This is a genomic window from Pseudooceanicola sp. DL12 (assembly GCF_056270665.1).
In genome coordinates this window covers 1,042,409-1,156,379 of record NZ_CM149884.1, presented here as the reverse complement: position 1 = coordinate 1,156,379, position 113,971 = coordinate 1,042,409, and the positions used below count along the sequence as shown (strand labels likewise).

Here is a 113,971-nt window from a genome sequence, read left to right as displayed (position 1 = left end):
CGTTTGCCGATGTCACCCTGCTTGGCCGGCCGGAAGAGAGCCTGCGCCTCGTGGTGAAGGCAGGCCGCGTGGCCCGCGACAATCGGAAGGCAGCATAATGGCAATCGATTCCACCAAGCTGAACGCCCTGGTCGCCGGGCCGGATGCCGCCCGCACCGTCTTTGCCTATCTGATCGAGGGGCTGAATGCCGACCTGGGCCGCGGGCTGACCACGGCCTCGGTCTACGACCTCGAAAACATGCGCTCGCGCCGGGTCTTCTCGGAGGACCTGGAAGCCTACCCGGTGGGCAATTTCAAGCTGCTGGAGAAGAACCGCTACTACGAGACGGTGATCGCGGGCGCAAAGCACTTCAGCTCGACCCGCATCGAGGAGATCGCCGAGGTCTTCTTTGACTGGGAGAAGATCCGCGACCTGGGCTTTGAATCCAACATGAACCTGCCCGCGGTGGCCGATGGCCGGGTGATCGGCACGGTCAACCTGCTGGGCCCGCGCGGCCATTTCACCCCCGAGATGGTCGAGCGCGCCCTGGCCTGGCAGCCGGTGGCGACCCTGGCCTTCCTGCTGCTGTTCCTCGAGGACATCGAGACCGCGAGCTTCCTGCCCGACGGCCTTGCGGCCACCCCCGGATACGAGGGGCTTACCGAGCAGTGAGAGACAACGGCGCGGGTCGCAAAGGCCCGTCGCCGCTCCCCCGGGCCATGACGGCCCGAATGAATAACAAAACCGCCTTCAACATGGAGAAACTGATGAAATCCCATCTGAAACTGGCCCTGATGTGCACCGCACTGGCCACGCCGCTGGCCGCTCAGGCCAAGGACTACAACATCGCCTTCCTGGCCGCCTCGAGCCAGAACGGCTTCAACCAGGCGATCTATTCCGGGATCCAGGACGCCGCGTCGAAATACGACAACGTCAACACCGAGATCTTTGACGGCGAATTCTCGGCCACGACCCAGTTCAGCCAGGTCGAGGACATCGTGGCCGGCGGCCGCTTTGACGCGATCATCGTGGCCCCGAACGACACCGTGGGCATCGCCACCGCCCTGGAAGACGCCATCGACCAGGGCGTGAAGGTTGCCGCCGCCCTGTTCCCGATCGGCCCCGACCTGACCCAGATGGAACCGCAGATCGACGGCCTGACGACCACCGTCGCCTTCGACCCGAGCATCGGCGCCCGCTACCAGGCCGAAGCCATCGCCGACTACTGCGAGGACAAGGATCCCTGCAAGGTGGCCGTGATCATCGGCCAGCTGATCTTCCCCTTCGACAACATGCGCAACGACACCTACAAGGAAGTCTTTGCCCAGCATCCGAACATCGAAGTGGTCGCCACCGGTGAAGGCAACTACAGCCCCGAGACCTCGATGGTCGCGATGCAGGACATCCTGCAGGCAAACCCCGACATCGACGCCGTCCTGGCCAGCGCCGACCAGCACCTGATGGGCGCCGAGATCGCACTTGAAGATGCCGGCATCGACACCTCCGAGATCTACACCATCGGCGGCGGCCTGAACCAGATCACCGTGGACGGTATCCGTGCCGGTACCTACGACGCCACCCTGGCCCAGTTCCCGCATTCCGAGGGTGTCGCCGCGCTGGACGCGCTGGTGAAATCGCTGAACGGCGAGGACGTGCCGAGCTGGATCGACGAGTTCAAGCTGCGCGACGTGCCGCCGGTCGTGACCAAGGAATGGCTGGACGCGCACCCCGACTTCGAAGCCGAATGGCAGGGCTGATCGCCTGACGGTCCGGCGCATGCCCCCCGCATGCGCCGGAAGCCGGCCCCCCGGGGCCGCGGGCGACAGGTGCGACGCCTGTCGCTTCCCCACAATTGGAAAGGAACGCCATGACCGGTAAGGACATCGCCGTCCGGGTCCGGGGTGTCGCCAAGAGTTTTGGCGGAACACGCATCCTCGACGACATCAACATCGACTTCCAGAAGGGCTCCGTCCACGCCCTGGTGGGGGAGAACGGCGCCGGCAAATCGAGCGTCGGAAAGATCGTGGGCGGCTATTATTCCGCGGACGAGGGCACGGTGGAGGTCTTTGGCCAGACCGTGACCCGGTTTTCGCCCCGTGACGCGCTGAGCCGCGGCATCGCAATGATCCACCAGGAACTGCAGCTGGTGCCGGAACTGACGGTGCTGCAGAACGTGTTCCTGGGCCTGGAGAGCAACACGGCCGGCTTCCTGCGCAAGGGCGACCTGGCGCGGTTCGAGGCCCTGGAGAAGACCTGTGATTTCGGGCTGAACCCGCACACCAAGGTCGCCGACATGCGCATCGCCGAGCGTCAGAAGGTGGAGATCATGCGGGCCATCGCCCGCGAGGCCCGTGTCATCATCATGGACGAGCCGACCTCCTCGCTGACCGAGGACGAGGCCGACAGGCTGCACCAGCTGATCGCGCGGCTGAAGGCGCGCGACGTGACGGTGATCTACGTCAGCCACTTCCTGGATCACATCATCGCCAACTGCGACCGCGTCACCGTGATGCGGGACGGCAAGGTGATCCGCACCGACGACATGGAAGGCGAGACCAAGCAGAGCCTGGTCGATTCCATGCTGGGCGAGGCCTCGGACATCAGCTGGCCCGAGCTGCCCGCCCCCCCTGCCCGCCAGGTGGCCACGATCATCGAGATGGAGAACGTGAGCACCGAGACCGGCCTGCAGGACATCAGCCTGATGGTGCGGCCCGGCGAGATCGTGGGGCTGATCGGCCTGGTCGGATCGGGACGCTCCGAGCTGGGCCGGGCGCTCTTCGGGGCGGACCGGATCACCGGAGGCACCTATTCGATCCAGGGCGTGCTGCAGAACGAGCGGCTGAACGTCACCCGTGCCGTGGCGCAGGGTGTGGCCTTCGTCCCGGAGGACCGGCGCAAGCAGGGCCTGGTGCTGACCCAGACCACCCGTCCGAACATCTCTCTGGCCTCGCTGGGCAGCATCTCGAAATACGGCATGATCAACGGCAGGCTGGAACGTGAACGCGCCCGCGCCATGATCGACCACTTCGGCATCGTGCCGAACACCATCGACGGCGAGGTAGCCTTCTACTCGGGCGGCAACCAGCAGAAGGTGCTGCTGTCGAAATGGGCCGTCGAGAAGCCGAAGCTGCTGATCCTGGACGAACCCAGCCGCGGCGTCGACATCGGCGCCCGCCAGCGGATCCACGAATTCATCATCGAGATGGCCTCGGCCGGGGTGGGCATCCTGCTCATCTCCTCGGAACTCGAGGAAGTCATCAACCTGTCCCATCGCGGCTACCTCATGAGCGAAGGCCGGATCTTCGCCGAGGCCGACTGCCGCCAACTCACGGTCGAGGATGCCTTGAACCGCATCTTCAGAGAACAGAGCGCCGTGCCCCGCATCAAGGAGGTCTCCCACTCATGAGCGATGCCCAAACAAATCCCGCCCGCCGCCGCATGACGCCCGGCGAATTCGCCCGTGACTACGGCGTCGTCTCGATCATCGTCATCCTGCTGGTGGGCCTGACGCTGATCTCGGACAGCTTCCTGACCGCCCGCAACCTGCTGAACATCCTGAACCAGTCCGCCCCCCTGGCAATCATCGCCTGTGCGCTGACGCTGGTGATCATCGGCGGCGGCTTCGACCTGTCGACCGGGGCGATCTTTGGCGTGGCCTCGGTGTCGGCCGGCTGGATCGCGGTGAACTTCGACCCCCATATCGCCATCGTGGCCGGGCCGCTGATCGGCCTGCTGCTGGGGGCGATCAACGGCAGCATCATCACCGGGTTCGGGGTGCACTCCTTCCTGGTGACCCTGGCGACCAGCCTTGTCTATCGCGGCATCGCCATCCTGATCACCGGCGGTTCGCTGATCCCGGTGCGGATCGCGGAATTCTCCTGGATCGGGCGCGGCCGCATCGGCATGGTCAACATCGCCGTCATCGTGTTCATCGTCTTCATGGTGATCTTCATGGTGCTGCTGAACCGCACCACCTTCGGCCGCCGCGTCTTTGCCGTGGGCGGCAACGAGGAAGCCGCCATCCTGTCGGGCATCCGCACCAACATGATCAAGATCATGACCTTCTCGCTCTCGGGCATGGCCGCGGGCCTGGCCGGCGTGATCGCCGTGTCGCGGATCTCGATGGCCGAGCCGCAGGCCGGCAGCGGCATGGAGTTCGAGGCCATCGCGGCCGTCATCCTGGGCGGCACGTCGATCATGGGCGGGGCCGGCGCGATCTGGCGCTCGGTTGCCGGTGTGCTGCTGATGGCGCTGATCAACAACGGCTTCAACATCCTCAACGTGAACCCCTTCTTCAAGGACCTCACCACGGGCGTGATCATCGTGATCGCGGTGGCGCTCGCGGCATCGGGCAGCCGTCGTCGCTGATGGCCACCCCAACCGGAACAGAGAACTGCAATGACTGACAAAATCACACGCGTGTCGACCGATGTGGGCGGAACCTTTACCGACCTCGTCTATTTCGAGACCGACCTGAAGACCGGCGTGCAGACCGTGCGCACCGCGAAATCCGACACCACGCCGCCCAACTTCGAAGAGGGTGTGCTGAACGTGCTGGAAAAGGGCGGCGTCGACATCTCGACCGTCGACTTCTTTGCCCATGGCACCACGGTGGTGATCAACGCCCTGACCGAGCGCAAGGGCGCCAAGGTGGGGCTGATCACCACGAAGGGCTTCCGTGACGCGATCGAGATCGGCCGCGGCAACCGGCCCGACTTCTTCAACCTGATGTACCGCAAGCCCGCCCCCTTCGTGGAGCGATACCTGCGCCGCGAGATCACCGGGCGGATGGACTACCAGGGCCACGAAGTGACGCCCCTGGACCTGTCGGACCTGGACGAGACGCTGGAGCTGTTCCGCGCCGAGGGCATCGAGGCCATCGCCGTGAGCTTTCTGCATGCCTATGCCAACCCGGCGCACGAAGAGCAGATCAAGGCCGAGATCGAGGCGCGCTGGCCCGAGGTGACGGTGGTGACCTCTCACCAGATCACCCGGGAATGGCGCGAGTACGAGCGTACCAACACCGCGATCCTGTCGGCCTACGTCCAACCCAAGGCGCAGCGCTACCTGGAGAAGCTGGAAACCGGCCTGACCGACAAGGGCTACAAGGGCCAGCTGTTCATCATGCAGTCGAACTGCGGCGTGGATTCGGTTGATGCCATCAAGGCGGTGCCGATCACCATGGTCGAGAGCGGCCCGGCCTCGGGCTTCTGGGGTGCGGCCGAACTGGGCCGGATCATCGGCGAGCCGAACATCCTGGCGCTCGACATCGGCGGCACCACGGCGAAATGCTCGCTGATCGAGAACAACCAGGTGACCATCAAGACCGACTACTGGATCGAACGCGACCGCAAGTCGGCCGGCTATCCGATCATGGTGCCGGTGGTGGACCTGGTGGAGATCGGCAACGGCGGCGGCTCGATCGCCTGGGTCGACGATTTCGACAAGCTGCACGTGGGCCCGCAATCGGCCGGATCCACCCCCGGACCGGCGGCCTATGGCCGCGGCGGCGAGGAAGCGACCACGACCGACGCCAACCTGGCGCTCGGCCGGATCAACAAGGACTACTTCTGCGGCGGCTCCGTCGAGGCGGACATGCCGGCGCTGGAAAGCGCGCTCGAGAAGCTGGCCGGCAAGCTGGGCAACAGCACGCAGGAAGTGGCCCGCGGCATCGTGCGGATCGCCAACTCCAACATGGTCAACGCGCTGAAGCTGGTCTCGGTCAACCGCGGCTATGACCCGCGTGATTTCACCCTCGTCGTCTTTGGCGGCGGCGGCCCGATGCATGGCGTGGCGCTCGGCCAGGAGCTGGGCGTGAAGAAGGTGGTGGTGCCGCGCGGCGCGCCGGTCTTCTCGGCCTGGGGCATGATGATGTCGGACCTGCGGCGCGACTACTTCGTGACCCGCCTGATGGACGGCAACGACCGCGCGGGCCTCGACGAGCTGCTGTCGCACACGATGGATCTGGCGCGCGAGGAATATGCCCGCGAAGGCGTGACCGCCGACAAGGTGAGCTTCAAGCCGATGGTGCGCTGCCGCTACCAGAACCAGGAATTCGCCGTCGAGGTGCCGGTGCCCGCGGGGCCGGTGACCGACGAGGTGATTGCCGCGATGCTGGCCGAGTTCCACGAGATCTACGAGCGCGAGTACACCTATCGCCTTTCCGCGGGTGTCGAGATCATCGGCATCCACCTGATCGCGGCCTCCGAGGTCGGCAAGCTGGAGCTGGTGCCGCTGCCGAAGACGGGCGCGAAGCTGGAAGATGCCGTGAAGGGCCACCGCATGGTCGACTATGCGACCGAGGGCGAGCACGAGGCGACGATCTACGACAGCACCAAGTTCGAGCCGGGGATGTCCTTCTCTGGTCCGGCGGTGATCGAGGATCCGGGCACCACGATCGTCGTGCACCCCACCAACCGCGTCTACATCGACGATTTCGGCAACACGCACATCGAGACGCGTACAGAGGAAAAGGGCTGAGCCATGACGGACAAGACTTTCGATCCCGTCACCTTCGACATCATCCAGAACGCGCTGGAAGCCATCGCGGACGAGATGTTCTATGCCCAGGTGAAGACCTCGATGAGCGCGATCATCTACGAGGTGCTCGACCTGTCGACCTCGATCCTGAACCCCGAGGGCGAGATCGCGGCCTCGGGCGCGGGGATCCCGGCCTTCATCGGCGTGCTCGACAAGGCGATCATGGGCATCCTGAAGAAGTTCCCGCTGGAGGACATCCGCGAGGGTGACGTCTTTGCCTCGAACGATCCCTACTTCGGCGGCGTGACCCACCTGAACGACATGGTGCTGGCGCAGCCGGTGTTCCACGAGGGCAAGATGGTGGCCTGGGTCGCCAATATCGCCCACTGGAACGACGTTGGCGGCAACGTGCCGGGCTCCATGTCCTCCGAAGCCACGGAAATCTTCCAGGAAGGCGTGCGGATCCCTGCGGTGAAGCTCTTCATGGAGGGCCGGCAGAACGAGGCGGTCTTCGACATCCTGAAGATCAACTCGCGCCTGCCCGACTTCCTGCATGGCGACCTCTGGGCCGGCATCGCGGGGCTGCGCATCGGCGAACGCCGGGTGCTGGAGCTGGTGAACAAGTACGGCGCCGATACCTTCGAGGCCGCGGTCAGCGACTACATGGACCTGGGCGAACGCCGGGCCCGCGCGGCACTGAAGAAGATCCCGCACGGCACCTATGCCTTCTCGGAAGAGCAGGATTCCGGCGTGGTGCACAACGTCGAGCTGACGATCACCGAGGATGAGTTCATCGTCGACCTGACGAACAACCCGGCGCAATCGGGATCGCTCAACTGCTCGCGCGAGGGCACCGAGATCGCCGTTCAGCTGGCCTTCAAGGACTTCACCGATCCCGACGCCCCCGGCAACGGCGGCTTCTTCAAGCCGCTGAAGGTGGTGACCAAGCCCGGTACGATCTACCACGTCGAGGCGCCCGGGGCGCTTGGCTACTACTCCGAGGTGGAGATCCGGCTGTTCGACATGATCCTGCGGGCGCTGGCGGAGTATTTCCCCGGCGTGGTGCCGGCGGGAAACTTTGCCTCGATCTGCGGCACCAACGTGGGCGGCCCCCACCCCGAAACCGGGCGCCACTACACGATCGTGGAACCGCAGGTCGGCGGCTGGGGCGCCTGGGAAGGCTCCGACGGCGTGTCGGGGCAGTTCTCGGGCTTCCACGGCGAGACCTTCAACTGCCCGGCGGAAGTGGCCGAGGCACGCTATGGCCTGGGCGTCGACCAGGTGGCGCTGAACACCGAGCCCGGCGGCGAAGGCCAGTGGCGCGGCGGCAAGGGCATCGAGACCCATTACCGCGTGCGCGCCGACAACAACTTCCTGTCGGTGGGCTATACCCGCAACCGGATCGCGCCCTGGGGCGCCTCGGGCGGGCTCGACGGCTCGGTCAACTATGTCGAGGTGCTGCGCCGCGACGGTGGCAAGGAACGCCACGCCTTCTGCACCAATCTGAAGGTGAACGAGGGCGACGTGATCCGCGTGGTCACCGGCAACGGCGGCGGCTATGGCGACCCCAAGCTGCGCAGCCGCGAGGCCATCGAGCGCGACCTGCGCAACGACTACCTGACGCCGGAACGCGCCAAGGAAATCTACGGCTACGAGGCCTGACCGCCTGAATGCCGAACAATGACAGCCGCCCCCATGGGGGCGGCTTCTTCATGAAATACAAGACTTTGCCCTCAAGGAGGCCGACATGACTTTTACCCCTCACGGCAAACACCTGATCGCCGGCGAATGGATCGCCAGCGACGCGACCTTTACCTCCACGCCTGCTCACGGGCCCGCGCATGACTTCTCGGTCGGCACGCCCGAGCTGGTGGCCCAGGCATGCGAGGCCGCAGAGGAGGCCTTCTGGAGCTACGGCTATTCCACCCGCGCCGAACGCGCGGCCTTCCTGAATGCCATCGCCGACGAGATCGAGGCCCGTGCCGAGGCGATCACCGAGATCGGCAGCCAGGAAAGCGGCCTGCCCGAAGGACGCCTGCAGGGTGAACGCGGCCGTACCACCGGTCAGCTGCGCATGTTCGCCAATCACATCCTGAAGGGCGATTACCTGGACCGTCGCCACGACGAGGCCCTGCCCGACCGCGCCCCCGCGCCGCGCCCGGAGCTCTTCATGATGCAGCGCCCGATCGGCCCGGTCGCCGTCTTCGGCGCCTCGAACTTCCCCCTCGCCTTCTCGACCGCCGGGGGCGATACCGCCGCCGCGCTGGCCGCAGGCTGCCCGGTGGTGGTGAAGGGCCATGGCGCGCACCCCGGCACCGGCGAGATCATCGCCGAAGCGATCCACGCCGCCGTGGCAAAGACCGGCATGCCCAAGGGCGTCTTCTCGCTCGTGCAGGGCGGTGACCGCTCGGTGGGCCAGGCCCTCGTGCAGCACCCGCTGATCAAGGCCGTGGGCTTCACCGGCTCTCTCGGCGGTGGTCGAGCGCTCTTCGACCTTTGCGCCCAACGCCCCGAACCGATCCCCTTCTTCGGCGAGCTCGGCTCGGTCAACCCGATGTTCCTGCTGCCGGAAGCCGTTTCGGCGCGCGGCGAGGCCCTGGGACAGGGCTGGGCCGGATCGCTTGCCATGGGCGCAGGCCAGTTCTGCACCAACCCCGGCATCGCCGTGGTACTTGAAGGGGCCGAGGGCGAGGCCCTGGTGGAAGCCGCCCGCGCGGCGCTGTCGCAAACCGGCGCCCAGGTCATGCTGACCGACGGCATCGCCAAGGCCTATGCCTCGGGCGCCGAGAAGATGGCGCGCGAGCCGGGCGTGCAGGAGCTGCTGACCTCGGTCTGCGACATGCGCGAGGCCAAGCCCTTCCTGTTCCGGATCTCGGCCGACGACTGGCTGGGCAACCACGCGCTGACCGAGGAGGTCTTTGGCCCGCTCGGCCTGGTCGTCGTGGCCAAGGACGTGGACCAGATGGTCGAGGTGGCCCGCAGCTTTGCCGGGCAGCTGACCGCGACCATCCACTTGGATGACGGCGACGCGACGCTGGGCCGCCGCCTGATGCCGGTGCTGGAACGCAAGGCCGGACGGGTTCTGGTGAACGGCTTCCCCACCGGCGTGGAGGTTTGCGACACGATGGTGCATGGCGGCCCCTACCCCGCCTCGACCAACTTCGGCGCCACTTCGGTGGGCACGCTGTCGATCCGCCGCTTCCTGCGCCCGGTCTGCTATCAGAACCTGCCCGAAGCCCTTCTGCCCGAGGACCTGCGCGAGATCTCGCAATGAGCGCGCAGGATCTCTCCGACCTGTCGGCCCGCCTCGATCAGGTGATCGAGGCGGGCGCCGCCGAACAGACCGCCTGGCTGGCGCGGCTGGCCTCCTTCGACAGCACCCGCGGCAATGAAGGCCCCTGCCAGGCCTGGCTGGCCGGTGAATTCGAGCAGCGCGGCTGGAGCGTGGACAGTTTCGCCATTTCCGAGGTGGATATCGCCGGCAAGCCCGGTGCCTCGGCGGTGGTGGATGTGGATTACGACAAGGCGATCCAGGTGGTGGCCAGGGCCGGCACCGAGGGCGGCAAGGGCCGCAGCCTGATCCTGCAGGGCCATATCGACGTGGTGCCCACCGGTGCGCCCGAACTCTGGGACCGCGATCCCTTCACCCCCGTGGTGAAGGAAGGCCGCATGTACGGGCGCGGCGTGAACGACATGAAAGTGGGCGTGACGGCGATGGTGCATGCCCTCGATGCGCTGGCGGCCCTGGGGCTTGCCCCCGATGCGCCGGTCTTTGTCGAGACGGTGAGCGAGGAGGAATGCACCGGCAACGGAGCGCTGGCGACGCTGGAGCGCGGCTATCGCGCCGATGCGGCCTTCATCCCGGAAAGCGTCGGGCACAAGCTGCTGCGCGCCGAGCTCGGCTCGGTCTGGGTGCGGGCCCGGATCCTGGGCAAACCGGGCCATGTCATGGCCTTCGATCCGGCAGCCAATGCCAACCTGGCGGCCTATGAGTACGTGCAGGACCTGATCGCGCTGACCGCCGAGATCAACGTCGAGGCCAGGGATCATCCCTGGTTCGGCCATATCGAGGATCCGGTGAAATTCAGCCTCGGCAAGATCCACGGCGGCGACTGGCTGGGCTGCGTGCCCTCCTGGTGCGAGATCGAGTGCCGGCTGTCGGTGCTGCCTGGCCACGCGCTGCCCGACGTGCGGGCGCGGGTCACCGAGCGGCTGAACGCCACGGCAGATCGCCTGGGCACGGCACATCCCGAGGTGACCTGGATCGGCTTCCAGGCGGATGGGCACGTCTTCGAGCCGGGCACGGAGGCCGAGGCGGTTCTTGCCCGCTGTCACGGCGAGGTCATGGGAAGTGCCCTCGAAAGCTTCAGCCAGACGGCCACGTCGGACACCCGGCAATATGACCTCTATTACGGCATCCCCACTCTCTGCTATGGCGGCACCGGTGGCGGCAGTCATTCGCCGCAGGAATACACCGACCTTCAGAGCATGAGGGACACGACGCGCATCATTGCCCTGTTCATCGCGGACTGGTGCGGATTGCGCCCGATCAAAGGACAAGAAGAGAAATGACCATCAAACGTTTCGGCGCAGGCCCCCGGATGAGCGACGCCGTGGTGCATGGCAACACCGTCTACCTGGCTGGCCAGGTGGGCAATGTGGGCGAGGACCTGCAAACCCAGACCCGCACCGCGCTGGCCAATGTCGACCGGCTGCTGGCCGAGGCGGGCTCGGACCGCTCGAAGCTGCTGCAGGTGACGATCTGGCTGGCCGACATGGCCGATTTCGCCGCCATGAACGAGATCTACGACGCCTGGGTCGACCGCGACAACCTGCCGACCCGCGCCTGCGGCGAGGCCAAGCTGGCCGCCCCCGAGTACCTGGTGGAAGTGATCGCCGTCGCGGCGCTCTGATCCCCGACAACCGCTGAGGAGCCCTTCATGACCGAGACCCGATACATTCCCGTCGAGGCCCTGCGCCGGCAAGTGACCGAGATCTTCCTGAAGGCCGGGATGACCGATGCCAATGCCGCCGCGGTGGCCGGGGTGATCACGGATGCCGAGCGCGACGCCTGCAAGTCGCACGGGATCTACCGGATCGAGGGCTGCCTGCGGGTGATCGCGGCCGGGCGTGCCACGCCCGACTCGGTGCCGCAGGTGATGGAGAGCGAGACGGCGATCATCGAAGTCGAAGCGAAGGGCGGTTTTTCGAACCCGGCCTTCGACGCGGCGCGCGAGGCCCTTGTGGCCCGCGCCCGCAAACTGGGGCTGGCGGCGCTGGTGATCCGCGATTGTCTGCATTTCTCGGCGCTCTGGCATGATGTCGAGGCGCTGGCCGGCGAAGGCCTGGCGGCGCTGTCGATGTGCCCGAGCTATGCTTTCGTGGCGCCCGCGGGCGGCAAGGAGCCCCTGCTGGGCACCAACCCGATGGCCTTCGGCTGGCCGCGGCCTGGCGCCCATCCCTATGTCTACGATTTTGCCACCAGCGTGGCCGCGCGGGGCGAGATCGAGCTCTATCGTCAGGCCGGCAAGCCGATCCCGGAAGGCTGGGCCATCGACGCGGAGGGCGAGCCCACCACCGATCCCGAGGCGGCCCTTGCCGGCTCAATGCTGACCTTCGGCGGGCACAAGGGCTCGGCCATCTCGACGATGATCGAGCTGCTGTCCGGCGCCATGCTGGGCGAGATCATGAGCAAGGAGGCCCTTGAAGCCACGGGCGGCGCGGCCCTGCTGCCGCGCCACGGCGCGCTGATCCTGGCCTTTGCGCCCGAGGTCTTTGCCGCGCGCAGCGGACGTGACCCGCTGGCCGAGGGCGAACGGCTGCTGGAGGCCTTCGGCCTGCAGGGCGCCCGCCTGCCCTCGCAGCGCCGCTTTGCCGCCCGCGCCGAGGCGCAGGAGAAGGGCATACCGCTGACCGAGGCCGAAGTGGCGCGGCTGGCGCTGTTTCATGAAAACGGCCTTGCCGCGCTGGGCGTCTGAACCGTGAGCAAGGGCACGACCATCGGCTTCATCGGCACCGGGGTAATCACCGAGGCGATCATCACCGGGATGGCCGAAGCCGGGTGCCTGCCGGAGAGGCTGCTGATCTCGCGGCGCAACGCCGAGACCTCGGCTCGCCTTGCGGCCCTCTATCCGCAAATCACCGTATTGGACGACAACCGGCAGATCGCCGCAGAGAGTGACCTGCTGTTTCTGGCCATCCGTCCGCAGGTGGCAGCGGAGGTGCTCTCGGGGATACGTCTGCGTCCGGACCAGGACGTTGCCAGCCTGATCGCGGGCTTTGCCGTCGAACGTGTCACCGAACTTACCGGCGCGCCGCGCCGGATCACCCGGGCCGTGCCCCTGCCCGCGGTGGCGCGCCGTGCGGGGATCACGGTGCTCTCGGGGCCCGATCCGCGGCTCGAGGAGCTCTTCGAGGCCCTCGGGGGCGTGATCGTCGCCGAAAGTGCCGAGAGCTTTGATGCCCTGACCCTGCCCAGCACGGTGATGGGCCTCTATTTCGGCCTGCAACAGATCATCGGTGACCGCATCACTGCGCGAGGGGCCGACCCGACCGAGGTGCGGCGCTTCCTTGCCGTGGTCTTTCGAAGCCTGGCCGAGACCGCCGAGAGCGATCCGGGCACCTTTGACGAGTTGCGCGTGGCCCATTCCACACCAGGCGGGCTGAACGAGGGTCTCTTTGCGGCCTTCCGCGCCGCCGGCGGCGAAAGCGCCCTTGCAACGGCGCTTGACCAGACCCTCGATCGGATCGAAGCCGCCCGCCGTCCTGCGGGCTGAAGGGAAAAACATACGCCCACGTATGCCTAAACCCGCCCCTGGGCGCAAACGTCCGTGTGTCGGGAAAGACAGGCCGGTGACCCCGGCCCCAGGCCGCGATGGATAGCCATTGCTTTTCAGCGACTTCGCAAATCCCTCCTTGCGCTCCCGAACCATACGCAACCGTCATCCGGAAGCCTCACTTCGGAGAAATCAGCCACGGCGCGCAGCGCATGTGCTTGTTCACCAATACGTGTCCATGCCTAATCGGGCGCAGGCCGGGCCGCCGCACATGTTGTTTCCGTGCGGGGTCTTGCTGCCTCTGAAACCGGAGCATTGCCCATCCCGACAGGGCATGCCTCCCGCTTCGCGCCGGGTCCCCCTCCGGCGCGCGCCTGTGACATATGGGACTTTTCCCGGGTGGTGTTGGGACACGCCCGACGAAGAGTGAACCGCGCATTGCCAGGCTGCCGTGCAGCCCCGGAGTGCGAACCGGTCTTCGACCGCATCCCCGAATGCGGCCGGTCCGGAACGGTGATTTGTGCGATTTCATCCTGTTCTGATCAAGCAACCAGAAGAAACCGAGGATACCCTCTTGTCCGAAAAATCTCTGATTGGTGTCGCAAGTAAGGCGTCCTTTCTTGCGCTCCTGATGTCGTCGACATCGCTCACGCCGGCCCCGGCCTATGCAGATTGTTCTGCCGACAGCAGTGGTCAGAACTATAGCTGTTCCGGCAGCGTGGCCCCGATCAACCTGATCAATTCGAACCCCGATGTGCTCTCGGTCACGATCGACGACCTGTCCTCGGACATGTCCGACACGACCGGCTATCCCTATTACATCACGCTGAACCAGACGAGCACCACGGCGGACCGCACGATCTCGATCGACCTGGACGGCGGATATAGCCTGAACAGCACCGGCGGTGGCATCACCTCTGTCGTGACCGGCGATCCGGGGACCGATCAGGGCGAGACCTATGGCTGGGGCACCCAGCATGGCGCCAAGGGAGGCGACGGCGGCTCGGCCAGTTCGCTGACGCTGACGGTGACGGGCACCCAGGTGGACAGCAAGGGGGCCTATGTCTCCTCTCAGGGCAACGGTGTGATCTATATCGACTATACCGGCGGCAAGGGCGGGGATGGCGGCGAGGGCCACAGCTGGTCCGGCGTGCACGACGGCTATGGCGGCGACGGCGGGACCGGCGGGGATGGCGGCGACATCACCGTGACGATGAGCGAAGACGCCGCGCTGGCCTATTACTACACCGACGGCGGCGATCAGGGGGGTGTCTACATCTCCTCGACCGGCGGCGACGGCGGCACCGGCGGCGAGGGGCGCGGGAACGGCGGCGCGGATGGCCACGGCGGTGACGGCGGCACCGGCGGCAATGGTGGCGACATCACCCTGACGGCGAACTCCGAGGACAATTTCATCGATACCACCAATGGCAACGGCATCACGCTCTTGTCGAAGGCCGGGCGCGGCGGCACCGGCGGCGAGGCCGTCGGCTCGGGTGTCTATCCCGGCAACGGCGGATCGGGTGGCAACGGTGGCACCATCAAGCTGAGCTTCTCGGGCAAGATCTTTGTGCAGGGTGACGACCACTACGGCATCTACGCGGTGTCCTCCGGCGGCGGCGACGGCACCGAGGGCTCTACCGGCGGCTGGGTGGCCAAGACGCATACGGCGGCGGCCGGCGATCCCGGCCAGGGGGGCGATGTCACCCTCGAGCTGTCGAACACGACCATCGCGACGACCGGCGCTTCCTCCTTCGGGATCCTGGCGCAGAGCATCGGCGGCCTGGGCGGTGATGCGGCCTCGTCCTCGGGGCTCTTCTCCTATGGCGCAGACGGCGGGTCAGGCGGCGCGGGCGGCACGGTGTCCGTCAGCCTGACGGACAGCGAGATCGGCACCGAGGGCGATGGCTCGATCGGTGTTGTCGCGGTGTCCGTCGGCGGCGGCGGCGGCACGGGCGGCTCGGACTCCGGCATTACCGCCTTGGGCGGTGAGGGCGGTGCCGGCGGGAATGCCGGGAATGCCTCGGTCACCATCGACGGGACGACCATCGTCACCGAGGGCTCCTATGCCGAGGGCGTGACGGTGATCAGCCTCGGCGGCGGCGGCGGCAACTCCGGCAGTGCCGGCGGCCTCACCTCGAGCGGTGGCAGCGGCGGGACCGGGGGCGACGGCGCCTCGGCCAGCTTCACCTCGCATGGCGGCAAGATCACGACCACGGCGAAATCGACCGACGACAATACGCTCATCGGCTCGGCCGGGGTGGTGGTGCTTTCGGTCGGTGGCGGCGGTGGCAACTCGCACTCGACCACGGGTATCGAGACGGTCGGCGCCTCTGGCGGCAGCGGCGGCGACGGCGGCACGGTGACCTATGTCTCCGATGGCGACGGCCTCGACATCACGACCTCGGGAGAGCTCTCGATGGGCGTGCTGCTGCTCTCTGCCGGCCGTGGCGGCGGCGCGGCCAGCTCGACCTTCACCTTCGGGGCGATCGCGTCCAGCAAACTCGGCGCGACGGGCGCGGACGGCGGCTCGGCCGGCGATGTCACGTTCACGATGGACGACGACGACACGATCACCACCTCGGGCAAGTATTCCCCCGGCTTCGTGGCGCTCTCGGTCGGCGGCGGCGGCGGCAGCAGTGGCAGCGTCACCACGATCGACGTGGTGAACACCGACAGCGACGCAAACCAGGTGCAACAGCTGGGATCCTCTGGTGGCGGCACGGCAGGCAATGGCGGCGACATCGTCAACAGCACCCTGGCCGGCACGATCAGCACCAGCGGCGTACTCTCGGCCGGGGCCATCATCGGCTCGGTCGGCGGTGGCGGCGGCGTGGCCGGCACCCATGTGACCACCACCGTCGGGCTGAGCTTTGGCCATGACGTCGGGGTCGACGGCGGCGACGGTGGCGACGGCGGCACTGTCTCCTTCACCTCGACGGCCGACATCACCACCACCGGCAATGCCTCGGAAGGCATCCTGGCGTTCTCGGTCGGTGGCGGCGGCGGTCAGTCGAGCACCGTGGTAGATACCACCATCGGCCAGAACGACAGCCTGCTGTCCTTCACTGCGGGCCTCGGCTCTTCGGGGGGCCAGGGCGGCGATGCGGGCGACGTGACCGTGACCAGCAGCGGCGACATCACCACCTCGGGCCATAATTCGGCAGGCATCATGGCGCTGAGCGTGGCCGGCGTGGGCGGCAAGGCAGGCACGGTCGTGTCCGGCACCGTCGGCCTGCTCTCCCTCGACACCACGACCGGATCCTCGGGCGGCGATGGCGGCACATCCGGGACGGTCAGTGTCACCAACGAGGGCAAGATCACCACGAGCGGAGCACTCAGCTCGGCCATCGTGGCGGAATCCGTCGCGGGCGGTGGTGGTGATGCCGGCACCGTCGTCGACGGCACGGCCAGCGCCATTTCCATCAGTGCCGCCTATGGCGGCAGCGGCGGCAATTCCGGCACGTCGGGTGACGTCACCGTCACCAACAGCGGCGACCTGATAGTCAGCGGCGACCAGTCGCGCGGCATCCTGGCGCTGTCGGTCGGGGCCAGCGGCGGCACCGGCGGCACGGCGATCAACGGCACCGCCGGCATCGGCTCGGTGTCCGTCTCTCTCGCCGGCAACGGTGGATCGGGCGGCACCGCCGGCAAGGTCACCGTGAACAACACCGCCGACATCACGACCACCGGCAACAGCTATTCTGCGGCCATCGAAGCCCTTTCGATCGGCGGCAGCGGTGGCACGGGCGGCCTCTCCATCGCCGGGTCCGGTGACGGCGGCATCATCTCGGGCTCCTTCGACATCGCCCTGGGTGGCGACGGCGGAACGGGCGGCAACGCCGCCGACGTCGAAGTGACCAGCGACGGCGCGCTCTCCACCACCGGCTATCGCTCTCCCGGCGTGATGGCGCAATCGGTCGGCGGCAGCGGCGGCGATGGCGGCGCGGCGATCGCGGGCTCGGTCAACGTGTCGGAAGACGGCGATGCCTCGATCAACATCGGTGTCGGTGGCGACGGCGGCTCCGGCGGGACAGCCGGCGACGTAACGGTCAGCACCAAGGGCTCGATCGTGACGACCGGCGCCTACAGCTATGGCATCCAGGCCCTGTCGATCGGCGGCAACGGCGGCGTCGGCGGATCGAGCTATGCCGGTTCGTTCACCATCACCACCGGCACCGACATCAATGCCAAGATCACCGTCGGCGGAACGGGCGGCGATGGGGCCGTGGCCGGTGACGTGACCGTCACGAACGAGGCGGACATCACCACCTCGGGGGGCAACGCTCACGGCATCTATGCCCAGTCCATTGGCGGCAACGGCGGCGATGGCGGATCGGGCATCGTCTACATGTTCGACTTCGGCAGCACGACCAACACCAAGGCTTCTTTCAACGGCAGCGTTGAAGTGGGCGGCGACGGCGGCTCGGGCAATGATGCGGGCAACGTCACGGTGTCGAACTCCGGCGCGATCACCACGGGCGAAGATACGTCCTATGGCATCTATGCGCAGTCGGTCGGTGGCGGCGGCGGTGACGGCGGCAACGCCGGCTCCTTCACCGTGGGCTACAAGAGCGAGACCGAGGGCACCGATCCGCTCGATCTCAACTATTCCTTCTCGATGGGCGCCACGGGCGGCTCGGGCGGGCATGGCGGCGAGGTCTCCGTGACCAACACCAGCACCGGCTCCATCAAGACAACTGGCCTTGCCTCCTATGGCATCTATGCCCAGTCCGTCGGCGGCACCGGCGGCAATGGCGGCAACGGCTCCGTCGAAGCCACCGGCTGGGTGGCCGACATCTACGACACCTACGAAGACGTCAATTCGATCAAGGAGCAATACGAGCAGATCAAGGAGGCCGGCGAGAGCCTTGCGAGCCTGCTCACGAGCTTCTCCGTCAGCATCGGCGGCGCCGGGGGCGATGCCAGCAACGGTGGTGATGTCGTGGTCGAGAACGACGGCTCGATCGATACGGAGGGCGAAAGCGGTACCGCGATCTATGCCCAGTCGGTCGGCGGCAGCGGCGGCAGCGGCGGTGACGGCTCACAGGGCCTGCTGACCTCGCTGACCGTTGCGGGCTCCTCGGAAGGGGGCGGCGACGGCGGTTCCGTGACGGTGACCAACTCCGGCAGCATCACGACCTCGGGCGCCGGCGCCATGGGCATCTATGCCCAGTCGGTCGGTGGCGGTGGCGGCACCGGCGGCGACATCGAAGGCTCGGTCGTGCACGAGATCACCGACCTGGTCCAGACCTTCGGCGCCCAGATCTTTGGCGATTCCGACGGCGGCGACGGCGGCGACGGCGGCACCGTGACCGTGACCCTCAGCAAGGGCAGCACGATCACGACCACGGGCGAGAATGCGCACGGCATCTGGGCACAATCGGTCGGCGGCGGCGGCGGTGCGCAGGGCGAACTGGGCACCGATCCCGACAGCGACGAAGACGGCAACGTGACGGCGAAGATCGGCAGTTACGGCGCCCAGGGCGACTCGGGCTTTGTCGACATCAGCGTTGCCGGCTCGATAGACGTGCAGGGCGACGGCTCTGTCGGCATCTTTGCCCAGAGTGCGGCCGGCGGCACCGAAACCAGCGGCTCGAACGGCGTGCGGGTAAAGGTGAGCAACGGCGGCACCGTGACGGCCGAGGGCGCCAACAGCCGGGCCATCCTGGTTCAGGCCGACGGCACCGAGGACGTGATCAAGGGCCTGTCGGGCACCTGCGACAGCGACACCAGTGCCTGCGTCGGCACCTCGCATGTCTACGTCGAGTCCGGCGCGACAGTGCAGACGACCAGCGAGAGCGCCTATGAGACCATCGGCTTCATGGGCGGGCTGCAGAGCTACAACAGCGACGGCTCGATCTTCGTGTCGAACCTGCTGCAGAACTCGGGCACGATCCAGAGCGCCAGCTCCTCCTCCGTCGTGGTGGCAAACGACGACACCGCGTCGCTGCGCATCCACAACAAGAAGGGCGGCCTGCTCTATGGCTCGATCCAGCTGGGCGACAGCTATCGCAACGAGTTCGAGAACTACGACGGCGCCGTCTTTGCTGCCGGCGATACGGTCTATCTCGGCGAGAAGGGGTATTACACCGGCGCCTCGGGCAGCATCATGTCTGCATCGGGCAAGAACGAGATCGGCACCACCACGCTGAGCCTGGGCGGAACCTACTCCGAGGCGGGCACCCTCTGGGTAGATGCGACCCTGGGCACCGATGGCACGATCAGCAATGACCTCGTGACCTATGCGGGCCTGACCGACAGCGCCACCTTCACCCTCTCGGGCTCGGTCAAGCTCAACTGGGTCGGCACGACGAACCTGGCGAACGGGGCGACGGGCAAGGTGCTCGTGGCCTCTGCCGAGAGCGGCACCACGGCCGATTACTCCTCTGCCACCATCGCGGGGCAGTCGGCGGCCGGCTACACGCTCTCGACCGAGGACGACGGCCTCTATCTCAGCTACACGGTCGATTATTCCGGCAGTGCAGCCGGGGCGACGCTCAGCAGCAACGCGCTGTCCTATGCTTCGTATTTCAATGGCCTGATCGAGGCCATGAACAACGGGGATCTTGCCGACAGCGACACCGTCGAGGCGACAAGCCTTCTGGCGACCGACTATCTCAACACCACCTCGGCCAGCGAACTGCAGCAACTCTACCTGCAGCACGTCCCGGAGGAGAGCCTGGTTGGCGCTACCTCGGCGCCCACCGCGGCCCTCGGCCTGCACCGGCTGCTGCAGAGCTGCCCCAACCTCGACCCGGCGATGGGCACGGACTTCCTGCATCAGAACGACTGCACCTGGGTCCAGTTCTCGGGCAGTTCGACCCACCAGGCCAGCACCAACACCTCGCCCGCCTACGACGAGGACACCTGGGGCATGTCAGGCGCCCTGCAGCGCGAACTCGACAACAAGGTCTTCGTCGAGTTCGGCGGGCACCTGGAGAAGGTCGCGATCAAGGGCAGCAACTTCTCTCACGACGGGCACCGCTACAGCCTCGGGATCGCCGTGAAGAAGGAGATCGGCAACGTGACCCTGTCCACCACGCTGGGCGGCGGGATCTACAACTTCGACTACAACCGCGGCTACTCGGTGAACGGTACGTCCTATATCAACAGTTCCGATATCGACGGTCGCTACCTGACCCTCGAGGGGCGCGCCTCGGCGGTCTACCAGATGTCTGGCGGAGCCTACTGGAAACCTAGCGCGGCGGTGGCCGTGACACGGACCTGGCAGGACGGCTTTACCGAGAGCGGAGAAGGCGCGCTGAACTGGCAGGTCGATGGCGTGAACCAGACCTCTGTCAGCTTCACGCCCATGGTCGAAGTGGGACGGGCCTTCAACGTGCAGGCCAAGCCGGCAGTCGCCTTCTTCCGCGGTGGTCTCGACGTGGCCCTGACGGATCCGTCGACCACGCTGACCTCGACCCTGGTCGACAATGGCAACAGCTACGGCTCGCTGCAGTCGACGATGTCGAGCGACCGGGTCAAGGCGCAGTTCGGCACCGGTCTCGAGATGGATCTTGGCAAGGGCATGACCTTGTCGGTCCGGGCCGAGGCAGGCTTCAGCGAGAGCACCGATTCCTACGGCGGCTTCGCAAGGTTCCAGTACCGGTTCTGACCCTCGACAGACCCTGGAATGGCAGCGGGCGGGACATTGTCCCGCCCGTTTGCTTTTGCGACCTGCGCCGCCGCCCCTGCCCCGCCCTTGCGCATGCCGGGAACCGGCCCGCCTCGCGCCGTCACGGCCGCTCAGGCAAGAAAAAGCCCCCTGCCGCAACGCGGAGGGGGCTTTTCCGGTGTCGCCTTCCCCGTATGCCGGGGAAAGATCCGGTCCTGTTACCAGGAGGTCAGGACGGTGTCGTGGTATTGCTCCTGGATGAACTGCTTCACCTTGTCGGAGTGATAGGCCTCGACCAGGGTCTTGACCCAGGGCTGATCCTGGTCGCCGTTGCGCACCACGATGATGTTCACGTAGGGGCTATCGGCGGCTTCCATCGCGATGGAGTCGGTCTTGGGGTTCAGGCCAGAAGCGATCGCGTAGTTGGTGTTGATCACGGCGATGTCGGCGTCGGCCAGCGTCCGGGGCAGCTGGGCGGCGTCAAGCTCGAGGAACTTCAGGTTCTTGGGGTTCTCGGTGACATCGAGCGGGCTGGGCACGAGGCCCGTGCCGTCGGCCAGCTTGATCAGGCCGAGGTCCTGAAGCAGCAGCAGGGCGCGGCCGCCGTTGGTGGGGTCGTTCGGGATGGCGACGCGACTGCCATCTTCCAGATCGGCCATGTCGGTGATCTTGTCGGAGTAGATGCCCATCGGCGTGGTGATCGTGGTGGCCACGGGCACCAGGTCAAAGCCGCGATCCTTGATCTGGTTGTCCAGATAGGGCTTGTGCTGGAAGGAGTTGGCGTTGATGTCGCCATCGGCCAGCGCCTGGTTCGGCACGACGTAGTCGGAGAACTCGACGATGTCGATGTCGAGGCCCATGGGCTCGGCCACTTCCTTGACCACTTCCATGATCTCGGCGTGTTCGCCGGGCGAAACGCCCACGCGAATTTCTTCGGCAGTTGCGGCACCGGCCATCAGGGCCAGTGCGGAGGCGAGGATAGTCGTTCGCAGCATTGCGATCTCCCTTGAGAAAAAGGTGTGACGGGGCCTATTGGCCCCGGTTGCGGGGGGCCCGCTTGTCGACACGTGCGGCAATCCATTCCCCAATCGATTGCACCAGCTGGACCATCACCACAAGGATCACGACGACGGCCAGCATCACTTCGGGCATGAAGCGCTGATAGCCGTAGCGGATCCCGAGGTCGCCCAGCCCCTCGCCGCCCACGGCACCCACCATGGCCGAGTAGCCGATGAGGCTGACCACGGCGAGGGTGAGGCCCAGGGCGATCCCGGGCATGGCTTCGGGCACGAGCACCTTGCGGATGATCTGGAATGGCGTGGCACCCATGGCCCGCGCTGCCTCGATCAGGCCGCTGTCGACTTCGCGGATGGCGTTTTCCACCACCCGCGCAATGAAGGGAATGGCGGCAACCGTCAGCGGCACGATGGCTGCCGTGGTGCCGATGGAAGTGCCGGCGATCATTCGGGTGAACGGAATGATCGCCACCACCAGGATGATGAAGGGCACGGAGCGGGTCGCATTGACCACCAGGCCCAGCACCTTGTTCACCACCGGCGCGGAGAGCAGCTCTCCGCGCTGGGAGGTGGCAAGGTAGACCCCGATGGGCAGCCCGAAGATGGTGCCCAGGGCGGCGGAGACCGCCACCATGTAGATCGTCTGAACCGTGGCTTCGTAGAGAAGGTTGATCAGGTTAGCGGACATAGCCGAGCACCTCCGTCAACAGGCCGTGGCGTTCGAGGTAGGCGCGGGTTTCGGCCCCCTTGTCCACGGGCACGGAAACCAGCAGGTTGCCGAAGGGCTGTTCGCTGATCTCCTCGATGGCGCCGGCGAGGATGTTCACCGGGATGCCGATATCGCGGGTGATGTTCGTCAGGATCGGATCGGTCGCGTGCCGGCCGGTAAAGGTGATCCGGATCACCTCCAGCGTATCCTCCGCCTGGCGGGTATCATGCACCTGGCCGGCAATGAAGGCCGGCAGGGTCACGCCCGTCACGCCGCCGAGGAAGCTGCGCGTGGTCGGGTGCCGCGGATTGGCAAAGACATCGTAGGTGGCGCCTTCCTCGACGATATTCCCGCCGTCGATCACCGCCACCTGGGTGGCGATGTCGCGCACGACCGCCATCTCGTGGGTGATCAGCAGCACGGTCAGCCCAAGGTCGCGGTTGATGTCCCTGAGCAGGGTCAGCACCGTCTGGGTCGTCTCCGGATCGAGGGCCGAGGTGGCCTCGTCCGAGAGCAGCACCTTGGGGCCGGTGGCCAGCGCCCGGGCGATGCCCACGCGTTGCTTCTGGCCGCCGGAGAGCTGCGAGGGGTACTGATCGCGCTGATCGACCAGCCCGACCCGTTCGACCAGGTCGGCCACGCGCTTGCGGATCTCGTTGCGCGGCACGCCGGCGATTTCCAGCGGCAGGGCGATGTTTTCCGTGACGGTACGCGAGGACAGCAGGTTGAAATGCTGGAAGATCATCCCGACTTCGCGCCGGATCGCGCGCAGCGACGAACCACGCGCCTGCCCCACGTCCCGCGCCCCCACGAGCACCTTGCCCGAGGTCGGCTTTTCGAGGCCGTTGACCATGCGCAGCAGGGTGGATTTGCCGGCACCGGACCGCCCGATGATCCCGGCAATGGCGCCGGGTTCGACCGTGAGAGATACTTCCTTGAGCGCCGTGACAAGACCTCCCCCCTTCTTAGGGAAGGACTTTTCCACCTTGTCGAATGTAATCGCGGCACCCTGCCAGTCCGACGACGCGCCGTCAGTCATGTCATGAGCGAAAGTGATGATAGGCTCCTGTGAATTGGTCGCGTCGGATAAACTCCATCACTTTCAGATATGCAAGCGGGGGTGGCGCAAGCAGACCGAAATACGTCGTATCGGTGCCCTGCGCTGGACAGTAACAGGCAGATTTCCCGCTGTGACTGAAGCCTTACCTACGTTCGCACGCCATGCGTGAGGCCGTCGCGTGGCGATGGATTAGAGCAGGAAATCGCTGGCGTCCAGATCGTTCAGGTCAATATTCCGCAGGATGACGCGATTGCCTCCCCCCGTGTCGATCACCACGTCGCGGCCCACCTGGGTCATGCAGGCGTCGCGGAGCGCGTCAAAGTCATGCACGGGAGCAACATCGCTCAGGTCGATCTTCTCGAAGGGATTGTCCGCCTCGAAATCGAGGATCACATCCTCGCCGTAGGCACCGGTAAAGACGAAGAGATCCGCGTTGAAGCCCCCGACGAGGCGGTCATTGCCTTCGCCCCCGTCCAGGGTGTCGAAACCCGCGTTGCCGGCGAGGTGATCGTTGCCATCCCCGCCCGTCAGCACGTCGTTGCCGGAACCCGCAAACAGGCGATCATTGCCGGCACCGCCATGCATCTCGTCGTCGCCGGATCCACCGAACAGGGCATCTGTCTCAGTGCCGCCGGAAAGCGTGTCGCGGCCAACCCCGCCAAAGAGCCGGTCGAAGCCGGAGCCGCCGAAGAGAATGTCGTCGCCGGTGCCGCCAAGCAGGTTGTCGGCGTGATCGCCACCGAGCAGCCGGTCGTTGCCCGCGCCGCCCAGCAGGCGGTCGAACCCCGTGCCCCCGCGCAGGACATCGTTGCCTGCCCCCCCGCTCAGCCAGTCCTCGTTGGCGCCGCCATCGACCACGTCGTCGCCACTCCCGCCCATCAGATAGTCATCCCCGGCACCGCCGTAGATGACATCGCGGCCCGCCTCGCCACTGGCAAAATCGGCGCCGTCCGCCATGTTCAGCTGATCGTCGCCCTCGCCCCCCAGCGCCCTGTCGTCATCCGATGTACCGGCGATCACGTCGTTGCCCCCCGCACCGTCAAAGATGAACCCCGGAAAGACCTGGAAGGTCGAATCCCCGTCATCGCCGCGCATGACGTTGCCGGTGTCGCCCTGCCGCATCGGCAGGCCCGCAGGGATGCGATCGACGTATTCGGCCGCCGCCACGAAATCGAATGTCGCGGGCCAGCTTTCCACGCCGTCGACGGCACTCAGCCCCTCATCGAAAAAGATGACGACCGTCTCCCAGGGCTGAAGATCGACGGATATCACCGTGTCGCCGTTGGCGAGGGTGCGGGTTGCATCCATCTCGAAGATCGGACGCCCGTCGGGATCGAGGCCATCGGCCGCGGTGCTGCCAAGGCGCGCCACGTGCACGCTGGTGCGGTCGGCATCGAGGCCGTAGGCGGCATAGTCGATTTCGACCTTGGTCGCGTATTTCGAACTGACAAAGGTGCAAATGCTGCCCTTGTCCATGAAATTGTAGAGGAAGACGTCTTCCTTGCCGTCGCCGTCGCTATCACCGGAGGTGGTGCCTTCATCCACGGTATAGCCGGTGACCAGCTCGCGCAGCAGGGTAAAGGCCGCACCGGAGAAGGCCATGTCAACCTCGCCCTCCTGGCCGGTGACGAGGGTCGAGGCGGTGTTCTGCAAGGCGGGCCAGACCTGCATCTCGTCCACGCCCTCGGCCACCAGCCGGTGAAAGAGCGACACCGTGGCGATCCCGGCCTTGGCACCACTCACCTCGCCCTCCTTGAAGGCAGCATTGCGGATGTTCCACTCGGTTGCATAGGAGCCGAGATCGCGCGGGGCCAGGCCATGTTCGGCGGCATAGCTGTCGAAACGCGCCTGCCAGTCGTTGATCAGGCCCGCATCGTCGGTAACGGCCTGGATGCCGTCCTCGCGGTCCAGCCAGGGCCGGTGGGGATAATAGTGGGCGGTCACCGCGTCGATGGCGTTGAAGAAGTCAGCCACGCTCTCGACCCCGGGATAATCCTGGTCGAGATCCTCGTTGAAGAGGTTGTTGAGCAGCGGGTTGTTGCCCTTGTAGCCGTATTTCACAAAGGCGGCCTGGGCAATGATATCGGGCGTTTCCAACAGGTTGAGGCTGTCGAGTTCCTCGTCGATCCAGACGGCCATGTTGCGCAGGAGCGCTGCGAAATCCGCGGAGGAGCCCATGACGCTGCCATTGTGTCCATCGATCCAGGAGGCAAATTCATTGCCGATCTCGAAGCCGGTGATGACGTCGCCGTTGCGATAGTCCATGGCGGTGCGGATGAAGCCCTTCACCTGCTGCTCCAGCCCGGCAATGGCCTGCAGATCGCCAGAGGCGATGATCTCGAAGAAGCGCACGGTGGGCACGACCACGGTAACCCCGGCCCCCTCGGCCGCGGCATAATCGAGAAAGGTGCCAAGACGAGTCAGCTCGGTCTGATCCGTGGAATCGGCGAAATTCGCGGCCTGGATTGCATCCGTCGCACCGGTCTCGAAGTGCCGCTCGTCGGTGATGTCGAAGTATTTTTCGGCAATGGTTCCGCCAGGATAGCGCAGGTTGCCGACCCCGATCCAGTCACTGGCCGCATCGAAGAGCCCGTCGCCCTCGATGGTATGGTCATGGTTCTGGCGGTTGGCCAGGTAGTTGCTGCCGAAATGCCTCTCGGTCACCACGTCGCCGGTGGTCACCGGCTGCAGGTCGATCTTGTACACCATTGCTCACCTCCGCCGGAATTCTCTGCGGATCGGAGGGCGAGTTTCCGGCGCAAATGTGGCGGAAATCTGAAGTGAATGTCAGTTTTGAAAGGGTTTTTCCACAACTCCGCCGGAGTGCCTCGGCGTCGCGAAATTCGGCCAACGAATTCCGAAAACGCAATATCTGCAACCCTCTGAAAAGGCCGGATTCCAACGTCGGTATCGCGTCGGTATTGCGACGGTGCGGAAATGGCCGCAAAAATCGCTTCGCGATACCTCCGCAGGGATGTTTCTGCCAAGAAAATGAAAGGCGGTGGCCCCCTCATTTTCTTGTTTGTAATATCCCGGGGGAGCGCCGCAGGCGCGGGGGCAGAGCCCCCTCCTCCCCCGCAATGGCCCGATGCCGGGTCAGGCCTCGGGCGACTTGGCGTGCAGTGCGGCCACGATGTCCTTGCGGGTGATCGAGCCGATATCCACGCCGCCCCTGCGCACGCCCACCACGTCGGCGCCGGTGGAGAGGCTCTGGATCACCACGCCCACCGGCGTGTCGGGGCCCATGTGCACATCGACCTTCTCCTGGACCGTTTCCGACATGACGTCGGAGGCCAGCAGCACGTTGAGCGGGTTCATGTGGGTCACGAAATCCTCGACGTAATCGTTGGCCGGGTTCGCGATGATCTCCTGCGGGGTGCCGATCTGCACGATGCGTCCGCCCTCCATGATGGCGATGCGGTTGCCGATCTTGAAGGCCTCGTCGAGATCGTGGCTGACGAAGATGATCGTGCGCTTCAGCTTGTCCTGCAGCTCGAGCAGTTCGTCCTGCAACCGGGTGCGGATCAGCGGATCGAGCGCCGAGAAGGGCTCGTCCATCAGCAGGATCGGCGCATCGGTGGCAAAGGCGCGGGCAAGGCCCACGCGCTGCTGCATGCCACCCGAGAGCTCGCCCACCTTGGCGCCGGCCCAGTCGGTCAGGCCGACGAGGTCGAGCTGTTCGCGGGCCTTGGCCTCGCGCTGATCCCGGGGCATGCCCGAGAGCTCGAGGCCCAGCGCCACGTTGTCGAGCACGTTGCGCCAGGGCAGCAGGCCGAACTGCTGGAAGACCATGGCGACCATCTCTCGCCGCAGCTTGCGCAGGTCCTCGCCCTTTGCGGTGGCCGCATCGAGGGTCTTGCCGCCGGTGTTCACCCGCACGGCGCCGCGCGCCACCGGGTTCAGCCCGTTGACCGCGCGCAGCAGCGTGGACTTGCCCGAGCCGGAGAGCCCCATGAGCACGAGGATCTCGCCCTCGGCCACCTGGATCGAGCAATCGTGCACGCCCAGGACCTGGCCGGTGCTCTTCTGGATCTCGGCGCGGTTCTGGCCCGCATCCATCAGCGGCAGCGCCTTGCCCGGGTTGTTGCCGAAGACGATCGAGACATTGTCGAACTCGACCGCGGGAACAGTCTTGGCTTCACTCATTTCCGGCCTCCGATCCGCAGCATTCGATCCAGGATGATGGCGACCACCACGATTACGAAGCCGCTCTCGAAGCCGAGAGAGGTGTTCACCTGGTTCAGGGCGCGCACCACCGGCACGCCGAGGCCATCGGCGCCCACCAGGGCCGCGACCACGACCATCGACAGCGACAGCATGATGGTCTGGTTCAGCCCGGCCATGATCTGCGGCAGGGCATAGGGCAGCTCGACCTTGACCAGCTTCTGGGTGGGGGTGCCACCGAAGGCCTCGGCCGCCTCGAGCAGCGGCGTCGGCGTCGAGGAGACCCCGAGGTAGGTCAGCCGGATCGGGGCCGGCAGCACGAAGATCACCGTGGCCACGAGGCCCGGCACCATGCCGATGCCGAAGAAGACGATGGCGGGGATCAGGTAGACGAAGGTGGGCAGCGTCTGCATCAGGTCGAGGATCGGCTGCATCACCTGGTAGAGGCGCGGCCGGTGCGCGGCGGCGATGCCGATGGGCACGCCGGCTGCCATGCAGACGATGCAGGAGGAGACGACCAGCGTCATGCTCTCCATCGTTTCTTCCCAGTAGTCCTGGTTGATGATGTAGAGAAAGCCCACGAACACGAAGAGGCAGGTCTTCCAGTTGCGCTGCAGGTACCAGGTGAGGGCCACGAAAATGGCGATGATCACGAAGGGGTTGGGCGCCAGCAGCAGCCAGAGCAACCCGTCGATCAGGTTCTCGGCGCCGGCGGCCACGGCATCGACGATGCCGGAGAAATTGTCGCGCAGCCAGTCGAAGAAATCGCTGGCCCAGTCCCCCACAGGAATCTTGTGGTCTTCAAGCCATTGGATCACGGCAGACCTCCTGTCTAATTACGGTTGAAGGTGCCCGGGCCGTGGTGGCCGGCGGGCGGAATGGAACGGGAATTTCGGATCGTTCGGGCAGGAGCGGCGGGCCCCGCAAAAGGGAGCGGCGGGGCCGGACCGGAGGGCCGAAGGTGGGGCAGGCGGCGGGATGGACGCCCCCTGCCCCCGCACGGCCGGGGAGGATGACCTCAGAGGCCGAGCTTCTCTTTCACCGCGGCGGCACCGTCGCCGCCGTCAACGGTGGTGATGCCGTCGACCCAGCTCATGACCAGATCGGGGTTGGCCTGCATCCAGGCCAGCGAGGCGTCATCTGCGTCTTCGCCGTCGTTGAGGATAGCACCCATGATCTCGTTTTCCATGGGCAGGGTGAACTTGAGCTGGGTGAGGAACTTGCCGACGTTGGGGCATTCCTCTGCATAGCCCTTGCGGGTCACGGTGTTGACCACGCCTTCACCGCCGAAGAAATCCTCGCCGCCGGGCAGGTACTTCAGGTCGAAGTTGGCGTTCATCGGGTGGGGTTCCCAGCCCAGGAAGACGACGTCCTCGTCCTTGTCCACGGCGCGGCGCACCATCGAGAGCATGCCCTGTTCGGAGCTTTCGACCACTTCGAAGTCGCCGAGGCCGAACTTGTCCTCCTCGGTGAGCGAGATCAGGTAGTCGTTGCCCTCGTTGCCGGGCTCGATGCCGTAGATCTTGCCGTCGAGCTCGTCCTCGAACTTGGCGATGTCGGCATAGGATTGCAGGCCCTTGTCGTAGGTATAGGTGGGCACGGCGAGCGTGTACTTGGTGCCTTCGAGGTTGGTCACGACGGTCTCGATCTCGCCCGAGTCGAGGTAGGGCGTGATGGCGCTGTTCTGCGCCGGCATCCAGTTGCCCAGGAAGATGTCGACATCGTCGCTGTCGAGCGAGGCAAAGGTCACCGGCACGGAGAGCACCTTGACGTCGACGTCGTAGCCCAGCGCCTCGAGCACCTGCTTGGCGGCCGAGGTGGTGGTGGTGATGTCGGTCCAGCCGACATCGGAGAAGCTCACGTCTTCGCAATCGGCAAAGGCTGCGCTGGCGGAAAGTGCCAAAGCGCTGGTCATGGTCAGCAGAGTCTTGGTCATTGCGTTTCCTTCTGTTGGCTTGTGGGTTGTGTTTTTGTTGATTGACGAGTTAATCAAAAACCATGCGACTATGAAAAGCAAGCAAGTCGCGGGAAAGGAGGCGCAGGATGCCCAAGATCGGGATGGAACCGGTTCGAAAAAAGGCACTGATCCACGCCACGATCGCCATGATCGGGGACGTGGGCACGCTGGACGTCACCGTCAGCCAGATCGCCAAGCGGGCGGGCATGTCCTCTGCGCTGGCGCATCACTATTTCGGGTCCAAGGAACAGATCTTCCTGGCGACGATGCGGTTCATCATGCGCGAATATGGCGAGACCGTGCGGCGCAACCTGATCGCGGCGCAGACGCCCGAGCAGCGGCTGCATGCGATCATCAATTCCTCGTTTGATTCCAGCCAGTTCGAGCAGGAGGTCGTGGCTGCCTGGCTGAACTTCTACGTGCTGGCCCTGCGCAGCGAACCGGCGGCGCGGCTGCTCGAGGTCTATGCGCGGCGGCTGCAGTCGAACCTGATGCACGAGCTGCGTCAGCTGTTTCCCGAACCGGCGGCCCGCGAGATCTCGCAGGGGCTGGCCTCGCTCATCGACGGTTTCTACGTCCGCTCGGCCCTGCAGGAATCGGTTCCCGATCAGGCAGGCATCCGCGCCGTGGTGACCGATTACCTGACACTCTGGCTGGAAAGGACACGCCGTGGCGGACACTAAGCCCAATATCCTGATTCTGATGGTCGACCAGTTGAACGGCACCCTCTTTCCGGACGGGCCGGCAGAGTGGCTGCATGCGCCCAACCTGAAGGCGCTGGCCGCGCGCTCGACGCGATTCGCCAGGACCTATACAGGCAGCCCGCTCTGCGCGCCGGGCCGGGCGAGCTACATGTCGGGGCAGTTGCCGCGGCGCACCCGCGTCTATGACAATGCTGCCGAATTCGGCAGCGCCATCCCCACCTATGCCCACCACCTGCGCCGGGCGGGCTATCAGACCTACCTGTCGGGCAAGATGCATTTCGTCGGCCCCGATCAGCTGCACGGCTTTGAAAAGCGCCTGACCACGGATATCTACCCGGCCGATTTCGGCTGGACGCCCGACTACCGCAAGCCGGGCGAGCGCATCGACTGGTGGTATCACAACATGGGCAGCGTCACCGGCGCGGGCGTGGCCGAGATCTCCAACCAGATGGAATATGACGACGAGGTCGCCTTCCAGGCCAGGCAGAAGGTCTATCAGCTGGGCCGGCGCCTCGATGACCGCCCCTGGATGATGACCGTCAGCTTTACCCACCCGCATGATCCCTATGTGGCGCGCAAGAAGTACTGGGACCTCTACGAGGACTGCGAGCACCTGCTGCCCGAGGTGCCGGCGCAGCCCTATGACGACCTGGATCCGCATTCAAAGCGCATCTTCGATGCCAACGACTGGCGCAACTTCGACATCACCGAAGAGGACGTGAAGCGTTCGCGCCGGGCCTATTTCGCCAATATCTCCTATCTCGACGACAAGATCGGCGAGATCTTCGAGGCGCTGGAAGGCACCCGGCAGGTCGAGAACACCGTGGTCATGCTGGTCAGCGATCACGGCGACATGCTGGGCAACAAGGGCCTCTGGTTCAAGATGACCTTCTTCGAGGGGTCGTCGCGCGTACCGCTGATGATCGCCGCGCCGCAGATGCCCGCGGGCCTGATCGAAACGCCGGTCAGCACCATCGACGTGAACCCGACGCTGGCCGACCTGGCGGGGATCGACATTTCCGAGATCACGCCCTGGACCGATGGCGAGAGCCTTGTGCCGCTGGCCAATGGCACCGCGCGCACCAGCCCGGTGCGGATGGAATATGCCGCCGAGGGTTCCTATGCGCCGCTGGTGGGCCTAGTGCAGGGCGACTGGAAATACATCCACTGCGAGCTGGATCCGCCGCTGCTGTTCAACCTGCGCGAAGATCCCAACGAGATGGTGAACCTGGCCGAGGATCCCGCTTTGCAAACCGTGGCAGACGGATTTGCAAAGGAAGTGCAAAGCTACTGGGACATGCCCGCCTATGACGCCGAGGTGCGCGAGAGCCAGGCGCGCCGGCTGATCGTCTACGAGGCGCTGCGCAACGGCGATTACTTCCCCTGGGATTTCGAGCCGCTGCAGCAGGCCAGCGAACGCTACATGCGCAACCACATGGACCTGAACGTGCTGGAGGAAAACCAGCGCTATCCGCGCGGCGAATGAGGCCCCGGCGCCCCCTTGGAGCGCCGGCACATGGACACGCGCCCCGAGCGGCGACGAGAGACCGCCGGCCCCGCCCTGCACGGGCACAAGGGCAAAGGGCCCGGGGCAAAGGACGCCGGCGGACAGACACCTGACAGGACGGAAGGGCCGCCATGGCCCGCCGCAAGACCCCCATCGCAGGCCCTGCCCCCTTCCCCGGCGGGACCTGCCAGAGCGATTGATCGGAGACCGAGATGAAGGACGTCCAGCCCAAGGGAAGCCATTTCATTGATGGCCAATATGTCGAGGATACCGCAGGCAAGCTGATCGAATGCCGCTATGCCGCCACCGGCGAAGTGGTGGCGCGGCTGCATTCGGCGACGCCCGCGGTGATCGCCCAGGCGCTTGCCAGCGCGAAACGTGCGCAAAGGGAATGGGCCGCCCTGCCCCCCGTGGCCCGCGGCCGGGTGCTGCGCCGGGTGGCCGACATCCTGCGCGAGCGCAACGAGGAGCTGAGCGAGATCGAGAGCATCGACACCGGCAAGCCGATCCAGGAGACCCTGATCGCCGATGCCACCAGCGGCGCCGATGCGCTTGAATTCTTTGGCGGAATCGCGGCCTCCATCACCGGTGAGACGATGCCCCTTGGTGATGATTTCGTTTACACGATCCGCGAGCCGCTGGGCGTCTGCGCCGGTATCGGGGCCTGGAACTATCCCACCCAGATCGCCTGCTGGAAGGCCGCGCCGGCGCTGGCCTGTGGCAATGCCATGGTCTTCAAACCCTCCGAGGTGACGCCCCTCTGCGCGCTGAAGCTGGCCGAGATCTTCGTCGAGGCCGGTGCACCCGCGGGCCTGTTCAACGTGGTCAACGGCTATGGCGACGTGGGTGCGGCGCTGGTGACGGCGCCCGAGGTCGACAAGGTGAGCCTGACGGGATCGGTGCCCACGGGCCGCAAGGTCTATGCCGCCGCCGCCGAGGGCATCCGCCACGTGACCATGGAACTGGGCGGCAAGAGCCCCCTGATCGTCTTCGAGGACGCAGAGATCGAGAACGCGGTTTCCGCTGCGATCAACGGCAACTTCTATTCCACCGGGCAGATCTGTTCGAACGGCACCCGCGTCTTCGTGCACGAGGACGTGGTGGAGGCCTTTACCGCACGGCTGATCGAGCGGACGAAGACCGCGCGCATCGGCGATCCGCTGGATCCGGAGGTGAACATCGGCCCGATGATCACCGACGTGCAGCGTCAGAAGGTGCTGGAATACATCGAGATCGGCAAGGCGGAAGGCGCAGAGCTGCTGCTGGGCGGGACCTGCCCCGAGGGCGAGGGCTACTGGATCGAGCCGACGGTGTTCGGCGGCGTGACCGACGACATGCGCATCGCCCGCGAGGAGATCTTTGGCCCGGTGCTGTCGATCCTGACCTTCCGTGACGAGGCCGAGGTGATCGCGCGCGCCAATGACACCGAGTTCGGCCTGGCCGCCGGGGTGTTCACCAGCGACATCAAGCGCGGCCACCGGGTGGTGAAACAGCTGCAGGCCGGCACCTGCTGGATCAACGAATACAATCTGACGCCCGTGGAGGCCCCCTTCGGCGGCGTGAAACTCTCGGGCGTGGGCCGGGAAAACTCCAGGGCCGCGATCGAGCACTTCAGCCAGGTGAAATCCGTCTATGTCGCCAGCGGTGACGTGGCCGCGGCATTCTGAGGAGGCCCGGATGAGCGAACAGATGGAAGCAGATTTCGTCATCATCGGCTCCGGCTCTGCCGGCGCGGTGATGGCCAGCCGCCTGTCGGAAGACGGCAAGAACAAGGTCATCGTGCTGGAATTCGGCGGCAGCGACGCCGGCCCCTTCATCCAGATGCCGGGGGCGCTCTCCTATCCGATGAACATGCCGCGCTATGACTGGGGGTTCTCGTCCGAGCCCGAGCCGGGCCTGGGCGGGCGGACGCTGGTCACCCCGCGCGGCAAGGTCGTGGGGGGCTCCTCCTCGATCAACGGCATGGTCTATGTGCGCGGCCATGCGCGCGATTTCGACCACTGGGCCGAGAGCGGCGCGCACGGCTGGGCCTATGCCGATGTGCTGCCCTATTTCAAGCGGGCGGAGAGCTGGCATTCCGGCGGCCATGGCGGCGATCCCGACTGGCGCGGCAAGGACGGCCCCCTGCACGTGACCCGCGGCAAGCGCGACAACCCGCTGTTCCAGGCCTTCGTCGATGCCGGCGCCCAGGCGGGTTTCGAGCTGACCGAGGATTACAACGGCCAGAAGCAGGAAGGCTTCGGCCCGATGGAGCAGACGGTCTGGAAGGGCCGGCGCTGGTCGGTGGCGAATGCCTATCTTAAACCGGCGCTGAAGCGCGAAAACCTCGAGCTGGTGCGCTGTTTCGCGCGCAGGGTGGTGATCGAGAACGGCCGCGCCACGGGTGTCGAGATCGAGCGCGGCGGCAAGATCGAGGTGGTGCGTGCGCGCCGCGAGGTGATCGTGGCGGCAAGTTCGATCAACTCGCCCAAGATCCTGATGCTCTCGGGCGTGGGACCGGCGGCGCATCTGCGCGAGCATGGCATCGAGGTGGTGGCCGACCGCGCCGGCGTGGGCCAGAACCTGCAGGATCACCTGGAGCTCTACATCCAGCAGGCCTCCATCCAGCCGATCACGCTCTACAAGTACTGGAACATCTGGGGCAAGGCCTGGGCCGGGGCGCAGTGGCTGCTGACCAAGGGCGGGCCCGGGGCCTCGAACCAGTTCGAGAGCGCGGCCTTCCTGCGCTCGAAACCGGGCGTGGAATACCCCGACATCCAGTACCACTTCCTGCCCATCGCCGTACGCTATGACGGCAAGGCCGCGGCCGAGGGGCATGGCTTCCAGGCCCATGTCGGGCCGATGCGTTCGGCCAGCCGGGGCGAGGTGACACTGAAGAGCGCGGACCCGCGCGTGGCACCGCGGATCTTCTTCAACTACATGTCGCAGGAGAGCGACTGGGAGGATTTCCGGCACTGCATCCGCCTGACCCGCGAGATCTTCGGCCAGGCGGCCTTTGATCCCTATCGCGGCAAGGAGATCCTGCCCGGCAGCCACGTGCAGAGCGACGACGAGCTGAACGACCACATCCGCGACCATGCCGAGAGCGCCTATCACCCCTGCGGCACCTGCCGGATGGGGCGTGCCGATGATCCGATGGCGGTGGTCGACCCCGAGATGCGGGTGATCGGCGTCGAGGGCCTGCGCCTGGCCGACAGCTCGGTCTTTCCGCGGATCACCAACGGCAACCTGAACGGGCCGTCGATCATGGTGGGCGAAAAGGCCAGCGATCACATCCTGGGCCGCGCGCCGCTGGCGCCCGAGAACGCCGAACCCTGGATCAACCCGCGCTGGCGCGAGAGCGACCGCTGAGAGGCGGCGGTTCAGACGAACAACGGCGGCCCCCGGGGGGCCGCCGCTCTACCCTTTTGCACTCGTGTTCGCGGGCATGTCACACAACAATGCCCTTGGATCCGGCAGAACGCCAATTCAAACATCCGGATCGGGCCACCACCCGCGATGGCGTTAGATGAAGCCGCGCGTCTTAAAATATCGTTAACAATACCACCATAGAGTGTGTCGATAACAGGCATCGGTCCGCGCAGGCGCCCCCGTCCCGGGGGCTGACGGGCCGGCAGGCGGGCGAACGGGCAGCAGAGCGGGCAGCAGGCGTGACGGCACAGGATCAGACAGCATTTGCCCTGGCCGGGTTTGGCGGGCGCGAGATTCGCACGCAATATTCCGCGCTCTGCTACCGGCTGGTGCAGAACAAGCCGCAAGTGCTGCTGATCACCTCGCGCGGAACCGGCCGCTGGATCCTGCCCAAGGGCTGGCCGATGAAGGGCCGCTCGCCGGGCCAGACCGCCCTGCGCGAGGCCTACGAGGAAGCGGGCGTGACCGGGCGCGTCGGAGAGGTGCCGCTGGGCGTCTACCGCTATCTGAAGCTGATGGACGACGGCCGTGCCCTGCCCTGTCTCGGCCTCGTCTACCCGGTGCGGGTGACCGGGCTGAAGGCCTCCTTTCCCGAGGTCGGGCAGCGCCGGCGCAAGTGGCATTCGCGCAAGAAGGCCGCAAGGAAGGTGGCCGAGCCGGAGCTGGCGCGGCTGATCCGGGATTTCAGCCCCGCGCGGCTGAAAATCTGACGGCTTCGCCCGGGGGCGAAGCCCCGCGCCCGCAGGCGCCCGGCCGAACAGGCCCCCGCACAGCGGGCGCCCCTGCCGGCAAAGTGAAACCAAATGCGGCAGATAGGGCGCGCCCGCTCCCTTGCGTCCGCCCTGGGCGCACGGCCTCCCTGCCGCCGCTTGCATCCGCGCGGCATGCAATTATGTGATAGGAAAGTTTCGAAAGACCGCTCCGCCATGATTCAGTTCACCCTGAAATGTGATCACGATCACCGCTTCGACAGCTGGTTCCAGTCTTCGGAGGCCTACGACAAGCTGGCCGCCGCGGGCATGGTCGCCTGTTCCGTCTGCGGATCGACTGCGGTCGCCAAGGCGCCCATGGCGCCCCGGGTGCAGACATCGCGCGACGACAGCGCCCGCCCCGCCCTGAAGGCACCGGCCAGCGAGGCCGAGCGCGCCCTGGCCGAACTGCGCCGCAAGGTCGAGGAGAACGCCACCTATGTCGGCGGCAATTTCGCCAGCGAGGCGCGGGCGATCCACGAGGGCGAGAGCCCGCAGCGTCCGATCTATGGCGAGGCAAAGCCAGACGAGGCCCGCGCCCTGATCGAGGACGGCGTCCCGGTGATGCCCCTGCCCTTTGCCACCGGGCGCAAGACCAACTAGGCTGTCCCCGGGACTGAACGGGGATCTTCCATGCATATCGTGATTACCGGTGCCAGCCGCGGCATCGGCGCCGAGCTGGCGCAGCGCTACCGGGCCGGGGGCGCCCGGGTGACGGGCACCTCGACCACGGGCGGCGATGGCCTGCTGCCGCTGGACGCGGGCGATGCCCGCAGCATCGGCGCCTTTACCCGCGCGCTCGACGGCCAGCCGGTGGACCTGCTGATCTGCAACGCCGGGCTCTACCTCGACAAGGGACAGGCGCTGGACACCGGCTTTGATGCCGCCACCTGGGCGCGGATGATGGCCGTGAACGCCTCCGGCCCCTTCCTGACGATCCAGGGGCTGCTGCCCAACCTGCGGGCGGCGGACGCGGCGAAGATCGCGATCATCTCCTCGGCCATGGCCAGCGACGCGCGTGCGCCGGGCGGCAGCTACATCTACCGCGCCTCCAAGGCTGCGGCGCTGAACATCGGGCGCAACCTGGCTGTGGATCTTGCGCCCGAGGGGATCGCCCTGGGCATCTATCACCCCGGCTGGGTGCGCACCGACATGGGCGGCGCGGGGGCCGATATCGACGTGGCGACCTCGGCCGCGGGGCTTCTGGCACGCTTTGCGGCGCTTTCCCCGGCCACCACCGGCTGTTTCGAGGGCCACGACGGCACAAAGATCCCCTTTTGAGGTGGTTTCGCACCGTCACCGCGCGGCAATCGCGCTTGCGTGCGCCCCCGTCCCCGCGTAAACCGACCCGCGATTTACCCAATTGAAACGGGCCAAGGACCAGACATGCCTGTTCTCGTGATGAAATTCGGCGGTACCTCCGTCGCCAACCTCGACCGGATCCGCCGCGCCGCCAAGCGCGTGGGCGTGGAAGTGGCCAAGGGCTATGATGTCATCGTCATCGTTTCGGCCATGTCCGGCAAGACCAATGAACTCGTCGGCTGGGTCAACGAGACCTCTCCCATGTATGACGCGCGCGAATACGATGCCGTGGTCAGCTCGGGCGAGAACGTGACCGCCGGGCTGATGGCCCTGACCCTGCAGGAGATGGATATCCCCGCCCGCAGCTGGCAGGGCTGGCAGGTGCCGCTGAAGACCAACAGCGCCCATTCCGCCGCCCGGATCGAGGAAATCCCCCAGGACAACATCAATGCCAAGTTCGCCGAGGGCATGAAGGTGGCGGTCGTCGCGGGCTTCCAGGGGATTTCCCCCGAGGGCCGGATCACCACCCTGGGCCGGGGCGGCAGCGACACCACCGCGGTGGCCTTTGCCGCGGCCTTCAACGCCGAGCGCTGCGACATCTACACCGATGTCGACGGGGTCTATACCACCGACCCGCGCGTCTGTCAGAAGGCCCGCAAGCTCGACAAGATCGCCTTCGAGGAAATGCTGGAGCTGGCAAGCCTCGGCGCCAAGGTTCTGCAGACCCGCTCGGTCGAGCTGGCGATGCGCTACAACGTCAAACTGCGTGTTCTGTCGAGTTTCGAGGAACAATCCGACACAGCCGGCACCCTTGTCTGTGCCGAGGAGGACATCATGGAATCCAACGTCGTCAATGGCATCGCCTTCTCCCGCGAGGAATCGAAGATGACGCTCGTTTCGGTCGCCGACCGTCCGGGCATCGCCGCCGCGATCTTCGGCCCGCTCTCCGAGGCCGGGGTGAACGTCGACATGATCATCCAGAACATCGCCGAGGAAGGTCGCACCGACATGACCTTCTCCTGCCCCACCGAACAGGTGAAGCGGGCGGAAAAGGCGCTGTTTGATGCCAAGGAAAAGGGCAGCATCAACTTCCACGACCTGGTGGCCGACACCAACGTGGCAAAGGTGTCCGCCGTGGGCATCGGCATGCGCTCGCAATCGGGCGTGGCCGCCAAGATGTTCAAGACGCTCTCGGACGAGGGCATCAACATCAAGGTCATCGCCACCTCCGAGATCAAGATCTCGGTGCTGATCGACCGCAAGTACCTCGAACTGGCCGTGCAGGCGCTGCACGATGCCTTCGGCCTGGAAAAGGCCGCCTGAGGAACTGGCCACATGGCCATGACCGTCGCAGATCACGGGCCGGTCTCCGCAAGGGGGCCGGCCTTTTTCGTGCCGCCTGCCGGTTGGGCGGCCGGCCGCCGGTGCCCGGCGGCAAGGGGCCCGACAGCGCCCGGACGCGAAAAGGTATTTTGCTTCCCCTCTGCCTGTGGTCTATTCGGACCGCAGCGAACGGAGGCGACGCGCGGGACATGACCGAGGGGCACCAGAGTGACAGCCGGCAGATGCTGGGCCGTCTGCGCGAAGTCATGGCCGAGGATGCCCACGGCCAGGCGCGACTCGACCGCATCACGCATCTGATCGCCTCCTCGATGAAGACCGAGGTCTGTTCGGTCTACCTGTTCCGCGACCCCGAAACGCTCGAACTTTGTGCCACCGAGGGCCTGAAGGCCGAGGCCGTGCACCAGACGCGGATGCGCCTGGGCGAGGGCCTGGTGGGGCGCACGGCGCGCAGCGGCCATGTGGTGAACACCGCCGATGCCCCCAAGGAACAGGGTTTCCGCTACATGCCGGAGACCGGCGAGGAGATCTATTCCGCCTTTGCCGGCGTGCCGATCCAGCGCCTGGGCGAGACGCTCGGCGTGCTGGTCGTGCAGTCGAAGGAGGCGCGCAAGTACTCCGAGGACGAGATCTATGCGCTGGAAGTGGTGGCCATGGTTCTGGCCGAGATGGCCGAGCTTGGCGCCTTCATCGGCGACAGCGCCGCGCTGACCGCGCGCCATACCAAGCCGGTGCTCTTCCGCGGCGCCTCCGGGCAGGAAGGCAGCGCCGAGGGCCATGTCTGGCTGCACGAGCCGCGCGTGGTGATCACCAACCCGATCGCCGACGATCCCGAGCGCGAGAGCGCCCGCCTGCACGAGGCCGTCGAACAGCTGCGCGTGGGCGTCGACAAGATGCTGGCCGGGGCCTCGGAGGGCGACGCCGAACAGCTCGAGGTGCTGGAAGCCTACCGGATGTTCGCCAATTCCAAGGGCTGGATGCGCCGGATGGAGGCCGACATCGGCCGCGGCCTCTCGGCCGAGGCCGCGGTGGAGAAGGAACAGAGCACCGCACGCTCGCGCATGGCCACCGTGCAGGACCAGTACCTGCGCGAGAGGCTGCACGACCTGGACGACCTGTCGAACCGCCTGCTGCGCATCCTGACGGGCCAGGGGCACGAGACCGGCGCAGAGATCCCCGCCGATCCGATCCTCGTGGCCCGCAACATCGGCCCGGCGGAACTGCTGGATTACGGGCGCTCGCTGCGCGGCATCGTGCTTGAACAGGGCTCTGTCGGCAGCCATGCCGCCGTGGTGGCGCGCGCCCTTGCCATCCCGCTGGTGATCCACGCGGCCAATATCACCACCGAGGCGCTGAACGGCGATCACATCATGGTCGACGGCGACCAGGGCATCGCGCACCTGCGCCCCGAGGATACCGTGGTGGCCGCCTTCCGCGACAAGATCGCGATGCAGGCCAAGGCCCAGGAACGCTATGCCTCGATCCGCGACACGCCCACGATCACCCAGTGCGGCACGCCGATCACCCTGACGATGAACGCCGGCCTGATGGCCGACCTGCCCAGCCTGGAGAGCTCCGGCGCCGAGGGTGTGGGCCTCTTCCGCACCGAGCTGCAGTTCCTGATCCGCAACAAGATGCCCACCCGCTCCGAGCTCTCGGGCCTCTATTCGCACGTGCTCGACAATGCCAACGGCAAGCGCGTGGTCTTCCGCACCCTGGATATCGGCTCGGACAAGGTGCTGAGCTACATGAAGCCCAACGACGAGCCGAACCCCGCGCTCGGCTGGCGGGCGATCCGCGTGGGGCTCGACAAGCCCGGCGTGATGCGCATGCAGCTGCAGGCGCTGATCCGCGCCGCCAATGGCCGGCCGCTGACGGTGATGTTCCCCTTCGTGGCGCAATACGAGGAATACAAGGCCGCCTGCGCCGAGATGGACAAGGCCCTCGAACGCGAGCGGATCCTGGGCCATGCCCTGCCCGCGACGCTGGAAGTGGGCGCCATGCTGGAAACCCCCAGCCTCGCCTTTGCCCCCCAGGCCTTCTTCGAGGAGGTCCAGTTCCTGTCGATCGGGGGCAACGACCTCAAGCAGTTCTTCTTTGCCGCCGACCGCGAGAACGAGCGCGTGCGCCGGCGCTATGACACGCTCAACATCTCCTTCCTCAACTTCCTTGGCCAGATCGTCGAGCGCTGCGAAGCCACCGGCACGCCGCTCAGCTTCTGCGGCGAGGATGCCGGCCGCCCGGTCGAGGCCGTCTGCCTGGCTGCCATGGGCCTGCGCGCGCTGTCGATGCGTCCCGCCTCCATCGGCCCGGTCAAAAGCCTGCTGCTGCGTGTGGACCTGGGCGAGGTGCGCCGGGTCATCGACGAATCCGCCGCCCGCGGCGACCAGTCGGTGCGCCGCGCCGTGCTCGAGCACCTGCGGAGCGTGATGCGCGAGAACGGCAACTGACGTCCCGAGAGAGAGACCCCCATGAGCGATCTGACCCCCGCCGACGGCGCCTTTGCCGAAGCCCTGCGCGCCTTCCTGCCCGAGGCGGCGTTCCGGGCGCCGGAGACCTACGTGGTCGAGCCGCGCGGCACCTGGAAGGGGCACGCGGGCGTGGTGGTGGCGCCCGCCAGCACCGAGGAGGTCTCGCGCATCATGAAGCTGGCCCATGCCGCCCGGGTGCCGGTGGTGCCCTATGGCGGCGGCACGGGCCTCGTCGGCGGACAGGTGATGTCGGATGATCCGGCGCCGCTGGTCCTGTCGCTGGAGCGGATGAACCGCGTGCGCGCGGTCCATGCGGCCGAGAACGTGATCACCGTGGATGCCGGCGTGATCGTCGAGGAGATGCATACCGCCGCCGAGGCCGAGAACCGGCTGTTCCCGCTCACCTTCGGGGCCATGGGCACGGCGCGGATCGGCGGCGCGCTCGGCACCAATGCCGGCGGCCTGAACGTGCTGCGCTATGGCAATACCCGGGAACTCTGCCTCGGCCTCGAGGTGGTGCTGCCCGATGGCCGGGTGATGAACACGCTGACCCGGCTGCGCAAGGACAACACCGGCTATGACCTGCGCGACCTGATGATCGGCTCGGAGGGCACGCTGGGCGTGATCACCGGCGCCGCCTTCAAGCTCTTCCCCCGCCCCACCCGCAGCGCCACGGCGCTGATGGTGGTGCCCGATCCCGCCGCCGCGGTCGCCCTGCTGGCGCTGACCCGCGATCACGCGGGTGACGGCGTCTCCGGCTTCGAGCTGATCTCGGGACAGGGGCTGAAGTTCCTGGCCGAGCACCTGCCGCAGATCCGCCGCCCCTACGACCCGGCGCCCGAGTGGATGGTGCTGACCGAGCTGGGCCTTTTCGGCGACAGCGACCCCCAGGCCCTGCTCGAGGGGATCTTCACCGATGCCTTCGAGGCCGGGCTGGTCACGGACGGGATCATCGCCCAGAGCGAGACCCAGGCCGCCGAGCTCTGGCACATGCGCGAGGCGATCCCGGAGGGCAACCGCGCCGTGGGCGCCATCAGCTCGCACGACATCTCGGTGCCGATCAGCGACCTGCCCCGCTTCATCGACGAGGGCCGCGCGAAGCTGGCCGAGATGGGGCCCTTCCGGCTGAACTGCTTCGGGCACCTGGGCGACGGCAACCTGCATTACAACGTCTTCCCCCCGGAGGGCGGCAGCAAGGCCGAGTACATCGCGCACAAGCCCGCGGTGATGGACATGGTGCATGCGCTGGTGGTGGCCTATGGCGGCTCGATCAGCGCCGAGCACGGCATCGGCCGGCTCAAGGCCGCGGATCTCGAACGCTACGGCGATCCGGTCAAGCTCGAGATGATGCGCGGGATCAAGGCGCTCTTTGATCCCCATGGAATCATGAACCCCGGAGCGGTGCTCGACTGACCGGTTTCGCAGTTTCGGTCAACACCTGCCGTACACGTCAGGCCATGGCGCAACTTCAGGGTGCAACCCCCTGATGTGCCGGGCTTTTGCGCAGGCCTTTGATCGGCTGCCCGGCGCCCCGACACAGTCTCACCGTCCCGAAAAACTCACTGTCCTGGAAAAGGAAAAGCGCGCCTCGCCAAGGGGGATCAGGCAAGACGCGCTGGCGGCTCCCTCGAAACCGACAGAGACTGCCGGTTCCCAACCGATGTCAGCGATGTAATCCCACAGACCTTAAGAAGAGGTTTACGCGACCGCGGCGGCTCTCGCCCCGGTCTCTTCGTCCCTCTCGGGCGCTCAGAGCCCCTCGAAGGCGCAGAGGGTCTGCACGTCCATGCCAAGCGCTTCAAGCTTGGCCCGGCCGCCCAGTTCCGGCAGGTCGATGACGAAGGAACAGCCCACGATATGGCCGCCCAGCCGCTCGATCAGCTTGATGCCGGCCTCGGCGGTGCCGCCGGTGGCCAGCAGGTCGTCGACCAGCAGGATGCGCTCGCCCTCGGTGATGGCGTCGTCATGCACCTCCACCACGGCCTCGCCGTATTCCAGAGTATAGCTCTGCTCGATGCAGGCAGCGGGCAGCTTGCCCTTCTTGCGGATCGGCACGAAGCCCACCGAGAGCTGATGCGCAATGGCGCCGCCCAGGATGAAGCCGCGCGCCTCGAGGCCCACGACCTTGTCGATGCGCACGCCGGCGTATTGGTGCACCATCTGATCGACCGCCATGCGAAAGCCGCGCGGATCGGCAAAGAGCGTGGTGACATCGCGGAACAGGATCCCCTCGTGCGGAAAGTCGGGGATGGTACGGATGTAATCCTGAACGGTCTTCATGGCATGCTGGCCTTCGCTGCTGCGTTTTTCCGTCGGCCGTTCTGTCGCAAAGCGGCCCGCACCGCAAGGGCTGCCTGCCCCGACGGCACCGGCCTAGAGGATCCGCCCTGCCACCGCGTCGAGTTTCGCCAGCAGCTCGGGGTCGCGATGCTCCGGCGCGGTCATGGCGCCGAAATCGAGCGCGCTGTCACAGCCGGTGCCACAGCCCCGCGGCATGCGTTCGGTCAGCGCCACGATCATGGCGCGGGCATGGGCGGTATTGGCCCGCAGCACCGCGCGGATCTTGGCCACGTCCACCGCGCCGTGCTCCTCGTGCCAGCTGTCGTAATCGGTGACCATGGCGACGGTGGCGTAATGCAGCTCGGCCTCGCGGGCCAGCTTGGCCTCGGGCATGTTGGTCATGCCGATCACATCGCAGCCCCAGGTGTTGCGGTACATCAGGCTCTCGGCCAGGGTCGAGAACTGCGGCCCCTCCATGGCCAGGTAGGTGCCGCCCTCGTGCACCGTCACCCCGGCCTCGCGCGCGGCCCGCGCCGCCGCCGAGGCCAGCGAGCCGCAGACCGGGTGCGCCAGCGAGACATGCACCACGAAGCCCTTGCCGAAGAAGCTCTTTTCCCGGTTCACCGTGCGGTCGATGAACTGGTCCACCAGCACGAAATCCCCCGGCGCCATCGCCTCGCGGAAAGATCCGCAGGCCGAGACCGAGAGCACATGGGTGGCCCCCAGCCGCTTCAGCGCATCGATGTTGGCGCGATAGGGCACGTCGGTGGGGCTGTACACGTGACCGCGCCCGTGACGGGGCAGAAAGGCCAGCTTCACGCCGTTCAGCCGCCCGGTCAGGATCTCGTCCGAGGGCGCCCCCCAGGGGGTATCGACCGCCTGCCATTGCGCCTCTTCCAGCCCGTCGATCTCGTAGAGGCCCGATCCGCCGATCACCGCCAGCATCTCTTCGCCGGGGTCGCCCATGCCCATCTCGCTCATGCCCTGTCCTCTTTTTGCCGCCGCCTCAGGCCTAGCACTTCGCGCCCCGGCAGTGGGGCCCAAAGTGCCGTCAAATCGCGGCAATGTTCAAGAACCTCCGGGCCGCCCCGCCCCGTCGCTGGCCGGACCCTGCCTCTTCCCTGCCTCCCGCGCGACCCAGGCGCTACGTACAAGGGCAAAATTCCCCCCCGGCACCGCCCTTCGCCGGGCAGGATCCGCCTTTCGGCCCTGTTTTCCCTGTATCTGCGGCAGGATCGGCGCTTTTGCAGGAGCTTTCCTTGCCGCGTTGCAGCAAACGGGGTAAGCGCTCCTGAAGAACAGACGCCCCAAGCTCCTACAGGTTTTGCCAAATGCCAGCCGACGAATTCCTCGCCTTCGCCAAACGCCTCAGCATGCCCGACCTGCGGCTCTCGCCCAATGACGACAAGCTGACGGCCGGACGGATCCGGATCGAGCTGCTCTCGGGGCTGACCGTGGCGCTTGCCCTGGTGCCCGAGGCGGTGGCCTTTGCCTTCGTCGCCGGTGTGAACCCCCTGGTGGGTCTCTATGCCGCCTTCATCATCGGGCTGATCACCGCCATCCTGGGCGGCCGGCCCGGCATGATCTCGGGGGCGACGGGGGCCATCGCGGTGGTCATCGTCTCGCTGGTGGCCACCCATGGCATCGAGTACCTCTTTGCCGCCGTCGTCCTGATGGGGGCGATCCAGATCTTCATCGGCTTCATGCGATGGGGCAAGTTCATACGCCTGGTGCCGCACCCGGTGATGCTGGGCTTCGTCAACGGCCTGGCCATCGTGATCTTCATGGCCCAGCTGGAACAGTTCAAGGTGCCGGGCACCGAGGAATGGATGTCGGGGATGCAGCTGGTGGTGATGCTGGCACTGACGGCACTGACCATGGCGGTGATCTACCTGATCCCGCGCGTGACCAAGCTGATCCCCGCCCCGCTCGCCGGCATCGTGGTGACCGCGGCGATCGTCATCGGCTTCGGCCTCAACGTGCCCCGGGTGGGCGACATGGCCTCGATCAGCGGCGCCCTGCCCGCCTTCCACATCCCCGCCGTGCCCTTCGACCTGGAAACGCTGAAGATCGTGCTGCCCTATTCGATCATCATGGCCATGGTCGGCCTGATCGAGAGCCTGCTGACGCTCAACCTGCTGGGCGACATGACCGACCAGCGCGGCGGCGCCAGCCAGGAATGCGTGGCCCAGGGCACCGCCAACGTGGTCACCGGCTTCTTCGGGGGCATGGGCGGCTGCGCCATGATCGGCCAGTCGATGATCAACGTGAAATCCGGCGCCCGCACCCGCATCGCCGGCATCGTGGCGGCCCTGCTGCTGCTGTCGTTCATCCTCTTCGCCTCTCCGCTGATCGAGCAGATCCCGCTGGCCGCGCTGGTCGGCGTGATGTTCATGGTGGTGATCGGCACCTTCGCCTGGAACTCCTTCAAGATCATGCGCGTGGTGCCCGCCACCGACGCGGTGGTGATCGTGCTGGTGACCGTGGTCACCGTGCTGACCGACCTCGCCACCGCCGTGGTCGCGGGCGTCATCGTCTCGGCCCTGGCCTATGCCTGGAACAACGCCCGCCGCATCTCGGCCAGCACGGAAACCGACGCGACCGGAGCAAAGATCTACAAGATCAACGGCCCGCTCTTCTTCGGCTCCACCGATGGCTTCACCGAGCTCTTCACCGTCGACGAGGATCCTGCCGCAGTGGTGGTGGATTTCGCGGCCAGCCGCGTGGTGGACCAGTCCGCCCTGCAGGCCATCGAGGCCATCGCGGGCAAGTACGAGGCCGCCGGCAAGCAGATCCAGCTGCGCCACCTCAGCCGCGACTGCCACCGGCTGCTCTCCAAGGCCGGTCACCTGATCGTCGACAGCTCCGATGATCCGGAATACGAGCTGGCGGTGGATTACAAGGTCCGCACGGGCATCCTCGGCGGCCACTGAGCCCCCCCTTCGCACGAAACTTCGGGGCCGGTCTTCCGCAGGGAGGCCGGCCTTTTCATGCCCCATCCGGCGAAAATGGAAACCTGTGCATGGGGGCTCTGCCCCCGTCTCCTTCGGAGCCTCCCCCGGGATTTTCATGGCCAGATGACGGGGGAGGCCGCGCGCTCTTTCATCTGGCCACAAATATCCCCGCCGGAGGCATCCGACGGCGCCGCTGGCGCGGCAAGCCGATCAGGGGGCGATACGCTCCAGCATCGAGATGTCTCCCCCCTCGAGGTAGGGGCGCGCCTGGGCGATATGGCTGGCTGGCCAGTCCCACCATGCAAGGCGGTTGAGCTTGGCTATCTCCGTCGGGGCAAAGCGCATCCTCTGCACCCGCCCGGGATTGCCGGTGACCACGGCGTAATCCGGCACCTTGCCGCGCACCACCGCCCCGGCCCCCACGATTACCCCGTTGCCGATCCGCGCCCCGGCCAGCACCCGGGCGCCATGGCCCAGCCAGACGTCGTTGCCGATCTCCATGTCGCGGGTATCGGGCTGACTGGCCTGGATCTCGGACCGGGCAAAGACCTGGAAGGGAAAGGTGGTGATCCCGCCGGTGGCGTGGTTGGCCGAAGCGCCGAGAAAGCGCACCCCGTGGGCGATCTGGCAGAACTTGCCGATCCGCAGGTGGTCCTGCGAGAAGTCGAAGAGATAGGGCGCCAGCCGTGCCGCCCAGCCCTCCCGGTCGGGCGGGTCGAAATCCGAGGCATAGGTATAGGCGCCGACGCTGATCTGCGGATGGTCGATCGCCGCACGCAGCAGCACTGTCCCATGGTGGGGCGTGCCGTCGGGCAGCACGATCGGATAGAGCGTATCGGGATCGGGCAGGGAGTATCTCGCGGAAACCGTCATCGGCGCTCCTTCAAAAGACGTGGCAAGGCAATGCGTACGGTCTTCAAAGGGGCTGATCCCTCATGCCCTCACTCGCGCCCTCCCCAAGTGCGGAATGGGCAGAGGCTATCAGAAAATGCCCGAAACGGAAAGGGCGGCTCCTGCGCGCCGCCCTCGCTGCCCCGTGGTCCGGCTCCGCAGCCCTATTTCTGGCCGGGGCGGTTCAGGCTGAAGACCTCGCGCACGGCGGCGTAATCGCGGTAACCCAGCCGCGAGAGCGGCTGGAAGGAGGTGACGTCGAACTGCCCCTGCAGCATGCAGTCGTCGCGCATGTGCACGCCCACGACCTCGCCCAGCACCATGATGTTGGAGGGGCCCTTCAGGTCGATGATCTGGGTCAGGCGACACTCCAGCGCGGCCGGTGCCCAGGCCACGCGGGGCGCGTCGATCACCCGGCACTGTGCCTTCTCGAGGCCGGCCACGGTGAACTCGTCCTCACCCGCCGGCAGGCCGGCCGAACTTGCGTTCATCGCATCGCGCATCGCGTATTCCACGATGTTCACGCAGAAGACCCCGGTGTCGCGGATGTTCGAGACGCTGTCCTTGCCCTTTTCGCGGTCTTCCTTGCTGCCGGTCGAGGCAAACATCACCTGCGGCGGCGTGTCGGCGACGGCGTTGAAGAAGGAATAGGGCGCCAGGTTGTCGCGCCCGTCGCTGCCACGGGTGGAGATCCAGCCGATCGGGCGCGGGCTGACGATCGCCTTGAAGGGATTGTGCGGCAGGCCGTGGCCCTCTTCGGGTTTGTAGAACATCTCTCACTCCATCCGTTTGAAGACGGTTTAATGACGTGCTAGGGCCCTTTCCACCGAAAATACGGATAGTTGCGCATGTTCACGCTCACATCGGAGAGCCAGGACGACTGGTGGGAGGTCGAAGGCCTCTACGATCTCTGTTTCGCTCCCGGCCGGACGGCGCTCAGTTCCTACCGGCTGCGCGACGACGTGGCCCCCGTCGAGGGGCTCTGCCAGGTGGCCCGCGATCTGCAGGGCATCATCGCCGGTGCCATACGCTACTGGCCCGTCCGGGTGGGCGGGGCGCCCACGCTGCTGCTGGGCCCGGTGGCCGTGCACCCCACCCACCAGGGCGAGGGGCTGGGCGGCATGCTGATCAACCACTCCCTGCACATCGCCGGTGACAAGGGCTGGGGCCGGGTGCTGCTGGTGGGCGACGCGCCCTATTATTCGCGATTCGGCTTTACCCGCCGCGAGGGGGTGGAGATGCCGCCCCCCACCAACCCGGACCGCGTGCTGGGCCTCGAGCTGATCCCCGGCGCCTGGGAGGGCGTGACCGGCCCGGTGACGAAATTCAGCGAGACCGGCCCAGACAGCTGAGGTGATGCCCGCGGGCATCCCCTTTCCCGGATGCGGCCTGCGGCCTGCGCCCCCCGGCGAGGTCTGCTCCCGGTCCCGTGATGGAACACCCTTCAACTTGGCGCGTTTCTTCCCATGTAGTACCGTGGGACAACCCGCGAGGAGAGAGGACATGCCCAGGGACTTTCCCCCTGACCAGGATATCGCCCCCGATGTCGACAAGGAAATCACCCGGCTGGCGCGCCATTACAAGCGCGCGGGCGGCCCGGGGCTGAAGGTGCTGAACATGGTCGGCAACCGGGCCGAGGACCTGCTGCGCAGCCTGCCCCAGGGGGTCGGCAACCGGATCGACGAGCTGGTCTTTTCCTCGCTGGAGATCGCCATGCAGGCGGCGGAACGCTCGCGCGGGCTGGTCCGGGATCAGCCCGGCTGGCTGAACCTGACCGCCAGCACCGGCATGGGCGCCATCGGCGGCTTTGGCGGCCTGCCCACGGCGCTGGCCGAACTGCCGGTCACCACCACGCTGCTCCTGCGCAACATCCAGGGTGTCGCGGCCTCGGAGGGCTTTGACCCGGCCGAGAAGAACGTCCAGTTCGACAGCCTTCAGGTCTTTGGCGCCGGCGGGCCGCTGGGCCACAACGAGGGCGCCGAGACGGCCTTTTTCACCTCGCGCGTCACGCTGACCGGCGCCACGGTGCACGGGCTGATCGCCAAGGTCGCGCCGCGCTTTGCCGCGGCCCTGGGCCAGAAGCTCGCGGCGCAGTCGGTGCCGGTGATGGGCGCCGCGGCGGGGGCGGCCACCAACCTGGCCTATACCCATTACTATACCCAGATGGCGCGGGTGCATTTCGGGCTGCGGCGGCTGGCGATAGAGGCCGACCGTCCGGAGGCGGAGCTGGTGGAACAGCTGCGCGCCGAGGTCACCAAGAAGCGGATCAGGGGCAGCTGAAGCCGAACCGGTGACAGGGGGCCCTGCCCCCGTCTCCCTTGCGGGAGACTCCCCCGGGATATTTGGGGCCAGATGAAAGGAGCCGGCGCGCGCGGTTTGCCGCGTTATTCCTCGTCATCCCGCAGGGTTTCGGGCTGCAGCACCACGATGGTGGGGCGCGCGGGAAGCTCGCGGAGCGAAAGGGTAAGCGCGCTGTCGTCGCGGATGTCCACCGCGAAGTCCGAGGAGACCTCCTCGAGGAAATAGCGCAGGCTGGTGCCCGAGAACCAGTGCATCGGCAGCACGAGAGAGCTCTTCAGCCGCTCCACCACCCGCACCATCGAGGGCGTATCCAGCGTCATGCCGCCATCCACCGGCACCATCAGCACGTCGAGGCGCCCCATGGCGGCATATTGTTCGTCGGTGGGTTCGTGGTGCAGGTGGCCCAGGTGGCCGACGCAGAGCCCCTCGACCTCGAAGATGAAGATCGAGTTGCCATGGGTCTCGACCCCGCCGCCATAGGCCGAGCGGATGTCGGTGGAGACATTGCGGATCAGCATGTCGCCGATCTCGAGGTGATGGTCCGCCGCCTCGCCGAAGGTCTCGGACCAGCCGCGCAGCACATGGGGAATCGCCGGGTCTGGCGTGGTGGTGTAATGCGAGGAATGTGCATGGTTCATCGTCACCACGTCGGGCAGGAAATCCGCGGTGCCGATGAAGCCGGGAAAATCCGTCACCACCGAGACGCCGCCGGCGCTCTGCAGCAGGAAGGCGGAATGGGTCAGGTAGCGGATCCGCACGGAATACTCCGGCACCGGATCGCGGAACGAGGCCTTTTGCAGGTAGTGCAGCCCCGGCGCCGCATCGGCGATGGCAATGCAGTGGCTCAGGCGCTGCTGCGCCGCGGCCCCTCCGGCCTGCAGCGGCAGGAGCAGTGGCAGGGCGGCGAGAGAGAGAAGAAGCGGGCGGATCGTCTTGCGGATCATCGGGCAGGTCCTCCTGCCCGTCAGGGTAGCATGCGCCGCCCCGGGCGCCCTTTCACGGCCGCGTGACCGGGGCGCCCCTGCGCCTCGCGCCCCGGGACCTGCCCGCAAAAGCGACACTTTCCCCTGCCGAAGGCCCTGGCCCACTTCCTGGCCCACGTCCTGGCCCCCGACCTAGCCCCCGTCCTCAGCCCACGTCGGTGCGGCCGCGCCGGTCCATGCGCAGCGCCGCATAGAGCACATGGGTGCGCCAGCGGCCGTTGATCTGCAGATAGCTCTGCGCCACGCCCTCGTACTTGAAGCCGCAGCTCTCGAGCAGGCGTCGCGAGGGGGTGTTTTCCGGCAGGCAGGCGGCATCGATGCGGCTCAGGTCCATGCGCTGGAAGGCATGGTGCACCACCGACAGGATCGCCTCGCGCATGTAGCCCTGACGCGCATGGCGCTCGCCGATCCAGTATCCCAGCGTCCCCGACATCGAGGGGCCGCGCCGGATGTTGTCGAGGGTGATCGCCCCCAGCAGTTCCTCGTCCTCGCGCCGGATCAGGAACAGCGGCAGCGCCGTGCCCCCGGACACCGAGCGCTGCGCCCAGTAGACGCGGTTGGTGAAACTGCGCCGCGACAGGTGATCCTCGGCCCAGGCGGGCTCCCACGGGGTCAGGAAATCCGCGCTGGACTGGCGAAGCCCCGTCCAGGGCCGGAAATCGCTGTGAACCGGCGGACGAAGCGTCATGCGCTCCGTCTCCAGCCGGATCTTGCGCCGCCCGCGCAGCATCAGGCGGCGCGGCGTGCCGAGAGGCCCGCGAAATCGGGCGCCCCCTTGACCGGCCCGTAGAGGGCCAGCGCCATGGGTGTGCTCACCGCCATGCGTTCGGCATGGGCGCGCAGGTCGGCGGGCGTCACCGCGTCGATCCGCGCCACCACCTCGTCGAGCGGCGGCACCCGGCCCCAGATCTCGACCATGCGGGCCAGGCGCTCGGCCCGGCTCGAGGCACCTTCCAGCCCCATCAGCAGCCCGGCCTTCATCTGGGCGCGGGCGCGGTCGGTCTCGGCCTGGGTCAGCCCCTCGGCGGCGCGCTTCATCTCGTCCAGCACCAGCTGGCTCAGTTCGGCCACCTTGTCGCCCGAGGTGCCGGCATAGATCGTCGTCATGCCGCTGTCGGCATAGGCGCCGGCCTGGGCAAAGATCGTGTAGCAGAGGCCGCGCTTCTCGCGGATCTCCTGGAACAGCCGCGAGGACATGCCCCCGCCCAGCGCCGCGGCATAGATCTGCGCAGCATAGGCATCGGGGTGGCGGTAATCCGGGCTCTCGAAGCCGAAGGTCACATGGGCCTGTTCCAGCTTCTTCACCCGGCGGATCTCGCCGCCGACAAAGCGCGCGGGCACCACGTCCGGCTGGCCATGGGCCTGCATGTCGCCAAACAGGCGCTCGGCCAGGGCCACGATCTGGGCGTGGTCCACGGCGCCGGCCGCCGAGAGGATCATCTGGCCCGGCCCGTAATGCTCGGCCACGAAGCCCGCTAGGTCATCGCGGTTGAAGTTCTTCACCCGCTCCTCGGGGCCCAGGATCGTGCGGCCCAGCGGCTGTTCCGGATAGGCCTGCTCCTGAAGCCAGTCAAAGATCACGTCGTCGGGCGTGTCCAGGCTCTGGCCGATCTCGCTCAGGATCACGCCGCGCTCTGTCTCGATCTCGCGCGGGTCGAAGATGCTGTCGCGCAGGATGTCGGCGATCACCTCCATCGCCAGCGGCACGTCGTCCTTCAGCACCCGGGCGTAATAGGCGGTGACCTCGCGCGAGGTATAGGCGTTGATATAGCCGCCCACGTCCTCGATCACCTCGGCGATCTGCAGGGCACTGCGGCTCTGCGTGCCCTTGAAGGCCATGTGCTCGAGGAAATGCGCAATGCCGTTCTGCTCGGGGCGCTCGTGGCGGCCCCCGGCGCTGACCCAGATCCCGATGGAGGCGGATTCCAGCCCCGGCATGTTCTCGGACACGACCCGAAAGCCGTTGGAAAGGGTCGTCAGTTCAACGCTCATGCGCGCCTCCGGTCACGGATCAGGGCCTCGATTTCGCCCAGATCGGCACTGGTACGGGTCACACGTTCTTCGAGGTCAAACAGGTTGGACATGCGCGGCGGCAGGCCGGGCCGGATACCGCTGGCCGCCTCCACCGCGTCGGGGAATTTCGCCGGATGCGCCGTGGCGAGCGTAACCATCGGGGTCGCCGGCTCGCGCAGCTGCCGCGCCACCTTCACCGCCACGGCGGAATGCGGGCAGAGCAGCTCGCCGGTCAGGGCGCGCATCTCGCGGATGGTCTCGCGGGTCTCGTCCTCGGAGCAATTGCCCGACAGGAACAGCTCCTGCAGGTGTTCGAGCGCGCCCTGAGGCACGGTAAAGCCACCGGCCTTCAGCTCGTCCATCAGCTGGGTCACGGCGGCACCGTCACGGCCCAGCGCGTCGAAGAGCACGCGCTCGAAGTTCGAGCTGACCTGGATGTCCATCGAGGGGCTGATCGAGGGGATCACGCCATCGGGACGGTATTCGCCGGTGCTCAGGCAGCGGTGCAGGATGTCGTTCTGGTTGGTGGCCACCACCAGCTTGTCGATGGGCAGGCCCATCCTGCGCGCCACGTAGCCGGCAAAGATGTCGCCGAAGTTGCCGGTGGGCACGGTAAAGCTGATCTTGCGGTCCGGCGCGCCCAGGCTGACGGCCGAGGAGAAATAGTAGACGACCTGCGCCAGAACCCGCGCCCAGTTGATCGAGTTGACGCCGGCGAGGCCCACCTCGTCGCGGAACTCGAAATCGTTGAACATGTCCTTCACCCGCGCCTGGCAGGTGTCGAAATCACCGTCGACGGACAGGGCATGCACATTGGCATCCGGCGGCGTGGTCATCTGGCGGCGCTGCACGTCGCTCACCCGGCCATGGGGGAACAGGATGAAGACATCGACGTTGTCGAGGCCGCGGAAGGCCTCGATCGCGGCGCTGCCGGTATCGCCGCTGGTGGCGCCGACGATGGTGATCTTGCGGCCGTTCTTGGCCAGTGCCGTCTGGAACAGCTGACCGATCAGCTGCATGGCGAAATCCTTGAAGGCCAGCGTCGGCCCGTGGAAGAGCTCCAGCAGGAAGTGATCCGGCTCCAGCTGCACCAGCGGCGCGCGGGCGGCATGGCCGAACCCCTCGTAGGCGCGGGCGATGCAGCCGCGGAATTCATCCTCGCTGAAGGTGCCGCCCAGGAAGGGCCACATCACGCGAAAGGCGGTCTCTTCGTAGGAGAGGCCGGCCATGGCGCGGATCTCGTCCTTGCTCAGGGTCGGGATGCTCTCGGGCACATAGAGGCCCCCGTCACGGGCCAGGCCCGTCAGCATGGCTTCTTCGAAACTCAGTACGGGCGCCTGCCCGCGCGTCGAGATGTATTTCACGCCTTCTCGCCTTCCACTTCGTCGCCTTCCAATGGCCCGCCCTCTGCGGGCGCCGCCCCCGCGGGGCCGGCCGTCTCTGCGGGCGGTTGTGCACCGCCCTGCCTCCGCATGCGATAAATCAGGAAACACGACATTACCAGCCATACAGCGGCCAGCGAGAACCATGTGATCGCATATTCCGCGTGATCGTTGGGTATTTGCCCCGTTCCCACGGGCAGCGTCACCATGGCGCCGCCCCCGCCCGGGCCCGCGCGCCGCTGGATCAGCAACGGTCGCGTCTCCAGCAGGTCCGAGATCGCGCCCAGGTCCCGCGCATAGAAGAAATGCGCCTCCGGGTCCGGCGCCGGCGTGAACTGGTCGGTCTCCTCGGGCCAGACAAGGTTGCCCTCGATCGTCACCTCGCCCCCGGGTGCGGCCGGGATCTCGGCGCCCTGCGGCACGAACCCGCGATCCACCAGCACCCGCCCGTCCTCGGTGCGAAACGCCTGCAGGATGCGATAGCCGGCGCCCTGCCGGTCGATGGCCGATTGCACCCGCACCACCGGCCCCTCGTAGACGCCCACCGCCGTCACCGGCAGGTACTCGTCGTCCACCGGGTCCGGGTCCGGCGGCAGCGCCACCGCCGCGGCGCCGATCCGCGCCTCGATGGCGCTCAGCACCCCGCTCTTCCAGTGCATGCGCTGCAGCTGCCAGTTGCCCAGCAGGCACAGGATCACGAAGCCCGCCGCGAACAGCACTACCGTCCAGAGAATCTTGCCCCGCATCTCGTCCCCCTCTGCCCCTCTGGCTTACGCCTCTCCCGGGCGAATGGCAAAACCCCGCGGGGTCAATTCCGTGAAACGCGAGGCGGGCGCAGGTCTCCCCGCGCCCGCCGTCAGCTCACCGGAAAATTTTGGGCCCGCCCGTCAGCTGCCCCAGATGTAGATCGAGGCAAACAGGAACAGCCAGACCACGTCCACGAAGTGCCAGTACCAGCTGGCGGCCTCGAAGCCGACGTGGTTGTCGGCGGTGAAATGGCCGGCATAGACCCGCATCAGGCAGACGAAGAGAAAGATCGTGCCGATGATCACATGGGCCCCGTGGAAGCCCGTGGCCATGAAGAACACGCCGCCATAGACGTTGCCGGAGAAGCCGAAGGCCGCATGGGTATATTCGTAGACCTGGAAGACGGTGAAGAGCACGCCGAGGGCGATGGCGATCATCAGCCCCATCTTGATGTCCTCGCGCTTTTCCTCGTGCACCAGTGCATGATGCGCCCAGGTGGCCGCCGCGCCGGAGCAGACAAGGATCAGCGTGTTGATCAGCGGCAGGTGCCAGGGATCGAAGACCTCGATGCCCACCGGCGGCCAGACGCCCTCGGCGCCCGCATTGCCCGGCTCCATCGGATAGAGCGCGTTCTTGAAGAAGGCCCAGAACCAGGCCGCAAAGAACATGATCTCGGAGATGATGAACAGGATGAAGCCATAGCGCAGGCCGATCCGCACCACCGGGGTGTGATCGCCGGCGTTGTTCTCGAGCACCGTGTCCCGCCACCATCCGAACATGGTATAGAGCACCACCAGCAGCCCCAGCAGGAAGATCCACGGCCCGCTCTCGTTCAGCCACATCACCGCGCCATACAGCATGATGAAGGTGCCGACGGCCCCGATGAAGGGGTAAATCGACGGTGGCAGGATGTGGTAGTCGTGGTTCTTTTCGTGCGCCATGTCTCTTCCCTGTTGTGTCCCTCGTCCGGGTCGCCCGCCCCTCCCTCGGGGGTGATGCGGCCGGATCCTCCTAGTTCAGATCGGTCGTGCCGACCGGCTCCTGCTGCAGGGCCGCCTGCGCCTGCGCGCCGGCCGCCGTTCCGTCTGCCATGCCGGCCCCTGCTGCCCCCTCGGACGGCGTCACCGCCGCCTCCTGTTCGGGCTCTTCTCCGGGCGCCACATATCCTTCCGGCAGATCCGCTTCGTAAAAGGTATACCCTAGGGTGATCGTATGCACATATTTTGCATCCCGGTCATCAACAATTTCCGGGTCGACGTAGAAGGTTACGGGCATTTCGACGGTTTCGCCCGGTTGCAGCACCTGTTCGGTAAAGCAGAAGCAGTCGATCTTGGTGAAAAACCCGCCCGCCTCATAGGGCGTCACGTTATAGCTCGCCGTGCCGCCGATCACCCGGTCGGTGGGGTTGTGCGCCTCGTAAAAGGCCAGCCCGGTCTCGCCGATGCGCAGCTCCATCTCGCGCTGCACCGGCTTGAAGCTCCAGGGCATGTCGCGGTCGGTCGAGGCATCGAAGCGGATCTTGATCGTGCGGTCCAGGACCACGTCGGATCCCGCGTCGGCCTCCTGCGGCACGCCGCCAAAGCCGGTGACGGCGCAAAACAGGTTGTAGGCGGGCACCGCGGCCCAGGCCAGGGCGCCCATCACGACGATCACCCCGATGCTGGTCCAGACGGTCCTGGCCTTGCCGGTCATGGCCATGGCTTACTCTCCTCCCGTTCCTCCTGCCGGCGCCGGCTCCTCTTCCGGCGCAGTTTCGGGTGCGATCTGCGGTGCCACTTCCGGCCCGCTCGCCGTGGGTGCCAGCGGATCGGCGTGATCCTGGCTCGACACCTTGGCAAAGGTCAGTACGAAGATCAGGACGACGAAGGCCCCGAGGACGATGCCAACACCCGCATTGCGGGACCACCGGCGCTTGTGCAGCTCGTGTTCATGCGCCAGCGGCATCCGTTACCAGCCCCCGAGTCCGAACCCGTGCAGAACCGCCTCGGCGAGGATCGCCAGGAAGCTCAGGAACAGGTAGAGCAGCGACAGCTTGAAGAAGCTGCGTTCCGCCTTGTAGTTGTCGGCCTCCGCCGCGGCATCGTCGCGCCGCCAGATCGCCACGGCGCCCTTCACGAAGAGCGCGTTGAGCACCACGGCCACCGCCATGTAGACCGGGCCGCCGATCCCGGTGAAGCCCACGGCCAGCGCCACCACGGCCAGCAGCAGCGTGTAGACCAGGATGTGACGACGCGCCGAGGTGCGACCATGTGTCACGGTCAGCATCGGCACCCCGGCAGAGCCGTAATCCGACTTGGTGAACAGGGCCAGGGCCCAGAAATGCGGCGGGGTCCACATGAAGGTGATCAGGAACATCAGCACCGATTCGATGCTGATTCCGCCCGTTGCCACCGCCCAGCCGATCATCGGAGGGAAGGCGCCCGCGGCGCCGCCGATCACGATGTTCTGCGGCGTCCAGCGCTTCAGCCACATGGTATAGATGACGACGTAGAAGAAGATGGTGAAGCCCAGGAACAGCCCGGAGAAGATGTTGGCGGCCAGCGCCAGCATCACGCAGCTGAACCCCGAGAGCGCCAGGCCCAGCGCCAGGGCCTCCTCGCGGCGCACGCGGCCCGACGGAATCGGCCGGCCCTTGGTGCGTTTCATCACCGCGTCGATGTCGCTGTCGAACCACATGTTCAGCGCGCCCGACGCGCCGCCCCCCACGGCGATGAACAGGATCGAGCAGAAGGCGATGATCGGGTTCACGTGAACGGGGGCCGCCATAAGTCCAACAAATGCCGTGAAAACCACCAGCGACATCACCCTGGGCTTGAGCAGGGCGACATAGTCGCTGAACTGGGCGTCTCCTTCGGCAGGTTTGGCCTGTGCTGCGGTGGCCGGGGTGTTGATGCTGGCGTCGGTCATTCGCTTCTTGGTCTCTTGTCGGGGCCTCGGCCAGGGGGGAGCGGCCGGGGGCAGTCACGGGGCGACGGCCGATGCGGACCGGTCGCCGTCCCGTCCCGTCTGATGCGGTGTCAGGACGTCGGCAGATCCGACAGCGGCACGAACTGGCCGGCCTCCTGGCTGGCGGCCTTCCAGGCGTCGTATGTCTCCTGGCTGACCACCTTGACGGTGATCGGCATGTAGGCGTGGTCCTTGCCGCAGAGTTCCGAGCACTGGCCGAAGTAGATGCCTTCCTTGTCGGCATTGAACCAGAGCTGTGCCAGGCGGCCGGGCACGGCGTCCTGTTTCACGCCAAAGGCGGGAATTGTCCAGCTATGGATCACGTCCGCTCCGGTCACCGTCATGACCACGTTCTTGCCCACCGGGATGACCACGGCGGTATCGGTGGCAAGCAGGTACTCGTCATCGTTGTAGCCGTAGGAGGCCAGCTCCTCCCGCGGCAGCAGGAAGCCTTCATAGGCGATGTCGTCGTCGGTGTACTCATAGCCCCAGTACCACTGGTAGCCGGTCACCTTGATGTTGACGTCGGCCTCCGGCATCGTTTGCTGATTGAACAGCGTGGGCAGCGAGAAGGCCCCGATGAACAGCAGGATGACGATCGGCACCACCGTCCAGGCGATTTCCAGCGGCGAATTGTGCGTGAAGGTCGAGGGCGTCGGGTTCGACTTGCGGTTGAACCGCACGATGCACCAGATCAGCAGCCCGGTGACGAAGATCACGATGGCGGTGATGATCACCAGGATCATGCCGTCCAGCCACTGCAGATCCGCCGCGACCGAGGTCGAGGCCGGCTGGAACCCGGTTCCGCCGCTCACCGGCTTGCCGATCACCTCCAGCTCCTGCGCCGCGGCCGGCAGCGCCGGAATGGTGGCAGCCAGCATGGCGCCAAGGGCCTGAACAGGTTTCGTCAATCGCATGGGTCCTCCCCCCGTTTTCCTCGATTTGGCCGCCTCAGGCCCGGAAAAGTACCGCTCTGCGGCCCCCTCCCGTTGTTTGTTGCACCGTGAAATCATATTCTCGATATCACGACAATGTTCGGTCAGGGGCTAACAAGCCGAATTTTTTGATTCAGATCAAGAAAATCCGCCACGTCCCTCACCTTTAAATTGCATCGAAAGGTCGATCCCGCCATGTCCGACACGCTCTTCCGCCCCTTTGAAACAATGCTCGACGAGGGTCGCGCCCTCACTTTGCTGCGCGAAGCGGTGGCCGGGGCCGAGGATGGCGAACTCTTCCTTGAGAGGAGACGGAGCGAGATGCTCCACTTCGACGACGGCCGCATCCGCACCGCCTCCTACGACGCGGCCGAGGGCTTCGGCCTGCGCGCGGTCAAGGGCGAGGTCGCGGGCTATGCCCATGCCACCGAGATATCCGAAAGCGCGCTGAAACGGGCCGTGGCCACCGCCCGCCTTGCCGTGGGCGACGGTGGCGGCGTGATGGCGCCCCCGCCGCGCGCCACCAACAGCCACCTCTATGCCGATCTCGACCCGATCGCCGGCCATGCCTTCCCGGTCAAGGTCGAGACCCTGCGCGAGATCGACGCCTTCTGCCGCGATCTCGACCCCCGCGTGGTGCAGGTCTCGGCCACCATCGCCGCCTCCTGCCAGGAGATCGAGATCCTGCGCCCCGAGGGCACCATCGTGCGCGACATGCGCCCGATGACCCGTGTCAACGTCTCGGTCATCGTCGAGGACAAGGGCCAGCGTCAGACCGGCACCGCCGGTGGCGGCGGCCGCATTGCCCTCGACGGGCTGATCGACCCTGCCGACTGGCAGGCCAAGGCCCGCGAGGCGCTGCGCATCGCGCTGGTCAACCTCGAGGCCATTCCCGCCCCCGCCGGGCAGATGGATGTCGTGCTCGGCTCCGGCTGGTGCGGGGTCATGCTGCACGAGGCCGTCGGCCACGGCCTCGAGGGCGACTTCAACCGCAAGGGCTCCTCGGCCTTCTCCGGCCGCATCGGCGAACAGGTCGCGGCCCGCGGCGTCACCGTGCTGGATGACGGCACCATCCCGGATCGCCGCGGCTCGATCACCATCGACGACGAGGGCACCCCCTCGGGCAGGAACGTCCTGATCGAGGACGGCATCCTGGTGGGCTACATGCAGGACCGTCAGAATGCCCGGCTGATGGGCGTGGCCCCCACCGGCAACGGCCGGAGGGAGAGCTATGCCCATGCCCCCATGCCGCGCATGACCAACACCTACATGCTGGGCGGCACCGCCACCCCCGAGGAGGTCGTGGGCGAGATGAAGGACGGCATTCACGCCGTGGGCTTCTCCGGCGGCCAGGTCGACATCACCAACGGCCAGTTCGTCTTCAACTGCACCGAGGCCTACCTGGTGAAGAACGGCAAGCGCGTCGCCCCGGTGAAAGGTGCCACGCTGATCGGCAACGGCCCCGCCGCGATGAAGCAGATCCGCGCCCTCGGCAACGACATGGCGCTCGATCCCGGCATGGGCAATTGCGGCAAGGCCGGCCAGTGGGTGCCCGTGGGCGTGGGTCAGCCCACCGTGCTCATCGGCGGGCTGACCGTCGGCGGCTCGGCCTGAGCCTAGTCCCCAGCCTCCGCGTCGATGCGGGCCTGCCATTCCTCTCTGGAATACGGCAGGCCTTCGCGCGGTGGGTGGTCGGCCCAGAATTGCTTCACCTTTGGATTGCGGCGCTCTGAAATCACGTCTGCGGCGAAACTCGCCGCAGCGCCCTCGAAGAAGTCGGCGAGAGCCTCGTTCAAGGTGTCACCTTGCATCAGGATGGCATGGTCACTGTCCAACAGCGTTTCGTTGCCAGCGAGATACACGGGTAACTTCCCTCTTGGACTGACGCGGGAATAGGCCGCGCTCCTGACAATAAAGTCAGCACTTGCGACACAGGCTCCTCTGTCGTCCATGAAGCCCAGCGCTCGGAGCTCGACCCCTACCGTTTCGAACGAATAGAAGGCGGGCCTAAAGTCGATTGTGGCGATGTCGTTCTGCTCCAAAAGAAGCCTAACTTTGGCTTCAACAGTCGCGGAATTGGTCCAACAACCTCCGTCGATTTGATCCACCACCTTCAACGTTGCAAACCGCACAAGCCCGTTCGCCTCCCTGCCGACCAAGACTGTGTCCTCCGCTGCGGCTTCCCCCGCACAGACAAGCGCGCCGACCGACAACGCCAATAGAAATTTCCACCTGCCCGGCAATTCTTCTCTCCCCACCAAAGCAACTCGGCAAACTACAACCATGGATTGCAACTCGAAACCACCGTCGACCTGCTATTGCGGCCTTCCCCCGCTCCCTCTGGTGACTCAATCACAACACATTCGAACCTCGCGGCGCCCGGCCGCAGGTGGCGCTTGCCCGGCGCGGCGCGGCGCCCCTAGTCTTCGGGGAAACCCCATGGTCGCGGCAGTCAGCCCCGGCCCCGACCCGGACACCCCATGACCCAGATGCCCGATATGCCCCCCGCCAAGGATCCTCAGCCGAAGGCCGGGCGCCATTCGCCCTTCCGCACCCCGGAGGGGCAACCGGCCCCCAGCCTGCCGCAAACCCTGCTGGCCATGCTGCTCACCTACTTGCTGCCCATCGCGCTCGGCGGGCTGCTGATGTGGATCATGATGAAGACCCGGCCCACCGTCGGGCCCGGCGTGCATTTCTCCAGCTCCTTCCGCAGCTACATGACCCTGCTCTGGGCCGGGCTGCTGTTCTCCTGGCGCTTCAGCTGGTTCGGGGTGCTCTTCGGCGGGCTGCTCTTCCACCTGCTGGCCCGTCGCGGCTGGGCCGGCTGGGTCACCGTGGCGCTCACCGGCGTCTTCTTCGGGGCGCTGGCGCCGTTTCACGCGCTGCTGATCGACGGCGGGCCGCTGTCGCTGCGCATGCTGCGCTTCTGCGTGGTCATGGGCGTGGTCATGGCGCTCTTCCTGCGCTGGTTCGCGCTCTGGCGCGCCCGGCACAAGGCGCGCAAGCACGCCGCCTGAGCGGCGCCCCATCCCCGCGCCATCCCCGTCCTGCTGCCGGCAAGGCACCTTGCCCGCACCGCCAGGCGCCGCGTCTCCCTACGCAGGCGGATCAAAAAGGACGGAATTCCCACCGACGCGATACCGACACGATACCGACGTAATACCGACGTTGGAATCGTGGAAAAACAGGGGCTTGGAAAAACGCCTGTTCTGCCTTTTCCCGCGGTTTTCGGCGCCCTCTGCCCCGGGAATTTTTACCATTAATTAACCACCAACGGCCTACAACCAAGGGGCAAGCAGGCGGAGTCACCATGGTCGTGGATAAACATCCTTCCACTCACCCCCCACTCCCACCCACCACGGAAGATGAGCGGCTGTCGTGGCTCCGTCTCTTGCGCTCCCGAAAGGTAGGCATCGCCGGGTTCTACCGGCTCCTCGCCCAGCACGGCTCGGCCCGTGCCGCGCTCGAGGTGCTGCCACAGATGGCCCGCGAGGCGGGCATCAAGGATTACGCCCCCTGCCCTCTTTCCGTTGCAGAACAGGAACTTGCACGCGGTGAGCGCGCCGGGGCGCGGCTGGTCTTCGCCGGCAGCCCGGCCTATCCGCTGCAGTTTCTCGACCTGCCCGATCCGCCGCCCTGCTTCTGGATCCTGGGCCAGGCAGAGGCGCTGGAACGTCCGCTGATCGCCATCGTCGGCTCGCGCAATGCCTCCTCGCTGGGCCTGCGCATGGCCCGCGCCCTGGCCGAGGACCTGGGCGATGCCGGCTTCGTCACCGTCTCCGGTCTGGCGCGCGGGATCGACACCGCCGTGCATCAGGCCAGCCTCTCGCACGGCACCATCGCCGTGCAGGCCGGCGGCATCGACACGATTTATCCCGCCGAAAACAGGGACCTGGCCCATCGGATCACCGACCGCGGCCTGCGCCTGTCGGAACAGCCGCCCGGTTTTTCACCGGCCGCCAGACATTTCCCGATGCGCAATCGGCTGATCTCCGGCCTGGCCCGCGCCGTCATCGTGGTCGAGGCCGCGGCGCGCTCCGGCTCGCTGATCACGGCGCGCAACGCGCTGGATCAGGGCCGCGACATCATGGCCGTGCCGGGCCATCCCTTCGATCCCCGCACCGCCGGGTGCAACATGCTGCTGCGCGATGGCGCCACGCTTGTCCGCCATGCGGCCGATGTCATCGAAGCCCTTGGCCCGGTTGAGAAAACTCGCGCCGTCAAGGCCCCGCTCCGCCCCGACATCCCCGCCCCCGCTCCCCCGCGCCGTTCGCTCAGGGCCGCCGCCGCCCTGCACGGAGAGATCCTCGACCGCCTCGCCCCCGCACCGCTGTCCGAGGACGACCTGATCCGCGACATCTCGGCCACCGCCGAAGACGTCACACCCGTGCTCACCGACCTGGAATTGCAGGGCCGAATCGAGCGTCATCCCGGGGGGCTCATTTCCATAATCACTTGACGTTTCGGCCCCGGGGCATGATTAGCTCGGGCCGGAAAGGGCCCCGGCCCGGTTCGGTGCGGTCCGTTTCCGGTCAGGATCGCCTCCATTGACAAGCCGCCCCGAGACCCCACATGTTCCGCCGCCAAGGTGCGAACGTCGAGTCGCACCATTTTGCGAAAGGAATCCGAATGCCCGTCGTTGTTGTGGAATCCCCGGCCAAGGCCAAGACAATCAACAAGTATCTGGGCTCTGATTACACCGTTCTCGCCTCCTACGGCCACGTCCGCGACCTGCCGCCAAAGGATGGCTCGGTCGATCCCGATCATGATTTCGACATGAAATGGGAGATTGCCAGCGACAGCAAGAAGCACGTCAAGGCCATCGCCGACGCCCTGAAGGACGACAATGCCCTGATCCTCGCGACCGACCCCGATCGCGAGGGAGAGGCGATTTCCTGGCACCTGGAAGAGGCCCTGCGCAACCGCAAGGCCATCAAGAAGGACACGCCCGTCAGCCGCGTGGTCTTCAACGCGATCACCAAGAGCGCGGTGACCGAGGCGATGAAGAACCCGCGCACCGTCGACGGTGACCTGGTCGAGGCCTACCTGGCCCGCCGGGCGCTCGACTATCTCGTCGGCTTCAACCTCTCTCCGGTGCTCTGGCGCAAGCTGCCCGGCGCGAAATCCGCCGGCCGGGTGCAGTCGGTCTGCCTGCGCCTGATCGTCGAACGCGAGATGGAGATCGAGGTCTTCCGGGCCCGCGAGTACTGGACGGTGAAGGCCATCCTGACCACGCCCCGCGGCCAGGAGTACGAAGCCCGCCTGACGGTGCTCGCCGGCAAGAAGCTCGATCGCTACGATATCGAGAACCAGACCCAGGCGGAACTGGCCGTTCAGGCGATAACCTCTCGTGATCTCACGGTAAATTCGGTCGAGGCCAAGCCCGCCTCCCGCAATCCCAGCCCGCCTTTCATGACCTCCACCTTGCAGCAGGAAGCCAGCCGCAAGTTCGGCATGGGCGCCCGGCAGACGATGAACGCGGCACAGCGCCTCTACGAGGCCGGCCATATCACCTACATGCGGACCGACGGCATCGACATGGCGCCGGAGGCCGTGGCCGCCTGCCGCGATGCCATCGCCGATCGCTTCGGCAAGGAATACGTGCCCTCCAGCCCGCGGGTCTACAAGAACAAGGCCAAGAACGCGCAGGAAGCGCACGAGTGCATCCGGCCGACCGAGATGACCGCGGACGCTGCAGCCCTGAAGATCTCGGATGCCGATCAGCGCAAGCTCTATGACCTGATATGGAAGCGCACCCTCGCCTGCCAGATGGAAGGCGCCCGGATGGAGCGTACCACCGTCGAGGTGGGCAGTGCCGACGGCCAGGTGGGCCTGCGCGCCACCGGTCAGGTCGTGCTTTTCGACGGTTTCCTGCGGATCTACGAGGAGGGCCGCGACGACGCCGTCACCGATGACGACGACAAGCGCCTGCCCCAGATCAGCCAGGGTGAGAAAGCCGGCAAGAAGGAAATCACACCGGATCAGCACTTTACCCAGCCGCCGCCCCGCTACACCGAGGCCACGCTGGTCAAGCGCATGGAAGAGCTCGGCATCGGCCGGCCCTCCACCTATGCCTCCATCGTCTCGACGATCCAGGACCGCGGCTATGTCCGCAAGGACAAGAACCGCCTGTTCCCCGAGGACAAGGGCCGGCTGGTTATCGCCTTCCTGTCGAACTACTTCCACAAGTACGTCGAATACGATTTCACCGCCGATCTCGAGGAAGAGCTCGACGACGTTTCGGCCGGTCAGCGCGACTACAAGGAGGTGCTCCGGCGCTTCTGGCGCGACTTCCACGCGGCGATCGAGGAAACCTCCGAGCTGCGCATCACAGACGTGCTGGAAAAGATCAACGAGGTGCTGGAACCGCACCTCTTCCCGCCGACAGAGGACGGCAGCGACCCGCGTCTTTGTCCGAACTGCGGCCAGGGCCGGCTGTCGATGCGCACCGCACGGTCGGGCGGCGCCTTCATCGGCTGCTCGAACTATCCCGAGTGCCGCTATACCCGTCCCTTCGGCCCACCCGATCCCGAGGCCGAAGCCAGCGCGATCCCGCCCGAAGGCAAGCTGCTGGGCGAGGACGAGGGCGACAAGATCTATGTGATGAAGGGTCGTTTCGGCCCCTATGTTCAGCGCGGCGAAGTCACTGAAGACAATAAGAAACCTCCTCGCCAATCTGTGCCGAAGGAATGGCAGCCCGAGGATCTGACGCTGGAAGAGGCCGTCAAGTTGCTGGCCCTGCCGCGCCTGATCGGGCAGCACCCCGAGGACGGCGTGAACGTCTGGGCCAACATCGGACGCTACGGCCCCTATATCAAGCACGCCGAGACCACTTCCGACCGGGGGGGAACCAATGCCAACCTGGAAGGGCTGGACGAGGTCTGGACGGTCGGCATGAACCGCGCCGTGCAGCTGCTGGCCGAGAAGGTCGCGAGCCGCAAGGGCCGTGGTACGGCCAAGACGCTGAAGGAGCTGGGTGAGCATCCCGAACTGGGCGGCCCCGTCTCGATCATGGAGGGGCGCTATGGGCCCTACGTGAAATGGGAGAAGATCAACGCCACCCTGCCCAAGGAAAGCGACGCCGAGACGCTGACCATGGAAGCGGCGGTCGAGCTGATCAACGAAAAGGCCGCCAAATCGGGCAAGAAACCTGCCCGCAAGAAGGCCGCTGCGCCCAAGAAAGCCGCCGCCAAGAAGACGACGGCAAAGAAGACCACGACCAGGAAGGCGCCCGCCAAGAAGGCGTCCAGCAAGGCCGAAGAGGACAGCTGATCCGGGCGACACCGTAACTCGCCGATAAGTAGTGCTACGTATCGGCGAGGGGCTCCTCTGCCTTAAACCCTTGCAAACAAGGGCTTGCCGCCCTTTGCGCGCATTTCTGTGCCGCAGCATTCATTTGACTCCGTTGCCCCCCGGCGCCATGAAAGCCGTAACAGTTAACGGAGGAGCTCATGAAAAAGGTCTATGGATCAGCAGCCGAGGCGCTCGACGGAGTGCTCTTTGACGGCATGTTCATCGCATCCGGAGGCTTTGGCCTCTGCGGTATTCCCGAACTGCTGATCGACGCGATCAAGGATGCCGGCACCAAGGATCTGACCTTTGCGTCGAACAACGCCGGCGTTGACGATTTTGGCATCGGTCTGCTGCTGCAGACCCGCCAGGTGAAGAAGATGATCTCTTCCTACGTCGGCGAGAATGCGGAATTCATGCGGCAGTACCTCTCGGGCGAGCTCGAGCTGGAGTTCAACCCCCAGGGCACCCTGGCCGAGCGCATGCGTGCCGGCGGCTGCGGCATCCCGGGCTTCTACACCAAGACCGGCGTCGGCACCGTCATCGCCGAGGGCAAGGAGCACAAGGACTTCGACGGCGAGACCTACATCATGGAAAGGGGCATCTTTGCCGATCTTTCCATCGTCAAGGCCTGGAAAGCTGACGAAACGGGCAACCTCGTTTTCCGCAAGACCGCCCGTAACTTTAACCCTCCCGCGGCGATGTGTGGCAAGATCTGCGTTGTCGAGGTAGAAGAAATCGTGCCGACCGGCAGCCTCGACCCCGATCACATCCACCTTCCGGGGGTTTACGTGCACCGCATCATCCAGGGTGAACACGAAAAGCGGATCGAGCAGCGCACAACGCGCCCGGCGGCCTGACAGGACTCAGGAAGCTAGGAACACGACCTCCATGACAATGGACACGGAACACAGGCCGGGCCTGCCACCCCTCACCCATGCCGAAGCGTTCGAGACGCTCAGCGGATCGAACATCGCGATGGTCCTGTGCGACCCTGCCCTGCCGGATTTTCCGATCGTCTACGTGAACCGCGCCTTCGAACTGGTAACCGGCTATACCGCGCCCATGGCGGTTGGCCGGAACTGCCGCTTTCTCCAGGGGCTGGAAACCGACCCGGATGACATCAAGCGCATCCGCGAGGCCCTGGCCCAGCAGATCGACGTGACGGTCGACATCCTGAACTATCGTGCCGACGGCTCGCGTTTCATGAACCGTCTTATGCTGACGCCGATCTTCTCCGAGGAAGGCAAGCTGCGGTATTTCCTGGGAATTCAAAAGCCGTTGTCCGAGGTCGAGGACACGATGTCGCCCAATGCCGTGCGAAGCGCCATGCGTGAGGTGCAGCATCGGGTCAAGAACCACCTGTCGATGATCGTTTCGCTCATCCGCATGCACGGTCGCGCGGCAGGAGATGCCCGCGATCAGTTCGAATTGCTGTCGCGCCGGGTCGAGAGCCTCCAGGTGCTCTACCAGGAACTGTCGAACCCGGAGCGCCAGCGCAACATGGATACCGTCTCTCTCGGGGCCTACCTGTCACGGCTGGCCGCCGCGACCCAGGCCCTCGACGGCCGGCCGGGCATCCGGGTGAATGTCCAGGTCGACGAGGCCGAGATCACCACGGACGAGGCGATCAACCTCGGGCTGGTGGTCTCCGAAGTGATCACGAACGCCCTGCAGCACGCCTTCGAGGGGCGTGAGACCGGGTTGATGGAACTGCGCCTTCAGCGCCTTTCGGGCAATGCGCTGCGGGTCACCGTTTCCGATGACGGCGTCGGCATCCCCGATGGTGTCAGCTGGCCCGATACAAGCAGCGTCGGCGGCAGCGTGATCAACGGGTTGATCAAGCAGCTGAACGGCAAACTGGATGTCCACAGCGGCGCCACCGGCACGGTGGTCACGCTGGATCTGCCCGACCTTGCGCAGCAGGGTTGATGTAAACTCAGGAGGAGAAGCCCCATGCCTTGGGACAGAAATCAGATGGCCGCACGCGCCGCGGAGGAACTGGAAGACGGGATGTACGTAAACCTCGGGATCGGCATTCCGACCCTGGTGGCCAACTACGTGGGCGACAAGGACATCACGTTGCAATCCGAGAACGGCATGCTGGGCATGGGCCCCTTCCCCATCGAGGGTGAAGAGGACCCCGACCTGATCAATGCCGGCAAGCAGACCATCACCGAGCTGCCCAAGACCGCCTATTTCGACAGCGCAACATCCTTTGGGATGATCCGGGGCGGCAAGATCGCCGCCGCGGTACTGGGTGCGATGGAAGTGGCAGAGAATGGCGATCTGGCCAACTGGATGATCCCCGGCAAGCTGGTCAAGGGCATGGGCGGCGCCATGGACCTGGTCGCGGGCGTCGGCCGTGTGATCGTGGTTATGGACCACACCAACAAGCACGGCGAGAGCAAGGTTCTGAAGGAATGCACCCTGCCCCTGACCGGCGCGGGTGTTGTCGACCGGATCATTACCAACTTCGGCGTGCTGGACGTGGTCGAAGGCGGCCTGAAGATCGTGGAACTGGCCGATGGCGTGACCGAGCAGGAACTGCGCGACGCCACGCAGGCCACCATCGTCTGAGGCATCGCCTTTTTGAAACACACGAAGGGACCGGGTGATTGCCCGGTCCCTTTTCCATTGTCGCCCAGTGCGGCTATTCTGCTGGCTGCCCTTGCCGGCCCCCTCCCGGAGATCCGGCCAAGGGCAGCTCGACCAGGCGCAGAGAGATCAGGCAGGCCAGCGCCGCCATGCCCGCCGCAACCAGGAAGAGCGGCGCGATGGCTTCCGAGAATGCGGTGATCACGGCCAGCTTGAGCGCCGGCTCCAACCCGGCGATCAACGTCGTGGTCACGTCCTGTACGTGCTCGACGAGCGGCAGAAGCGGTTTGACATGGGCCTCCAGTCCCACGTTGAAGATGGCGCCAAAGACAGAGGTACCAATCGCCCCACCGGTCAGCCGGAACATGTTCGCACTGGCCGTTCCCACCCCCAGGTGTGCACGCGGAATGGCCGTCTGGATGGATACCACGCCGACACTGAGGTTAGGGCCTATCCCGAGGCCGATCGCAAAGAGGTTGAGCGAGATCAGCCAGAGCGGCGTGGCCGGCCCGATGGTCGACATGGCCAGCAGAGAAGGGCATAACAAGGCGGTAGAGAGTGGCGGCAGGAACTTGTAATGGCCGGTCCGCGTCATGATCCGCCCCGCGGTGAAGGAAGCACCGATCAGCCCGGCCATCATCGCGACCAGGTACATGCCGCTGCGCGCAGGGTCGACGCCCTTCACCACCTGCAGGAACATCGGCATGAAGGAAATGGTGCCGAACATCGCCATGCCCACCAGCAGGTTCACCCCGTTGGCGACGCGAAAGTTCCGCACGCTGAAGAGCTCCATCGGCAAGACTGCCTCGCTTGCTCGGCGTTCGACGAGGATGAAGCAGATCAGCGCAAGAAGCGCGAGGCCCACCAGGGCAAGGACAGGAGGGGAAAGCCAGGGCAGGATCGTCCCGCCGAGGTTTGCCAGCAGGACCGTCGCGCTGAGAAGCACCATCAACAGGACGGCTCCGAGATAGTCGACCTTGTGACGGGTTTGGCCTTCGGGTGCCGTGAGGCTGCGCGACAGCACCACAAAGGCGGCAATCCCGAAAGGAATGTTGACGAAGAAGATCCAGTGCCAGCCCACGCTTTGCACCAGGAACCCGCCCACCAGAGGGCCCAGCACCGTCGAGATGCCGAAGACCCCCGAGAGCATCCCCTGCGCCTTTGCCCTCTCTCGCGGAGGAAGCACATCGGCCACCACCGCCATGGACACGACGATGAGGCCTCCCCCGCCGAGGCCTTGTACGATCCGGCCCAGGATCAGCACCGGCATGTTCCATGCGATCCCGGCCACCCAGCCTCCGACCAGGAAGATGCCGATCCCGCACTGCAGCACGATCTTCCGGCCGTACATGTCGCCCAGCTTTCCTGAGATCGGCGCGCCGATGGTGGAGGACAGCAGATAGGCAGTGACGACCCAGGTGATATAGGAGAGTCCGCCCAGATCGCTGACGATCTCCGGCAGGGCAGTGGAAACGATGGATTGGCCGGTGGAAGCAAGAAAGAGGGTAAGTGCAACCGTGATAAGGATCACACGCAACCTGCGCGGGTCCAGCGGCTCTGGCACGTCACGGGGCGCCTGAGTGGCGCCGCCCGAAGCAGCGTTCATGGCAAGTAAGGCTTTCGATTTCTGGGCTATTCCGAAGCCACGTCATGGAATACGGAGCAGCGGATTGCTAAATTGAGTTGCGGTAATTATCTGCTTTCCACAATAACGTGTCAACAACATGTAAATTTCTACTTCTCCGGAGGATGGACCGATAGGCGACCGAGACGAGGATATGGCAGCGTTTCTTGCGCATGCCGGGATACCCGCCGAAGTGACCGAAAAGGCGTTGGCCGTTGACGCGATCCTGCAGCAATGGCGACGCAGGATCAGCAGGCGAGAGCTTGGGCAGATGGCGCTGGCCCAGTTGGGCCTGGAGATCGACCTGCCAAAACTCGACGTACTGATCGCCACCCATGCGCCGACCAACGAGTTCGGAGAGGACCGCGGAGAGACGATGGTCTCGACCATTGCCACGCGCCTGTCCATTGATCCATCTCGGGCCTCGCGCCTGGTATCCGAACTGATCAACCAGGGTTTGCTGGCCCGCGGGGTCAGTCAGCAGGACGCCCGCCGCACCATTGTCGAACTGACACCGAAAGGCCGCGCAACGGTGGAAGCCGTGCGTACGATCAAGTTCCTCGTCCTGGGAGACTTCCTGAAGGGCTGGACCGACGAGGAGATCGCCACCTTCCTGCCCCTTTTCGACAGGTTCTCCGCCTGGGCGGACGAGGCCGTGGACCGCGGCCAGACGCGCCTGGCCCCCACCATCGCCGAACTGCGCAAGTCGCTGGAAGATTACGACGAATAGCCTCGCCAACGGCCCTGCTCCGACCTAGATTTGCGGAATGGCCAAGCCTCTGCCTCCCACCTTCCATGACTGGTTCGCTGCGCGCGGCTGGTCGCTGCATCCGCATCAGCAGGACATGTTGGAGCGCGCTGACGCGCCCGCTCTGTTGCTGATTGCCCCCACCGGCGGCGGCAAGACCATGGCCGGCTTCCTGCCGACGCTGGCAGAGCTGGCGGGTGGCGAACAAAGCGGCCTGCATACGCTCTACATCTCGCCGCTCAAGGCTCTGGCCACAGATATCCGGCGCAACCTTCAGAACCCGGTGGAGGAGATGGGCCTGCCGATCCGGATCGAGGACCGGACCGGCGATACCTCGTATTCCGTCAAGCGGCGCCAGCGTGCGGAGCCACCGCATATCCTGCTGACAACCCCGGAAAGCCTCGCGTTGATGACCTCCTACGAGGATGCGCCGCGCATCTTCGCCGGCCTGCAGCGCGTGGTGGTGGACGAGGTCCATGCACTGGCCGAGAGCAAGCGCGGTGATCAGTTGATGCTGTCACTTGCCCGGCTTCAGCGGCTCTGCCCAGGGCTGCGTCGGGTCGGCCTCTCGGCCACGGTCGAGGATCCCCCTGCCCTTGCCCGCTTCCTGGCCCCCCACCCCGCTGACTGTGCAATCCTGCAGGCCGATCCCGGCCCGGCACCCGACATCCGCATGCTGGAGGTAAAGACGCCGCCGCCCTGGGCTGGCGGCGGCGGCACCTATGCCATTCCCGAAGTTCTGGACCAGATCCGGGCGCATCGCATCACGCTGATCTTTCACAACACCCGAGCCCAGGCCGAAATCTTCTTTCACAACCTCTGGATGGCCAATGACGACGGTCTTCCCATCGGCATTCACCACGGTTCGCTCGACCGGCAACAGCGGGAGCGCGTCGAGAAGGCCATGGTGCAAGGCCGCCTGCGGGCGGTGGTCTGCACCGGATCGCTCGACCTTGGCATCGATTGGGGTGACGTCGACCTGGTCATTCAGGTCGGAGCGCCGAAAAACGTCAAGCGCCTGGTCCAGCGGATCGGCCGCGCCAATCACCGGTACAACGCGCCGTCCAAGGCGATTCTGGTCCCGGCCAACCGCTTCGAGGTGGTGGAATGTATCGCCGCGCTGGAGGCGGTGCAGGAAAATGATCTTGACGGCGATCCACGTGGCCCGGGACCGCGCGACGTGCTCTGCCAGCATATTCTGATTGCCGCCTGCGCCGGCCCCTTTACCGCCGATGCCCTCTTCGAGGAGGTGCGCAGCGCAGGGCCCTATTCCACGCTGCCCCGTGCCCGGTTCGACGATTGTCTCGATTTCTGCGCCACGGGCGGCTATGCCCTGCGCAGTTATGACCAGTGGCAGCGCCTGAAGCAGCGACCGGACGGTTTCTGGCAACTGCGCGATCCGCGCGCCGCGCAACTCATCCGCATGAATATCGGCACCATCCAGGACAGCGACACGCTCAAGGTACGTATGCGGCGCGGTGGAGGACGCCCCCTCGGCGAGGTCGAAGAAGGGTTTGCCGCCTCGCTCAGCTCAGGCGACACCTTCCTGATCGGTGGCCGGATCGTCCGATATGAAGGGCTTCGCGACATGACGGTGGAAGTTAGCCGCGACCCCGGCCGCAAGCCGAAGGTCGCGGTTTTCTCCGGTACCAAATTTGCCACCTCGACTCAGCTCTCCCATCGCATCCTGCGCATGTTTCCACAGGAGAGCTGGCCCGGTCTGCCCCGCCATACCGCCGAATGGCTCATGCTGCAGCGCGAAGTCTCACGCCTGCCAGAACCCGGACGCCTGTTTCTGGAGAGCTTTCCGCACGACGGTCGGCAACACCTCTGCGTTTATGGTTTTGCCGGGCGCAACGCCCAACAGACGCTGGGCCTGCTGCTGACCAAGCGCATGGAGGAGCTTGGCCTGGCGCCCCTGGGGTTCGTGGCGACAGACTACGCCACCCTGATCTGGGGCCTTGAAGATGTCACCGATCCCATTCCCCTGTTCGATCTCGATGCTCTCCGAGATGGCCTGGACACATGGTTGGCCGGCAACGCAGTCATGAAGAGGACATTCCGCTCCTCTGCAACCATCGCAGGGCTGATCCAGCGCAACACCCCGAGCGCCCGCAAGAGCGGCCGGCAGGCGACGTTCTCCTCCGATATCCTCTATGACACACTGCTGAAGTATGACCCTGATCACCTGCTAATGGAGATCACCCGCGAGGAAGCCATGCGCGGCCTGGTCGATTTCGGGCGGATCGAGGAAATGGCGGTGCGGGTTGCCGGACGGATCGACCACCTGCGGCTGTCTCGCGTCAGCCCCTTGGCTGCGCCGCTCTTTCTCGAGGTCGGCAAGGTGCCGGTCGACGGCGAAGGCCGTGAAAGACTGGAAGCCGAGGAAGCCGCCCGCCTGATGGCAGCGGCCGGCCTTGCATGACCCCTTGCATCCAGCCGAGGACGGCGGCACCACCACAGGCATGAACGATTACGATTTCACCTTTCGCGGGGAGCGACTGACAGCGCTGGCCGCCGGAGCCTTGCTCTGGCCCGAGGCCGGGGTTCTCTGCGTGTCGGACCTGCACCTGGGAAAATCCGAGCGCGTGGCGCGTCGTGGCGGCAGCACACTGCCCCCATACGAGACACAGGACACACTTGCGCGACTTGATCACCTGCTGGATCTCCACGATCCGGGCACGGTCATATGCCTGGGCGACAGTTTCGATGACAGCGCTGCTGCCAGCGCCCTGAGCGAGAGCCAGTTGCTCTGGCTGGCCCGCATGCAGGCTGGCCGCAGGTGGATCTGGATCGAGGGCAATCACGATCCGGGCCCTCTGGACCTGGGCGGAGAGCATCTGTCCGAGATGCGGATGGGGCCTGTGATCTTTCGCCATATCGCAGTGCCGGGCGCGACCGGAGAAGTTTCGGGCCACTACCATCCCAAGGCCAGCCTCAGGGGCCGTGCGCGCCCAGCATTCCTGCTGGACGCGGCCCGGCTGATCCTGCCCGCCTTTGGCACCTACACCGGCGGCCTGCGAAGCCAGGATGCCGCTCTGAGCACCCTTATGGGCGAAGGCGCCGTGGCCATCCTTACCGGCACATTCGCCCGGGCCATCCCGATGCCGCGTTAAGAGAGCCCCTCGATTTCGCCATCTGCATTCAGGCCAATCGTCTCTGCCGCAGGGTGGCGCGGGAGCCCGGGCATTGTCATCATGTCACCACAGATGGCGACGATGAAACCGGCACCTGCGCTCAGGCGCACCTCTCGGATCGGAATGCGATGCCCGGTGACCGCGCCGCGTCGAGACGGATCCGCAGAAAAGCTGTACTGCGTCTTGGCCATGCACACTGGCAATTGGCCGAACCCCTCGGCCTCCCATTCGGCAAGCTGGGCCCGAACGCGGTCGTCCACGTCGATCCCCTCAGCTCGGTAGATGCGGGTGGCAATTGTCTCGATCTTTTCGATCAATGGCATGTCGTCCGGGTAGAGCAGCTTGAACTCTGCCGTGCCGCCATCGGCAAGATCAGCCACGCGGCTGGCCAGCATTTTGATGCCGGCAGAGCCTTCGGCCCAATGGGTGCAAAGAAACACCTCCGCTCCTTCGGCCTCGACATGTTCACGCAGGACCGTCAACTCGGCTTCGCTATCACCATCGAAACGGTTGATCGCAACGACGACCGGTACGCCGAAGCCACGCAGGTTCTCCAGATGGCGCGCCAGATTTGCACAGCCTTCCGCGACAGCCTCCCTGTTCTCGGTGGCAAGGTCTTCCTTCGCGACCCCGCCGTTCATCTTCAACGACCGGATCGTGGCAACCAGAACCACGGCATCCGGAGAGAGCCCCGCCTTGCGGCACTTGATGTCCATGAACTTCTCGGCACCAAGATCAGCGCCGAAACCCGCCTCGGTCACAACGTAGTCCGCCAGCTTGAGCGCCGTGCGCGTGGCGATGACGGAATTGCAGCCATGTGCGATATTGGCAAATGGGCCGCCATGCACGAAGGCCGGGTTGTTTTCCAGGGTCTGCACCAGGTTCGGCTGCATCGCGTCCTTCAGCAACACCGTCATCGCCCCGTCGGCCTTCAGGTCACGGGCGCGAACCGGGCTCTTGTCGCGCCGATACCCGACGATGATCTCACCGAGCCGTCGCTGAAGATCTCCCAGATCGCTGGCAAGACAGAGGATGGCCATGACCTCGGAGGCGACGGTAATGTCGAACCCAGTCTGTCGCGGGGATCCGTTTGACGCCCCCCCAAGTGAGGTAACCACCTCTCGCAGCGCCCGATCATTCATGTCGAGCACCCGCCGCCAGGTGACGCGGCGCTGATCGATCTCGAGCGCGTTCCCCCAATAGATATGGTTGTCTATCATCGCCGAGAGCAGATTGTGGGCGCTGGTGATCGCGTGGAAATCGCCCGTGAAATGCAGGTTCATTTCCTCCATTGGAACGACCTGCGCGTGGCCGCCACCGGCAGCGCCGCCCTTGATGCCAAAGCAGGGACCGAGCGAGGCTTCGCGGATACAGATCGCCGCACGTTTGCCGATGCGGTTCAGGCCATCGCCCAGGCCCACGGTCGTGGTCGTCTTGCCCTCGCCCGCCGGCGTCGGCGTGATGGCCGTGACGAGGATCAGCTTGCCGTCCTGACGCCCTTCGAGACCGGCGATGAAATCCTGGGTTATCTTCGCCTTGTCATGGCCATAAGGCAGCAGCGCCACTGATGGGATATCGAGCCGCGCGCCAATCTGAGTGATCGGCAGCTTGTCCGCCGCCCGCGCGATATCGATGTCGGAAGGTTGAGGCATGTGACTGTCTCCTGACTTGCTGGCCCGCAGCTCTATTCTCTTTTCAAGCGGCAAAGCAAGCCTGACCGTCCACGCGGCAAGGCCGGCCTGCCGACATGGAACCAATGCCCGGTTGCAGCGTTGGGTAGCTACAAACGACGAACTTCCTTAGCTGCCAAGGAGAATGTCATGAGTGCTGCTGCTTTTGTTTTTCATGCGAGTTTCGCCGCAACCCTGTTGCTTGCGGCTGTTGTTCTGGCTTAAACGGCACTCTCGGCAAGGTCTGTCTTCCCTCGTCGGGCCTTGTCGAGATGCTGCCAGACCGGCTGGTCCGGGATGTGCAGCGTCATCTCGTCTCCAAGCGAAATAACCCCCTCCCTCTCTACCCAGGCCGTCACGCCACGCAGCCCCCTGGCCGCATTCCTGAAGCGTTTGCCGTGCCCCGGCAAGGCCGCTTCGATCACCCGCGCAGGCAGATTGCAGGGCCGGTTTTCCATATCCACGACAAGCGTCACGCCATCTGGCCCCTGAAGCCGCGATGAAGGAGGGATGTGACTGAAATCGGGGATCCCCTCCAGCCCCAGCGTTGCTCCCAGCATGGCGGGATCGAGATCATCAAGATCCAAGGCGGCCGCAATCGCGGCGATCTCCTCGGCTGAAACCACGGAGAATTGCCGAACGTTACGGATGGTCGTCCCGCGCGGGTGCTGACTGACCACCCGGCTGCATGACAGGCGGGTCAGTCCACGGTGGCTTTCGCCTTCGGGCCCCTCAAAGGTGGCAACCAGGCAGTCGCGACCATCTGACTCCAGCGCGCGCTTCCTGTCAGCCACCACGCCAAGCCAAGTTACACGGGCGGAAAAGGCTGTTGGGACAAGTGCAGGCATCCTGTGCAAGCTCCTCTGGAAAAGATTGCCCACAGGATGGCGGCTGCCTCAGCGAATGCAAGGCTGTGCACAAAAGAAAACCGGAGCCACTAGGGCTCCGGTTTCAAAAGCTTGAACCTGGACCGCCTCAGGCGGTCGGTTCGGGTTCCATCCCGCTACCGGGCTTGTTGCGCGGCTTGGTCTTAGGGATCGCCGTAACCGAGGGTGCATTGCCCGCGTCAGGCTTGTCATCCTCGTCCTCTTCCGAGGTGGGCGGTTCACCCCGGATCACGCGCTCGATCTCGGCGCCGGTCAGAGTCTCGTATTCAAGAAGGCCCTGCGCCAAGCGCTCCCAGTCATCATGACGATCCGTGAGGATCTGATAGGCTTGGCTGTAACCTTCGTCGATAATCCGTTTCACTTCCTGCTCGATCAGCTCCTTGGTGTGGGCAGAGATCGAGAAACCACCGGCGCCACCGCCACGGAAGGCCTCGGCGGCCTCTTGGTAGTCGATGTTGCCGACCTTGTCGGACATGCCCCAACGCATCACCATAGCACGGGCCAGGTTGGAGGCCTGCATGATGTCGCCGGACGGACCATTGGAGACGGCATTCTCGCCCCACTTCATGATCTCGGCAGCCTTGCCGGCCATGGTCATGGCGATCTTCTGTTCCAACTCGTCCTTGAAGTAGTTCAGCTGATCCATTTCGGGCAGCGACATCACCATGCCGAGGGCCTGCCCGCGGGGAATGATGGTTGCCTTGTAAACCGGGTCACATTTCGGCAGCGTCAGCCCGACGATGGCATGTCCAGCCTCGTGATAGGCGGTCATTTCCTTCTGCGCCGGGGTCATCACCATGGAGCGGCGTTCCGCGCCCATCATGATCTTGTCCTTGGCATTTTCGAAATCGAGCATGGTCACGAACCGGCGGCCGACGCGTGCCGCCATGAGTGCGGCCTCATTCACGAGGTTTGCAAGATCGGCACCGGAGAAGCCCGGCGTGCCGCGTGCAATGATCCGAAGATCGACGTCCGGCCCTAGCGGTGTCTTGCGGGCGTGGACGTTGAGGATCTTCTCGCGGCCCTTGATGTCGGGGTTCGGCACGGTGACCTGGCGATCGAAACGGCCAGGACGCAGCAGGGCGGGATCGAGCACGTCACGACGGTTGGTCGCAGCGACGATGATCACGCCCTCGTTGGCCTCGAAACCGTCCATCTCGACAAGCAGCTGGTTGAGGGTCTGTTCGCGCTCGTCGTTGCCACCGCCATAGCCGGCACCACGGTGACGACCGACAGCGTCGATTTCATCGATGAAGACGATGCACGGCGCGTTCTTCTTGGCCTGCTCGAACATGTCGCGGACGCGGGATGCACCCACACCAACGAACATCTCCACGAAATCGGAGCCCGATATGGTGAAGAACGGCACGCCTGCCTCGCCAGCGATGGCCCGGGCCAGCAGCGTCTTGCCGGTGCCCGGAGGCCCCACGAGCAAAGCCCCCTTCGGAATCTTGCCGCCAAGGCGGGAGAATTTCTGCGGGTTGCGCAGGAATTCGACGATTTCTTCCAGCTCTTCCTTGGCCTCGTCGATACCGGCGACATCATCGAAGGTAACGCGGCCGTGCTTTTCAGTCAGGAGTTTGGCACGGGATTTGCCAAAGCCCATCGCCCCACCTTTGCCGCCGCCTTGCATGCGGTTCATGAAATAGATCCACACGCCAATCAGCAGCAGGATGGGCAGCAGGGAGATGATGAACGCCTGGAAGCCGCTCTCTTCCTGGCTCTTGGCGCTGAAGGAAATGTTGTTGCTGAGCAGAAGATCGGTCACATCCGCGCCCTGAGGCATGATGGTGACGTAATCTTTGCCGTCGGTGCCCCGGTAGAGCACCTTCTCGCCGTCGATGGTAGCCGAGGTGACGAATCCGTCATCCACTTCGGAAACGAACTCCGAATACGGCTGGTTCTGGCTTTGCAGCGTGTTGCCCGACCCGCTGAACAGGTTGAACAGCGCCACGATCAACAGAAGCAGCACGGCCCAGAAAGCGAGGTTTTTTGCGGTGCCCACGTGAGCTCTCCCATAAAACAAGTGGTCTTGCGCCTAACATAAGGCCGTCGGGGATTAAATAAGTTTCATTGCCCGCCATTCAATGAGCCAGCAATGAAGTGTAGTAAACGTCCTCGCCTCTCAGCAGCTCCGCATGCCATCCCGTCGCGAGCCCCGCATGAGGGGCCGCGACTAGTGTATCACCCCGCCATAGGGAAGGGTAGCCCAACAGAGACCGGTAAGGCAGACCGCAGTCGCGCCAGCTCCCGCATTCGGCGAGGCCCTCCTGCCCCAAGGCGCGGATTTCCAGGCCGTCTTCCGCGACCGCATCAGCAGATCGAACAAAACGCCAACGTCCGTCCCAGACATTGCCAACCGGGGCAATCACAGCGCGCACCGCCTCGTACTCTCTCGAAATCCTTACATCATCAGCTATTACCGTCACGTTGCAGCCGTGCAGGTTCATGCCTGCCCCATCTTCTATCGCAGAAAGTGCGAGGGCCAGGCTGGCACGACGGGGCGGATATCCGGCCCCCGCGACCCAGTTCAGCGTCCCGAGCAGGATCCGCCGGGCAATCTCCGGCTGCAAGGCACAGAACTCCGACCGCGAGATCAGAACATCACCTGCCTCAAACCGCACGTGCTTGCGGGCTTCCTCGGCGGCATACCATCCCAGCGTTGCCCGGGCCGCGCCCAGGTTCCGGGTGACGTCTCCGATGGCGCGGGCGGTTATCCCGAGTGGCGCAAGAAGCTGCATCGCCCGGCGCATCTTGACCCGGTCGTAATGCAGATCCTCGTTCGAGGGGTCATCGATCCAGACGACGTTCAGCGCTTTCAGGTAATCGCGAAGGGTTTGCCGGGTGACCTCCAGAAGCGGCCGGACGTAGGTCACCCCCCCGTCAGGACGGCGGGCCTGCATACCGGAGAGACCATCGACACCGGAGGAGCGCGCCAGACGCATCAGGAAAGTTTCCGCCTGATCGTCCGCCGTATGGCCAAGCGCGATCTCCTCGATCTGATGCTGCAATGCCCAGTCCTTCAGCAGGTCATATCGCGCCCGCCTGGCCTCAGCCTGCAGATTGCCCGAGCCGTCCCAGCTCTCCCAGGTCAGAACATCATGTGACACGTCCAGGCCCTGCGCAATTGCGCCCACCTGTCGCGCCTCGTCGCGCGCCTCGGGGCGCAAGCGATGATCGACGGTCACGGCCCGGAGTTGAAGGGCCGGATCCTCCCCGGCACGCGCCGCAAGCAAATGCAGAAGGGCGAGGGAATCTCCCCCGCCCGACACGGCCACGCCAATCCTGCGCGGTCCCCCGGGCGGAAAGTGAACCGCCACGAGATCCTGCAACGCCTGCACGTCAAAGGTCGTCACGAACAGCCCTGATTACGCATTTCCGTCTGGGCTTCGGTTGCCGAAGCCGACGAGGGGAAACGCTTGGAAATCTCGCCAAGTGTCACGCAGGCTTCGCTCTTCTGACCCAGCTGCCCGAGAAGCCGACCCAGGCCCAGCAACGCCGGCGGTGCGGTCTGATCCTGTGGCGCAAGCGTGAAGCTGTCGAGGTAGGCGCGCGCGGCCTGCTTGCTGTCGCCCTGCTGTTCGAGCGCACGGGCACGACCGAGCTGCGCCGCCGGGGCAAGCGGGCTGCCGGGGTAATCCGAATTGAACTTGACGAAGCCGTCGAGCGCCCCCGCATAGTCGCCCGAGCTGAGCTTCTGCTGTGCCGCCTCGAAGTCGGCCTGCTCCCCGACGGCGAGCTGTGCCGTGTTACTGTTGTCGGAGGGAACAGCGGGCAGCGGCGATGCCGCCTGGTCGCTTCCGGAACCGGAACCGCCCGCAGAGCCGCCCCCGAGGGTCGTCGTCTCGCCCAGCTTGGAAACATCCCCGCCTTCGAGCTCGACCAGCCGGAACTCCAGGTCGCCGATGCGGTTGGTCCCATCGGTCACGATGGCATCGATGCGGTGTTCCATCTCCTCGGTCTTGTTGGTCAGGCGCTGCAGTTCGGTCTCAATCGCATTGACGCGGTCGAGAGGAACCGCACCGGCAACTGCATTGCCCGTCGCACCTGTGGTCGAGAGCTCGCGCTTGAGGTTCTGGATCTCGACGTAAAGCGTAGAGAGTTCCTGCCGGATATCGGCGAGTGTTTCCTGCCGGTCCTGGGCCGCCGCCGGCAGAACCGGCAGCGTCAGGACACAGCACAGAATGACGAGGTATCGACGGATCATGTGCCCGGTATCCTTCCTATGCCCGTGTCAATTTCCGGTTCTCTTGCGAACCGGTCACATGCCCGCAGCAGGCGACAGCACCGTGACCGCCCGACGGTTCTGCGCATAGCAGCTCTCGGTCGAACAGATTGCGATCGGGCGTTCCTTGCCATAGCTGATCGTATCGAGGCGCTGCGGCGCCACGCCCTTGCCCACCAGGTAATCGCGCACGGCGCTGGCGCGGCGTGCACCGAGGGCGATGTTGTATTCGCGGGTGCCCTGCTCGTCGGCGTGGCCCTCGATGGTGGCCTTGAAGTCCGGGTTTGCGGTCAGCCAGCGCGCCTGCCCGTCAAGCGTCGTCCGGGCTTCCGGGGTCAGGCTGGACTGGTCGACGATGAAGTGCACACGGTCCCCGACGGCCTGCTGGAAATACAGCGGCGAAGTCGGATCGGATGCCGTCCCGGCCTGCCCGGCGCCATAGGCGCCATTGGCTCCGTTCGCGCCGTAGGCACCGCTGCCACTGCCGAACCGGTCGGGGTTGGTACATGCGGCGAGGCTCAGCCCCGCGCAGAGGAGAACGGCTTTTGCCAGATAGGTCATGCGAAGTGCCTCTGTTTCAGTGTTCAAGTCAGTCTATCACCGGCGCATCCCCGCCGGAAGGTCCCTGCCCCGCAGCCATCGATGGCAGCTGCGGGACGGCTTTTCAGTTCTGCAACGGTGACCAGGCTGGATCGGAAGCCCCGCCATCGGTACTGACCCGTTTCAGGTTCCGGCCTGTCACGTCGACGGAATAGAGCGAAGAGGTGCCCTGGGCCCCCTGCGTCTCGCGGGAGAACATGATCACGCGGCCATTCGGCGACCATGTCGGCCCCTCGTCGAGGAACGACGCGGTCAGCAACCGCTCGCCGCTGCCATCTGTGCGCATCACGCCGATATGGAAGCGGCCCTTGCTCTGTTTTGTAAACGCGATCATGTCGCCGCGCGGAGACCAGACCGGCGTGCCGTAGCGTCCCTCGCCGAAGGAAATCCGGCGCGGTTCGCCACCACTGACGGGCATGATGTAGAGCTGCTGGGTGCCCGAACGGTCACTCTCGAAGACGATCTGCGAACCGTCGGGCGAGAAGCTCGGTGCGGTCTCGATCGAGGGGGCGACGGTCAGCTGTGTCGACTGACCTGTCGCCAGGTCCATCCGGAAGATATCGGTGTTGCTGCCTTCGCTCTTGGAATAGACGAGAGAGCGCCCATCCGGCGAGAACCGGGGCGAAAACGCCATGTCGCCACCGCCGGTATCGATCACGCGGCGTCCCACGCTGGCCACATCGAGGACGTAGATCTGCGGGCGGCCGGTCTCGTAGCTGGTATAGAGCACCCGGTCCCCGGTCGGAGAGAAGCGAGGCGCCAGCACGAGCGAGGTGCTGTCGGTCAGGTACTGCACGTTGGCACCGTCGTAGTCCATGATCGCCAGACGCTTGCGACGGTCATCCTTGGGCCCTGTCTCGGACACGAAAACCACGCGGCTGTCGAAGTAGGGATCTTCGCCGGTGATCCGACTGTAGACGGTATCGGCCACCTTGTGAGCCATGCGGCGCCAGCCCTCTCGCGTGCCGGTGAACTGCAGGCCACTGCCGAGTTCCTGCCCGGCGAAGACGTCGTGCAAGCGGAATTTCACGGCGACCTGGTCCCCCTGGACATCCACCGCACCGGTGATAAGCGCCTCGGCGTTGATGGCCTTCCAGTCGGCGTATTGCACGGGGCTGGAGAAGGATGTGATCTTGCCGATATGGGCGCTGGCCGGAATCTCTCGGAAGAGACCTGTGCCAGTCAGGTCATCGGCGATGACGCGGGTGATCTGCTGTGCGAGGTCCCCGGCCTGCGGGCTCTCTGCCACGAACCCGGGTACCGCATAGGGCAAGGGCTCGATCACGCCTTCGGTGATCTCGATCCGCAGAGGGCCGGATTGCGCCGCAACCGCACCCGGCAGAACAAGGGACATCAGCGCGAAAAGCGCGGTGAGCAGAAAATTGGGCCTGTGGATGCGTTTCATCATAGGTTCCGCATTTTCTCCGGGTTGAATGTCATTTCGATGTCACGCCACTGCTCGTATTTCTCTGCGGGCAGCGTGAAGCCGCTGGCACCGCAACGCAAGACCGCACGGCGCGCTGCGGCAAAGGCTGTGTTCTGTGCTGAATTATCGCCCCCCTGCGCCCTGACAAGGGACACATCGCTTGCAACCTTGCCATTGCGGTCAAGCTGGAAGCGGACGGTCACAGTCACGCCGAAGGCAGGCGAGCCGACATCGACGTTCCAGCACTGACCGACCGCCAGGCGGAGCGCATCCATCTCGCCGGCCGTCAGCGGCGGGCCGGAGGCCGCCGCCGGCGCCTGCGGGGCATTTTCCTGACCGGTGTCTGCACCGCCGCCCAGGGCCTCGGCAAGGGCCTTGTCGATGGCGGATTCTGCCGGATCTTCCGCCGGCGTATCGGCCGCTGGCGCGGGGGCAGGCTTGGGCGCGGGCTTCGGCTCTGGTTGGGGCTCGGGCTTGGCTTCGGGTTTCGGCTCGGGGGCGGGAGCTGACTGCTGCGCGGGCTCCGCCGCAGCCACCTGTTCGGGGCGGGTCTTGGGCCGCACCGAAGTAGCGGGCGCACGGGTCGAAGGCTCGTCCGCCTCGGTCACGATCTCGGTGGTGGTCTCCTCGGGCGATGCGGCATCCTGCTCCTCGAGAGGCTCGGCGGCAGGATCCTCTGAAGGCGCCACTTCCGGGCGGCTCTCGATGTCCACCGGCATGTCCCGGTCCGGCCGCTCGACCGGCTCGGGGGCGATGCGTGGCGCCTGTTGCGGCGCCGGCGGGGCCTCGGGCCGCACGACGGGGGCCGGTGTCGCCTCGGGCTCCGGTGCGGGGGCCGGCACCAGCGCCGCCATGTCCTCTGCGGGCTGCGGCGCCGCCTCCGGCTGGGCCGGCGGGGCATCCGTCACCTCGGAGACCGGCGGTGTCGGCACGGGCACTTCCGGTGCGGCGTCGGGTTCGGGCGCGGCGGGGGCCGGCTCGGGGTCCGGCTGCGCGGGAGCAGTGTCCGTTGCCGTGGCCACCGGCGCCTCGGTCGAGGGTTCCGGAGCGATCTCGGGCAAGTCTGGCGGGCGCACCTGCGGCGCCGGTCCGGGCGGACGGCTGCCGCCCTGCATGGCCGCGAACTCCTGCTCGGAAATGATCGAGACCGGCGTGACCTGGATCTCGGGCGCCGGCGAAGAGAACCAACCGCCGAAAAGCACGATAGCAATCACCCCGAGGTGTCCCGCGCCGGATATGACCTGGCCCGTGTTCATAGCGTCTTAGTTGCCTTCGCCATCCAGCGTCGGCCCGCCGGTGTCCGTGACGAGGCCGATATTCGTGAAGCCACCGCTGTTCAGGGCCCCCATGACCTGGACCACCGTCTCATATGGGACAGCACCATCAGCCCGCAGGTAAACGCGGTCGGACGAGCGCTCTGCCGCGACAGCACGGAGCTTGTCCAGCAGCTGGTCGCGGGGCGTTTCGGTTGTCTGGATCATGATCCGGCCGTCAGAGGTGACGGTGACAGTCAGCGGCTCTTCCTGTTCGGATGGCAGGGCCGCCGCGGCGGTCTTGGGCAGTTCGACCGGCACGCCGACGACCATCAGGGGTGCGGCCACCATGAAAATGATGAGCAGCACCAGCATGACGTCAACAAATGGCGTGACGTTGATCTCGGCCATGGGGAGCGCACGGCCACCGCGACGTCGCCCCCTGCGACGTCCCCCGCCCGATCCGGATCCGCCCTGTACGCTCGCGCCCATGTCAGCTGTCCAACTGACGGCTGAGGATGGTGGAGAATTCGTCGGCAAAGGCTTCGTAGCCGCCAACGATGCGATCCGCGTCGCCACTGAGCTTGTTGTAGAAGACAACGGCCGGGATCGCGGCAATCAAGCCGAGAGCAGTGGCCAGAAGGGCCTCTGCGATCCCCGGCGCCACGACTGCAAGGTTGGTGTTCTGGGTTTCCGCGATACCGATGAAGGCATGCATGATGCCCCAGACCGTCCCGAACAACCCGATGAATGGCGCGGTGGAGCCGACGGTGGCGAGCACGGAGAGGCCTGATTGCAGGGTCTCGGCTTCCTTGGCGATCGCAACATCCATCGACCTGTCGATCCGGGCCTGAGCCCCGGCGATCATGCGGCCGTCGGAACGGTGCGAACGGCGCCATTCCGTCATGCCGGCGGCAAATACACGTTCCGACCGTCCCGACGGCTCGGGGCCGATATCGTCGTAGAGTTCGTCCAGCGGCTCACCGGACCAGAAGACCTGGTCGAAGGCCGCCGCTTCGGAACGGGCTCGCCGGAAGGTGATAAATTTCTGGATGATGATCGACCAGCTCCAGAAGGATGCCAGGATCAGCAGAAGCATCACGATTTTCACGGTAAACGTGGCACGGCCGAAAAGGCCGAGCATGGAGAAATCGATCTCCTGCACGGATGCGAGGGTTTGTGGGTCCATAATGCCTGCTCTTTTTCACCGCGGCCGTCTGCGCGACCTGATTGCGGAGGAAGCTAGCGCAGTTCAAGGGGATTGGCCAATGAATTAAGGCGGAAAGCCGCCCGGGCCACGCGGTTGTGAAAGGGCTCAGTGCAGCATCAGGCGAATATTTGCCGGTAGCCGCGCGGGATGGCCGGTCTCTGACAGGGCCACCAGCGTGACATGCGATGTGAACAGCAAGGCATCGGCCCTGCGGACATCCTGGCGCAGGATGATCCGCGCCCCGGTGACCTGTTCCGGTACGGTTTCGACGGTCAGCTCGTCGTCGAATCTGGCCGGCGAGAGATAATCGGCTTCAACCCGCCGAACGGCGAAAACGATGCCCTCGTCCTCTTTCAGACGCACCTGGTCGACGCCCAGATCGCGCACCCATTCGCTGCGGGCCCGCTCGATGAACTTCAGGTAGTTCGCGTAATAGACGATCCCGGCAAGGTCGGTGTCTTCGTAGTAGACGCGCAGGTGAAACAGGTGGCTCATGCAGGACAGCTCTCAAGGCACTGAATTCTGGCGGCAATGAAGCATTGCAGCCGGGCAGAGGCAAGCGCCGCGCGCCTGACCGCACCGCCCATTCGGGTCAGTTGTAGAATTGTCCGGCCCGTGCAGCCAGGCGCAGGGCCAGCGTCGGGTCCTCGCTGAAGCTGGGCAGCACCGGATCATAGGCCGCGGCGAGAATCGCCGTGAGGTCGGGTCGCATCACGGTACCCTCGGCGTTTTCGATGCGCGCCAGCGCCGAACTCTCGGCAAAGGCATCGGGGGCCCAGAGGAGCATCGATTTGAGCGTCTGTTCGATACCGAGGTCGGTCGCAGGCATGACCGACAGGGCCTCGTCCATCCGCAGCAGGATGAAGGCCGCCTTGATCGAATTGTCCGCGTCGAACCGGAAGAAACGGTACTGGTTCGCACCGGCGGCCTGAAGCCGCGGCAGAAGCGTTTCGAGGTTCGGGATCAGCTGATCCATGTTCTCGACCTCGGCAAGCTCGGACCAGTCTTTCAGAAAGAAAATCATGAAGTTGGCGCCGAGCTCGGGATCCACCTCGGTCATCTTGTGACCGGAGGCGAGCACCACCGTCTCGATGGCGCCCTTGAGCGGCGGCAGGCTGTCGTCGGCAACGCCAAAGATCACCGGCGCGATCGGGCGGGACCAGCGCGCAAAGCGGAACTGTCCCTCGGAATCGGTAAAGAGATCGGTGATCTGCCCGGCATCGGGCGCAAGCTCGGGCATGTGGGATCCTTTGCCAGTCGCAATTGGGTAAGCGCAGGGTTTTCCCAAGCATGAAGTCCATGCGCAAGAGCAAACCCACGGGTACGACGCCCGATCTAGGTACGGCAGGCGCGTTAAGGAAGCATCACTCCTCGAAAAGATCCGGCGTGGCCGGGCCGCGCGGCGGGGTCAGGCCAAGGTGCCGCCAACCGGCCTGTGCCAGCATCCGACCACGGGGCGTACGCTGGATCAGGGTCTGCTGCAGAAGGTAGGGCTCGATGACCTCTTCAAGGGCGTCCCGGCTCTCTGACAGGGCGGCCGAAAGCGTCTCTATTCCCACCGGGCCACCCCCGTAACCCTCTCCGATCATTCGCAAATACCGGCGGTCGGCGCCATCGAGGCCGAGGTGGTCGACGCCGAGGCGGGTGAGCGAACTGTCAGCGAGCTCGCGGGTGATGGTGCCGTCGCCTTCGACCACGGCGAAATCGACCACGCGGCGGAGCAGTCGGCCGGCAATGCGGGGGGTGCCACGGGCACGTCGGGCGATCTCTCGGGCGCCCTCGTCATCGGCGGGCGCACCGAGAAGACGGGCGTTGCGGGTGACGATCTCGTGCAGCTCGTCGATGGTGTAGAACTGCAGCCGGGTGGGAATGCCGAAACGGTCGCGCAGCGGCGTGGTGAGCAGGCCCAGACGGGTCGTCGCCCCCACCAGCGTGAAGGGCTGAAGTTCGATCCGCACGGTACGCGCGGCAGGCCCCTCGCCGATCACGAGATCAAGCTCGAAATCCTCCATCGCGGGATAGAGAACCTCTTCCACCGCAGGGTTAAGCCTATGAATTTCGTCGATAAAGAGGACGTCCCGCGCCTCGAGGTTGGTGAGGATCGCCGCGAGGTCACCGGCCTTGGCCAGCACCGGACCGGAGGTCATGCGGAAGTTGACGCCGAGCTCTCGCGCCATGATCTGTGCCAGGGTCGTCTTGCCCAGGCCGGGAGGGCCATGGAAGAGGGTGTGATCCATCGCCTCGCCCCTCTGGCGGGCGGACTGGATGAAGACCTTGAGGTTGGCGCGGGCCTCGGCCTGACCGATGAAGGCATCGAGGGTCTGCGGCCGCAAGGCCCGGGTATCCTCGGCCAGATCCTCTGGCAGCGGGGCGGGTCTGAGGGTCGGATCCGGCTCGGTCATGTCAAAATCCTAACGCCTTGAAAAGGCTGATTTCCAACGTCGGTATTACGTCGGTATTACGTCGGTATCGCGTCGGTGCCGATCCGGAAAATCGCGGCAGGCCCGAAAAGGTTAATCCTTCGGCGCGAGCAGTCTGAGAGCGGCCCGGATCAGGCCCGAGGTGTCAAGCTCGGGCGCGTCGGTGAGCGCCTGCATCACGGCGCCTGCGGCCTCGGAAGGCTGATACCCGAGATTGGTGAGCGCGGAGAGTGCCTCGGCCTGGGCATTGGCATTCGGGGCCGGCGCAGGCGCCGGTTTCGGCGCGCGTTTCGGGGCGGGCGCCGGGGTCGCCTCCTCGATCACCGCGCCCTCGGCAGAGGCGGCGGGCGTGGCGGTCATGGCCATGACGGTGGGCGCCTTGTCCTTGAGCTCGGAGACCACCCGTTGGGCGATCTTGGGGCCGACGCCCTTGGCGGCCTTGACCGCGTTCCAGTCGCCCAGCGCGATGGCACGGCTGACCCCGTCGGGGCCGAGCGCCGAGAGGATGGCAAGCGAGGCCTTGGCCCCCACCCCCTGCACCGAGGTGAGCAGGCGGTGCCATTCCTTCTCCACCATGGTGGAGAAACCGAAGAGCTGCAGCAGGTCCTCGCGCACGAGAAGGTCGGTATAGAGAGCGGCGGCCTCGCCCGGGCCGGGCAGCGCCGCCAGCGTCCGGTCGGAGCAATAGACCACGTAGCCCACGCCGCGCACGTCGAGCAGCAGGTGATCGAGATCCTTGTAGTCGACGATCCCCGTCAGCTTGCCGATCATCAGGCGCTCCTCCGGATGGCCTGGGCCAGGCCCGAGCCCATGTGATGGGCATGACAGATGGCAACGGCAAGGGCATCGGCGGCATCGGGGCCGTTCAGCTGAACGCCGGGCAATTGCATGCGGACCATGTGCTGGACCTGCTTCTTGTCGGCATGGCCGACGCCCACGACCGTCTTCTTGATCTTGTTGGGAGCATATTCGCCCACCACGATGCCGGCACGGGCCGGCACGATCAGCGCCACGCCGCGGGCTTGGCCGAGCTTCAGCGTGCCGGCGCCGTCGCGGTTGACGAAGACATGTTCGATGGCGGCCTGATCGGGCTGAAAGCGGGCGACGATCTCTGTCAGACCATCATGCAGGTGCAGCAGGCGCCGCGCCAGATCATCCCCCTCGCCGTGAATCACGCCGTTGTCGATGTGGCTGATCCGGCTGCCCTCGACACGAATCATGCCCCAACCGAGGTTCTGAAGCCCTGGGTCGATCCCCAAAACGCGCATTTTGCCCTGCCCTTTCCGGTGCCTGTCGCCCTTTGTCAGGACTTTTTTTCACAATTAGCACGAAACAAGAACATGCGCCAAGGGCGATGAATGATTTCGTTCCGTGATGGATCGGCAGCGGCGCGTTTATGGATCGTCGAAATTCGCCGTCCGGATGGTCAAAAACGACCCCACACCAAACACTTTTTACGAGAATTGATGAACTTTCTGCGACACAGCCTACCCATGCATTCCCTGCATGCGTTGCATGCAAAAATTGCTGCTTGAATGGGCAGAATAAAAACTCTAGCTGCGGCAACAGAAGACGCGACAGACAATCTGTCGGCCCTGAAACTCCCCATGAGGATAAGACCAATGGCCAATACGCACTACAACGACCGCACCCAAGCACCCGCCAGCCCCTTCTCGGCATTTGCCGCACCGCTGGCCCACCTGATTTCCGCCATCACCAACTGGAATGATGTGCGCGTGACCCGCAACGCCCTGTCCCGCCTGAACGACCGTGAGCTGAACGACATCGGCCTGGTCCGCGGTGACATCGAGGACGTCGCCCGCCGCTAAACCCTGCTGCGGCATGGGGATGCCGCAGACTGAAGGGCTGTACAGAGAAAGCCGCATCCGGACCGCCGGGTGCGGCTTTTTCCATGGCCGGAACCGGGGCCGAAGCGCCGCCGAACCAAGCCATGCAAAAAGGCGGCCACCGGGGCCGCCTTTTGCGTGTCGTTTTCAGGCCTTCAGGAAGGGGGCCCTTCAGGGGCGGGATCCCCAATACGGGATCACGCGGGCATCTTCAGGGTGAGCGTGGTCCATTCGCGGATCTGCTCGGAATGATGCAGGGCAAAGCCCTCGGCCACATAGGCGGCGAGAACGTCGTCGGCCTGTTCGTTCAGCAACCCGGAGAGGATCGCATAGCCGCCCCGCGCGGTATGGGCCGCCATGTCGGGAGCGAGCGAGATCAGCGGGCCCATGAGGATATTGGCAAAGACCAGCCCGTAGGGCGCACGGTCGTGCAGCTCGTCATGGTCGAAACCGGCGGCCTCGACGCAGGCCACCTGCCCGGCCATGTCGTTTGCGGCCAGGTTGGCGACGGCGACGTCGACGGCAACCTGATCGATGTCGGAGGCGATGGGCGTGCCGGGCCAGATCTTGGCGGCGGCCATGGCCAGCACCGCGGTGCCGCAGCCGATGTCGGCGGTGCGATCGGTGGAGAAGCCTTCGTTGTCGAGCCGGTCGAGCGCCTTGAGGCAGCCGAGAGTGGTGCCGTGGTGGCCGGTACCGAAGGCCATGGCGGCCTCGATCAGAAGCGGAATGACGGCCGGATCCTGAGGCACCTTGTCGGCATCATGGGAGCCGTAGACGAAGAAGCGGCCGGCCTCTACGGGAGAGAGCTCGCGCCGGACATGGGCAACCCAGTCGGTCTCGGGGACCTCGGAGACCACGAAGGGGCGGGCGTTGTTCATGGTGGCCAGCAGGGCCAGGCCGGCCTCGTCGGGCTTCTCCTCGAAATAGCCGCCGACCTCCCAGAGGCCGCTGTCGTCCTCCATCTCGAAGACGCCGATGCCGGTGGGTTCGGGGATGAGGCGCTCCATCGCCTCGCCGAGGGCCTCGGCGTCCTGCTTGCTGGTCAGCTTGGTATAGGCGGTGAAGGTGGTCATGGTCGTCCTCTGGCAGTCCTCGGAAGGAAGGGGTTGCCCGGGGCCTAGTCGCGGCGGGGCGTGCCGTCAAGCGCGCGCAGGCGGCCTATTCCGCGGCCGAGGTGCGCAAGCGGCGGGAAAAGATCGTCTCATGGCCCGGTTCGGGGTGGCGCGGGATCAGCAGTGCCAGCAGGAAGGAGGCCGCGGCCAGCAGGGCCGCGAGGCCGAAGACGGCACCGGGCGAATAGAGCCAGAGATAGCCGAGCGAGGCCGGCAGGAAGACCGCCGCGATGTGGTTGATGGTGAAGGCCACGGCCGCAGTGGGGGCGAAATCGCCGGGATCGGCGATCTTCTGGAAGTAGGTCTTGAGCGCCAGGGCGAGGGAGAAGAAGAGGTTGTCGATCACGTAGAGCGTGGCCGCCAGCGCAATGCCCCAGCCGAAGTAGTAGATGCCGCCGTAGAGCGAGAAGACGATGACGAGGCCGGCGTATTCGAAGGCCAGCACGCGGCGTTCGCCGATCACGCCCACCGCGCGGCCCAGGAGCGGCGCCAGAACCATGTTCGACAGCAGCGTGATCAGGAAGAGCGAGGTGACCTGATGCACGTCGAAACCGAAGCGTTCGACCAGCATGAAGCCGGCGAAGACCACGAAGATCTGCCGCCGCGCGCCGGCCATGAACTGAAGCAGGTAATAGAGCCAGTAGCGGCGGCGCAGGACGATCTGCTTGCGCTGCGGATTGGGCGCCTCGAACTGCGGGTAGAGGAAGAGCGCGAGGAAGGCGAGCAGCGTGGTGGTGCCGCCGGCCAGCATGAAGACGAGGTTGTAGCTGAGCCCCAGGGTATCCCAGAAGGCCACGATCAGCCCGTAGGAGACCAGCGTGGCGGCCGAGCCGACGGCCAGCAGCTTGCCCAGCACGCGGGGGGCCTGCTCGCGGGTAAGCCATTGCAGCTGGAGCGACTGGTTCACCGCCTCGTAGAAGTGGAAGCCCACGGAACTGAAGAAGGTGATCATCAGGATTCCGCCCAGCGTGGGGAAATAGGCCGTGAGCGCCGTGGACACCCCCAGCAGCATCAGCGAGATCAGCGCCAGCACCTGTTCGCGGCAGATCAGCAGTACCGCGATCACGCCGATGGAGAGAAAGCCCGGGATCTCGCGCACCGTGTGCAGCCAGCCGATGTCATGCCCGTCGAAGCCCGCGGATTCGATGACGAAATTGTTCAGCAGGGCGTTCCAGGTGGCGAAGGCGATGGGCTGAGCCACCGCCATCAGCACCAGCAGGGCGATGGGACGACGCCAGATCGGCATCGTCGGGGCCTGGGCAATGGGGATGATACGTGTCATTCGCATGCTTTACCCGCCTTCCGGGAAATTGCGAAGACATTTGACATTGCATCCCTGCACAGACCTGCCGCAGGGGCCGCGAAAATGCGGAGGTCGCTACGGCTTGCGGGAAAGCAGCCAGTAGGTGAGCCCGAAGGCCAGCGCCAGCAGCCCGTAGGCCATGAAGTACTCGGGCTGAAGCTCCTTGCTGTCGAGAGTGATCACCTTTCGCGAAACGGCCATGAGGGCGGTGGCGACCACGAGCTTGACGTGGATGACGTCCTTGGTGAGGTAGAGCGTGACGTTGGTGTAGATCTCTATGGCGATCAGCACCATCAGCGCGGCATTGAACACCGCGAGAATGTCGCCGACGGTGAGAATGAAAATCGGCGGCGTGAGCAGGCGACCGACGATCATGAAGCCGGACTCCACGATGCCGCAGACGATCACGATCACCATGACCACCGACAGAAGCCGCACCCCGAGACGCACGAGGCGGTTGGAATAGCGCACAATCAGGTCGGGGTGATCGGGATCGAGCTCGGTATGCTCGCCGTTGCCCGGAAGCTGCCCTTCTAGCCGCTCTGCACTCATCGTCTGGTCTTTCCTGTTCAGCATCCGGCCCGAGGCCGTCCATGGGCATTGGGACCACATGAAGGAACAAGGAGACAAGTGCGCGCGGGCCCTGCCCCGGCACTTTGCGAGGGACTGCGCCCTAACTGCCGCGGTTTGAACGCTGTGGTTGAAGGCCCCGCCCGACAGGTGCCCAGGTTCAGTAGAAACTCTGGGGGTCGATGTCGATGGTCAGGCGGAGGTTGCGCGGCATCGGTGTGGTGTTGACCCATTCCGAAACGGCGCCCTGCAGGGCCACGCCCTTTGGCGCCTTGACCAGCAGGCGCACCCGGTGCCAGCCGCGCACCCGGGCGATGGGCGCAGGCGCGGGGCCATAAACCACGGCGCCGGCGCGACGCAGCGGTGCGTCGTTGCGGGCCAGCCGCATGCCGGCCTCCATGGCGATCTGCTGTTCCTCGGCCGAGAGGATGATGCCGGCCATGCGCCCGAAGGGGGGCATCTGGGCCTGGGACCGGGCTTCGGCTTCGGCGTTCCAGAAATCTTCCTCGTTGCCCGAGAGAATGGCGCGGATCACCGGGTGGTCGGGCTGATAGGTCTGCATCAGGGCTTCGCCGGGCTTGTCGGCGCGGCCGGCGCGGCCGGCCACCTGACGCATCAGCTGGAATGTCTTTTCCGCCGCGCGCATGTCGGATCCGTGCAGGCCGAGATCGGCGTCGATCACCCCCACCAGCGTCAGCAGGGGAAAGTTGTGCCCCTTGGCCACCAGCTGGGTGCCGACGATGATGTCGGCGCCGCCTGTGGCGATGGTTTCCACCGCCTGCTTCAACGCCCGGGCCGAGCCGAAGAGATCGGAGGAAAGCGTGGCGATGCGGGCCTCGGGGAAGAGTTCGGTTGCCTCCTCGGTCAGGCGCTCGACGCCCGGCCCCACGGCAGAGAGCATGCCCTCGGCCTCGCAGGAGGGGCATTTTTCCGGCATGGGAATGCTCTCGCCGCACTGGTGGCACATCAGCCGCTTGAGAAAGCGGTGCTCGACCATGCGGGCGTCGCAATGGGGGCATTCGATCTGTTCGCCGCAGGCCCGGCAGAGGGTGACGGGGGCATAGCCGCGGCGGTTGAGGAAGAGCAGCGCCTGTTCGCCCGATTCCATCCGCTTGCGCACCGCCGCCTGCATCGAGGGCGAGATCCAGTGGCCCGAGGCGAGCTCCTCGGCGCGCATGTCGATGGCCTTCATCTCGGGCAGAACGGCGGTGCCGAAGCGCGAGGTCATGTCGATGCGGTCGTACTTGCCCGCCTGGGCATTCACCCAGGTTTCCAGCGAGGGCGTCGCAGAGGCGAGGATGACGCGGGCATGGGCGATGGAGGCACGCAGCACCGACATGTCGCGGGCGTTGTAATGCACGCCGTCTTCCTGCTTGTAGGAACTGTCGTGTTCCTCGTCCACGACGATCAGGCCCAGGTCGCGGAAGGGCAGGAAGAGCGCCGAACGGGCGCCGACGACGAGCTGCGCGCCGCCCTCGCCCACCATCTTCCAGGCCCGGCGGCGTTCGGTCATCGTGACGCCGGAGTGCCACTCGCAGGCCCGGGCACCGAAGCGCTTTTCCACCCGGTTCAGGAATTCGGCCGAGAGGGCGATTTCCGGCAGAAGCACCAGCGCCTGACGCCCCCTTGCCAGGCAGGCGGCAACGGCCTCGAGGTAGACCTCGGTCTTGCCCGATCCGGTGATGCCGCGCAGGAGCGTGGTGCCGTAGGTGCCGCTGTCGATGCCGGCGCGCAGCCGGTCGGAGGCGGCCTGCTGATCCGGGGTCAGCGCCTTGCCGGGCAGCGAGGGATCGAGCATCGGATAGGGCACGTCGCGGGGGGTGTTCTCCTCGATCACGGCGCCCTGTTTCACCAGCCCCTTGATCACCGAGGAGGTGACGCCGGCGGCATCGGCGAGCTCCTTCAGGGTGAAGGCGAGGCCGCCGAATTCCTCCAGCACCGCAAGGGTGCGGGTGCGGGCATCGGTCATGCGGTCGGGGGTTTCGTCGCCCAGGCGATAGACCTTCTGCATCGAGGGCGGATCCGACAGGCCCGGCGCGCGGGTGGCCAGGCGCAGCATCGCCGACATCGGCGTGAGCGTGTAATCGCCCGCGCGGACCAGGAAATCGCGCATCTCGTCGCGCATCGGCGCCACGTCGAGCACCCGGGTGACGGCGCGGGCCTTGCTGAGGTCGAAACCGCCCTTGCCCGGCCCCCAGACGACGCCAATCACCTGGCGCGGGCCGAGCGGCACCTGCACGAAGGCGCCGTCGCGGCAGCCGCCCTCGGGCGCGCGATAGTCCAGGGTGCGGTCGAGCGGCTGGCTCGTCAGGACCGAGACGAGCGTGCCCTCTTCGAAGAATGACGGACTGTCGGACAAGGCGGTATCCCGGGGTATTGGCGGGGGCCGGTGGCGGCGCGATGGGGCGATTGGGGTTTCGGAGCCCCCTTGTATCGGGTAAAGCGCGGGAGAGTAAAATCCAATCCATCTCTCTCTGCACGAGGCCCCGGATGAAGTTCTTTGTAGATACCGCAGACATCGCTGCCATTGCCGAGCTGAACGAGCTGGGCATGGTGGATGGCGTCACCACCAACCCCACGCTGATCAAGAAGTCCGGCCGGGACATCCTGGAAGTGACCAAGGAGATCTGTGACCTGGTCGACGGTCCGGTGAGCGCGGAAGTAACCGCCACCGACGCCGAGACGATGATCGCCGAGGGTCACAAGCTGGCCAAGATCGCCGACAATATCGCCGTCAAGGTGCCGCTGACCTGGGACGGCCTGAAGGCCTGCAAGGTGCTGTCGGACGAGGGCACGATGGTCAACGTGACGCTCTGCTTCAGTGCCAACCAGGCGCTGCTGGCGGCCAAGGCGGGCGCGACCTTCATCAGCCCCTTCATCGGACGGCTGGACGACATCAACCTCGACGGCATGCAGCTGATCGAGGACATCCGCACCGTCTATGACAATTATGCCTTCGAGACCGAGATCCTGGCGGCCTCGATCCGCACGGCGAACCACGTGGCCGAAAGCGCCCGCATCGGTGCCGACGTGATCACCGCCCCGCCGGCCGTGATCAAGGCCCTGGCCAGCCACCCGCTGACCGACAAGGGCCTGGATGCCTTCCTGAAGGACATCGCCGACGCCGGCATCAAGATCCTGTAAGGATCCGCCCGCATCGCGGGACGACAGCACAATCAAGAATGAAATCGCGGCCTTGGCAAAAAGGGCCGCGATTTTTCTTTGCGGTTCTGCTATGCAGAAAGAAAAAGAGACAGAGGCTGATATGAGCAGTAGCAAGCCCGAGCTGGACAGTGTCATGCGCGCGCGGATCATCGCGCGGCCCGATTGCATCCTGGATGACCGCGACGTGATGGACGCGCTGATCGCCGCCAATGGCCGTGCCATGGGCGAGAACATCGTCGACCTGCGCGGCATCGCCATGGAGCGGCTGGAGGCGCGGCTGGACCGGCTGGAAGACACCCACCGCAACGTCATCGCCGCCGCCTACGAGAACCTGGCCGGCACCAACCAGATCCACCGAGCGGTGCTGCACCTGCTGGAAGCGCAGGATTTCGAGACCCTGCTGCGCGACCTGGGCGGCGACGTGGCCGACATCCTGGGTGTCGACGCCATGCGGCTGGTGCTGGAGACAGAGCAGACCGAGGCCGATGCCAGCCTGAACCGGCTGGGCGACGTGCTCTGCATCGTCGAGCCGGGGTTCGTGGCGGCCTATCAGGACATGCACCGCGGCGGCATGGGCCGGCCGGTGCTGCTGCGGCAGATCCCCGGCGGACACGAGCCGGTCTTTGGTGCGCTCTCCGAGCGCATCGCCTCGGAGGCCTGCCTGCAGCTCGACCTGGGCCCCGGGCGCCTGCCGGCGATGCTGATCATGGGCTCGGAGGATCCGAACCAGTTCACGCCGCACCACGGCACCGACCTGCTGGGCTTTTTCGCCGGGGTCTTTGAACGGACGATGCGCCGCTGGCTGGCATGAGCGGCGTGGAGACATCGGCGGCGGCGCTGGCGGTTTCGCCGGCCGCGCGCGACGCGCTGCAGCAATGGCTGGAGACGCAGAAGGCGCTGCTGGACCGGGCCGACAACACCATCGAGGCCTATCGAGGCGACGTGATGGAGTTCATCGCCTTCATCACCCTGCACAAGGGCGACTCGCAGGGGCTTGGCCCGCTGTCGCGGATCACCACGCCGGACATGCGCAGCTGGATGGCGCATCTGCGCAGCTCGGGCGTGGGGGCGCGGTCGCTGGCGCGCAAGCTGTCGGCGGTAAAGACCTTTTATCGCTGGCTGGCCGAACGCGAGGGCTTCGAGCCCACCGCCGTTCTGTCGGCGCGCAGCCCCAAGTACCAACGCAAGCTGCCACGCCCGCTGACCGAACCGGATGCCGCGCAGATCCTGCAGCAGGTCGGCGAACAGGACCCGCGACAGTGGGTCTCGGCGCGCGACGTGGCGGTGGTGACACTGCTCTATGGCTGCGGGCTTCGGATCTCGGAGGCGCTGTCGCTGAGCGCCGAGGACCTGCCCATCGGCGACAGCCTGCGGATCATCGGCAAGGGCGGCAAGGAACGCGTGGTGCCGGTGATCGCACCGGCGCGGCGCGCGGTGGAGCAGTACCTCGAGCTGTGTCCCTGGCCCATCGAGAAGGGCACACCGGTGTTCCGCGCCATCCGCGGCGGGCCGCTCGACGGGCGCAGCATCCGCACCGCCATGGCCAAGGCGCGCGCCCAGATGGGCCTGCCCTCCTCGGCGACGCCACATGCACTGCGTCACAGTTTCGCGACCCATCTGCTGAACGCGGGCGGCGATTTGCGCGCGATCCAGGAATTACTGGGACATGCGAGCCTGTCCACAACCCAGGCCTATACCGCCGTGGACAGCGCGCGCCTGATGGATGTTTACCGCAAGGCACATCCGAGACGCTGATTTCTTGCCAATCGCGGGCCGACATGCGTAGATCACCGGATGATGACACCCGTGAGAATGCGCGCCGTTTCCGTTCACCTGCTGACCGCCACCGGCGCGATATTTGCCATGCTGGCGATCATCGCAGCCGCCAACGAACAATGGGAACCGATGTTCCTGTGGCTGGTGGTCGCCTTTGCCGTCGACGGGGTCGACGGGCCGCTGGCCCGGAAATACGACGTGAAGACCCATGCCGCGCGCATCGACGGGGTGCTGCTCGACCTGATCATCGACTTCCTGACCTATGTGTTCATCCCGGCCTTTGCCCTCTACCAGTCGGGGCTGCTGCCGGGCTGGACGGGCTGGGTCGGCGTGCTGCTGATCACCTTTGCCTCGGCGGTCTATTTCGCGGACACCAAGATGAAGACCGAGGACAATTCCTTCAGCGGGTTCCCCGGCTGCTGGAACATGGTGGTGCTGGTCTTTTTCGCCACCGAGCCGCCGATCGCGGTGATGCTGCCGATGATCACGGCCCTGACGGTGGCGATGTTCATGCCGCTGAAATTCATCCACCCGGTGCGTACCCGGCGCTGGCGAACGGTCTCGCTGCCGATGGCCGCGATATGGGTGGTGCTCGGCCTCGCCGCGACATTCGATCATTTCCACCTGGCGAAATGGGCCGAGCTGAGCTTTGTCGCGGTCAGTGTCTACCTGCTGTTTGCCGGGATCGCACAGCAGATCTTTCCCGAGAAGGGCAAGGCGCGGGGCAGCCTCTAGGGGCCCGCCCGCGCGGCAGCCTCAGCGCAGGCGCGAGGGTTCCGCCAGCCAGCGCATCAGTTCCGCCGTGACGGCCTCGGGCTGTTCCAGCATCGGCAGGTGCCCTGCCCCCTCGATCACCGCAAGGCGCGTGCCCGGCGTCATCGCCGCCATGGCCTCGTGCCGCTTGGGCGGCACCAGCGTGTCGGCCTCGCCGCAGACGACAAGGCCCGGCACCCGCAGCTTGCGCAGGTTGGCCTGCTGATCGGGGCGGCGCTGAAGCGCGCGCTGCTGGGCGATGAAGACGCGCTCGCCCAGGTCCTCTCCCATCCGGCGCCATTGCTGCCAGACCGGGGTGCGACCGGGGCCGGGAGCAAGAGCCTCGGCCGGCAGGGCCCCGGAGAGCGCCTCGGACAGGCGGCCAGCGCGGGCCCGGACGATGAATGCCTCGCGGTCGGCGGATTGCTGCGGCGTATCGGCCATCGGCGAGACCGCCAGCAGTGCCAGCCGGGTGATCCGGTCAGGCGCGCGGCGCAACAGCTCCATCGCGACACAGCCCCCGATGGAATGACCGGCCAGGGCAAAACGCACCGGCAGCTGTGGTAGCAGGTCGGAGGCGTAGTCCTCGATCCGGTCGGCGGCCATCGGAGGAGCGATGACGACGAGGCGATCGCGGCCAAGGGCGGCCAGCTGCGGCGCCCAGAGCCGGGCATCGCCCATAAGGCCTGGGATCAGGAGAAGGGGTTCTTTCACGTCTGCACCGTGTTCAGTCTACAGCGTCTTCAATGCGTCACGACGCGGGATATGCCCTCAGAGCCTGCCGAGGACATCGGTGATGCCGCCGGCAATCATGTCGAGGCAGTCGGGAGTGGAAAACCGGTGATCGGCGCCCTTGACCAGGCAGAGGCGGATATCGGGCCCTTCGGCCTTCTCCATCAGGCGCAGGGCGACCGAGAGCTCGACATCCTCGTCGGCGGTGCCGTGGAAGAAACGCACCGGGAAGGGCAGCGAGACCGGATCGCGCAGGATCAGGTGATCGCGGCCATCCTCGATCAGGCGCTTGGTGATGATGTAGGGCTCGCCGTAGTCGGACGGCAGGGCCACCTGCCCCACCATCTCGAGGGCGAGGCGCTGCGGCTTGTCGAAACCGGCCCACATGCTGTCCTCGGTGAAATCGGGCGCCGCGGCGATGGTCACGAGGCCGGCGATGCGTTCGGGCAGCCGCGCGGCCATCAGCAGCGAGATCCAGCCGCCCATGGAGGAACCGACGAGGATCTGCGGCCCGGAGGTGAGCTCGGTGATGGCGACCTCGGCATCCTCGGCCCAGTCGCCGATGCAGCCGTCGGTGAAGGCGCCGGAGCTCTGGCCGTGGCCGGAATAATCGAAACGCAGGAAGGAGAGGCCCTGGGCGCGGCACCAGTCTTCGAGGAAGACCGCCTTGTTGCCCAGCATGTCGGATTTGAACCCGCCGAGGAAGACGACGCCGGGGCGCCCGTCATCGGCGCCGGCGGTGGACTGAAAGGCCAGCGTGCGGCCCTGCGGCGTGGCGATCCGTTGCGCTTCGGTCATGGTGCCCCCGTGGTTGTCATCGAAAAGTCCTTGTCCCCGCACACTGCATGACATGGGGCGCGGGGCAGCGCAACATCACCCCCGCGGAAGCCGGCGCCCGTCAGCGGGGCCTTGCGCCCGCAACCGGACCGGCCCGATGTGGCCGGCGGGACGCGGCCCCTGCCCCGGCGCGCAGGACGCTTGACTTGGCGCGGAGGCTGCGCGAAGTAGCGCGCAGCATACATAACCCGCAACCGGGCGTTCCGTGGGCGCCAAACTGACGAGGAGGACGACGCATATGTCCCAGATCTCTCTCACTTTCCCCGATGGCAATTCGCGCGAGTACGACGCAGGCATCACCGCCGCGGACGTCGCCGCAGGCATCTCCAGCTCGCTGGCGAAGAAGGCGATTTCCGCCACCGTCAACGGCCAGCACTGGGACCTGCAGTGGCCGATCACCGAAGATGCCGCCATCGCCATCCACACGATGAAGGACGAGGAGCAGGCCAACGAGCTGGTGCGCCACGACCTGGCGCACATCATGGCCCGCGCCGTGCAGGAGCTCTGGCCCGACGTGAAGGTCACGATCGGCCCGGTCATCAAGGACGGCTGGTACTACGACTTTGACCGAGCAGAGCCCTTTACCCCCGAGGACCTGGGCGCGATCGAGAAGAAGATGAAGGAGATCATCAATCTTCGCGACCCCGTCCGCACGGAAGTCTGGGACCGCGCCGATGCGATCAAGTACTACGAGGACAACAACGAGCCCTACAAGGTCGAGCTGGTCGGCATGATCCCCGAGGGCCAGCCGATCCGCATGTACTGGCACGGCGACTGGCAGGACCTGTGCCGCGGGCCGCACCTGCAGCACACGGGCCAGGTGCCCGCGGATGCCTTCAAGCTGATGAAGGTGGCCGGCGCCTACTGGCGCGGCGACAGCGACCGCCCGATGCTGCAGCGGATCTACGGCGTTGCCTTTACCGGCAAGGAAAAGCTGAAGGCCCACCTGACGATGCTGGAGGAGGCCGCCAAGCGTGACCACCGCAAGCTGGGCCGCGAGATGGACCTGTTCCACATGCAGGAAGAGGCCCCGGGCCAGGTCTTCTGGCACCCGAACGGCTGGACGATCTACACCGAGCTGCAGGATTACATGCGCCGCCAGCAGCGCCGCGACGGCTATGTCGAGGTGAACACGCCGCAGGTGGTGAACCGCAGGCTGTGGGAGGCCTCGGGCCACTGGGAGAACTACCAGGAAAACATGTTCATCGTCGAAGTGGACGAGGACCATGCCCGCGAAAAGACCGTCAACGCCCTGAAGCCGATGAACTGCCCCTGCCACGTGCAGATCTTCAACCACGGGCTGAAGTCCTATCGCGACCTGCCGCTGCGCCTGGCCGAATTCGGCTCCTGCGCGCGCTACGAACCCTCGGGCGCGCTGCACGGGATCATGCGGGTGCGCGGCTTTACCCAGGACGATGGCCATATCTTCTGCACCGAGGATCAGATCGAATCCGAGACCAAGAAATTCATCGCCTTCCTGGCGCGGGTATACGCGGACCTCGGGTTTGACTCCTGGTCGGTGAAGCTCTCGACGCGCCCCGAAAAGCGCGTGGGCACCGAGGAGAGCTGGGACTATGTCGAGGCGGCCCTGGGCAATGCCTGCAAGGCGGCCGGCTATGACTACGAGATCCAGGAGGGCGAAGGCGCCTTCTATGGTCCGAAGCTGGAATTCACGCTGACCGATGCCATCGGCCGCGAATGGCAGTGCGGCACCCTGCAGGTGGACCCGAACCTGCCGGAACGGCTGAGCGCGAACTACATCGCGCAGGACGGCGAGAAGCACCGCCCGATCATGCTGCACCGCGCAACGCTGGGCAGCTTCGAGCGCTTCATCGGCATCCTGATCGAGAACTCGGAAGGCAAGCTGCCGATCTGGCTGGCCCCGCGCCAGGTGGTCGTGGCCGCCATCGTGTCGGACGCCGATGAGTACTGCCTGGAAGTGGTGGAGCAGCTGAAGGCCGCAGGCGTGCGCGCCGAGGCCGACCTGCGCAACGAGAAGATCAACTACAAGGTCCGCGAGCATTCCGTCGGCAAGGTCCCCTATATCCTGGCCTGCGGCATGAAGGAGGTCGAGGAGCGCACCGTCAGCACCCGCCGCCTTGGCGAGAAGCAGACCAGGACGCAGACGCTGGACGAGATCGTGGCGCAGCTGGCGCTCGAGGCCACCGCCCCGGACCTGAAGCAGCTGGCAGAGGCCAGCGCACAGGCCGCAGAATGACGAAAGGGCGCCTTCGGGCGCCCTTTTTCCTTGCCCTCAGCTGATCGCCATGAGCACTGCCCCGCTGCCCACCAGCGCCACGCCGATCCAGCCGGTGGTCGAGAGATGCTCGCCCAGGAAGGTCACGCCAAAGACCACCACCAGCACCACGCTGAGCTTGTCGACGGGTGCCACCTGCGAGGCATTGCCGAGCTTTAGCGCCCGGAAGTAGCACAGCCAGGAAGCGCCGGTGGCCAGCCCCGAGAGCATGAGGAAGATGGCGCTGCGGGGCGGGATCGAGGCGAGAGACCGGTACTTGCCCGTCATCGCCAGGATCAGACCGAGGACCACCAGCACCACGGCTGTGCGCAGGAAGGTGGCGAAATCGCTATCGATCCGATCGACCCCGACCTTTGCCAGGAGCGCGGTGAGCGCGGCGAAGATCGCCGCAAGAAAGGCCCAGAACTGCCAGGAGGTGCCAAGGGTTGCCATGTTCGCTCTCTCATTTGCCGAGGACCACAGGCTAGCACGGGCCGGGAGAGACTTTACCAGCGCAGCCAGCGGGCCCCGGCCAGCGCCCCGGCCCCGGCGGCCAGAAGGATGCCGGAGGAATACCAGACCGCGTAGAAAAGCGGCGAATCCTCGATGCAGAAGAGCGAGTAGAGCGTGGTGGCCAGCCCCGCCGCGGCAAGGCCCGCCAGAGCCCCGCAGGCCGCCGGATGCATCGGGGCACCGCGCCGAAGGGCCCGGATCAGCCCGGCCAGGATCGGCAGCGAGAGCAGCACGATGGAGGGCAGGCAGACCGGGATCGAGTGGCCCAGGAAGAGCACGAGCCGCTGACCGGGCGCCGTGGCCAGGAAGGCCCCCAGCAGGAGCGCCGCCGCGATGCCCGGAACGATCCAGATCAGCCGGCGCGGCGCCCCGAGGGGGGCGCCAGGCCGTGCCGAGCGCAGGGCCAGCGGCAGGGCCAGCGCTGCGAGCGCCAGCGGCAGCAGGGTTTTCGCAAGGGTGACGGGGCTGGACAGGGCCGCGCCGATATCCGGCCGCGGGCCCCAGGCGAGGAAGAACATCACCAGCGCCACCGCGCCGCCCGCGAGCAGGGCAAGCGGCAGGGCGCGTTCGGGGCGGGCATCGGGCGCGGGGGCCGGATCCGCGGCCAGCGAGGCGATCAGGTCGTCGGTGTTCATTCGCTTTCCTCTTTCGTGCGGGCCGCGGGCGCGGAGGTGTCCTCCGGCGCGCCGGCCTGTCTGCGCAGCTTCTGCAGCGCACGGTGATAGGCAACCCGGACGGCGCCCTCGGTCATGCCGAGGCGCGCGCCCACGTCGCCGGCGCTCTCGCCCTCGACGCCCAGGGCCCGGACGATGCCGGCAGAGCGGTCGTCGATGCCCGCGAGAAGGCGCGAGAGATCGCGGGCGGCGGTGATCTCTCCGATGCCGTCATCGGGCAGGATATCCGCCAGGTCGTCGATCGGCACCGCAACAGTACCGCGGCGACGTGCGGCATCCGCGGTCTTGTAGCGCGCAATGGCATAGAGCCAGGGCGTAACGGGGCTGTCCTCGCGCCAGGTATGGCGCTTGGCATGAAGCGCCAGCAGCGCTTCCTGTGTGATGTCCTCGACCTCCTCGGCGCTGCCGTGGACGAGACGCGCGCGGGCGATGTTCCGGATCACCGGTGTCACCTCGCGCAGGAAGAGGCCATAGGCCGCGCCGTCGCCACGGATGGAACGCCTGAGGAGATCGCCCCAGTGATCGTTACGGTCCGTCATTCCCCTCTCCATTCGCGGGGACAGGGGGAAACGTTACAGCCAGATGGCGAAAATTCGAAATTCATTCACGTGAGCGTGAGGGGCGTAACGAATGCGCCGCCCCCGGCGAAGGGTAAGGCACGGACGCCATGGAGGCGCCGCAACCTTTCTGACCCAACCGGGAGACCAACGATGACCACGAAACTGAAAACCGCCGCCATCGCCAGTGCCTTTGCCGCCGCCCTCACCGCCCATGTCGCCCCCGCCCAGGCCGACGAGATGGCCAAGGAGAAATGCTTTGGCGTGGCCATGGCCGGCGAGAACGATTGCGCCGCGGGCCCCGGCACCACCTGCGCCGGCACCTCCAAGGTCGACTACCAGGGCAATGCCTGGACGCTGGTGGATGCCGGCACCTGCATGGATATCGAGCTGCCGGCGATGGCAGACGGGCACGCGCGGATGGGCTCTCTCGAAGCGCTCGACCGCGACCTGCCGATGGACGGCTGATCCCCCCGCTGTCCCATCGCCCGGCGCCCTCCCCCCGTCCCCGGAGGGCGCCGGCATCATCCGAAGGAGAGAGCCCATGTTCGACCAGTCCTGCACCCTTCCCGCCCGGCCCGGTGTCGGCTACAAGCCGCAGCACTATGCCGAGCTGATCCGCGATCCCGCGCCGGTCGGCTGGCTGGAAATCCATGCGGAGAACTACATGGGCGATGGCGGCCGCCCGCTGGCGCAACTGCGCCACCTGGCCGAACGCTTTCCGATTTCCGTGCACGGGGTGGGCCTGTCGATCGGCGGCGAGGCCGATCTGGACCGTGCGCACCTGGACCGGCTGCGCAGCCTCTGCGACTGGCTGCAGCCGGCGTGCTTTTCCGAGCATCTTGCCTGGTCGAGCCACGACCAAGCTTTTTTGAATGACCTGCTGCCCCTGCCCTATACCGAGGCGACGCTGACCCGCGTGGCGCGGCATGTGACCCAGGTGCAGGAGGTGCTGGGCCGGCAGATGCTGCTGGAGAACCCCTCAAGCTACCTGGCCTTTGCCGAGAGCGAGATGGGCGAGGTCGACTTTCTGCGCGAGGTCAGCCGGCGGACGGGCTGTGGCCTGCTGCTCGACGTGAACAACGTCTTCGTCTCGGCGGTGAACCTCGGGCTCGATCCGCGCGCCTATGTCGATGACTTCCCCCTGGACCGGGTGGGCGAGATCCACCTCGGCGGCCATGACGAGGATGCCGACGATGCCGGACGGCCGCTTCTGATCGATAGCCACGGGCGCGAGGTGGCCGATCCGGTCTGGGCGCTGCTTGACCGCGTTCTGGCGCGGAGCGAGCCGCTGCCCCTGCTGATCGAGTGGGACACAGACGTGCCGGAGTGGCCGGTGCTGGCCGCCGAGGCCGCGCGCGCCGAGCGGGCCCTGTCCGCGCGGGTGCCCGCATGACGGCCCAGGCCCCCTTTCGCGCGGCGCTTCTGGCCCCCGATCTGCCGGTGCCCGAGGGGCTGCACGACGGCCGTGGCGGCCTGGCAGAGCGCCGCTTTGCCGTCTATCGCAACAACGTGGCGGTGGGGCTGAGCGAGGCCGTGGTGGAGGGGTTTCCGACCCTAGCGCGGCTGATCGGCGAGGAGAACCTGCGCCGGATCGCAGGGGCCTTCCTGCGCGCCCATCCGCCCGACAGCCCTGTGATGTTCCTCTATGGCGCCGCGATGCCGGTGTTTCTTGAGGGGTTTGCCCCCCTTTCCCACATGCCCTTCCTGCCGGATATCGCGCGGCTCGACCTGGCGCTGCGCCGCGCCTATCACGCCGCCGACGCCGCGCCGGTAACGGCGGAAGAGATCGCCGCCCTGCCCGCCAAGGCGCTGCCCGGGGTACGGGTGACCTTCGTGCCGGCCTTGGCCCTGCTGCCCTCGCGCTGGCCGCTTTACGACATCTGGCGCAAGGCCCGGGAGGCCGGGGCCCCTGCGCCGGGCCCCGAGGCGCAGGCGATCCTGATCACCCGCCCCGACTACACCCCAAGCCCCTCTCCGCTGACGGCCGGGGGGCTCTTGTTCGTCCAGGCGCTCTGCCGGGGGCAGACCCTGCAGCAGGCCAGCGAGGAAGCCGGGCTGAGCGAGGCGGAGCTGAGCGCCCTGCTGACGCTGCTGCTGCAGACGCAATCCATTGCAACCGTGGAGATTTCCCGATGACGGACCCGACACAGCCCCTTGCTCGCCTTGCCCCCGGCCTGCCGGTGCTGGCGCGGCTGATCTTTGCCGCGGTGCTGCTGCCCTACTTCTGGGCCTCGGCGCTGACGAAACTGGGCGACGGGCCGTTGGGGATTCTGCAGCCTTCGGCGGGGGCCTATGCCCAGATCTTTCCGCGCGCCTTCGAGGCCGCGAGCTATGACACCGCCGCGATGAGCTGGATGCAATGGGCAGTGACGGTCGCGGGCACCTGGGCCGAGTTCGTGCTGCCGCTGCTGCTGGTGCTGGGCCTGCTGACGCGGCTAGCGGCGGTAGGGATGATCGGCTTCATCGTGGTGCAGAGCCTGACCGACCTCTATGGCCACGGCGGGATCGCCCATGCGGCGACGCTGGGCGCCTGGTTCGACCGCAGCCCGGACGGCGTGATCCTGGATCAGCGGGCGTTGTGGGTCTTCCTGCTGGCGGTGCCGGGGGTCATGGGCGGGGGCTGGCCCGCCCTTGACCAGGTGCTGTTCAGAAGTGGCTCTTTGCCTCGTCCGGCCGGCCCGCAGCCAGCGCGATGATGCCGGCGGCGCCGATGAAGGCGATCGGGAAGAGCGTGAAGACGTTGACGCCATAGCCGAAATACATGCCGAGCGCAGAGGCCAGCATCAGGAGCCCGCCCCAGAGGGCGCGCGAGAGCGACATGCCCGCCCCGGCGATCGCCAGGATCGGGGAGAGCAGCGCCACGAGGCGGAATGTCTGGACGTCGGAGACCTGTTCGAAGAGGCCCGGCATCTCGCCCCAGCTCTCGATCATGGCGGTATATCCATAGCCCACGAAGCTGATCATCAGCCCCATCAGGCCCCCGATCAGGCCCAGGATCAACGCGGCATTGCGCACCTTCTCGCTCCTTCTCTGCTGCGGCCTTCAGCCCAACAGGGCGCCGCGTGTCGTATCCGTCCACCCCAGATAGAGATCCTCGCCGCTCACGATAAGGGGGCGTTTCATCAGAAGCGGGTGATCGCGCAGCAAATCAAGCATCGGACGATCCCGCTCCGCCTCGGCAAGACCGCGCCACGTTGTTGAACGGGTATTCAGGAGGGCCGCGCCGAAAGTTTCGGCAGCGCGGGTCAGAAGGCTTTCCGGCAGGCCTTCATTGCGAATATCCACGAATTCGGGATTGGGCAGCGCTTTCAGCGCCTTGCGACAGGTGTCGCAGGTCTTGATCCCGTATACGGTGGTTTCTGCATTCTTCGCCGTCATTCGCTCAAATCCTGTGCTGATTGGATGCCTCGCTCCCTGTTTTGCTTGCTTTTTACAAAAGCGATGCAATCCTGAGGATGTGGCAAGGTAGTTAAGTCCCGTTCTTATAGGAACTTGAGTGCCGTGTAACAAATGCCCCGTGGCGCGGGGCGGAACGGCAAAAGGAGAGACGGAATGCCTGTAGGCACCGTAAAGTGGTTCAATACGACGAAGGGTTACGGATTCATCGAACCCGAAGAAGGCGGCAAGGACGTGTTCGTTCACATCTCGGCCGTGGAGAGATCGGGGCTGACCGGGCTCGCGGACAATCAAAAGGTCGGCTATGAGCTGACGGAAGGCCGCGACGGCCGGAAGATGGCCGGAGATCTGAAACTGCTGTAAGCCAGAGACAGACAGTGCCGGTGTCAGCCCAGACGCCTTTCCAGGCGCCCGAACACCGGAAAGATCATTCGATCAGATCAACCGACCTTGAGCCCCGGGAACATTGTTTCCGGGCTTTTTCAGGCACTTGCCCCGTCAGGCAGGATCCTGTTCGGGGACGGACAGGCCTTGCCAGGCCTCGCCCATGGCGACGATGCAGGATTGCCCGCTGGCATAGCTGATGACCATGGTCCAGTCGCCCTGCGGGTCTGTCCAGAGTTCGACCACCTGTTCCGGGCCGCGAAGGCCCATGGCCTGACGGGTGGCGTTCAGGCGGGTGGTCAGGCGCTGTTCCATGCGCGGTTTCGGCTCGCAGAGCACCTCTGCAATGGGGCTGGCGGCGCGCGCGGTGGGCGCCACGGCAAGCACAAGGGCAAGCGCCAGTGCCGTGAGCGGCACGGCTGCGGAGATCGGGATGCGGGGCAAGGCGTCCTCTCGTCTGCTCTGCCCTGATTGTAACAGAAAGATGACGATCCGCTTACCGAAAACCGAAGGCGCGCCCCGAGACCTTGGTCGGGGCGCTCGGTTTCGGATGGATTTTCAGCTCGTTAGCCGGGAAAGATCCGGATGACCAGCCAGACACCCAGGGCAGCGGCGACGCCGGTGAGGCAGGTGCCCCAGATCAGGTCCGTGGCGACCATCCGGGCGTCCCAGGCACGCAGAACGGCATAGTTGGTGAACTCGAAGGTGCCATAGGCGATGGCACCGAGAAGCGCCCCGTTCAGAAGCGCCTGGCCCGGGCTGCCGTTGGACAAGGCCGGCAACGAGACGAACCAGAGCAGCCCCGCGACATAGAAGAGATAGAAGATGCCGGCGGGGATGAAACGCGGATCTTCAAGCAGTTGCCCCTGCAACCGCGTCTCGAAGAGAGGACGCATGACGAGTTTCAGCATGACGGCATCGAGGCCGAGGAAAAGGGCTGCCGTGATCAGGTAGAGGGCTGCGGTCTGCATGGTGGCTCCGGGTTATTTACAGGGATACGACCGGGGCCCTGCGGCAGATCACTCTGAGACCTGCACTGCAGGTCACTATAGCAAAATTGAATGTCGGTATTACGTCGGTATCGCGTCGGTATTGCGTCGGTGCGAAAACGGCAAGCTGTTGAGGCAGTTCGCAGATCCGGTGTTCACGGACCGGATCCGGCGATTTACTACGAGGTGGGGGCAATTTGCGCGGGTAAAGCCTTTTCCACGGGGCGTGGCCGGGGCTGTGGCGCAGGATCTGCCCGGGGTCGGCAGGGGCGAGGGAGGAAGGGGGCTCTGCCCCCGCCTTCGGCTCCCCCGGGATATTTCGGGCCAGATGACGGGGAGGCCGGGGGCCACTGCTCATACTTTAAAGCGACGCCGTAAAGAGAAGCCCAAAATGAATATCGAGGACAATTAATATGCAACAGAAAATCATCTTCAAAAAGTTACTCCGAAACCATATGGGTTAGGTACCGACGACTTCCTTCTTATATTGAGATGCAAGCATCTTCGATGCTGCAGACGCCTGGATCGGGAAATCAGTCAAAAGATCGTGCCTCATTTGCTCTCCTTCCTCAATAATTTGGGCGATCTGGTCTTTGACGTTGTGAGGGTGTTCCGTTCGCAACTTCATCTGAACGCAGGTACCTTTAAGAGGCCACATATGTTCAATCTGCTTGCCCCCAGCCAAAGTCAAACCCTGCTGGTCACTTATCACGCGAAAAACTCCATTCTTCGAGCAGAGCCGACTAGTGGCATAAAGCCCAAACCCTGAATTTCCCCAATAGGCATCCTGCGAAATCCGGTCCTCCAAAGAAACACCCGAAACGCCGGGAAGCATCGCGAATTTAAGCGCCTCCATACTATTGTGACAGTCAATGTACTCGTTGTCATATAGGTTCTCGGGGATGCCAATCTCATCATCAAAGATGACAATCTCCGCTAAATTTTTAGAGGGCCAGTACTGAGCAGATAAGGTTACCTTCTTACCTTGGCTATGTTCGAAGGCATTTCGCAACATTTCCCGAATAGCGTACTGCAGCACATCGAAGAGGTCTCCGGATTCCTTTTGAGACAAAACACCAACAAGGCGATCTGCTTCTTCGTTTATCACCTCCCCTAGGCTCCAGACTCGTTAATTCTCAAAGCCAGAAGATGACAGTTGCGGCGAGGGCTACAGCGGACATGAAGACTTTCGGGCATCTGTCATAACGGGTTGCGACGCGGCGCCAGTCCTTGAGCTTGCCGAACATGATCTCGATAAGATTGCGCCGCTTGTAGCGGCGCTTGTCGTATTTGACGGGCTTGTTTCGGGACTTCCGGCCCGGGATGCAGGGCCTGATGCCCTTGTCCTGCAAGGCTTCACGATACCAGTCGGCGTCATAGCCCCGATCGGCCAACAGCCATTCGGTCTCGGGCAGGCTGCTCAGCAGGGCCGCAGCACCGGTATAGTCGCTTACCTGGCCGGCGCTCATGAAGAACTTGATCGGGCGGCCGTTCGCGTCCGTGACGGCATGCAACTTCGTGTTCATGCCACCCTTCGTCCGCCCAATCAGCCTGCCACGCCCCCCTTTTTAACCGCAGGCTCGAAGCCGTACGGTGCGCCTTGAGATAAGTGGCGTCGATCATCACTGTCTTCCGGTCGGCGGCCTCGGAAGCGAGCCCCTCCATTATTCGGGCAAAAACACCCATGTCGCTCCAGCGTTTCCACCGGTTGTAGAGCGTCTTCGGTGGACCATATGCCGATGGCGCATCAGACCAACGCAAGCCATTACGATTGATGAAGACTATCCCACTTAAGACCCGCCGATCATCGACCCTCGGCTTGCCATGGCTCTTTGGAAAGAACGGCCGCAGCCGCGCCATCTGCTCGTCGCTCAGCCAGAAAAGATTGCTCATCATGCCCCCATCAGTTCGGGAGCGTGAATCACGCCCGCAAGGTGGTCGCAAGCCGATTAATGGGTCCAGACCCTAAAGGCCGACCGTTCGCGCTCTTCTGAACATCAGCGATTGAGAATACCTTAATTGGAATAAACCCAGATGTTGAACGCGCCTGCCCAGGATAATTTCCTACCGGCCAGCCCATGTATTTGAAGAAGCCAATGTGCTTCGCAAATGAGGAAAATTTCGTGGCGCCCGGCAACAACATATACTTCACGGTCGGATTTCGGTTTACCAGAGCACGGAACTTCGCGGCAAAGAGAAGCATCGGCATTGGCTCACCATAGTGACAATGCCTAAAATCGACCCGCACCTCATCCACTCCCGAGAGATTCAGCGCATCCAACTTCAAGTTATATACGTTTTCAGCTAGATGGAGCTTGCTCGGAACATAGATAACCTTCTCAACCATCCAATACCCCCATGAACTCCCGCCATTCGCGTTTGCTCATGCCGCAATTCTCTTCCGTGACCTCTTCGCCGGCAATCATCTTGCGCAGGCACTCGACCATCTGGGCCGACATCGTCACGGCGCCGAGGCGGTAATCCTCGAAGGCCTTGTAGGCAAAGGGCACCCAGTCGGCGACGAGCTTGCAGATTTCCTCGGCATAGACGCGGATCTCGTATTGCGCATGGGCATCGGCGCGCAGGCGCAGGAAATGCAGCAGGTTGTGCAGATCCACCTTCCAGTACCACTGGGTATAGATGTTGGCGGGCAGGTTCATGCGCGCCAGTTCGCGGGCCAGGCCCTGCTGGTCGTTCTCCTGCGAGATCATCTCGGAATAATGGTCATAGGCGCGGGCGCTGTCGGCCTTGAGGTATTCCAGCACGCGGGCGGCTTCCTCGCCCTCAAGCAGGTCACCGCGGCCCTGATTGTTGACCACGGACTGCGCATTCAGGTTTTCCGGCGCGGGGATGTAGAATTCGCGGTCGAGAATCGAGTAGCGTGCAGAGTATTCGTTGACGTTCGCGGTGCGGTGGCGAATCCACTGCCGCGCGACGAAGACGGGCAGCTTGACGTGCAGTTTCAGCTCGCACATCTCGAAGGGGGTCGAATGCCAGTGCCGCATCAGGTAGCGGATCAACCCCTCGTCGTTCTGCACCGACTTGGTGCCGCGACCATAGGAGACGCGCGCCGCCTGGCAGATCGCGGCATCGTCGCCCATATAGTCGACGACGCGGACGAAGCCGTGATCGAGCACCGGGTAGGCCCGGTAGAGATGCGCCTCCATCCCCGGAACGGTGGCGCGCAGGGTCGGCGTGGTGGTGCTGCGCAGCTCTTCGATCTCGGACAGTTGCTCGGGCGAGAGGGACATGGGGCGAATCCTTTTTGGCGGGTTTGGGCCCACTTTATCTGGTAAGGTGGCAGCGCGGAACCGCTACATCGAGGGAGAGGCGAGAGCGCATTTCCGGTCGACAGGGGCCGCGGGGCTGCTACGTCTCGAGGGGAAAGACCAAGAAAGGAACGTGCGATGAAGGTGGAATACCTGCATACGATGGTACGGGTGAAGGACCTGGAGAAGACCATGGCCTTCTTCGAGCTGCTGGGCCTGAAGGAAACCCGGCGGATCGACAACGAGGGCGGGCGTTTCACGCTGGTCTTCATGGCGCCGGAGGGGCAGGAGCAATGCCCGGTCGAGCTGACCTACAACTGGGACGGCGACGAGGGGCTGCCGAGCGACAGCCGGCATTTCGGCCACCTGGCCTATGGGGTGGGCGACATCTATGCGATGTGCCAGCGCCTGATGGACGCGGGGGTGACGATCAACCGGCCACCGCGCGACGGGCACATGGCCTTTGTGCGCAGCCCCGACAACGTCTCGGTCGAGCTGTTGCAGATCGGCGAGGCGCTGGAACCGGCCGAACCCTGGGCCAGCATGGAAAACACGGGCCATTGGTAGGGCGGTGGCGCCATCCCATGCCGGCCCTCGGGCTGGCGGCCCTCTGCGCGCTGACGCCACTGGCAGCGCAGGCGCAGGGGTACTGCCGGATGGCGCTGCTGCTGGCGCTCGACGTCTCGGCCTCGGTCGATGCGGAGGAATACGAACTGCAGCGCGACGGGCTGGCCGCCGCGCTGCTGGCCCCGGAAGTGCGCGAGGCGATCCTGGACGGGTCCGGTACGGTCGCGCTCTCGGCCTATGAATGGAGCGGGCGGCAGCAGCAGGCGGTGGTTCTGCCCTGGCGGCTGCTGCGCAGCGAGGCGGACATCCGGGCGGCAGCGGCAGAGATCGCGGCGGCCCGGCGCAGCCACAGCGGCTTTCCCACGGCGACGGGCTATGCGCTTGGGTACGGCGCGGGGCTGATGCGGAATGCACCGCCCTGCGAACGGCGGGTCATCGACATGTCGGGCGACGGCATCAACAACGAGGGCTTCGGCCCGGCGCTGGCCTATGCCAACTTTCCCTTCGACGGGGTGGTGGTGAACGGGCTGGCGATCCTGGGGCCGGATGCCGGGGTGCTTGAGTTCTACAACGACGAGATACGCCGGGGGCCGGGATCCTTTGTCATCGTGGCAACGGGGTTCGAGGATTTCGAGAAGGCCATGGCGAAGAAGCTCTATCGCGAGTTGAAGGAGCTGCAACTGGGCCGGGACGCCGCAACCGGGACGCGCTCACCGGGGTGAACAGCCCCCTTGACGGAAGACCCCTGCCCCGCAGCGGGCCGGCAGGGGCAGAAACGGCCCCGCGGAGCATGCCGGCGGGGCGCAGGGGGGACAGCAACACGGGGGACCGGTGCGGCCCCCTGCGTCAGTAGATGTAGCGGATCTGATCGGACCAGAAACGCTCGATCTTGCGCAGGGCGCCGTTGATCTCGTCGAGGCCGGAAAAGTCGATGACACCGCGGGTTTCCAGACCATCGGCGTGGCGCTCGAAAAGTTCGTTGACGATCCGGCGGATGTCGCGCCCCTTTTGCGTCAGGCGGACGCGCACCGAGCGGCGGTCGATGTCGCAGCGCTCGTGGTGCATGTAGCCCATCTCGACCAGCTTCTTGAGGTTGTAGCTGACATTGCTGCCCTGGTAGTAGCCGCGGCTCTTCAGCTCGCCGGCGGTCACCTCGTTCTCGCCGATGTTGAAGAGCAGGAGCGCCTGCACCGCGTTGATGTCCAGCACACCGACCCGCTCGAACTCGTCCTTGATCACGTCCAGCAGAAGCCGATGCAAACGCTCGACCAGTGCCAGCGATTCCAGGTAGCAGGACATGAAGCCCTGCGGCGCGTTGCGCGGCCCGATCGCGTTCTGAATGCTCATTAAAGTCTCCGTCCAAAACTGCTCGGGTGGGAAACTGACGCAAATTCCCGAAAATTGGGTTAATTCCAAATGGATAGACCGTTCCGTGGTTAATGATATCTTGTCACCGACGGGTCAGCATTTACCGTCCTGAAGACAGATAACCGAACCACGGGAAGAGCGCCGTGTCAGAG

General features: G+C 65.6%; 104 protein-coding genes and 1 pseudogene (1 of these 105 only partly in view). 49 read left to right on the top strand and 56 right to left on the bottom strand.

Features of this window, described 5'->3' with window-relative positions; translation table 11 throughout:
- The 13 genes from AC0WR5_RS05395 to AC0WR5_RS05335 form a co-directional block, all read left to right on the top strand.
- Window positions 1–98, top strand: the 3' end of a protein-coding gene (locus AC0WR5_RS05395; RefSeq protein WP_475867531.1) for a metal-dependent hydrolase family protein. Its footprint begins 1,135 nt before the window's first position; the window shows 98 of its 1,233 coding nt (coding positions 1,136–1,233); its start codon lies beyond the left edge, outside the window; it ends in the stop codon at window positions 96–98.
- Window positions 98–652 (top strand): GAF domain-containing protein, encoded by a 555-nt coding sequence (locus tag AC0WR5_RS05390; RefSeq protein WP_475867530.1) that lies wholly within the window; start codon window positions 98–100, stop codon window positions 650–652. The genes AC0WR5_RS05395 and AC0WR5_RS05390 overlap by 1 nt, the downstream gene beginning before the upstream one ends.
- Window positions 653–711: 59 nt before the next feature.
- Entirely contained in the window at window positions 712–1,737 is a 1,026-nt protein-coding gene (locus AC0WR5_RS05385; RefSeq protein ID WP_475867529.1) for a sugar ABC transporter substrate-binding protein, read from the top strand.
- Window positions 1,738–1,847: 110 nt separating this feature from the next.
- A complete protein-coding gene (locus AC0WR5_RS05380; RefSeq protein WP_475867528.1) occupies window positions 1,848–3,386 on the top strand; it encodes a sugar ABC transporter ATP-binding protein in 1,539 nt (512 codons plus the stop codon).
- Window positions 3,383–4,348 carry an ABC transporter permease gene (locus AC0WR5_RS05375; protein ID WP_475867527.1) on the top strand — a complete coding sequence of 322 codons (966 nt, stop codon included), beginning with the start codon at window positions 3,383–3,385 and terminating at the stop codon, window positions 4,346–4,348. The genes AC0WR5_RS05380 and AC0WR5_RS05375 overlap by 4 nt, the downstream gene beginning before the upstream one ends.
- Before the next feature lie 30 nt (window positions 4,349–4,378).
- Entirely contained in the window at window positions 4,379–6,460 is a 2,082-nt protein-coding gene (locus AC0WR5_RS05370) for a hydantoinase/oxoprolinase family protein (protein WP_475867526.1), read from the top strand.
- A 3-nt stretch (window positions 6,461–6,463) separates the two neighbouring features.
- On the top strand, window positions 6,464–8,122 hold the full coding sequence (locus AC0WR5_RS05365) for a hydantoinase B/oxoprolinase family protein (RefSeq protein ID WP_475867525.1): 1,659 nt from the start codon (window positions 6,464–6,466) through the stop codon (window positions 8,120–8,122).
- Window positions 8,123–8,207: 85 nt separating this feature from the next.
- Window positions 8,208–9,734: an aldehyde dehydrogenase (NADP(+)) gene (locus AC0WR5_RS05360; protein WP_475867524.1), complete on the top strand. Its 1,527-nt coding sequence runs from the start codon at window positions 8,208–8,210 to the stop codon at window positions 9,732–9,734.
- On the top strand, window positions 9,731–11,032 hold the full coding sequence (locus AC0WR5_RS05355; protein ID WP_475867523.1) for an ArgE/DapE family deacylase: 1,302 nt from the start codon (window positions 9,731–9,733) through the stop codon (window positions 11,030–11,032). The genes AC0WR5_RS05360 and AC0WR5_RS05355 overlap by 4 nt, the downstream gene beginning before the upstream one ends.
- Complete coding sequence (locus AC0WR5_RS05350) at window positions 11,029–11,373, top strand: RidA family protein (RefSeq protein WP_475867522.1); 345 nt, start codon at window positions 11,029–11,031, stop codon at window positions 11,371–11,373. Before AC0WR5_RS05355 ends, AC0WR5_RS05350 begins: the two co-directional genes overlap by 4 nt.
- A gap of 27 nt (window positions 11,374–11,400) precedes the next feature.
- Window positions 11,401–12,438, top strand: a complete 1,038-nt coding sequence (locus AC0WR5_RS05345; RefSeq protein WP_475867521.1) for an Ldh family oxidoreductase — start codon at window positions 11,401–11,403, stop codon at window positions 12,436–12,438.
- 3 nt (window positions 12,439–12,441) lie between these two features.
- The gene (locus tag AC0WR5_RS05340; RefSeq protein WP_475867520.1) at window positions 12,442–13,236 is read left to right on the top strand and encodes an NAD(P)-binding domain-containing protein; all 795 of its coding nucleotides are present in this window, start codon (window positions 12,442–12,444) and stop codon (window positions 13,234–13,236) included.
- 574 nt (window positions 13,237–13,810) lie between these two features.
- Complete coding sequence (locus AC0WR5_RS05335) at window positions 13,811–20,854, top strand: hypothetical protein (RefSeq protein ID WP_475867519.1); 7,044 nt, start codon at window positions 13,811–13,813, stop codon at window positions 20,852–20,854.
- 218 nt (window positions 20,855–21,072) lie between these two features.
- Here AC0WR5_RS05335 and AC0WR5_RS05330 read toward each other — a convergent pair whose 3' ends face one another.
- The 7 genes from AC0WR5_RS05330 to choX form a co-directional block, all read right to left on the bottom strand.
- Entirely contained in the window at window positions 21,073–21,849 is a 777-nt protein-coding gene (locus AC0WR5_RS05330; protein ID WP_475867518.1) for a MetQ/NlpA family ABC transporter substrate-binding protein, read from the bottom strand.
- Between the two features lie 34 nt (window positions 21,850–21,883).
- Window positions 21,884–22,558: a methionine ABC transporter permease gene (locus tag AC0WR5_RS05325; protein ID WP_475867517.1), complete on the bottom strand. Its 675-nt coding sequence runs from the start codon at window positions 22,556–22,558 to the stop codon at window positions 21,884–21,886.
- On the bottom strand, window positions 22,548–23,618 hold the full coding sequence (locus AC0WR5_RS05320; protein WP_475867516.1) for a methionine ABC transporter ATP-binding protein: 1,071 nt from the start codon (window positions 23,616–23,618) through the stop codon (window positions 22,548–22,550). Before AC0WR5_RS05320 ends, AC0WR5_RS05325 begins: the two co-directional genes overlap by 11 nt.
- 210 nt (window positions 23,619–23,828) lie before the next feature.
- Window positions 23,829–26,348 (bottom strand): calcium-binding protein, encoded by a 2,520-nt coding sequence (locus AC0WR5_RS05315; RefSeq protein WP_475867515.1) that lies wholly within the window; start codon window positions 26,346–26,348, stop codon window positions 23,829–23,831.
- A gap of 387 nt (window positions 26,349–26,735) precedes the next feature.
- On the bottom strand, window positions 26,736–27,785 hold the full coding sequence (choV, locus tag AC0WR5_RS05310; RefSeq protein ID WP_475867514.1) for a choline ABC transporter ATP-binding protein: 1,050 nt from the start codon (window positions 27,783–27,785) through the stop codon (window positions 26,736–26,738).
- The gene (choW, locus tag AC0WR5_RS05305; protein ID WP_475868898.1) at window positions 27,782–28,618 is read right to left on the bottom strand and encodes a choline ABC transporter permease subunit; all 837 of its coding nucleotides are present in this window, start codon (window positions 28,616–28,618) and stop codon (window positions 27,782–27,784) included. The genes choV and choW overlap by 4 nt, the downstream gene beginning before the upstream one ends.
- A 203-nt stretch (window positions 28,619–28,821) precedes the next feature.
- On the bottom strand, window positions 28,822–29,739 hold the full coding sequence (gene choX, locus AC0WR5_RS05300; RefSeq protein WP_475867513.1) for a choline ABC transporter substrate-binding protein: 918 nt from the start codon (window positions 29,737–29,739) through the stop codon (window positions 28,822–28,824).
- A gap of 107 nt (window positions 29,740–29,846) precedes the next feature.
- Here choX and betI point away from each other — a divergent pair, with 107 nt between their 5' ends.
- The 10 genes from betI (at window position 29,847) to AC0WR5_RS05250 (ending at window position 42,658) form a co-directional block, all read left to right on the top strand.
- Window positions 29,847–30,443: a transcriptional regulator BetI gene (gene betI / locus AC0WR5_RS05295; protein WP_475867512.1), complete on the top strand. Its 597-nt coding sequence runs from the start codon at window positions 29,847–29,849 to the stop codon at window positions 30,441–30,443.
- Window positions 30,430–31,950, top strand: a complete 1,521-nt coding sequence (betC, locus tag AC0WR5_RS05290; RefSeq protein ID WP_475867511.1) for a choline-sulfatase — start codon at window positions 30,430–30,432, stop codon at window positions 31,948–31,950. Before betI ends, betC begins: the two co-directional genes overlap by 14 nt.
- A gap of 233 nt (window positions 31,951–32,183) precedes the next feature.
- Complete coding sequence (gene betB / locus AC0WR5_RS05285; RefSeq protein WP_475867510.1) at window positions 32,184–33,638, top strand: betaine-aldehyde dehydrogenase; 1,455 nt, start codon at window positions 32,184–32,186, stop codon at window positions 33,636–33,638.
- Window positions 33,639–33,660: 22 nt separating this feature from the next.
- Window positions 33,661–35,322, top strand: coding sequence for a choline dehydrogenase (gene betA, locus AC0WR5_RS05280; RefSeq protein WP_475868896.1), 1,662 nt, complete (start codon window positions 33,661–33,663; stop codon window positions 35,320–35,322).
- Between the two features lie 299 nt (window positions 35,323–35,621).
- Complete coding sequence (locus AC0WR5_RS05275; protein ID WP_475867509.1) at window positions 35,622–36,092, top strand: NUDIX hydrolase; 471 nt, start codon at window positions 35,622–35,624, stop codon at window positions 36,090–36,092.
- A 216-nt stretch (window positions 36,093–36,308) separates the two neighbouring features.
- Window positions 36,309–36,734 carry a DUF1178 family protein gene (locus AC0WR5_RS05270; protein ID WP_475867508.1) on the top strand — a complete coding sequence of 142 codons (426 nt, stop codon included), beginning with the start codon at window positions 36,309–36,311 and terminating at the stop codon, window positions 36,732–36,734.
- Window positions 36,735–36,764: 30 nt separating this feature from the next.
- Window positions 36,765–37,412 carry an SDR family NAD(P)-dependent oxidoreductase gene (locus AC0WR5_RS05265; protein ID WP_475867507.1) on the top strand — a complete coding sequence of 216 codons (648 nt, stop codon included), beginning with the start codon at window positions 36,765–36,767 and terminating at the stop codon, window positions 37,410–37,412.
- A 105-nt stretch (window positions 37,413–37,517) separates the two neighbouring features.
- A complete protein-coding gene (locus tag AC0WR5_RS05260; protein WP_475867506.1) occupies window positions 37,518–38,756 on the top strand; it encodes an aspartate kinase in 1,239 nt (412 codons plus the stop codon).
- 209 nt (window positions 38,757–38,965) lie between these two features.
- Window positions 38,966–41,224: a phosphoenolpyruvate--protein phosphotransferase gene (ptsP, locus tag AC0WR5_RS05255; protein WP_475867505.1), complete on the top strand. Its 2,259-nt coding sequence runs from the start codon at window positions 38,966–38,968 to the stop codon at window positions 41,222–41,224.
- A 21-nt stretch (window positions 41,225–41,245) separates the two neighbouring features.
- Window positions 41,246–42,658, top strand: coding sequence for an FAD-binding oxidoreductase (locus tag AC0WR5_RS05250; protein WP_475867504.1), 1,413 nt, complete (start codon window positions 41,246–41,248; stop codon window positions 42,656–42,658).
- A 336-nt stretch (window positions 42,659–42,994) separates the two neighbouring features.
- Here AC0WR5_RS05250 and AC0WR5_RS05245 read toward each other — a convergent pair whose 3' ends face one another.
- Together AC0WR5_RS05245 and AC0WR5_RS05240 are read right to left on the bottom strand one after the other, a co-directional pair.
- Complete coding sequence (locus AC0WR5_RS05245) at window positions 42,995–43,525, bottom strand: adenine phosphoribosyltransferase (RefSeq protein ID WP_475867503.1); 531 nt, start codon at window positions 43,523–43,525, stop codon at window positions 42,995–42,997.
- 93 nt (window positions 43,526–43,618) lie between these two features.
- On the bottom strand, window positions 43,619–44,506 hold the full coding sequence (locus AC0WR5_RS05240) for an S-methyl-5'-thioadenosine phosphorylase (RefSeq protein ID WP_475867502.1): 888 nt from the start codon (window positions 44,504–44,506) through the stop codon (window positions 43,619–43,621).
- 350 nt (window positions 44,507–44,856) lie between these two features.
- Here AC0WR5_RS05240 and AC0WR5_RS05235 point away from each other — a divergent pair, with 350 nt between their 5' ends.
- A complete protein-coding gene (locus AC0WR5_RS05235) occupies window positions 44,857–46,458 on the top strand; it encodes a SulP family inorganic anion transporter (RefSeq protein WP_475867501.1) in 1,602 nt (533 codons plus the stop codon).
- A gap of 231 nt (window positions 46,459–46,689) precedes the next feature.
- On the opposite strand, the gene AC0WR5_RS05230 is transcribed toward AC0WR5_RS05235, so the two are convergent.
- Both AC0WR5_RS05230 and AC0WR5_RS05225 read right to left on the bottom strand, forming a co-directional pair.
- On the bottom strand, window positions 46,690–47,352 hold the full coding sequence (locus AC0WR5_RS05230) for a CatB-related O-acetyltransferase (RefSeq protein ID WP_475867500.1): 663 nt from the start codon (window positions 47,350–47,352) through the stop codon (window positions 46,690–46,692).
- A gap of 182 nt (window positions 47,353–47,534) precedes the next feature.
- Window positions 47,535–48,143, bottom strand: coding sequence for a flavin reductase family protein (locus AC0WR5_RS05225; RefSeq protein ID WP_475867499.1), 609 nt, complete (start codon window positions 48,141–48,143; stop codon window positions 47,535–47,537).
- Between the two features lie 75 nt (window positions 48,144–48,218).
- Between AC0WR5_RS05225 and AC0WR5_RS05220 the strand changes: the two genes are divergently transcribed.
- On the top strand, window positions 48,219–48,722 hold the full coding sequence (locus tag AC0WR5_RS05220) for a GNAT family N-acetyltransferase (protein WP_475867498.1): 504 nt from the start codon (window positions 48,219–48,221) through the stop codon (window positions 48,720–48,722).
- A gap of 151 nt (window positions 48,723–48,873) precedes the next feature.
- Window positions 48,874–49,650, top strand: a complete 777-nt coding sequence (locus AC0WR5_RS05215) for an EcsC family protein (protein ID WP_475867497.1) — start codon at window positions 48,874–48,876, stop codon at window positions 49,648–49,650.
- A 104-nt stretch (window positions 49,651–49,754) separates the two neighbouring features.
- Here the strand turns inward: AC0WR5_RS05215 and AC0WR5_RS05210 are convergent, their stop codons facing one another.
- The 10 genes and pseudogenes from AC0WR5_RS05210 to coxB all read right to left on the bottom strand — a co-directional run bounded on the left by AC0WR5_RS05210 (window position 49,755) and on the right by coxB (window position 58,659).
- Window positions 49,755–50,615: an MBL fold metallo-hydrolase gene (locus tag AC0WR5_RS05210; protein WP_475867496.1), complete on the bottom strand. Its 861-nt coding sequence runs from the start codon at window positions 50,613–50,615 to the stop codon at window positions 49,755–49,757.
- 184 nt (window positions 50,616–50,799) lie between these two features.
- Window positions 50,800–51,384, bottom strand: coding sequence for a GNAT family N-acetyltransferase (locus AC0WR5_RS05205; protein WP_475867495.1), 585 nt, complete (start codon window positions 51,382–51,384; stop codon window positions 50,800–50,802).
- A complete protein-coding gene (locus tag AC0WR5_RS05200) occupies window positions 51,384–52,646 on the bottom strand; it encodes a M16 family metallopeptidase (protein WP_475867494.1) in 1,263 nt (420 codons plus the stop codon). Before AC0WR5_RS05200 ends, AC0WR5_RS05205 begins: the two co-directional genes overlap by 1 nt.
- A complete protein-coding gene (gene thrC, locus AC0WR5_RS05195) occupies window positions 52,643–54,031 on the bottom strand; it encodes a threonine synthase (RefSeq protein WP_475867493.1) in 1,389 nt (462 codons plus the stop codon). The genes AC0WR5_RS05200 and thrC overlap by 4 nt, the downstream gene beginning before the upstream one ends.
- The gene (locus AC0WR5_RS05190; RefSeq protein ID WP_475867492.1) at window positions 54,028–54,795 is read right to left on the bottom strand and encodes an SURF1 family protein; all 768 of its coding nucleotides are present in this window, start codon (window positions 54,793–54,795) and stop codon (window positions 54,028–54,030) included. The genes thrC and AC0WR5_RS05190 overlap by 4 nt, the downstream gene beginning before the upstream one ends.
- Window positions 54,796–54,936: 141 nt before the next feature.
- A complete protein-coding gene (locus AC0WR5_RS05185; RefSeq protein WP_475867491.1) occupies window positions 54,937–55,737 on the bottom strand; it encodes a cytochrome c oxidase subunit 3 in 801 nt (266 codons plus the stop codon).
- Between the two features lie 214 nt (window positions 55,738–55,951).
- Window positions 55,952–56,494, bottom strand: a pseudogene (locus tag AC0WR5_RS05180) (cytochrome c oxidase assembly protein); the annotation flags it as partial.
- Window positions 56,495–56,497: 3 nt separating this feature from the next.
- On the bottom strand, window positions 56,498–56,740 hold the full coding sequence (locus tag AC0WR5_RS05175; RefSeq protein WP_475867490.1) for a cytochrome C oxidase assembly protein: 243 nt from the start codon (window positions 56,738–56,740) through the stop codon (window positions 56,498–56,500).
- Between the two features lie 3 nt (window positions 56,741–56,743).
- Window positions 56,744–57,703 (bottom strand): heme o synthase, encoded by a 960-nt coding sequence (gene cyoE, locus AC0WR5_RS05170; RefSeq protein ID WP_475867489.1) that lies wholly within the window; start codon window positions 57,701–57,703, stop codon window positions 56,744–56,746.
- Between the two features lie 110 nt (window positions 57,704–57,813).
- On the bottom strand, window positions 57,814–58,659 hold the full coding sequence (gene coxB, locus AC0WR5_RS05165; RefSeq protein WP_475867488.1) for a cytochrome c oxidase subunit II: 846 nt from the start codon (window positions 58,657–58,659) through the stop codon (window positions 57,814–57,816).
- Between the two features lie 213 nt (window positions 58,660–58,872).
- Between coxB and tldD the strand changes: the two genes are divergently transcribed.
- Entirely contained in the window at window positions 58,873–60,291 is a 1,419-nt protein-coding gene (gene tldD / locus AC0WR5_RS05160; RefSeq protein ID WP_475867487.1) for a metalloprotease TldD, read from the top strand.
- Window positions 60,292–60,293: 2 nt separating this feature from the next.
- Here the strand turns inward: tldD and AC0WR5_RS05155 are convergent, their stop codons facing one another.
- On the bottom strand, window positions 60,294–60,836 hold the full coding sequence (locus AC0WR5_RS05155; RefSeq protein WP_475867486.1) for a thioredoxin domain-containing protein: 543 nt from the start codon (window positions 60,834–60,836) through the stop codon (window positions 60,294–60,296).
- Between the two features lie 321 nt (window positions 60,837–61,157).
- On the opposite strand from AC0WR5_RS05155, the gene AC0WR5_RS05150 reads away from it, so the two are divergent.
- The 6 genes from AC0WR5_RS05150 (at window position 61,158) to AC0WR5_RS05125 (ending at window position 68,547) form a co-directional block, all read left to right on the top strand.
- Window positions 61,158–61,694: a hypothetical protein gene (locus AC0WR5_RS05150; RefSeq protein ID WP_475867485.1), complete on the top strand. Its 537-nt coding sequence runs from the start codon at window positions 61,158–61,160 to the stop codon at window positions 61,692–61,694.
- Window positions 61,695–61,987: 293 nt separating this feature from the next.
- Window positions 61,988–63,136, top strand: coding sequence for a DNA-processing protein DprA (gene dprA, locus AC0WR5_RS05145; protein ID WP_475867484.1), 1,149 nt, complete (start codon window positions 61,988–61,990; stop codon window positions 63,134–63,136).
- A gap of 170 nt (window positions 63,137–63,306) precedes the next feature.
- Entirely contained in the window at window positions 63,307–65,949 is a 2,643-nt protein-coding gene (topA, locus tag AC0WR5_RS05140) for a type I DNA topoisomerase (RefSeq protein WP_475867483.1), read from the top strand.
- A 179-nt stretch (window positions 65,950–66,128) separates the two neighbouring features.
- Window positions 66,129–66,827 carry a CoA transferase subunit A gene (locus AC0WR5_RS05135; RefSeq protein ID WP_475867482.1) on the top strand — a complete coding sequence of 233 codons (699 nt, stop codon included), beginning with the start codon at window positions 66,129–66,131 and terminating at the stop codon, window positions 66,825–66,827.
- Between the two features lie 31 nt (window positions 66,828–66,858).
- Window positions 66,859–67,899: a PAS domain-containing protein gene (locus AC0WR5_RS05130; RefSeq protein ID WP_475867481.1), complete on the top strand. Its 1,041-nt coding sequence runs from the start codon at window positions 66,859–66,861 to the stop codon at window positions 67,897–67,899.
- Window positions 67,900–67,923: 24 nt separating this feature from the next.
- Complete coding sequence (locus AC0WR5_RS05125; protein WP_475867480.1) at window positions 67,924–68,547, top strand: 3-oxoacid CoA-transferase subunit B; 624 nt, start codon at window positions 67,924–67,926, stop codon at window positions 68,545–68,547.
- A gap of 73 nt (window positions 68,548–68,620) precedes the next feature.
- Here the strand turns inward: AC0WR5_RS05125 and AC0WR5_RS05120 are convergent, their stop codons facing one another.
- The gene (locus AC0WR5_RS05120; RefSeq protein ID WP_475867479.1) at window positions 68,621–70,171 is read right to left on the bottom strand and encodes an MDR family MFS transporter; all 1,551 of its coding nucleotides are present in this window, start codon (window positions 70,169–70,171) and stop codon (window positions 68,621–68,623) included.
- A gap of 172 nt (window positions 70,172–70,343) precedes the next feature.
- Between AC0WR5_RS05120 and AC0WR5_RS05115 the strand changes: the two genes are divergently transcribed.
- The 3 genes from AC0WR5_RS05115 to pdeM are packed head-to-tail and all read left to right on the top strand — an operon-like array spanning window position 70,344 to window position 74,053.
- A complete protein-coding gene (locus AC0WR5_RS05115; RefSeq protein WP_475867478.1) occupies window positions 70,344–70,919 on the top strand; it encodes a MarR family winged helix-turn-helix transcriptional regulator in 576 nt (191 codons plus the stop codon).
- A gap of 37 nt (window positions 70,920–70,956) precedes the next feature.
- The gene (locus tag AC0WR5_RS05110; protein ID WP_475867477.1) at window positions 70,957–73,362 is read left to right on the top strand and encodes a ligase-associated DNA damage response DEXH box helicase; all 2,406 of its coding nucleotides are present in this window, start codon (window positions 70,957–70,959) and stop codon (window positions 73,360–73,362) included.
- Between the two features lie 40 nt (window positions 73,363–73,402).
- The gene (gene pdeM / locus AC0WR5_RS05105) at window positions 73,403–74,053 is read left to right on the top strand and encodes a ligase-associated DNA damage response endonuclease PdeM (protein ID WP_475868894.1); all 651 of its coding nucleotides are present in this window, start codon (window positions 73,403–73,405) and stop codon (window positions 74,051–74,053) included.
- Here the strand turns inward: pdeM and AC0WR5_RS05100 are convergent.
- From AC0WR5_RS05100 to ruvC, 15 genes are all read right to left on the bottom strand, one after another.
- Complete coding sequence (locus AC0WR5_RS05100; protein WP_475867476.1) at window positions 74,050–75,726, bottom strand: formate--tetrahydrofolate ligase; 1,677 nt, start codon at window positions 75,724–75,726, stop codon at window positions 74,050–74,052. The genes pdeM and AC0WR5_RS05100 overlap by 4 nt on opposite strands.
- A 239-nt stretch (window positions 75,727–75,965) precedes the next feature.
- Window positions 75,966–76,592 carry an MOSC domain-containing protein gene (locus tag AC0WR5_RS05095; RefSeq protein ID WP_475867475.1) on the bottom strand — a complete coding sequence of 209 codons (627 nt, stop codon included), beginning with the start codon at window positions 76,590–76,592 and terminating at the stop codon, window positions 75,966–75,968.
- 127 nt (window positions 76,593–76,719) lie between these two features.
- Window positions 76,720–78,636 (bottom strand): ATP-dependent zinc metalloprotease FtsH, encoded by a 1,917-nt coding sequence (ftsH, locus tag AC0WR5_RS05090; protein WP_475867474.1) that lies wholly within the window; start codon window positions 78,634–78,636, stop codon window positions 76,720–76,722.
- Window positions 78,637–78,715: 79 nt separating this feature from the next.
- Window positions 78,716–79,987, bottom strand: a complete 1,272-nt coding sequence (tilS, locus tag AC0WR5_RS05085) for a tRNA lysidine(34) synthetase TilS (protein WP_475867473.1) — start codon at window positions 79,985–79,987, stop codon at window positions 78,716–78,718.
- Window positions 79,984–80,838, bottom strand: coding sequence for a tol-pal system protein YbgF (ybgF, locus tag AC0WR5_RS05080; protein WP_475867472.1), 855 nt, complete (start codon window positions 80,836–80,838; stop codon window positions 79,984–79,986). The genes tilS and ybgF overlap by 4 nt, the downstream gene beginning before the upstream one ends.
- Before the next feature lie 54 nt (window positions 80,839–80,892).
- Window positions 80,893–81,417 (bottom strand): peptidoglycan-associated lipoprotein Pal, encoded by a 525-nt coding sequence (gene pal, locus AC0WR5_RS05075; RefSeq protein ID WP_475867471.1) that lies wholly within the window; start codon window positions 81,415–81,417, stop codon window positions 80,893–80,895.
- 103 nt (window positions 81,418–81,520) lie between these two features.
- Window positions 81,521–82,810: a Tol-Pal system beta propeller repeat protein TolB gene (gene tolB / locus AC0WR5_RS05070; RefSeq protein WP_475868892.1), complete on the bottom strand. Its 1,290-nt coding sequence runs from the start codon at window positions 82,808–82,810 to the stop codon at window positions 81,521–81,523.
- A 50-nt stretch (window positions 82,811–82,860) separates the two neighbouring features.
- Window positions 82,861–84,096 (bottom strand): cell envelope biogenesis protein TolA, encoded by a 1,236-nt coding sequence (locus tag AC0WR5_RS05065; protein ID WP_475867470.1) that lies wholly within the window; start codon window positions 84,094–84,096, stop codon window positions 82,861–82,863.
- 48 nt (window positions 84,097–84,144) lie between these two features.
- A complete protein-coding gene (gene tolR, locus AC0WR5_RS05060) occupies window positions 84,145–84,627 on the bottom strand; it encodes a protein TolR (protein WP_475867469.1) in 483 nt (160 codons plus the stop codon).
- 1 nt (window position 84,628) lies between these two features.
- Complete coding sequence (gene tolQ, locus AC0WR5_RS05055) at window positions 84,629–85,324, bottom strand: protein TolQ (protein WP_475867468.1); 696 nt, start codon at window positions 85,322–85,324, stop codon at window positions 84,629–84,631.
- 126 nt (window positions 85,325–85,450) lie between these two features.
- A complete protein-coding gene (gene ybgC / locus AC0WR5_RS05050; protein WP_475867467.1) occupies window positions 85,451–85,840 on the bottom strand; it encodes a tol-pal system-associated acyl-CoA thioesterase in 390 nt (129 codons plus the stop codon).
- 97 nt (window positions 85,841–85,937) lie between these two features.
- Window positions 85,938–86,585, bottom strand: a complete 648-nt coding sequence (locus tag AC0WR5_RS05045) for a hypothetical protein (protein WP_475867466.1) — start codon at window positions 86,583–86,585, stop codon at window positions 85,938–85,940.
- Between the two features lie 124 nt (window positions 86,586–86,709).
- The gene (gene ruvB / locus AC0WR5_RS05040) at window positions 86,710–87,747 is read right to left on the bottom strand and encodes a Holliday junction branch migration DNA helicase RuvB (RefSeq protein ID WP_475867464.1); all 1,038 of its coding nucleotides are present in this window, start codon (window positions 87,745–87,747) and stop codon (window positions 86,710–86,712) included.
- A gap of 111 nt (window positions 87,748–87,858) precedes the next feature.
- Complete coding sequence (ruvA, locus tag AC0WR5_RS05035; protein WP_475867462.1) at window positions 87,859–88,536, bottom strand: Holliday junction branch migration protein RuvA; 678 nt, start codon at window positions 88,534–88,536, stop codon at window positions 87,859–87,861.
- Window positions 88,536–89,033, bottom strand: coding sequence for a crossover junction endodeoxyribonuclease RuvC (gene ruvC, locus AC0WR5_RS05030; protein ID WP_475867460.1), 498 nt, complete (start codon window positions 89,031–89,033; stop codon window positions 88,536–88,538). Before ruvC ends, ruvA begins: the two co-directional genes overlap by 1 nt.
- Window positions 89,034–89,387: 354 nt before the next feature.
- On the opposite strand from ruvC, the gene AC0WR5_RS05025 reads away from it, so the two are divergent.
- Window positions 89,388–89,594 (top strand): DUF1127 domain-containing protein, encoded by a 207-nt coding sequence (locus AC0WR5_RS05025; RefSeq protein WP_475867458.1) that lies wholly within the window; start codon window positions 89,388–89,390, stop codon window positions 89,592–89,594.
- Between the two features lie 215 nt (window positions 89,595–89,809).
- Here the strand turns inward: AC0WR5_RS05025 and AC0WR5_RS05020 are convergent, their stop codons facing one another.
- From AC0WR5_RS05020 to AC0WR5_RS05005, 4 genes are all read right to left on the bottom strand, one after another.
- Window positions 89,810–90,688: a 50S ribosomal protein L11 methyltransferase gene (locus tag AC0WR5_RS05020; RefSeq protein WP_475867456.1), complete on the bottom strand. Its 879-nt coding sequence runs from the start codon at window positions 90,686–90,688 to the stop codon at window positions 89,810–89,812.
- Between the two features lie 85 nt (window positions 90,689–90,773).
- The gene (locus tag AC0WR5_RS05015) at window positions 90,774–92,009 is read right to left on the bottom strand and encodes an MFS transporter (protein ID WP_475867454.1); all 1,236 of its coding nucleotides are present in this window, start codon (window positions 92,007–92,009) and stop codon (window positions 90,774–90,776) included.
- Window positions 92,010–92,105: 96 nt separating this feature from the next.
- A complete protein-coding gene (locus AC0WR5_RS05010; RefSeq protein WP_475867452.1) occupies window positions 92,106–92,582 on the bottom strand; it encodes a phosphate-starvation-inducible PsiE family protein in 477 nt (158 codons plus the stop codon).
- Between the two features lie 178 nt (window positions 92,583–92,760).
- Window positions 92,761–94,959 carry a primosomal protein N' gene (locus tag AC0WR5_RS05005; protein WP_475867450.1) on the bottom strand — a complete coding sequence of 733 codons (2,199 nt, stop codon included), beginning with the start codon at window positions 94,957–94,959 and terminating at the stop codon, window positions 92,761–92,763.
- A 131-nt stretch (window positions 94,960–95,090) separates the two neighbouring features.
- Here AC0WR5_RS05005 and fsa point away from each other — a divergent pair, with 131 nt between their 5' ends.
- The 4 genes from fsa (at window position 95,091) to AC0WR5_RS04985 (ending at window position 98,276) form a co-directional block, all read left to right on the top strand.
- Entirely contained in the window at window positions 95,091–95,744 is a 654-nt protein-coding gene (gene fsa, locus AC0WR5_RS05000; protein ID WP_475867448.1) for a fructose-6-phosphate aldolase, read from the top strand.
- Window positions 95,745–95,865: 121 nt separating this feature from the next.
- Entirely contained in the window at window positions 95,866–96,576 is a 711-nt protein-coding gene (locus AC0WR5_RS04995; RefSeq protein WP_475867446.1) for a DUF484 family protein, read from the top strand.
- On the top strand, window positions 96,573–97,520 hold the full coding sequence (locus AC0WR5_RS04990; RefSeq protein WP_475867444.1) for a tyrosine recombinase XerC: 948 nt from the start codon (window positions 96,573–96,575) through the stop codon (window positions 97,518–97,520). Before AC0WR5_RS04995 ends, AC0WR5_RS04990 begins: the two co-directional genes overlap by 4 nt.
- A 57-nt stretch (window positions 97,521–97,577) precedes the next feature.
- The gene (locus AC0WR5_RS04985; RefSeq protein ID WP_475867442.1) at window positions 97,578–98,276 is read left to right on the top strand and encodes a CDP-alcohol phosphatidyltransferase family protein; all 699 of its coding nucleotides are present in this window, start codon (window positions 97,578–97,580) and stop codon (window positions 98,274–98,276) included.
- Window positions 98,277–98,297: 21 nt separating this feature from the next.
- Here the strand turns inward: AC0WR5_RS04985 and AC0WR5_RS04980 are convergent, their stop codons facing one another.
- Window positions 98,298–99,008 carry an alpha/beta fold hydrolase gene (locus tag AC0WR5_RS04980; RefSeq protein WP_475867440.1) on the bottom strand — a complete coding sequence of 237 codons (711 nt, stop codon included), beginning with the start codon at window positions 99,006–99,008 and terminating at the stop codon, window positions 98,298–98,300.
- Between the two features lie 57 nt (window positions 99,009–99,065).
- The gene (locus tag AC0WR5_RS04975) at window positions 99,066–99,824 is read right to left on the bottom strand and encodes an alpha/beta hydrolase (RefSeq protein WP_475867438.1); all 759 of its coding nucleotides are present in this window, start codon (window positions 99,822–99,824) and stop codon (window positions 99,066–99,068) included.
- A 277-nt stretch (window positions 99,825–100,101) separates the two neighbouring features.
- On the opposite strand from AC0WR5_RS04975, the gene thrS reads away from it, so the two are divergent.
- Window positions 100,102–102,081: a threonine--tRNA ligase gene (thrS, locus tag AC0WR5_RS04970; protein WP_475867436.1), complete on the top strand. Its 1,980-nt coding sequence runs from the start codon at window positions 100,102–100,104 to the stop codon at window positions 102,079–102,081.
- 36 nt (window positions 102,082–102,117) lie between these two features.
- Here the strand turns inward: thrS and AC0WR5_RS04965 are convergent, their stop codons facing one another.
- From AC0WR5_RS04965 to AC0WR5_RS04955, 3 genes are read right to left on the bottom strand one after another with little or no spacing between them, the layout of a single operon-like run.
- Complete coding sequence (locus AC0WR5_RS04965; RefSeq protein WP_475867434.1) at window positions 102,118–102,552, bottom strand: EamA family transporter; 435 nt, start codon at window positions 102,550–102,552, stop codon at window positions 102,118–102,120.
- 53 nt (window positions 102,553–102,605) lie between these two features.
- Window positions 102,606–103,247, bottom strand: coding sequence for an NrsF family protein (locus tag AC0WR5_RS04960; RefSeq protein ID WP_475867432.1), 642 nt, complete (start codon window positions 103,245–103,247; stop codon window positions 102,606–102,608).
- On the bottom strand, window positions 103,244–103,825 hold the full coding sequence (locus AC0WR5_RS04955; protein ID WP_475867430.1) for a sigma-70 family RNA polymerase sigma factor: 582 nt from the start codon (window positions 103,823–103,825) through the stop codon (window positions 103,244–103,246). Before AC0WR5_RS04955 ends, AC0WR5_RS04960 begins: the two co-directional genes overlap by 4 nt.
- 171 nt (window positions 103,826–103,996) lie before the next feature.
- Here AC0WR5_RS04955 and AC0WR5_RS04950 point away from each other — a divergent pair, with 171 nt between their 5' ends.
- The 4 genes from AC0WR5_RS04950 (at window position 103,997) to AC0WR5_RS04935 (ending at window position 106,542) form a co-directional block, all read left to right on the top strand.
- Complete coding sequence (locus AC0WR5_RS04950) at window positions 103,997–104,311, top strand: BufA1 family periplasmic bufferin-type metallophore (protein ID WP_475867429.1); 315 nt, start codon at window positions 103,997–103,999, stop codon at window positions 104,309–104,311.
- Window positions 104,312–104,387: 76 nt separating this feature from the next.
- Window positions 104,388–105,239, top strand: a complete 852-nt coding sequence (bufB, locus tag AC0WR5_RS04945; protein ID WP_475867427.1) for an MNIO family bufferin maturase — start codon at window positions 104,388–104,390, stop codon at window positions 105,237–105,239.
- Window positions 105,236–105,982 carry an HvfC/BufC family peptide modification chaperone gene (locus tag AC0WR5_RS04940; RefSeq protein WP_475867425.1) on the top strand — a complete coding sequence of 249 codons (747 nt, stop codon included), beginning with the start codon at window positions 105,236–105,238 and terminating at the stop codon, window positions 105,980–105,982. The genes bufB and AC0WR5_RS04940 overlap by 4 nt, the downstream gene beginning before the upstream one ends.
- Complete coding sequence (locus AC0WR5_RS04935) at window positions 105,979–106,542, top strand: DoxX family membrane protein (RefSeq protein WP_475867423.1); 564 nt, start codon at window positions 105,979–105,981, stop codon at window positions 106,540–106,542. Before AC0WR5_RS04940 ends, AC0WR5_RS04935 begins: the two co-directional genes overlap by 4 nt.
- Here AC0WR5_RS04935 and AC0WR5_RS04930 read toward each other — a convergent pair.
- Entirely contained in the window at window positions 106,493–106,861 is a 369-nt protein-coding gene (locus AC0WR5_RS04930; RefSeq protein ID WP_475867421.1) for a hypothetical protein, read from the bottom strand. The two genes, AC0WR5_RS04935 and AC0WR5_RS04930, sit on opposite strands and share 50 nt — an antisense overlap.
- Before the next feature lie 27 nt (window positions 106,862–106,888).
- Window positions 106,889–107,224, bottom strand: a complete 336-nt coding sequence (locus tag AC0WR5_RS04925; protein ID WP_475867419.1) for an arsenate reductase family protein — start codon at window positions 107,222–107,224, stop codon at window positions 106,889–106,891.
- Window positions 107,225–107,398: 174 nt separating this feature from the next.
- Between AC0WR5_RS04925 and AC0WR5_RS04920 the strand changes: the two genes are divergently transcribed.
- Window positions 107,399–107,605 (top strand): cold-shock protein, encoded by a 207-nt coding sequence (locus AC0WR5_RS04920; protein WP_097145690.1) that lies wholly within the window; start codon window positions 107,399–107,401, stop codon window positions 107,603–107,605.
- A gap of 135 nt (window positions 107,606–107,740) precedes the next feature.
- Here the strand turns inward: AC0WR5_RS04920 and AC0WR5_RS04915 are convergent, their stop codons facing one another.
- The 6 genes from AC0WR5_RS04915 to thyX form a co-directional block, all read right to left on the bottom strand.
- A complete protein-coding gene (locus AC0WR5_RS04915) occupies window positions 107,741–108,070 on the bottom strand; it encodes a hypothetical protein (protein ID WP_475867416.1) in 330 nt (109 codons plus the stop codon).
- A 122-nt stretch (window positions 108,071–108,192) separates the two neighbouring features.
- Window positions 108,193–108,597, bottom strand: coding sequence for a DUF2177 family protein (locus AC0WR5_RS04910; protein WP_475867415.1), 405 nt, complete (start codon window positions 108,595–108,597; stop codon window positions 108,193–108,195).
- A 478-nt stretch (window positions 108,598–109,075) separates the two neighbouring features.
- Complete coding sequence (locus AC0WR5_RS04905) at window positions 109,076–109,723, bottom strand: ATP-binding protein (RefSeq protein WP_475867413.1); 648 nt, start codon at window positions 109,721–109,723, stop codon at window positions 109,076–109,078.
- Between the two features lie 28 nt (window positions 109,724–109,751).
- Window positions 109,752–110,508 (bottom strand): IS5 family transposase gene (locus tag AC0WR5_RS04900; RefSeq protein WP_475868890.1). Its coding sequence is split into 2 segments (ribosomal slippage): window positions 109,752–110,184 and window positions 110,183–110,508, totalling 759 coding nucleotides; the frame shifts between segments, so codons are not numbered across the junction.
- Between the two features lie 28 nt (window positions 110,509–110,536).
- The gene (locus tag AC0WR5_RS04895; RefSeq protein WP_475867411.1) at window positions 110,537–110,962 is read right to left on the bottom strand and encodes a hypothetical protein; all 426 of its coding nucleotides are present in this window, start codon (window positions 110,960–110,962) and stop codon (window positions 110,537–110,539) included.
- Window positions 110,955–111,866 (bottom strand): FAD-dependent thymidylate synthase, encoded by a 912-nt coding sequence (gene thyX, locus AC0WR5_RS04890; protein WP_475867409.1) that lies wholly within the window; start codon window positions 111,864–111,866, stop codon window positions 110,955–110,957. The genes AC0WR5_RS04895 and thyX overlap by 8 nt, the downstream gene beginning before the upstream one ends.
- 156 nt (window positions 111,867–112,022) lie before the next feature.
- Between thyX and AC0WR5_RS04885 the strand changes: the two genes are divergently transcribed.
- Window positions 112,023–112,451 carry a VOC family protein gene (locus AC0WR5_RS04885; protein ID WP_475867407.1) on the top strand — a complete coding sequence of 143 codons (429 nt, stop codon included), beginning with the start codon at window positions 112,023–112,025 and terminating at the stop codon, window positions 112,449–112,451.
- Between the two features lie 17 nt (window positions 112,452–112,468).
- Complete coding sequence (locus AC0WR5_RS04880; RefSeq protein WP_475867405.1) at window positions 112,469–113,173, top strand: DUF1194 domain-containing protein; 705 nt, start codon at window positions 112,469–112,471, stop codon at window positions 113,171–113,173.
- Window positions 113,174–113,297: 124 nt separating this feature from the next.
- Here AC0WR5_RS04880 and AC0WR5_RS04875 read toward each other — a convergent pair whose 3' ends face one another.
- On the bottom strand, window positions 113,298–113,798 hold the full coding sequence (locus AC0WR5_RS04875; RefSeq protein ID WP_475867403.1) for a MarR family winged helix-turn-helix transcriptional regulator: 501 nt from the start codon (window positions 113,796–113,798) through the stop codon (window positions 113,298–113,300).
- Between the last annotated feature and the right edge of the window lie 173 nt (window positions 113,799–113,971).

Coding starts and splice junctions, on each gene's coding strand:
- AC0WR5_RS05390 (WP_475867530.1), top strand. CDS start 98: ATGGCAATCGATTCCACCAAGCTGAACGCCCTGGTCGCCGGGCCGGAT.
- AC0WR5_RS05385 (WP_475867529.1), top strand. CDS start 712: ATGAATAACAAAACCGCCTTCAACATGGAGAAACTGATGAAATCCCAT.
- AC0WR5_RS05380 (WP_475867528.1), top strand. CDS start 1,848: ATGACCGGTAAGGACATCGCCGTCCGGGTCCGGGGTGTCGCCAAGAGT.
- AC0WR5_RS05375 (WP_475867527.1), top strand. CDS start 3,383: ATGAGCGATGCCCAAACAAATCCCGCCCGCCGCCGCATGACGCCCGGC.
- AC0WR5_RS05370 (WP_475867526.1), top strand. CDS start 4,379: ATGACTGACAAAATCACACGCGTGTCGACCGATGTGGGCGGAACCTTT.
- AC0WR5_RS05365 (WP_475867525.1), top strand. CDS start 6,464: ATGACGGACAAGACTTTCGATCCCGTCACCTTCGACATCATCCAGAAC.
- AC0WR5_RS05360 (WP_475867524.1), top strand. CDS start 8,208: ATGACTTTTACCCCTCACGGCAAACACCTGATCGCCGGCGAATGGATC.
- AC0WR5_RS05355 (WP_475867523.1), top strand. CDS start 9,731: ATGAGCGCGCAGGATCTCTCCGACCTGTCGGCCCGCCTCGATCAGGTG.
- AC0WR5_RS05350 (WP_475867522.1), top strand. CDS start 11,029: ATGACCATCAAACGTTTCGGCGCAGGCCCCCGGATGAGCGACGCCGTG.
- AC0WR5_RS05345 (WP_475867521.1), top strand. CDS start 11,401: ATGACCGAGACCCGATACATTCCCGTCGAGGCCCTGCGCCGGCAAGTG.
- AC0WR5_RS05330 (WP_475867518.1), bottom strand. CDS start 21,849: ATGCTGCGAACGACTATCCTCGCCTCCGCACTGGCCCTGATGGCCGGT.
- AC0WR5_RS05325 (WP_475867517.1), bottom strand. CDS start 22,558: ATGTCCGCTAACCTGATCAACCTTCTCTACGAAGCCACGGTTCAGACG.
- AC0WR5_RS05320 (WP_475867516.1), bottom strand. CDS start 23,618: ATGACTGACGGCGCGTCGTCGGACTGGCAGGGTGCCGCGATTACATTC.
- AC0WR5_RS05315 (WP_475867515.1), bottom strand. CDS start 26,348: ATGGTGTACAAGATCGACCTGCAGCCGGTGACCACCGGCGACGTGGTG.
- choV (WP_475867514.1), bottom strand. CDS start 27,785: ATGAGTGAAGCCAAGACTGTTCCCGCGGTCGAGTTCGACAATGTCTCG.
- choX (WP_475867513.1), bottom strand. CDS start 29,739: ATGACCAAGACTCTGCTGACCATGACCAGCGCTTTGGCACTTTCCGCC.
- betI (WP_475867512.1), top strand. CDS start 29,847: ATGCCCAAGATCGGGATGGAACCGGTTCGAAAAAAGGCACTGATCCAC.
- betB (WP_475867510.1), top strand. CDS start 32,184: ATGAAGGACGTCCAGCCCAAGGGAAGCCATTTCATTGATGGCCAATAT.
- betA (WP_475868896.1), top strand. CDS start 33,661: ATGGAAGCAGATTTCGTCATCATCGGCTCCGGCTCTGCCGGCGCGGTG.
- AC0WR5_RS05270 (WP_475867508.1), top strand. CDS start 36,309: ATGATTCAGTTCACCCTGAAATGTGATCACGATCACCGCTTCGACAGC.
- AC0WR5_RS05265 (WP_475867507.1), top strand. CDS start 36,765: ATGCATATCGTGATTACCGGTGCCAGCCGCGGCATCGGCGCCGAGCTG.
- AC0WR5_RS05260 (WP_475867506.1), top strand. CDS start 37,518: ATGCCTGTTCTCGTGATGAAATTCGGCGGTACCTCCGTCGCCAACCTC.
- ptsP (WP_475867505.1), top strand. CDS start 38,966: ATGACCGAGGGGCACCAGAGTGACAGCCGGCAGATGCTGGGCCGTCTG.
- AC0WR5_RS05250 (WP_475867504.1), top strand. CDS start 41,246: ATGAGCGATCTGACCCCCGCCGACGGCGCCTTTGCCGAAGCCCTGCGC.
- AC0WR5_RS05245 (WP_475867503.1), bottom strand. CDS start 43,525: ATGAAGACCGTTCAGGATTACATCCGTACCATCCCCGACTTTCCGCAC.
- AC0WR5_RS05240 (WP_475867502.1), bottom strand. CDS start 44,506: ATGAGCGAGATGGGCATGGGCGACCCCGGCGAAGAGATGCTGGCGGTG.
- AC0WR5_RS05235 (WP_475867501.1), top strand. CDS start 44,857: ATGCCAGCCGACGAATTCCTCGCCTTCGCCAAACGCCTCAGCATGCCC.
- AC0WR5_RS05230 (WP_475867500.1), bottom strand. CDS start 47,352: ATGACGGTTTCCGCGAGATACTCCCTGCCCGATCCCGATACGCTCTAT.
- AC0WR5_RS05225 (WP_475867499.1), bottom strand. CDS start 48,143: ATGTTCTACAAACCCGAAGAGGGCCACGGCCTGCCGCACAATCCCTTC.
- AC0WR5_RS05220 (WP_475867498.1), top strand. CDS start 48,219: ATGTTCACGCTCACATCGGAGAGCCAGGACGACTGGTGGGAGGTCGAA.
- AC0WR5_RS05215 (WP_475867497.1), top strand. CDS start 48,874: ATGCCCAGGGACTTTCCCCCTGACCAGGATATCGCCCCCGATGTCGAC.
- AC0WR5_RS05210 (WP_475867496.1), bottom strand. CDS start 50,615: ATGATCCGCAAGACGATCCGCCCGCTTCTTCTCTCTCTCGCCGCCCTG.
- AC0WR5_RS05205 (WP_475867495.1), bottom strand. CDS start 51,384: ATGCTGCGCGGGCGGCGCAAGATCCGGCTGGAGACGGAGCGCATGACG.
- AC0WR5_RS05200 (WP_475867494.1), bottom strand. CDS start 52,646: ATGAGCGTTGAACTGACGACCCTTTCCAACGGCTTTCGGGTCGTGTCC.
- AC0WR5_RS05190 (WP_475867492.1), bottom strand. CDS start 54,795: ATGCGGGGCAAGATTCTCTGGACGGTAGTGCTGTTCGCGGCGGGCTTC.
- AC0WR5_RS05185 (WP_475867491.1), bottom strand. CDS start 55,737: ATGGCGCACGAAAAGAACCACGACTACCACATCCTGCCACCGTCGATT.
- AC0WR5_RS05175 (WP_475867490.1), bottom strand. CDS start 56,740: ATGCCGCTGGCGCATGAACACGAGCTGCACAAGCGCCGGTGGTCCCGC.
- cyoE (WP_475867489.1), bottom strand. CDS start 57,703: ATGACCGACGCCAGCATCAACACCCCGGCCACCGCAGCACAGGCCAAA.
- coxB (WP_475867488.1), bottom strand. CDS start 58,659: ATGCGATTGACGAAACCTGTTCAGGCCCTTGGCGCCATGCTGGCTGCC.
- tldD (WP_475867487.1), top strand. CDS start 58,873: ATGTCCGACACGCTCTTCCGCCCCTTTGAAACAATGCTCGACGAGGGT.
- AC0WR5_RS05150 (WP_475867485.1), top strand. CDS start 61,158: ATGACCCAGATGCCCGATATGCCCCCCGCCAAGGATCCTCAGCCGAAG.
- dprA (WP_475867484.1), top strand. CDS start 61,988: ATGGTCGTGGATAAACATCCTTCCACTCACCCCCCACTCCCACCCACC.
- topA (WP_475867483.1), top strand. CDS start 63,307: ATGCCCGTCGTTGTTGTGGAATCCCCGGCCAAGGCCAAGACAATCAAC.
- AC0WR5_RS05135 (WP_475867482.1), top strand. CDS start 66,129: ATGAAAAAGGTCTATGGATCAGCAGCCGAGGCGCTCGACGGAGTGCTC.
- AC0WR5_RS05130 (WP_475867481.1), top strand. CDS start 66,859: ATGACAATGGACACGGAACACAGGCCGGGCCTGCCACCCCTCACCCAT.
- AC0WR5_RS05125 (WP_475867480.1), top strand. CDS start 67,924: ATGCCTTGGGACAGAAATCAGATGGCCGCACGCGCCGCGGAGGAACTG.
- AC0WR5_RS05120 (WP_475867479.1), bottom strand. CDS start 70,171: ATGAACGCTGCTTCGGGCGGCGCCACTCAGGCGCCCCGTGACGTGCCA.
- AC0WR5_RS05115 (WP_475867478.1), top strand. CDS start 70,344: ATGGCAGCGTTTCTTGCGCATGCCGGGATACCCGCCGAAGTGACCGAA.
- AC0WR5_RS05110 (WP_475867477.1), top strand. CDS start 70,957: ATGGCCAAGCCTCTGCCTCCCACCTTCCATGACTGGTTCGCTGCGCGC.
- pdeM (WP_475868894.1), top strand. CDS start 73,403: ATGAACGATTACGATTTCACCTTTCGCGGGGAGCGACTGACAGCGCTG.
- AC0WR5_RS05100 (WP_475867476.1), bottom strand. CDS start 75,726: ATGCCTCAACCTTCCGACATCGATATCGCGCGGGCGGCGGACAAGCTG.
- AC0WR5_RS05095 (WP_475867475.1), bottom strand. CDS start 76,592: ATGCCTGCACTTGTCCCAACAGCCTTTTCCGCCCGTGTAACTTGGCTT.
- ybgF (WP_475867472.1), bottom strand. CDS start 80,838: ATGATCCGTCGATACCTCGTCATTCTGTGCTGTGTCCTGACGCTGCCG.
- pal (WP_475867471.1), bottom strand. CDS start 81,417: ATGACCTATCTGGCAAAAGCCGTTCTCCTCTGCGCGGGGCTGAGCCTC.
- tolB (WP_475868892.1), bottom strand. CDS start 82,810: ATGTCCCTTGTTCTGCCGGGTGCGGTTGCGGCGCAATCCGGCCCTCTG.
- tolR (WP_475867469.1), bottom strand. CDS start 84,627: ATGGGCGCGAGCGTACAGGGCGGATCCGGATCGGGCGGGGGACGTCGC.
- tolQ (WP_475867468.1), bottom strand. CDS start 85,324: ATGGACCCACAAACCCTCGCATCCGTGCAGGAGATCGATTTCTCCATG.
- ybgC (WP_475867467.1), bottom strand. CDS start 85,840: ATGAGCCACCTGTTTCACCTGCGCGTCTACTACGAAGACACCGACCTT.
- AC0WR5_RS05045 (WP_475867466.1), bottom strand. CDS start 86,585: ATGCCCGAGCTTGCGCCCGATGCCGGGCAGATCACCGATCTCTTTACC.
- ruvB (WP_475867464.1), bottom strand. CDS start 87,747: ATGACCGAGCCGGATCCGACCCTCAGACCCGCCCCGCTGCCAGAGGAT.
- ruvA (WP_475867462.1), bottom strand. CDS start 88,536: ATGATCGGCAAGCTGACGGGGATCGTCGACTACAAGGATCTCGATCAC.
- ruvC (WP_475867460.1), bottom strand. CDS start 89,033: ATGCGCGTTTTGGGGATCGACCCAGGGCTTCAGAACCTCGGTTGGGGC.
- AC0WR5_RS05025 (WP_475867458.1), top strand. CDS start 89,388: ATGGCCAATACGCACTACAACGACCGCACCCAAGCACCCGCCAGCCCC.
- AC0WR5_RS05020 (WP_475867456.1), bottom strand. CDS start 90,688: ATGACCACCTTCACCGCCTATACCAAGCTGACCAGCAAGCAGGACGCC.
- AC0WR5_RS05015 (WP_475867454.1), bottom strand. CDS start 92,009: ATGACACGTATCATCCCCATTGCCCAGGCCCCGACGATGCCGATCTGG.
- AC0WR5_RS05010 (WP_475867452.1), bottom strand. CDS start 92,582: ATGAGTGCAGAGCGGCTAGAAGGGCAGCTTCCGGGCAACGGCGAGCAT.
- fsa (WP_475867448.1), top strand. CDS start 95,091: ATGAAGTTCTTTGTAGATACCGCAGACATCGCTGCCATTGCCGAGCTG.
- AC0WR5_RS04995 (WP_475867446.1), top strand. CDS start 95,866: ATGAGCAGTAGCAAGCCCGAGCTGGACAGTGTCATGCGCGCGCGGATC.
- AC0WR5_RS04990 (WP_475867444.1), top strand. CDS start 96,573: ATGAGCGGCGTGGAGACATCGGCGGCGGCGCTGGCGGTTTCGCCGGCC.
- AC0WR5_RS04985 (WP_475867442.1), top strand. CDS start 97,578: ATGCGCGCCGTTTCCGTTCACCTGCTGACCGCCACCGGCGCGATATTT.
- AC0WR5_RS04975 (WP_475867438.1), bottom strand. CDS start 99,824: ATGACCGAAGCGCAACGGATCGCCACGCCGCAGGGCCGCACGCTGGCC.
- thrS (WP_475867436.1), top strand. CDS start 100,102: ATGTCCCAGATCTCTCTCACTTTCCCCGATGGCAATTCGCGCGAGTAC.
- AC0WR5_RS04965 (WP_475867434.1), bottom strand. CDS start 102,552: ATGGCAACCCTTGGCACCTCCTGGCAGTTCTGGGCCTTTCTTGCGGCG.
- AC0WR5_RS04960 (WP_475867432.1), bottom strand. CDS start 103,247: ATGAACACCGACGACCTGATCGCCTCGCTGGCCGCGGATCCGGCCCCC.
- AC0WR5_RS04955 (WP_475867430.1), bottom strand. CDS start 103,825: ATGACGGACCGTAACGATCACTGGGGCGATCTCCTCAGGCGTTCCATC.
- AC0WR5_RS04950 (WP_475867429.1), top strand. CDS start 103,997: ATGACCACGAAACTGAAAACCGCCGCCATCGCCAGTGCCTTTGCCGCC.
- bufB (WP_475867427.1), top strand. CDS start 104,388: ATGTTCGACCAGTCCTGCACCCTTCCCGCCCGGCCCGGTGTCGGCTAC.
- AC0WR5_RS04940 (WP_475867425.1), top strand. CDS start 105,236: ATGACGGCCCAGGCCCCCTTTCGCGCGGCGCTTCTGGCCCCCGATCTG.
- AC0WR5_RS04935 (WP_475867423.1), top strand. CDS start 105,979: ATGACGGACCCGACACAGCCCCTTGCTCGCCTTGCCCCCGGCCTGCCG.
- AC0WR5_RS04925 (WP_475867419.1), bottom strand. CDS start 107,224: ATGACGGCGAAGAATGCAGAAACCACCGTATACGGGATCAAGACCTGC.
- AC0WR5_RS04920 (WP_097145690.1), top strand. CDS start 107,399: ATGCCTGTAGGCACCGTAAAGTGGTTCAATACGACGAAGGGTTACGGA.
- AC0WR5_RS04910 (WP_475867415.1), bottom strand. CDS start 108,597: ATGCAGACCGCAGCCCTCTACCTGATCACGGCAGCCCTTTTCCTCGGC.
- AC0WR5_RS04895 (WP_475867411.1), bottom strand. CDS start 110,962: ATGGTTGAGAAGGTTATCTATGTTCCGAGCAAGCTCCATCTAGCTGAA.
- thyX (WP_475867409.1), bottom strand. CDS start 111,866: ATGTCCCTCTCGCCCGAGCAACTGTCCGAGATCGAAGAGCTGCGCAGC.
- AC0WR5_RS04885 (WP_475867407.1), top strand. CDS start 112,023: ATGAAGGTGGAATACCTGCATACGATGGTACGGGTGAAGGACCTGGAG.
- AC0WR5_RS04880 (WP_475867405.1), top strand. CDS start 112,469: ATGCCGGCCCTCGGGCTGGCGGCCCTCTGCGCGCTGACGCCACTGGCA.
- AC0WR5_RS04875 (WP_475867403.1), bottom strand. CDS start 113,798: ATGAGCATTCAGAACGCGATCGGGCCGCGCAACGCGCCGCAGGGCTTC.